General features: G+C 43.2%; 105 protein-coding genes and 18 tRNA genes (2 of these 123 running past the window's edge). 55 read left to right on the forward strand and 68 right to left on the reverse strand.

All coding sequences use genetic code 11. The features are described from left to right. Nucleotides 1-572: the 5' portion of a cell division protein ZapE gene (gene zapE / locus AAGA51_RS12700; protein ID WP_042480506.1), read on the reverse strand. The gene continues 532 nt to the left of window position 1, outside the view; only the first 572 of its 1,104 coding nucleotides appear in the window; the start codon lies at nt 570-572; its stop codon lies off the left edge, out of view. A 151-nt stretch (nt 573-723) separates the two neighbouring features. Between zapE and zapG the strand changes: the two genes are divergently transcribed. The 3 genes from zapG (at nt 724) to degS (ending at nt 4,026) form a co-directional block, all read left to right on the forward strand. Then, nucleotides 724-1,164, forward strand: a complete 441-nt coding sequence (gene zapG / locus AAGA51_RS12705; RefSeq protein WP_042480508.1) for a Z-ring associated protein ZapG — start codon at nt 724-726, stop codon at nt 1,162-1,164. Between the two features lie 142 nt (nt 1,165-1,306). Then, nucleotides 1,307-2,674, forward strand: coding sequence for a Do family serine endopeptidase (locus AAGA51_RS12710; RefSeq protein ID WP_042480511.1), 1,368 nt, complete (start codon nt 1,307-1,309; stop codon nt 2,672-2,674). 293 nt (nt 2,675-2,967) lie between these two features. Further along, entirely contained in the window at nt 2,968-4,026 is a 1,059-nt protein-coding gene (gene degS / locus AAGA51_RS12715; protein WP_042480791.1) for an outer membrane-stress sensor serine endopeptidase DegS, read from the forward strand. Between the two features lie 109 nt (nt 4,027-4,135). Here degS and rplS read toward each other — a convergent pair whose 3' ends face one another. The 5 genes from rplS to ffh all read right to left on the reverse strand — a co-directional run bounded on the left by rplS (nt 4,136) and on the right by ffh (nt 7,774). Continuing rightward, nucleotides 4,136-4,489, reverse strand: a complete 354-nt coding sequence (gene rplS / locus AAGA51_RS12720; protein ID WP_042480514.1) for a 50S ribosomal protein L19 — start codon at nt 4,487-4,489, stop codon at nt 4,136-4,138. A gap of 41 nt (nt 4,490-4,530) precedes the next feature. After that, nucleotides 4,531-5,277, reverse strand: a complete 747-nt coding sequence (gene trmD / locus AAGA51_RS12725) for a tRNA (guanosine(37)-N1)-methyltransferase TrmD (RefSeq protein WP_042480517.1) — start codon at nt 5,275-5,277, stop codon at nt 4,531-4,533. A gap of 25 nt (nt 5,278-5,302) precedes the next feature. Then, nucleotides 5,303-5,857 carry a ribosome maturation factor RimM gene (rimM, locus tag AAGA51_RS12730; protein WP_042480520.1) on the reverse strand — a complete coding sequence of 185 codons (555 nt, stop codon included), beginning with the start codon at nt 5,855-5,857 and terminating at the stop codon, nt 5,303-5,305. 27 nt (nt 5,858-5,884) lie between these two features. Then, nucleotides 5,885-6,133 carry a 30S ribosomal protein S16 gene (gene rpsP / locus AAGA51_RS12735; RefSeq protein ID WP_042480523.1) on the reverse strand — a complete coding sequence of 83 codons (249 nt, stop codon included), beginning with the start codon at nt 6,131-6,133 and terminating at the stop codon, nt 5,885-5,887. A 252-nt stretch (nt 6,134-6,385) separates the two neighbouring features. Beyond that, on the reverse strand, nt 6,386-7,774 hold the full coding sequence (gene ffh, locus AAGA51_RS12740; RefSeq protein WP_042480526.1) for a signal recognition particle protein: 1,389 nt from the start codon (nt 7,772-7,774) through the stop codon (nt 6,386-6,388). Between the two features lie 246 nt (nt 7,775-8,020). On the opposite strand from ffh, the gene AAGA51_RS12745 reads away from it, so the two are divergent. Together AAGA51_RS12745 and AAGA51_RS12750 are read left to right on the forward strand one after the other, a co-directional pair. Next, nucleotides 8,021-8,815: a cytochrome C assembly family protein gene (locus AAGA51_RS12745; RefSeq protein WP_042480529.1), complete on the forward strand. Its 795-nt coding sequence runs from the start codon at nt 8,021-8,023 to the stop codon at nt 8,813-8,815. 101 nt (nt 8,816-8,916) lie between these two features. Beyond that, entirely contained in the window at nt 8,917-10,191 is a 1,275-nt protein-coding gene (locus tag AAGA51_RS12750) for an HlyC/CorC family transporter (RefSeq protein WP_042480532.1), read from the forward strand. Between the two features lie 70 nt (nt 10,192-10,261). Here AAGA51_RS12750 and luxS read toward each other — a convergent pair whose 3' ends face one another. The 26 genes from luxS to cysP form a co-directional block, all read right to left on the reverse strand. Then, the gene (gene luxS / locus AAGA51_RS12755) at nt 10,262-10,780 is read right to left on the reverse strand and encodes an S-ribosylhomocysteine lyase (protein WP_042480533.1); all 519 of its coding nucleotides are present in this window, start codon (nt 10,778-10,780) and stop codon (nt 10,262-10,264) included. A 113-nt stretch (nt 10,781-10,893) separates the two neighbouring features. Then, nucleotides 10,894-12,459: a glutamate--cysteine ligase gene (gene gshA, locus AAGA51_RS12760; protein WP_042480535.1), complete on the reverse strand. Its 1,566-nt coding sequence runs from the start codon at nt 12,457-12,459 to the stop codon at nt 10,894-10,896. 125 nt (nt 12,460-12,584) lie between these two features. Beyond that, nucleotides 12,585-15,440, reverse strand: a complete 2,856-nt coding sequence (locus AAGA51_RS12765) for a M16 family metallopeptidase (protein WP_042480538.1) — start codon at nt 15,438-15,440, stop codon at nt 12,585-12,587. A gap of 19 nt (nt 15,441-15,459) precedes the next feature. Beyond that, nucleotides 15,460-15,915, reverse strand: coding sequence for a YqaA family protein (locus AAGA51_RS12770; RefSeq protein WP_042480540.1), 456 nt, complete (start codon nt 15,913-15,915; stop codon nt 15,460-15,462). After that, nucleotides 15,912-16,859 (reverse strand): NADP-dependent oxidoreductase, encoded by a 948-nt coding sequence (locus AAGA51_RS12775; RefSeq protein ID WP_042480544.1) that lies wholly within the window; start codon nt 16,857-16,859, stop codon nt 15,912-15,914. Before AAGA51_RS12775 ends, AAGA51_RS12770 begins: the two co-directional genes overlap by 4 nt. 160 nt (nt 16,860-17,019) lie before the next feature. Then, nucleotides 17,020-18,150 carry a sodium ion-translocating decarboxylase subunit beta gene (locus AAGA51_RS12780; protein ID WP_042480546.1) on the reverse strand — a complete coding sequence of 377 codons (1,131 nt, stop codon included), beginning with the start codon at nt 18,148-18,150 and terminating at the stop codon, nt 17,020-17,022. Nucleotides 18,151-18,159: 9 nt separating this feature from the next. Further along, complete coding sequence (oadA, locus tag AAGA51_RS12785) at nt 18,160-19,944, reverse strand: sodium-extruding oxaloacetate decarboxylase subunit alpha (protein WP_042480549.1); 1,785 nt, start codon at nt 19,942-19,944, stop codon at nt 18,160-18,162. A 19-nt stretch (nt 19,945-19,963) separates the two neighbouring features. Then, nucleotides 19,964-20,248 carry an oxaloacetate decarboxylase subunit gamma gene (locus tag AAGA51_RS12790; protein ID WP_042480552.1) on the reverse strand — a complete coding sequence of 95 codons (285 nt, stop codon included), beginning with the start codon at nt 20,246-20,248 and terminating at the stop codon, nt 19,964-19,966. A gap of 384 nt (nt 20,249-20,632) precedes the next feature. Then, nucleotides 20,633-20,709, reverse strand: a tRNA-Arg gene (locus tag AAGA51_RS12795). 41 nt (nt 20,710-20,750) lie between these two features. Next, nucleotides 20,751-20,827: transfer RNA gene (locus tag AAGA51_RS12800), tRNA-Arg, on the reverse strand. 97 nt (nt 20,828-20,924) lie between these two features. Then, nucleotides 20,925-21,001 (reverse strand) — tRNA-Arg (locus tag AAGA51_RS12805). Between the two features lie 41 nt (nt 21,002-21,042). Next, nucleotides 21,043-21,119, reverse strand: a tRNA-Arg gene (locus AAGA51_RS12810). A gap of 103 nt (nt 21,120-21,222) precedes the next feature. Then, nucleotides 21,223-21,299 (reverse strand) — tRNA-Arg (locus tag AAGA51_RS12815). A 66-nt stretch (nt 21,300-21,365) separates the two neighbouring features. Continuing rightward, nucleotides 21,366-21,458 (reverse strand) — tRNA-Ser (locus AAGA51_RS12820). A 47-nt stretch (nt 21,459-21,505) separates the two neighbouring features. Beyond that, nucleotides 21,506-21,582: transfer RNA gene (locus tag AAGA51_RS12825), tRNA-Arg, on the reverse strand. Nucleotides 21,583-21,624: 42 nt separating this feature from the next. After that, nucleotides 21,625-21,717, reverse strand: a tRNA-Ser gene (locus AAGA51_RS12830). A gap of 182 nt (nt 21,718-21,899) precedes the next feature. Beyond that, nucleotides 21,900-22,097: a carbon storage regulator CsrA gene (csrA, locus tag AAGA51_RS12835; protein WP_042480555.1), complete on the reverse strand. Its 198-nt coding sequence runs from the start codon at nt 22,095-22,097 to the stop codon at nt 21,900-21,902. Nucleotides 22,098-22,187: 90 nt separating this feature from the next. After that, nucleotides 22,188-23,375, reverse strand: coding sequence for an aspartate kinase (locus AAGA51_RS12840; protein WP_042480558.1), 1,188 nt, complete (start codon nt 23,373-23,375; stop codon nt 22,188-22,190). A 189-nt stretch (nt 23,376-23,564) separates the two neighbouring features. Then, the gene (alaS, locus tag AAGA51_RS12845) at nt 23,565-26,147 is read right to left on the reverse strand and encodes an alanine--tRNA ligase (protein WP_042480561.1); all 2,583 of its coding nucleotides are present in this window, start codon (nt 26,145-26,147) and stop codon (nt 23,565-23,567) included. Nucleotides 26,148-26,324: 177 nt separating this feature from the next. Next, nucleotides 26,325-26,792 carry a recombination regulator RecX gene (gene recX, locus AAGA51_RS12850; protein WP_042480564.1) on the reverse strand — a complete coding sequence of 156 codons (468 nt, stop codon included), beginning with the start codon at nt 26,790-26,792 and terminating at the stop codon, nt 26,325-26,327. A gap of 99 nt (nt 26,793-26,891) precedes the next feature. Then, the gene (gene recA, locus AAGA51_RS12855; protein ID WP_042480567.1) at nt 26,892-27,941 is read right to left on the reverse strand and encodes a recombinase RecA; all 1,050 of its coding nucleotides are present in this window, start codon (nt 27,939-27,941) and stop codon (nt 26,892-26,894) included. 156 nt (nt 27,942-28,097) lie between these two features. Then, entirely contained in the window at nt 28,098-28,580 is a 483-nt protein-coding gene (gene pncC / locus AAGA51_RS12860) for a nicotinamide-nucleotide amidase (RefSeq protein ID WP_042480570.1), read from the reverse strand. A 128-nt stretch (nt 28,581-28,708) separates the two neighbouring features. Next, complete coding sequence (locus tag AAGA51_RS12865; RefSeq protein ID WP_042480572.1) at nt 28,709-29,839, reverse strand: sulfate/molybdate ABC transporter ATP-binding protein; 1,131 nt, start codon at nt 29,837-29,839, stop codon at nt 28,709-28,711. Then, nucleotides 29,836-30,714 (reverse strand): sulfate ABC transporter permease subunit CysW, encoded by an 879-nt coding sequence (gene cysW / locus AAGA51_RS12870; protein WP_042480575.1) that lies wholly within the window; start codon nt 30,712-30,714, stop codon nt 29,836-29,838. Before cysW ends, AAGA51_RS12865 begins: the two co-directional genes overlap by 4 nt. Nucleotides 30,715-30,728: 14 nt before the next feature. Beyond that, complete coding sequence (cysT, locus tag AAGA51_RS12875; RefSeq protein ID WP_042480579.1) at nt 30,729-31,598, reverse strand: sulfate/thiosulfate ABC transporter permease CysT; 870 nt, start codon at nt 31,596-31,598, stop codon at nt 30,729-30,731. Between the two features lie 82 nt (nt 31,599-31,680). Continuing rightward, nucleotides 31,681-32,682: a thiosulfate ABC transporter substrate-binding protein CysP gene (gene cysP, locus AAGA51_RS12880; protein WP_042480581.1), complete on the reverse strand. Its 1,002-nt coding sequence runs from the start codon at nt 32,680-32,682 to the stop codon at nt 31,681-31,683. 213 nt (nt 32,683-32,895) lie between these two features. On the opposite strand from cysP, the gene cysM reads away from it, so the two are divergent. Together cysM and mutS are read left to right on the forward strand one after the other, a co-directional pair. Then, nucleotides 32,896-33,786, forward strand: coding sequence for a cysteine synthase CysM (cysM, locus tag AAGA51_RS12885; protein ID WP_042480584.1), 891 nt, complete (start codon nt 32,896-32,898; stop codon nt 33,784-33,786). A gap of 201 nt (nt 33,787-33,987) precedes the next feature. Beyond that, nucleotides 33,988-36,573, forward strand: a complete 2,586-nt coding sequence (gene mutS, locus AAGA51_RS12890; RefSeq protein ID WP_042480587.1) for a DNA mismatch repair protein MutS — start codon at nt 33,988-33,990, stop codon at nt 36,571-36,573. 79 nt (nt 36,574-36,652) lie between these two features. Here the strand turns inward: mutS and rpoS are convergent, their stop codons facing one another. The 11 genes from rpoS to folB all read right to left on the reverse strand — a co-directional run bounded on the left by rpoS (nt 36,653) and on the right by folB (nt 44,318). Then, nucleotides 36,653-37,651 carry an RNA polymerase sigma factor RpoS gene (gene rpoS, locus AAGA51_RS12895; RefSeq protein WP_042480590.1) on the reverse strand — a complete coding sequence of 333 codons (999 nt, stop codon included), beginning with the start codon at nt 37,649-37,651 and terminating at the stop codon, nt 36,653-36,655. A 71-nt stretch (nt 37,652-37,722) separates the two neighbouring features. Next, nucleotides 37,723-38,646 (reverse strand): peptidoglycan DD-metalloendopeptidase family protein, encoded by a 924-nt coding sequence (locus tag AAGA51_RS12900; RefSeq protein ID WP_042480594.1) that lies wholly within the window; start codon nt 38,644-38,646, stop codon nt 37,723-37,725. Continuing rightward, nucleotides 38,646-39,272, reverse strand: a complete 627-nt coding sequence (locus tag AAGA51_RS12905; protein WP_042480597.1) for a protein-L-isoaspartate(D-aspartate) O-methyltransferase — start codon at nt 39,270-39,272, stop codon at nt 38,646-38,648. Before AAGA51_RS12905 ends, AAGA51_RS12900 begins: the two co-directional genes overlap by 1 nt. Then, the gene (gene surE, locus AAGA51_RS12910; protein ID WP_042480600.1) at nt 39,265-40,032 is read right to left on the reverse strand and encodes a 5'/3'-nucleotidase SurE; all 768 of its coding nucleotides are present in this window, start codon (nt 40,030-40,032) and stop codon (nt 39,265-39,267) included. The genes AAGA51_RS12905 and surE overlap by 8 nt, the downstream gene beginning before the upstream one ends. Beyond that, nucleotides 40,025-41,071, reverse strand: coding sequence for a tRNA pseudouridine(13) synthase TruD (gene truD / locus AAGA51_RS12915; RefSeq protein WP_042480602.1), 1,047 nt, complete (start codon nt 41,069-41,071; stop codon nt 40,025-40,027). The genes surE and truD overlap by 8 nt, the downstream gene beginning before the upstream one ends. Before the next feature lie 10 nt (nt 41,072-41,081). After that, the gene (gene ispF / locus AAGA51_RS12920) at nt 41,082-41,558 is read right to left on the reverse strand and encodes a 2-C-methyl-D-erythritol 2,4-cyclodiphosphate synthase (protein ID WP_042480605.1); all 477 of its coding nucleotides are present in this window, start codon (nt 41,556-41,558) and stop codon (nt 41,082-41,084) included. Between the two features lie 2 nt (nt 41,559-41,560). Beyond that, nucleotides 41,561-42,256 carry a 2-C-methyl-D-erythritol 4-phosphate cytidylyltransferase gene (gene ispD / locus AAGA51_RS12925; RefSeq protein ID WP_042480608.1) on the reverse strand — a complete coding sequence of 232 codons (696 nt, stop codon included), beginning with the start codon at nt 42,254-42,256 and terminating at the stop codon, nt 41,561-41,563. Beyond that, nucleotides 42,256-42,537 carry a cell division protein FtsB gene (gene ftsB, locus AAGA51_RS12930; protein ID WP_042480612.1) on the reverse strand — a complete coding sequence of 94 codons (282 nt, stop codon included), beginning with the start codon at nt 42,535-42,537 and terminating at the stop codon, nt 42,256-42,258. The genes ispD and ftsB overlap by 1 nt, the downstream gene beginning before the upstream one ends. 126 nt (nt 42,538-42,663) lie before the next feature. Continuing rightward, a complete protein-coding gene (locus tag AAGA51_RS12935; protein ID WP_042480616.1) occupies nt 42,664-43,467 on the reverse strand; it encodes an undecaprenyl-diphosphate phosphatase in 804 nt (267 codons plus the stop codon). A gap of 9 nt (nt 43,468-43,476) precedes the next feature. After that, a complete protein-coding gene (gene folK, locus AAGA51_RS12940) occupies nt 43,477-43,968 on the reverse strand; it encodes a 2-amino-4-hydroxy-6-hydroxymethyldihydropteridine diphosphokinase (protein WP_042480618.1) in 492 nt (163 codons plus the stop codon). Beyond that, complete coding sequence (folB, locus tag AAGA51_RS12945) at nt 43,965-44,318, reverse strand: bifunctional dihydroneopterin aldolase/7,8-dihydroneopterin epimerase (RefSeq protein WP_042480622.1); 354 nt, start codon at nt 44,316-44,318, stop codon at nt 43,965-43,967. Before folB ends, folK begins: the two co-directional genes overlap by 4 nt. 235 nt (nt 44,319-44,553) lie before the next feature. Here folB and plsY point away from each other — a divergent pair, with 235 nt between their 5' ends. After that, complete coding sequence (gene plsY, locus AAGA51_RS12950) at nt 44,554-45,150, forward strand: glycerol-3-phosphate 1-O-acyltransferase PlsY (protein ID WP_042480627.1); 597 nt, start codon at nt 44,554-44,556, stop codon at nt 45,148-45,150. Between the two features lie 71 nt (nt 45,151-45,221). Here the strand turns inward: plsY and tsaD are convergent, their stop codons facing one another. Beyond that, a complete protein-coding gene (tsaD, locus tag AAGA51_RS12955; protein ID WP_042480629.1) occupies nt 45,222-46,238 on the reverse strand; it encodes a tRNA (adenosine(37)-N6)-threonylcarbamoyltransferase complex transferase subunit TsaD in 1,017 nt (338 codons plus the stop codon). A gap of 240 nt (nt 46,239-46,478) precedes the next feature. Here tsaD and rpsU point away from each other — a divergent pair, with 240 nt between their 5' ends. From rpsU to AAGA51_RS12990, 7 genes are all read left to right on the forward strand, one after another. After that, nucleotides 46,479-46,694, forward strand: coding sequence for a 30S ribosomal protein S21 (gene rpsU / locus AAGA51_RS12960; protein WP_001145625.1), 216 nt, complete (start codon nt 46,479-46,481; stop codon nt 46,692-46,694). A 27-nt stretch (nt 46,695-46,721) separates the two neighbouring features. Next, complete coding sequence (locus AAGA51_RS12965) at nt 46,722-47,165, forward strand: GatB/YqeY domain-containing protein (RefSeq protein WP_042480635.1); 444 nt, start codon at nt 46,722-46,724, stop codon at nt 47,163-47,165. A 107-nt stretch (nt 47,166-47,272) separates the two neighbouring features. Beyond that, entirely contained in the window at nt 47,273-49,018 is a 1,746-nt protein-coding gene (gene dnaG, locus AAGA51_RS12970) for a DNA primase (RefSeq protein WP_042480638.1), read from the forward strand. Between the two features lie 97 nt (nt 49,019-49,115). Beyond that, nucleotides 49,116-50,978: an RNA polymerase sigma factor RpoD gene (gene rpoD, locus AAGA51_RS12975; protein WP_042480640.1), complete on the forward strand. Its 1,863-nt coding sequence runs from the start codon at nt 49,116-49,118 to the stop codon at nt 50,976-50,978. Between the two features lie 156 nt (nt 50,979-51,134). After that, nucleotides 51,135-51,210: transfer RNA gene (locus AAGA51_RS12980), tRNA-Ile, on the forward strand. Between the two features lie 259 nt (nt 51,211-51,469). After that, nucleotides 51,470-51,703 (forward strand): hypothetical protein, encoded by a 234-nt coding sequence (locus tag AAGA51_RS12985; protein WP_042480643.1) that lies wholly within the window; start codon nt 51,470-51,472, stop codon nt 51,701-51,703. A gap of 199 nt (nt 51,704-51,902) precedes the next feature. Then, nucleotides 51,903-53,666, forward strand: a complete 1,764-nt coding sequence (locus tag AAGA51_RS12990) for a lysophospholipid acyltransferase family protein (protein ID WP_042480645.1) — start codon at nt 51,903-51,905, stop codon at nt 53,664-53,666. A gap of 86 nt (nt 53,667-53,752) precedes the next feature. On the opposite strand, the gene AAGA51_RS12995 is transcribed toward AAGA51_RS12990, so the two are convergent. The 3 genes from AAGA51_RS12995 to hutX form a co-directional block, all read right to left on the reverse strand. Then, a complete protein-coding gene (locus AAGA51_RS12995; RefSeq protein WP_042480650.1) occupies nt 53,753-55,837 on the reverse strand; it encodes a TonB-dependent hemoglobin/transferrin/lactoferrin family receptor in 2,085 nt (694 codons plus the stop codon). A gap of 184 nt (nt 55,838-56,021) precedes the next feature. Beyond that, complete coding sequence (gene hutZ, locus AAGA51_RS13000; RefSeq protein WP_042480651.1) at nt 56,022-56,597, reverse strand: heme utilization protein HutZ; 576 nt, start codon at nt 56,595-56,597, stop codon at nt 56,022-56,024. Continuing rightward, nucleotides 56,594-57,115 (reverse strand): heme utilization cystosolic carrier protein HutX, encoded by a 522-nt coding sequence (hutX, locus tag AAGA51_RS13005; RefSeq protein WP_042480654.1) that lies wholly within the window; start codon nt 57,113-57,115, stop codon nt 56,594-56,596. Before hutX ends, hutZ begins: the two co-directional genes overlap by 4 nt. A gap of 220 nt (nt 57,116-57,335) precedes the next feature. Here hutX and AAGA51_RS13010 point away from each other — a divergent pair, with 220 nt between their 5' ends. The 6 genes from AAGA51_RS13010 to AAGA51_RS13035 are packed head-to-tail and all read left to right on the forward strand — an operon-like array spanning nt 57,336 to nt 62,059. After that, nucleotides 57,336-58,139, forward strand: a complete 804-nt coding sequence (locus AAGA51_RS13010) for an energy transducer TonB (RefSeq protein WP_052404541.1) — start codon at nt 57,336-57,338, stop codon at nt 58,137-58,139. 8 nt (nt 58,140-58,147) lie between these two features. Beyond that, on the forward strand, nt 58,148-58,831 hold the full coding sequence (locus tag AAGA51_RS13015) for a MotA/TolQ/ExbB proton channel family protein (RefSeq protein WP_042480660.1): 684 nt from the start codon (nt 58,148-58,150) through the stop codon (nt 58,829-58,831). Next, nucleotides 58,831-59,253, forward strand: a complete 423-nt coding sequence (locus AAGA51_RS13020; protein WP_042480662.1) for an ExbD/TolR family protein — start codon at nt 58,831-58,833, stop codon at nt 59,251-59,253. The genes AAGA51_RS13015 and AAGA51_RS13020 overlap by 1 nt, the downstream gene beginning before the upstream one ends. Beyond that, nucleotides 59,250-60,119, forward strand: a complete 870-nt coding sequence (locus tag AAGA51_RS13025) for a heme/hemin ABC transporter substrate-binding protein (protein ID WP_042480666.1) — start codon at nt 59,250-59,252, stop codon at nt 60,117-60,119. The genes AAGA51_RS13020 and AAGA51_RS13025 overlap by 4 nt, the downstream gene beginning before the upstream one ends. Nucleotides 60,120-60,179: 60 nt before the next feature. Then, a complete protein-coding gene (locus AAGA51_RS13030; RefSeq protein ID WP_042480669.1) occupies nt 60,180-61,220 on the forward strand; it encodes a FecCD family ABC transporter permease in 1,041 nt (346 codons plus the stop codon). Continuing rightward, nucleotides 61,220-62,059 (forward strand): heme ABC transporter ATP-binding protein, encoded by an 840-nt coding sequence (locus AAGA51_RS13035; protein ID WP_042480673.1) that lies wholly within the window; start codon nt 61,220-61,222, stop codon nt 62,057-62,059. The genes AAGA51_RS13030 and AAGA51_RS13035 overlap by 1 nt, the downstream gene beginning before the upstream one ends. Nucleotides 62,060-62,120: 61 nt before the next feature. On the opposite strand, the gene AAGA51_RS13040 is transcribed toward AAGA51_RS13035, so the two are convergent. The 7 genes from AAGA51_RS13040 to AAGA51_RS13070 form a co-directional block, all read right to left on the reverse strand. Next, nucleotides 62,121-64,277, reverse strand: a complete 2,157-nt coding sequence (locus AAGA51_RS13040) for a TonB-dependent receptor (RefSeq protein ID WP_042480676.1) — start codon at nt 64,275-64,277, stop codon at nt 62,121-62,123. Nucleotides 64,278-64,555: 278 nt separating this feature from the next. Then, on the reverse strand, nt 64,556-65,506 hold the full coding sequence (locus AAGA51_RS13045; protein ID WP_042480678.1) for an FCD domain-containing protein: 951 nt from the start codon (nt 65,504-65,506) through the stop codon (nt 64,556-64,558). Between the two features lie 96 nt (nt 65,507-65,602). Next, a complete protein-coding gene (fhuB, locus tag AAGA51_RS13050; RefSeq protein ID WP_042480681.1) occupies nt 65,603-67,603 on the reverse strand; it encodes a Fe(3+)-hydroxamate ABC transporter permease FhuB in 2,001 nt (666 codons plus the stop codon). Further along, nucleotides 67,603-68,496, reverse strand: a complete 894-nt coding sequence (locus AAGA51_RS13055) for an iron-siderophore ABC transporter substrate-binding protein (RefSeq protein ID WP_042480684.1) — start codon at nt 68,494-68,496, stop codon at nt 67,603-67,605. The genes fhuB and AAGA51_RS13055 overlap by 1 nt, the downstream gene beginning before the upstream one ends. Nucleotides 68,497-68,513: 17 nt before the next feature. Next, nucleotides 68,514-69,281 carry an ABC transporter ATP-binding protein gene (locus AAGA51_RS13060; RefSeq protein ID WP_042480689.1) on the reverse strand — a complete coding sequence of 256 codons (768 nt, stop codon included), beginning with the start codon at nt 69,279-69,281 and terminating at the stop codon, nt 68,514-68,516. A gap of 435 nt (nt 69,282-69,716) precedes the next feature. Beyond that, nucleotides 69,717-71,549 carry a glutamine--fructose-6-phosphate transaminase (isomerizing) gene (gene glmS / locus AAGA51_RS13065; protein WP_042480693.1) on the reverse strand — a complete coding sequence of 611 codons (1,833 nt, stop codon included), beginning with the start codon at nt 71,547-71,549 and terminating at the stop codon, nt 69,717-69,719. Nucleotides 71,550-71,651: 102 nt separating this feature from the next. Further along, nucleotides 71,652-72,413, reverse strand: a complete 762-nt coding sequence (locus AAGA51_RS13070) for a DeoR/GlpR family DNA-binding transcription regulator (RefSeq protein WP_042480695.1) — start codon at nt 72,411-72,413, stop codon at nt 71,652-71,654. 427 nt (nt 72,414-72,840) lie between these two features. Here AAGA51_RS13070 and pykF point away from each other — a divergent pair, with 427 nt between their 5' ends. After that, a complete protein-coding gene (pykF, locus tag AAGA51_RS13075; RefSeq protein ID WP_042480699.1) occupies nt 72,841-74,253 on the forward strand; it encodes a pyruvate kinase PykF in 1,413 nt (470 codons plus the stop codon). Nucleotides 74,254-74,650: 397 nt separating this feature from the next. Here pykF and AAGA51_RS13080 read toward each other — a convergent pair whose 3' ends face one another. The 3 genes from AAGA51_RS13080 to AAGA51_RS13090 form a co-directional block, all read right to left on the reverse strand. Continuing rightward, the gene (locus AAGA51_RS13080; RefSeq protein ID WP_042480702.1) at nt 74,651-76,534 is read right to left on the reverse strand and encodes a sensor domain-containing diguanylate cyclase; all 1,884 of its coding nucleotides are present in this window, start codon (nt 76,532-76,534) and stop codon (nt 74,651-74,653) included. A gap of 156 nt (nt 76,535-76,690) precedes the next feature. Next, nucleotides 76,691-77,386, reverse strand: coding sequence for an oxidative stress defense protein (locus AAGA51_RS13085; RefSeq protein WP_042480706.1), 696 nt, complete (start codon nt 77,384-77,386; stop codon nt 76,691-76,693). A gap of 95 nt (nt 77,387-77,481) precedes the next feature. Further along, the gene (locus AAGA51_RS13090; protein WP_042480709.1) at nt 77,482-78,378 is read right to left on the reverse strand and encodes a LysR family transcriptional regulator ArgP; all 897 of its coding nucleotides are present in this window, start codon (nt 78,376-78,378) and stop codon (nt 77,482-77,484) included. A gap of 113 nt (nt 78,379-78,491) precedes the next feature. On the opposite strand from AAGA51_RS13090, the gene AAGA51_RS13095 reads away from it, so the two are divergent. Then, the gene (locus AAGA51_RS13095) at nt 78,492-79,124 is read left to right on the forward strand and encodes a LysE/ArgO family amino acid transporter (protein WP_042480712.1); all 633 of its coding nucleotides are present in this window, start codon (nt 78,492-78,494) and stop codon (nt 79,122-79,124) included. A gap of 92 nt (nt 79,125-79,216) precedes the next feature. Here AAGA51_RS13095 and mscS read toward each other — a convergent pair whose 3' ends face one another. The 4 genes from mscS to epd all read right to left on the reverse strand — a co-directional run bounded on the left by mscS (nt 79,217) and on the right by epd (nt 83,972). Further along, nucleotides 79,217-80,080: a small-conductance mechanosensitive channel MscS gene (mscS, locus tag AAGA51_RS13100; RefSeq protein ID WP_042480715.1), complete on the reverse strand. Its 864-nt coding sequence runs from the start codon at nt 80,078-80,080 to the stop codon at nt 79,217-79,219. 316 nt (nt 80,081-80,396) lie between these two features. After that, nucleotides 80,397-81,473, reverse strand: coding sequence for a class II fructose-bisphosphate aldolase (gene fbaA, locus AAGA51_RS13105; RefSeq protein WP_042480718.1), 1,077 nt, complete (start codon nt 81,471-81,473; stop codon nt 80,397-80,399). Between the two features lie 162 nt (nt 81,474-81,635). Continuing rightward, complete coding sequence (locus AAGA51_RS13110; protein ID WP_042480722.1) at nt 81,636-82,799, reverse strand: phosphoglycerate kinase; 1,164 nt, start codon at nt 82,797-82,799, stop codon at nt 81,636-81,638. 147 nt (nt 82,800-82,946) lie between these two features. Beyond that, nucleotides 82,947-83,972: an erythrose-4-phosphate dehydrogenase gene (gene epd, locus AAGA51_RS13115; protein ID WP_042480725.1), complete on the reverse strand. Its 1,026-nt coding sequence runs from the start codon at nt 83,970-83,972 to the stop codon at nt 82,947-82,949. 207 nt (nt 83,973-84,179) lie between these two features. Between epd and AAGA51_RS13120 the strand changes: the two genes are divergently transcribed. The 3 genes from AAGA51_RS13120 to AAGA51_RS13130 are packed head-to-tail and all read left to right on the forward strand — an operon-like array spanning nt 84,180 to nt 87,569. Continuing rightward, nucleotides 84,180-85,904, forward strand: coding sequence for a hypothetical protein (locus AAGA51_RS13120; protein WP_042480728.1), 1,725 nt, complete (start codon nt 84,180-84,182; stop codon nt 85,902-85,904). 10 nt (nt 85,905-85,914) lie between these two features. Then, nucleotides 85,915-86,850, forward strand: coding sequence for a glycosyltransferase family 2 protein (locus AAGA51_RS13125; RefSeq protein ID WP_042480799.1), 936 nt, complete (start codon nt 85,915-85,917; stop codon nt 86,848-86,850). An 8-nt stretch (nt 86,851-86,858) separates the two neighbouring features. After that, nucleotides 86,859-87,569, forward strand: a complete 711-nt coding sequence (locus AAGA51_RS13130; protein ID WP_042480731.1) for a class I SAM-dependent methyltransferase — start codon at nt 86,859-86,861, stop codon at nt 87,567-87,569. A 743-nt stretch (nt 87,570-88,312) separates the two neighbouring features. Here the strand turns inward: AAGA51_RS13130 and tkt are convergent. Continuing rightward, nucleotides 88,313-90,310, reverse strand: a complete 1,998-nt coding sequence (gene tkt, locus AAGA51_RS13135) for a transketolase (protein ID WP_342291483.1) — start codon at nt 90,308-90,310, stop codon at nt 88,313-88,315. A gap of 316 nt (nt 90,311-90,626) precedes the next feature. On the opposite strand from tkt, the gene metK reads away from it, so the two are divergent. From metK to ruvX, 8 genes are all read left to right on the forward strand, one after another. Then, the gene (gene metK / locus AAGA51_RS13140) at nt 90,627-91,781 is read left to right on the forward strand and encodes a methionine adenosyltransferase (RefSeq protein ID WP_042489169.1); all 1,155 of its coding nucleotides are present in this window, start codon (nt 90,627-90,629) and stop codon (nt 91,779-91,781) included. Nucleotides 91,782-92,013: 232 nt separating this feature from the next. Then, nucleotides 92,014-92,811 carry a DUF2189 domain-containing protein gene (locus tag AAGA51_RS13145; RefSeq protein WP_042489172.1) on the forward strand — a complete coding sequence of 266 codons (798 nt, stop codon included), beginning with the start codon at nt 92,014-92,016 and terminating at the stop codon, nt 92,809-92,811. A gap of 129 nt (nt 92,812-92,940) precedes the next feature. Then, nucleotides 92,941-93,444: a SprT family zinc-dependent metalloprotease gene (locus tag AAGA51_RS13150; protein ID WP_042489176.1), complete on the forward strand. Its 504-nt coding sequence runs from the start codon at nt 92,941-92,943 to the stop codon at nt 93,442-93,444. 136 nt (nt 93,445-93,580) lie between these two features. Beyond that, complete coding sequence (locus AAGA51_RS13155) at nt 93,581-94,282, forward strand: endonuclease (protein WP_042489178.1); 702 nt, start codon at nt 93,581-93,583, stop codon at nt 94,280-94,282. A gap of 286 nt (nt 94,283-94,568) precedes the next feature. After that, entirely contained in the window at nt 94,569-95,300 is a 732-nt protein-coding gene (gene rsmE / locus AAGA51_RS13160; RefSeq protein ID WP_042489181.1) for a 16S rRNA (uracil(1498)-N(3))-methyltransferase, read from the forward strand. Nucleotides 95,301-95,312: 12 nt separating this feature from the next. Continuing rightward, entirely contained in the window at nt 95,313-96,269 is a 957-nt protein-coding gene (gene gshB / locus AAGA51_RS13165; RefSeq protein ID WP_042489183.1) for a glutathione synthase, read from the forward strand. A gap of 26 nt (nt 96,270-96,295) precedes the next feature. Beyond that, nucleotides 96,296-96,859: a YqgE/AlgH family protein gene (locus tag AAGA51_RS13170; protein WP_042489186.1), complete on the forward strand. Its 564-nt coding sequence runs from the start codon at nt 96,296-96,298 to the stop codon at nt 96,857-96,859. Nucleotides 96,860-96,931: 72 nt separating this feature from the next. Next, nucleotides 96,932-97,357 carry a Holliday junction resolvase RuvX gene (gene ruvX, locus AAGA51_RS13175; protein ID WP_042489189.1) on the forward strand — a complete coding sequence of 142 codons (426 nt, stop codon included), beginning with the start codon at nt 96,932-96,934 and terminating at the stop codon, nt 97,355-97,357. Between the two features lie 53 nt (nt 97,358-97,410). On the opposite strand, the gene AAGA51_RS13180 is transcribed toward ruvX, so the two are convergent. Then, nucleotides 97,411-98,517 carry a PilT/PilU family type 4a pilus ATPase gene (locus AAGA51_RS13180; protein WP_042489190.1) on the reverse strand — a complete coding sequence of 369 codons (1,107 nt, stop codon included), beginning with the start codon at nt 98,515-98,517 and terminating at the stop codon, nt 97,411-97,413. Between the two features lie 11 nt (nt 98,518-98,528). Then, on the reverse strand, nt 98,529-99,566 hold the full coding sequence (locus AAGA51_RS13185; RefSeq protein WP_042489193.1) for a type IV pilus twitching motility protein PilT: 1,038 nt from the start codon (nt 99,564-99,566) through the stop codon (nt 98,529-98,531). Nucleotides 99,567-99,610: 44 nt separating this feature from the next. On the opposite strand from AAGA51_RS13185, the gene AAGA51_RS13190 reads away from it, so the two are divergent. From AAGA51_RS13190 to hemW, 7 genes are all read left to right on the forward strand, one after another. Next, the gene (locus tag AAGA51_RS13190) at nt 99,611-100,315 is read left to right on the forward strand and encodes a YggS family pyridoxal phosphate-dependent enzyme (protein WP_042489196.1); all 705 of its coding nucleotides are present in this window, start codon (nt 99,611-99,613) and stop codon (nt 100,313-100,315) included. 95 nt (nt 100,316-100,410) lie between these two features. Continuing rightward, nucleotides 100,411-101,229: a pyrroline-5-carboxylate reductase gene (gene proC, locus AAGA51_RS13195; RefSeq protein ID WP_042489198.1), complete on the forward strand. Its 819-nt coding sequence runs from the start codon at nt 100,411-100,413 to the stop codon at nt 101,227-101,229. Between the two features lie 143 nt (nt 101,230-101,372). Then, on the forward strand, nt 101,373-101,930 hold the full coding sequence (locus AAGA51_RS13200) for a YggT family protein (protein ID WP_042489200.1): 558 nt from the start codon (nt 101,373-101,375) through the stop codon (nt 101,928-101,930). Continuing rightward, nucleotides 101,930-102,262: a DUF167 family protein YggU gene (gene yggU, locus AAGA51_RS13205; RefSeq protein ID WP_042489203.1), complete on the forward strand. Its 333-nt coding sequence runs from the start codon at nt 101,930-101,932 to the stop codon at nt 102,260-102,262. Before AAGA51_RS13200 ends, yggU begins: the two co-directional genes overlap by 1 nt. Before the next feature lie 23 nt (nt 102,263-102,285). Next, the gene (locus tag AAGA51_RS13210; protein ID WP_042489206.1) at nt 102,286-102,717 is read left to right on the forward strand and encodes a DUF4426 domain-containing protein; all 432 of its coding nucleotides are present in this window, start codon (nt 102,286-102,288) and stop codon (nt 102,715-102,717) included. Between the two features lie 24 nt (nt 102,718-102,741). Beyond that, the gene (locus AAGA51_RS13215) at nt 102,742-103,341 is read left to right on the forward strand and encodes an XTP/dITP diphosphatase (RefSeq protein WP_042489209.1); all 600 of its coding nucleotides are present in this window, start codon (nt 102,742-102,744) and stop codon (nt 103,339-103,341) included. Then, entirely contained in the window at nt 103,341-104,513 is a 1,173-nt protein-coding gene (hemW, locus tag AAGA51_RS13220; RefSeq protein ID WP_042489211.1) for a radical SAM family heme chaperone HemW, read from the forward strand. Before AAGA51_RS13215 ends, hemW begins: the two co-directional genes overlap by 1 nt. Here hemW and AAGA51_RS13225 read toward each other — a convergent pair. From AAGA51_RS13225 to trmB, 3 genes are all read right to left on the reverse strand, one after another. Continuing rightward, nucleotides 104,510-105,133, reverse strand: coding sequence for a DNA-3-methyladenine glycosylase family protein (locus tag AAGA51_RS13225; protein ID WP_042489214.1), 624 nt, complete (start codon nt 105,131-105,133; stop codon nt 104,510-104,512). The two genes, hemW and AAGA51_RS13225, sit on opposite strands and share 4 nt — an antisense overlap. A 21-nt stretch (nt 105,134-105,154) precedes the next feature. Then, nucleotides 105,155-106,075, reverse strand: coding sequence for a glutaminase B (glsB, locus tag AAGA51_RS13230; protein WP_042489217.1), 921 nt, complete (start codon nt 106,073-106,075; stop codon nt 105,155-105,157). Nucleotides 106,076-106,190: 115 nt separating this feature from the next. Next, nucleotides 106,191-106,910 carry a tRNA (guanosine(46)-N7)-methyltransferase TrmB gene (gene trmB / locus AAGA51_RS13235; protein WP_042489221.1) on the reverse strand — a complete coding sequence of 240 codons (720 nt, stop codon included), beginning with the start codon at nt 106,908-106,910 and terminating at the stop codon, nt 106,191-106,193. A gap of 188 nt (nt 106,911-107,098) precedes the next feature. On the opposite strand from trmB, the gene mutY reads away from it, so the two are divergent. From mutY to AAGA51_RS13295, 12 genes are all read left to right on the forward strand, one after another. Further along, nucleotides 107,099-108,148: an A/G-specific adenine glycosylase gene (gene mutY / locus AAGA51_RS13240; protein ID WP_042489375.1), complete on the forward strand. Its 1,050-nt coding sequence runs from the start codon at nt 107,099-107,101 to the stop codon at nt 108,146-108,148. A gap of 16 nt (nt 108,149-108,164) precedes the next feature. Then, nucleotides 108,165-108,437: an oxidative damage protection protein gene (locus AAGA51_RS13245; protein WP_042489224.1), complete on the forward strand. Its 273-nt coding sequence runs from the start codon at nt 108,165-108,167 to the stop codon at nt 108,435-108,437. A gap of 158 nt (nt 108,438-108,595) precedes the next feature. Further along, nucleotides 108,596-109,723, forward strand: coding sequence for a membrane-bound lytic murein transglycosylase MltC (gene mltC / locus AAGA51_RS13250; protein WP_042489227.1), 1,128 nt, complete (start codon nt 108,596-108,598; stop codon nt 109,721-109,723). Between the two features lie 109 nt (nt 109,724-109,832). After that, nucleotides 109,833-109,908, forward strand: a tRNA-Phe gene (locus AAGA51_RS13255). 68 nt (nt 109,909-109,976) lie between these two features. After that, nucleotides 109,977-110,052: transfer RNA gene (locus AAGA51_RS13260), tRNA-Thr, on the forward strand. Between the two features lie 7 nt (nt 110,053-110,059). Then, a tRNA-Phe gene (locus AAGA51_RS13265) sits at nt 110,060-110,135 on the forward strand. Nucleotides 110,136-110,181: 46 nt separating this feature from the next. Further along, nucleotides 110,182-110,257, forward strand: a tRNA-Asn gene (locus tag AAGA51_RS13270). Between the two features lie 402 nt (nt 110,258-110,659). Beyond that, nucleotides 110,660-110,735 (forward strand) — tRNA-Phe (locus AAGA51_RS13275). Nucleotides 110,736-110,782: 47 nt separating this feature from the next. Further along, nucleotides 110,783-110,858, forward strand: a tRNA-Thr gene (locus tag AAGA51_RS13280). Nucleotides 110,859-110,898: 40 nt separating this feature from the next. Then, nucleotides 110,899-110,974: transfer RNA gene (locus AAGA51_RS13285), tRNA-Asn, on the forward strand. 36 nt (nt 110,975-111,010) lie between these two features. Further along, nucleotides 111,011-111,086 (forward strand) — tRNA-Thr (locus AAGA51_RS13290). Between the two features lie 35 nt (nt 111,087-111,121). After that, nucleotides 111,122-111,197: transfer RNA gene (locus AAGA51_RS13295), tRNA-Asn, on the forward strand. Between the two features lie 134 nt (nt 111,198-111,331). Here the strand turns inward: AAGA51_RS13295 and djlA are convergent. Beyond that, on the reverse strand, nt 111,332-112,192 hold the full coding sequence (djlA, locus tag AAGA51_RS13300; RefSeq protein WP_042489230.1) for a co-chaperone DjlA: 861 nt from the start codon (nt 112,190-112,192) through the stop codon (nt 111,332-111,334). 147 nt (nt 112,193-112,339) lie between these two features. On the opposite strand from djlA, the gene lptD reads away from it, so the two are divergent. Both lptD and surA read left to right on the forward strand, forming a co-directional pair. Beyond that, a complete protein-coding gene (gene lptD / locus AAGA51_RS13305; RefSeq protein ID WP_042489233.1) occupies nt 112,340-114,748 on the forward strand; it encodes an LPS assembly protein LptD in 2,409 nt (802 codons plus the stop codon). A gap of 46 nt (nt 114,749-114,794) precedes the next feature. Next, nucleotides 114,795-115,343 carry the 5' portion of a peptidylprolyl isomerase SurA gene (gene surA, locus AAGA51_RS13310; RefSeq protein WP_042489236.1) on the forward strand. 747 nt of this gene lie beyond the right edge of the window, so the window shows 549 of its 1,296 coding nt (coding positions 1-549); it begins with the start codon at nt 114,795-114,797; its stop codon lies beyond the right edge, outside the window.

Raw genomic sequence — 115,343 nt, forward strand, 5'->3', positions numbered from 1 at the left:
ATCAGAGCGATAGCGGGTAAGAAACGAGCACGCTGCAAACCATTTCTATATAGGTCATGAGGCGGAATATTAGACGTTGCAACCAAAACAACACCGCGCTGGAACAGGGCTTGAAATAACGTTCCTAAAATCATTGCATCTGTAATATCAGATACAAAAAACTCATCAAAACAGATAATCACGGCTTCTTTACTGAATTTATCAGCAATAAGCTCAAGTGGATCGCTGACATGATCAAGAAGTTTTAATTCATCATGTACCCGATACATAAAGCGATGGAAATGAACCCGCATTTTTTTATCTGTTGGCAAAGCATCAAAAAACGTATCCATCAAATACGTTTTACCGCGCCCTACTCCCCCCCAAAAATACAAACCCTTAGGAAGTTCAGGTTTCTCTTCTTTCTTTCCCAGTAGTTTTTGCCAACGAGATGGTTTGACCACTGGTGTATTCAGGTAATCAATTAACTGATGATAAAGGTCATCCAGCGCATTCACAGCCATAGCTTGCGCTTCATCTTGTTGAAAATCCGACCTTTTTAAATCTTGTTCGTATCGTTGCTTCGGAGTCATGACTATCTGCTCAAAGAAAGAGGGGAAGAAACTGCAATGTAGAGCACATGCTTTTTGCTTTATCCATTCGGGGAGTCATAGTACCATGAGACATACGCATGTGTAACCAGCTGGTAAAAAACATGTTAAATAACAACAATAAGGAGCTGTTATGCCTTGGATTTATGCGATTGTTGGATTGTTAGTCGGCCTCGTTGCTGGCGTTGTGATTTCTCGTTTAACCACGCCTCAATATAAGGCACAGAAATCCTTACAAAAAGATTTAGACGGTGCGAAGTACGCTCTTGAGCAACAACGTCAAGAGCTCGCTGATCATTTTGCCCAAACAGCAGAAATGCTCGATACACTTGGTAAAGACTACACTAAGCTTTATCAGCATATGTCTAAGACCTCTAGTGAGTTACTTCCGAATCTTCCTGAGCAAGATAACCCGTTTGTTAAACAAATTGCTCAACAAAAAGATGAAAGCGCTACCGACGATACTTTAGAAGAGCAACCAAAAGACTATGCTTTAGGTGCTACGGGACTACTTAAGAATGAAGAAAAAACCATTCTTCGTTCTTCAGATGTTATTGATGTCAAAGCGAGCTAATTGACACTCATATTGATAACAACCAATCTCAAGTGAACTTTAAAAAGGTTTTTGAGTCATAACTCTCACTGAGTCTGTTGAAGTTTGATATTTAGCACAAATATTAATCACGACCAGATACTTATCAATGAGGAGTTTCATGATGAAAAAACCTTTGCTTGCTTTAACGGTCTTATCCTTAAGCTTAAGTTCTATCATTACACCAATGCCAGCGACTGCGGCACTGCCTGTATCTGTGAATGGAGAGCAAATGCCTAGCTTGGCGCCTATGCTCGAGAGAGTCACACCAGCAGTGGTAAGCATTGCAGTAGAAGGTACCCAAGTCTCCAGACAGAGGCTTCCAGAACAATTCCGATTCTTCTTTGGTCCAGACTTCCCTGTTGAACAGATGCAAGAGCGCCCATTTAGAGCGCTAGGCTCTGGAGTCATTATTGATGCGGGCAAAGGCTACGTTGTGACTAACTACCACGTCATCAACAATGCAGAAAAAATTCGCGTTAAATTGCATGATGGTCGAGAACTGAATGCCGAGCTTGTTGGCGGCGATGAAATGTCTGACATTGCTTTACTGAAACTAGAAAAAGCAGAAAACCTAACGCAAATTAAGATTGCAGATTCGGATCAACTTCGGGTCGGCGATTTCGCAGTAGCGATCGGTAACCCGTTCGGTCTTGGTCAAACAGTTACGTCTGGTATCGTTTCAGCACTCGGCCGAAGTGGTTTGAATATAGAGAACTTCGAAAACTTCATTCAAACCGATGCTGCGATTAACAGCGGTAACTCAGGCGGTGCATTGGTAAACTTAAACGGTGAACTGATCGGTATCAATACTGCGATTCTCGGTCCAAATGGCGGGAACGTAGGCATTGGTTTCTCCATCCCTTCAAATATGATGAAAAACCTCACCGGTCAAATTCTAGAGTTTGGTGAAGTGAAACGCGGCATGCTAGGTGTACAAGGTGGTGAAGTTACTTCTGAGCTTGCTGAGGCAATGGGGTATTCATCTACTAAAGGGGCTTTTGTCAGCCAAGTAGTGCCAGACAGTGCAGCAGATAAAGCAGGCCTTAAAGCGGGTGATATTGTTGTTTCTGTAAACGGTAAGAAGATAGAAACCTTCTCCGAATTGCGAGCCAAAGTCGCCACTTTAGGTGCAGGTAAAACAGTAAAACTGGGCATCATTCGTGAAGGTAAAGAGAAAACTTACGAAGTCACACTTGGTGAAGCTACCAATGCTAAGACTAAGGCAGACAATCTACACCAAGGGCTGCAAGGTGCGGAATTAAGCAACACAACAGCCACCGACCCTATTGAAGGTGTAAAAGTGACAAGTGTTGCGAAAGACTCACCAGCAGAAAGTTATCAACTTAAGACTGATGACATCATTATTGGTGTGAACAGACAACGGGTAAAAAATATCGCGGATTTAAGAGCAATAATGGATAAAAACCCAAGTATCCTAGCGCTGAATATTCAACGTGGTGATCGTACTATTTACTTAGTTGTTAGATAAAACTCAGAGCTTTATTGTTAATACAACACTTAGAAGGACCACTATTTGATGTGGTCCTTTTGTTATTGGGTCGGGTAATGCTATTCTTCGTTTCTATATCAGTATCCTAAACCTTTTCGGATACAACTATTTATAGCTCACTCGATTATACCCAAACAACTTGGTATTGCAGGCAAACGGCCGGTGAATCATTCCCCTTACATATATCTTATGTAATCGAGAATAATAAACCTCGAAATCGCAACTGCACTATTGAGAAGGAAGGATATAGCTGCGTGGATTTTGGGGAAATTATGCTTAAAGTTTTGCTTCGTTCTGTTGTGATAGGCTTGGTTACTGCTGCTATCATTATCGCTGCAATGCCATCTTTACGAGAAAATATTCTTCCTAAACGCAGCAATGCATCCACTGACATTACGTCACTGCAAATCTCATTCAATAGTGCAGTGAGTAAGGCTGCACCAGCAGTGGTTAATATCTATAGTCGTAAATATTCAGAAAACAATCGCAACAAATTATCGACTCAGGGTTTGGGTTCAGGTGTTATCGTCAGTGAGAAAGGCTACATCATTACCAACTATCACGTTGTCGCTCAAGCCGACCAAATCATTGTTGCTCTGCAAGATGGACGAGTAGCAGCGGCTCAGCTGGTTGGTAAAGACAGAAGAACCGATATCGCCGTATTACGCGTTGAAGGCAATAATCTACCTGTTATCCCCCTTAATCCTAACTATCAAGCTAAGGTTGGCGATGTTGTGCTGGCTATTGGCAACCCATACAACCTAGGGCAAACCACTACATTTGGTATTATCTCTGCCACTGGTCGCTCTTCAATCAGCGCTGATGGTCGACAAGCTTTTATCCAAACTGATGCAGCCATCAATGAAGGTAATTCAGGTGGTGCTCTTGTCAATACTCAGGGTGAGTTGGTCGGTATCAATACCGCTTCTTTCCAACAAGCTACAGATTTAGAAACCTACGGTATTTCATTTGCCATACCCTATGCGCTTGCAAATACCATCATGGAAAAGATCATTGCAGATGGGCGTGTAATTCGTGGCTACATCGGCGTGGACGGCCAAGACATTAATTCTGTCACCTCACGCTTACTCGGCAGCGAACATGTTGGCGGAATCATCATTTTAGCTGTAGACCCGAATGGTCCGGCGGCTAAAGCAGGCTTTGAACCTCGCGATATTATCTTGAAGATTGACGATCACAAAATCAATGGTCGCCAAAGCGTAATGGATCTCGTCACCAATCTGAGACCAGGAACAGTTGCGAACTTTACATTATTACGCAAAGGTGAAGAAATCACCGTACCAGTAACAATTTCGGAAGACACTCGCTAATCACTGACTCACGATAATGAAGTGTTTATTGCGTATCTTAGTCGAATTAGAAGCATAAAAAACGGAGCCAACTGGCTCCGTTTTTTTTATGAGAATGCGATATGAAGTATTACTTCTTAGCAAGTTTCTCTTTAATACGAGCAGACTTACCAGAACGCTCACGCAGGTAGTACAACTTGGCACGACGTACTGCACCGCGACGTTTAACTTCAATTCCGCCGATAGCAGGAGAGTGAGTTTGGAACGTACGCTCAACACCTTCACCGTTAGAAATCTTACGTACAGTGAATGCAGAGTGTAGACCACGGTTACGGATAGCGATTACAACACCTTCGAATGCCTGTAGACGCTCACGTTCACCTTCTTTTACCTTAACTTGAACTACAACAGTGTCACCTGGTGCAAATTTAGGTAGGTCTTGTTTCATTTGCTCTTGCTCAAGAGCTTTGATGATGTTACTCATTTTTTAAATTCCTAGAATAAACTGATACTAAATTTAATAGGTTACCGGTTATTCCGAGTTTCTTTAATGAACTCAGCCAGCAATTGTTCCTGTTCGTCAGTCAGAGCTAGGTTTTCCAGGAGCTCCGGACGTCTTAACCAAGTTCGGCCTAGCGACAATTTCAGTCGCCAGCGACGAATGTCCTCGTGATTGCCGGATTTCAGTACCGCTGGTACTTCTTTTCCGTCTAGCACTTCAGGACGCGTATAGTGTGGACAATCTAACAAGCCATTGGCAAAAGAATCTTCTTCTGCTGACGCGAAATCTCCAAGTACCCCCGGAATAAACCGAGATACAGAATCAATCAACGTCATGGCTGGGATTTCCCCACCCGTCATTACAAAATCACCAATTGACCATTCTTCGTCAACTTCAGATTCAATAATGCGTTCATCTACCCCTTCATAGCGACCACAGATAAGAACAAGATTCTCATTTGTAGCCAACTCTTCAACTCCTTGCTGGTCGAGCTTTCGACCTTGAGGAGAAAGATAAATGACTTTCGTCTTTCCCGGTGCGGCTTGTTTGGCAGCATGAATAGCATCGCGCAAAGGCTGTACCATCATTAACATGCCAGGGCCACCACCGTAGGGTTTATCATCGACAGTGCGACGTTTGTCGTGAGTGAAATCTCGAGGATTCCATGTATCAACAGACAACAACCCTTTTTTAACCGCTTGGCCTGTGACTCCAAAATCTGTAATGCTGCGGAACATTTCAGGAAATAGGCTTATAACGCCAACCCACATGTGTTCTTTGCCTTATATTTTAGAGTTAAAACGCTGGATCCCAGTCAACTTCGATCCGTTGAGCTGTGCGATCAATATTCTTGATCACTTGCTCTTCAAGGAACGGGATTAATCGTTCCTTTTGTCCGAAAGCATCTTTCAGATTTGCTTTAACTACGAGAACATCGTTCGAGCCTGTTTCTAACATGTCAGTAACTTTACCAAGGTCGTAGCCCTGGGTGGTTACCACTTGCATGCCGAACAATTCACGCCAGTAGAATTCATCTTCTGGCAATTCTGGTAGTACTGCAGGATCAATTGAAATTTCAAAGTTCGTCAGCAGATGCGCATCTTCACGAACATCAAGACCTTCTAGTTTTGCTACAAGACCTTTGTTGTGACGCTTCCAGCCTTCTACTTTATATTCAACTGACTCACCCTTGTGGTTAACAAACCAAGGGGCGTAATCAAAAATACTTTCCGGATTGTCTGTATAGGAAAAAACCTTAAGCCAACCACGAATGCCGTAAGTAGCTCCAAACTTGCCTACAACAATTCTCTCGTTTTGTTTGCTCATTGTTTCTTTACCTTTCATCGACATAAACTAGTTACTCACTAAATGTAAGAATTAAGCCGCTTTTTGAGCGTCTTTAACTAGTTTAGCTACGCGGTCAGATACAGTAGCGCCTTGTGATACCCAGTGGTTCACACGGTCTAGATCTAGACGTAGGCCTTCTTCTTGACCAGTAGCAGTAGGGTTAAAGAAACCTACTTTCTCAATGAAGCGGCCAGTAGCTGCGTTGCGGCTGTCTGCAACAACGATTTGATAGAATGGACGCTTCTTAGCGCCGTGACGTGCCAAACGAATGGTTACCATGTCGTCCTCTTTGCTTTCTCAAAAATAAAATTAACCCCAGTAACCGTCTTAGATAAAACAGCTTGGGGTCTCGTGCCAAAATAAAGCCCCGGAATTTTACTCTTATTCCGAGGCATTGCAAGGTTTTTAGCTAAATTTTCACCACCAAAAGCAGGGGTAAATTACTGTGACCTTGATAACACTTTGAAAAGTTGAGAACGTTTTTTGAACAAACAATATTCTCAACTTAACAAATCGAGGTCTGGGCTTAGTTTAACGACCGAAGAAACCGCCACCGCCTCCGCCCATACCTCCCATTCCGCCCATCATGCCCTGCATGTTGCGCATCATGCCTTTCATGCCGCCTTTCTGCATTTTTTTCATCATCTTTTGCATCTGAGTGAATTGCTTTAATAGGCGGTTAACGTCTTGCACCTGTGTACCAGAACCTGACGCAATACGTTTCTTACGCGAACCTTTGATCAAATCAGGGTTACGACGTTCTTTCATCGTCATAGAGCTGATAATGGCTTCCATCTGCTTGAACATACCGTCATCAACTTTATCTTTAACACCGGCAGGAAGCTGAGACATGCCCGGAAGCTTATCCAGCATGCCCATCATGCCACCCATGTTTTTCATTTGGCCAAGTTGTTCACGGAAGTCTTCTAGGTCGAAGCCTTTTTTCTCTTTAAACTTCTTAGCTAGCTTTTCCGCTTTATCTTGGTCAACATTACGTTGCAAGTCTTCAATCAGTGACAGAACGTCACCCATACCTAGAATACGGGAAGCAACACGATCTGGATGGAATGGCTCTAGAGCGTCAGTTTTTTCACCCACACCCAAGAATTTAATTGGTTTTCCAGTGATATGACGTACAGACAGAGCTGCACCACCACGAGCATCACCATCCACTTTGGTAAGAATTACACCCGTTAGTGGCAGTGTGTCACCGAATGCTTTAGCCGTGTTTGCCGCATCTTGACCTGTCATAGCATCGACAACAAACAGCGTCTCAACAGGATCGATTGCTTTATGCAGGTCTTTGATTTCCGCCATCATTTGTTCATCGATAGCAAGACGACCTGCTGTATCGACAATCAATACGTCGTAGAATTTTTTCTTCGCATGGTCAATAGCCGCATTCGCAATATCAATTGGCTTTTGGTCAGCTGAAGACGGGAAGAAGTCAACACCGAGATCTGTTGCCAAAGTTTCTAGCTGTTTGATCGCCGCTGGACGATAAACGTCGGCAGAAACCACCAGCACTTTCTTCTTATCACGCTCTTTTAATAGCTTAGACAGTTTACCAACACTGGTTGTTTTACCAGCACCTTGCAAACCTGCCATCAGAATCACAGCCGGTGGCTGAGCGGCTAAGTTAAGCGCTTCGTTGGATTCACCCATGACCTTTTCAAGTTCGCTACGTACGATCTTGATGAATTCTTGGCCTGGGGTCAGCGATTTAGAAACTTCGACACCTACCGCGCTCTCTTTAACACGGTTTACGAAATCACGAACTACAGGAAGTGCAACGTCAGCTTCCAATAGTGCCATGCGAACTTCACGCAGGGTCTCTTTAATATTGTCTTCTGTAAGACGTCCTTTGCCGCTGATATTTTTCAGCGTCTTGGATAGTCGATCCGTTAAATTCTCAAACATCTTTATTCTCTTCGCGGTACGGCGATTAATTGTTGTGAGTATACCTTAGCCAAGTCCATAGGCATACCCTAATCCCCACAACTGGGAACGCAGACATCTCTATAACTGGGAACACTGAGGTTTGTCTTCTAGATTGGGTTAACTTTGTGAGATCTCAACTATCAAAAATCAATCAAGATCCACCGTAGCTCATTAGGGTTATGCAATGTATAATTCGTTAATTCAGCAGCCATTTATGTGAGAAGTATGGATAACTTAATCGCTATCGTTGCCACTCTAATGTACGTTTTATCGATCGCAACCATAGTGCCTAGCCTAGTCAACCACACAGGTATAAGAGCAAAGTCCGTTTTTATTTCTGCTTTCTTAGCACTTGTTTTTCATGCTTGGCTGCTTGGAGATCTGATTCTCAATGTCACTGGGCAAAACTTGAGTATGCTCAACGTTGCGTCACTGATTAGCTTTATTATCTCTCTAGTCATGAGCGTAGCGATGTTTAAAACTCGCTTATGGTTCTTGTTGCCTGTGGTTTATAGCTTTTCAGCTATTAATGTATCGGCCGCAACATTTCTACCGAGTACTTTCATTACGCACTTGGAAAACGACCCTAAACTGCTCGTTCATATATCACTGGCTCTGTTCTCGTACTCGACTTTGTCTATTGGCGCGCTCTATGCGTTGCAACTTGCTTGGCTCGATTACAAATTGAAAAAGAAAAAAGCTTTAGCAATTAACCCTAATTTGCCACCATTGCTTATGGTTGAACGCCAACTGTTTAAAATAATTCTGATTGGCAACTTGCTACTAACTGGTACTCTTATCACTGGTTGGTTTTTCGTTCAGGATATGTTTGCTCAAGGTAAAGCACACAAAGCGATACTTTCCTTTATAGCTTGGGTGGTTTACTCCATTTTACTTTGGGGCCATTACCAAAAAGGTTGGCGAGGAAGAAAGGTGACATGGTTTGCAGTTGCCGGTGCAACACTACTGACTCTGGCTTACTTTGGCAGCCGATTTGTCAGAGAAATTATCCTAAGCTGAGTAACGTTTAGCGAGTTGTCTTGATTGACTTCCCCGCTTATCATAATCCATTAATTAATAAAGTTTATTTACCTAAATCTGTTATAAGGAAAAAGATCGTTTTGGACGATATATCTACGGGTATTTTATTTGCGCTGCTTGCGTGTCTTATCGTTATTTCTGCCTATTTTTCCGGTTCTGAGACAGGCATGATGTCTCTCAACCGTTATCGTTTAAAGCACCTCGCCAACACAGGGCACAAAGGTGCAAAACGAGTTGAGAAATTACTTAGTCGTCCAGATCGTCTTATTGGCCTAATTCTTATCGGTAATAACCTCGTCAACATTCTCGCTTCTGCGATTGCGACGATTATCGGTATGCGTCTGTATGGTGACTACGGTGTTGCTATCGCAACAGGTGTGTTGACTCTTGTGGTACTTGTCTTTGCTGAAGTCACACCAAAAACATTAGCTGCGTTGTTCCCTGAGAAGGTCTCTTACGCAAGCAGTGTTCTGCTGACAATACTGATGAAAGTCTTTGCACCATTAGTCGTATTCGTAAACTTTATTACCAACGGTTTTATTCGTCTATTGGGCGTAAAAAACTTAAGCAGTGGCGATGATCATCTGAGTTCTGAAGAGCTTCGCACAGTCGTAAACGAAGCGGGCGGTCTTATTCCTCGTCGTCACCAAGATATGTTGTTGTCGATTCTTGACCTTGAGCACGTGACGGTGAATGACATTATGATTCCACGTAATGAAATTACAGGGATCAATATTAATGATGACTGGAAATCCATTGTTCGTCAGTTAACTCACTCTCCTCATGGTCGTGTAGTCTTGTATCGCGACCAAATAGATGAAGCCGTAGGTATCTTGCGTTTACGTGAAGCATCTCGCTTTGTGTTGGAGAAAAGTGAACTGAGCAAAGAGATCATCCTGCGAGCCGCTGATGAGATTTATTACATCCCCGAAAGCACACCGTTAAACGTTCAGCTACTTAAATTTCAACGTAATAAAGAGCGTATCGGTCTAGTCGTTGATGAATATGGCGATATTATTGGTTTGATTACTTTGGAAGATATTCTGGAAGAGATTGTGGGTGAGTTTACCACGTCTATTGCTCCAAGCTTATCTGAAGAAATCACGCCACAAGGTGATGGTAGCTTCCTTATTGAAGGCAGTGCCAACATTCGAGATATCAACAAGAGCCTGAAATGGAAACTTCCTACAGACGGTCCAAGAACGCTTAACGGTTTAATTCTGGAGCATCTTGAAGAGATCCCAGAAAGCCATATTAGCGTCAAAGTAGCCAATCATCCGATGGAAATTGTTGAGCTGGAAGAGAACCGTATTAAGCTGGTTCGAGTTCATCCTCGCAAACCGAAGAAAGTGTAAACCTCTTTTCTGAGAACACAAAAAAGGCTTGGTAAACCAAGCCTTTTTAATATCTGCAATCTGACGGTGTTTAGTCGATTTTCAGCTCTTTCAGCATATCTTCTGGCAAAGCTAACTCATCGTTACGGTTAACACTGATACCCGCAGCGATAACAGTCTTAGCAATTTCCTTCGCTTCTTCTAGCGAGTGCATTGCTGCTGTACCGCATTGGTATTCATTAAGTTCAGGGATCTTATTTTGAGATTCCACTTTCAGCACATCTTGCATTGCTGCAAGCCAAGCATCAGCCACTTCTTGCTCAGTTGGTGTACCAATCAGGCTCATGTAGAAACCTGTACGGCAACCCATTGGTGAAATATCAATAATCTCTACATTTGAACCGTTTAGGTGTGCACGCATAAAACCTGCATATAGATGTTCAAGGGTATGAATACCTTTTTCAGACAAAATCGCTTTGTTTGGCATAGTAAAGCGCAAGTCAAAAACAGTAATGGTATCGCCTTTAGGGGTTTGCATTTTCTTAGCTACGCGCACCGCAGGTGCATTCATTCGAGTATGGTCAACCGTAAAGCTGTCTAATAATGGCATTGTTCTTTCTCTCCAATGGTGCTGGAATCTAACGTTATCCCGGCACAGATAAATCGTGTCTAACTATTGTTGTTTGCTAATGATAGCTATTTAAGCATCAATGGTGAAGTCGCTTATTTCAGATAAGCAAAATACTGTTCAAGATACTCATCAAAACTTAGCGTATCTTGTTGTTCGATACTGAGTTGTTCTTGAGCAGAACGAATGACCTCTTCTTCCATCAACTCTTTTGAATAAACTTGATATTGATGCTCAAGGTTTTGTTGACGATATTGCGTACCTAACGCACACCCAGCTTTACCTAAACCACCGGCCGTTTTTACGATTTCTAGCAGTTGTGCCGATAACGTTTTGTCAGGATTATCGATCCACGTTTCTAGCTCATTGCACACTTGCTGATACGCATTACCTCCAAGCTCGGCATCCATCACTTCGGCAATTTGGCGTAAATCAGCAAACACTCGCTTCGCCCAGTCTTGTAACGATAGTTTTTCACCATGGCAGCCAATTTGTAGCTCAAGACCCACTTGACGGCCTTGAACAATGACTTTGTTCCAGTTGTCTCTCCAACATTCCAGTTCACAACTGTCCATAGGATCTGAGTCTGAAAGCGCAGCCCATGTTAAGAACAAGTCTAAGAATCGAACTTGCTGTTCTGTTACACCCACAGGGCTAAACGGGTTCACATCCAGAGAGCGAACCTCAATATATTCAACACCACCTCGAGCTAACGCTTCTGATGGTTTCTCACCACTCTTCGCTACTCGTTTAGGGCGGATTGGTGCATACAGTTCATTTTCAATTTGCAAAACGTTGCTGTTGAGCTGACGATACTCACCATCCACTTTGACACCAATTTCGGCAAACTCAGTGGAAGGCGTGCGGATTGCTCTGTTCAATCCTTCAAGATACTGATTTAAACCGTTGAAGCCGATTTTCAGCCCACTCTGAGCACTGTTGGTATAACCTAAATCACTCAAGCGCAGAGACGTTGAGTGTGGAAGATACAAAGTGCCACCAACTTTCTCAAATGGCAGCTTTGTTTCGCGGCCACGAATAAAGGATGAACAGAGTGCTGGCGATGCACCAAAGAAATACGGGATCAACCATCCAAATCGATAGTAATTACGGATCAACGCAAAGTAGGCTTCCGATTTTGTATCCTGACGCGTGCTTTCATCTTGCTCACCATACAGAGCGTCCCAGAACGAATCAGGGAAGGAGAAATTGAAATGTACGCCGGAGATAATCTGCATCAAGCTGCCATAACGCTTTTTAAGACCTGCGCGATACAAAGTTTTCATTCGTCCAGTATTCGACGAGCCATATTGAGCAAGATTAATGTCATCTTCACTGCCCACATAGCAAGGCATAGATAACGGCCACAATTTCTCATCACTGATCTTAGACTGAGCAAAATGATGTATGTCTTTCAATTGTGACATTAACGTTGCAACATCATTAGAAACTGGCGTTATAAATTCCAGCAAAGACTCTGAAAAATCTGTTGTGACCCAACGGTTCGTCAAAGCACTGCCAAGTGATTGAGGATGTGGCGTCAAAGCCAGCTCACCATCTGATGTATAGCGTAATGTTTCACGTTCAACACCACGGCCAAACTGCTGAAATACTTTAGATTTATTTGCAACTCGTTCAAGTCGCTCGGCAAAATTAGTCAAATTGAAATTCGCTTATATGTATTGTGAGTCGGCCTAATCCTCTAGCGGTTCAACCTTGTTAAGTGGAAGAATCTACGAAGACAGACAGGAGGCACGCGAACGTCGCCTCCTCTTTTATGTGTACTCTAGCGGATGATTTCAAGCTCTTCTACGGGAATTGTTAATTTTTCTAGTTGAGGCTTGAGTGTTTTTGCATCACCGACCACGATAATCTGGTAATCATTCGGATTAAACCATTTCGCAGCTAAACGATCTAGTGTCACTTTATCAACGCGTTTTACTATCTCATTACGAACTTGTAGATAATCTCTATCCAAGCTGTAGGTCAATATACTACTCAATAAGGAGGTTTTTTGCCCCGGAGTTTCATACTTCAAGGCATCTTGCTGCCCCACAGCCAGACGTAAGAAATCCATTTCTTGCTCAGTTAAACCATGCTCGCTGAACTTCGCCATTTCATTCTGTAACTCAATAATCGAGTCTAACGTAGCATCTGCTCTGACTTGAGCATTAAACACTACAGCCCCCACTTCTCGGTTGCTGGAAAAGTAACTGCTCGCACCGTAGGTAAAACCTTTATCTTCACGCAGATTCTGATTGATACGACTATTGAAATTGCCGGCAAGATTAAAGTTTGCCAGTTGGCTCAGGTAAAGTTCACCCGTTGCGTCAAACGGTAAACCGCGTCTAACTAGGCGAACGACTGATTGAGGCGCATCCGGTTTATCCACCAGATAAACTTTTTTGCTGGCTAAGTTAGGAACAATTTGCGGATCAATCAGAGGCGAAGCTTCCCCCTTCCAATTGGCGAAGAAGTTAAGCTGTTTGCGAATATCCTGTTTTGAAATATCCCCAACGACAACGATTTGAGCACCATTCGGTGTGTAATGTTTACGATAGAAATGCTTCACATCATCCAAGGTCAAACTGGCGATTGAATCATTGGTACCATCACTGGAACGAGCAAAAATCGAGGAACCAAACAACACTTGGCGAGTTGCTTGCGATGCTAGCCATTCCGGTTGCTGATGCTGATAGACCATTCCTTGAATCATCTGCTGCTTGATTCGGTCAAAATCATCTTGTTTAAAGCCCGGTTGGAATAACACCTCTTCAATGACCGACAAAGTTTCAGCTAGATTCTTCTCCAAGCTAGAAACCACAACACTTGTTGAATAGGTATTCGCATTCACGCTGATGGTTGAGCCTAGTTTATCCAACTGCGCTTGAATCTCTTCTACATTCCTTGATGCTGAGCCCTGTTCCATCATGGCTGCGGTTAGATTTGCTAAGCCTTCCTTACCTCTCGGCACATGCCTTTCACCAGCCGGAAGTTTAAATTGAATGACCACAGTCGGAGTTTCAGATGTTTTGGTTCCAAGCAGTTCAGCACCGTTGTTGAAGTAAATGTCATACAACGTCGGTAAGCGAGCCTGAACTCCCTCTGCGACTTTCGGCATAACTGAACGGTCGAAATTATCTTTGACTTCACGGAACGTCAGCTGCTGTTCAGAAATTTTTTGATGCTCTGGCAAATCACGCTCAGGTGTAACAAATGTCGCCTTCTTCACGGCAAAACTTGTCTTGCCTTGTGGGACAATACTAAGCGTGACTTTATTTTTGCCATTAATGTACTTGTTATATGCCGCTGTGAGGGTTTTTGGCGATACATGGCGCAGTTGTTCCAGTTGATCTTCAATACGATCCGGTTGACCATAAAAGGTTTCATTTGCCGCTAACTGAGCCACTTTTCCTGACACACTCTGCAAAGCAAATACCGAGTTCGCTTCAGCCATTCCTGTGATTTGTTCTAAACGCTCAGCCTCAACGCCCTTCGATTTGAACTCATCAAGTGTCTGCATAAGCTCTTTATATAAAGGCGCTAACTGACCTTTATTACCAGCAGGGGCCATAGCAAACACGTAGAAATTACACGCCAGCTCTGAACAGTCATGGAAAGAACCAGCACTGACCGCCTTCTGAGTTTTAACTAAGTTTTGGTACAAATAGCTGTTAGTTCCACTCCCAAGAACACTGGCTAAAACATCCAGAGACATTTGATCACCAGCACCACGATATGACGTCGGCCAGCCAATCACCACCATAGGCTGTTGAATACGGTCTTCCATGGTTATAAAGCGGTTTTCAGGCAAAATCGCTGGCTGCTTTTTGGCATTTTTCACTTCTGGACCTTTAGGAATAGATCCAAAATATTTGTTTACCCATTGAAGCGTTTCATCGACGTCAATGTCACCACCGATAGTCAAAACAGCATTGTTTGGACCGTACCAGCGCAGGAAAAACGCTTTTAAATCATTAACATCGACTTTATCCAAATCTTCGACATACCCGATTGTCTGCCAAGAGTATGAGTGCCCTTGCGGATAAATGGCTTCACCCATTTTCTCCCACATAAGACCATATGGACGGTTGTCATAATTCTGCGCACGCTCATTCTTCACTGTATCGCGCTGGATTTCGAACTTACGTTGAGAGACCGCATCAAGTAAGAAACCCATACGATCCGCTTCTAACCACAGCACTTTTTCCAGTTGATTAGCCGGTACCGTTTCATAATAATTCGTCCGGTCTCGGTTAGTTGTGCCATTCAAGGAACCGCCCGCTTCAGTGAGCAGCCGAAAGTGTTCTTGGTCACCCACATTCTTGGATCCTTGGAACATCATGTGTTCAAAAAAGTGTGCAAAACCTGATTTGCCAACTTCTTCACGAGCCGAGCCCACATGATAAGTAACGTCTACATGCACTAACGGATCAGAATGATCCGGAGAAAGAATAACGGTTAATCCATTATCTAACTGGTATTTAGAATAAGGGATCATCACTTTGCCGGACGCTGCTTCAACTTGTTCAACTAAGTGAATGCCTTGAGGAAGTGAGGAGAGATCAGCCTCTGGTTTGGTTTGAGTACTACAGCCATAAATGGCGATTAACGAGAAGGCTCCAGCCCAGATTTTCCTCATAACATCTCCTTAGAAAATCTTAGAAAAAGAAAAGAACGGCTAGAATGGAATATCGAAGCGCTTTGCCAATCAAAATCATGACAAATGAAGGTAAAAATTTCATTCTTAACCAGCCGGCCGCTAAACAAAGCGGATCGCCAATAATAGGTAACCAACTAAACAGTAAAGACCAGTAACCGTACTTAGTTAGCCAAGCTAAAGCTTTATGACCATGCTTTTGCTGCTGAGTTCTATTCGGCAGCCATAAACCTAACCAATAGTTGACTAAGCCACCAAGGGTATTCCCCAAAGTTGCGATTGTAATGACAGAAAACACGGAATATTGATTAAGCGCTAAAGTAGCGAGTAAAGCGGCTTCTGAACCACCGGGAAGTAGAGTTGCACTAAAAAAGCCGCCAAAAAAGAGAACCCATAATGCTGAATCAGAGAATAACTGCGCAAATTGGGTAAAAAGAGAGTTAAAAAACTCAATCATTTCATATCTAACAAAACCTTGCCTCGTGTATGACCCGTTTCTATTTGTTTGTGGGCTTGTTGAACTTCATCCATAGGATAAATGTGTTGAATTTCAGTTTTTAGCAATCCAACACTAACCATGTATAGCATAGTGTCTAATTGTTCAGGATTAGGATCTACCAACATACCTGTGGCTTGAAAACCCAACATTTTCGCTTTCTCACAAATCAGTTCAGCACTTAATGTCGGAACAGTGACAACACGAGCATTGTCATTTAGACACTTCAACGCATCCAAAGCAGCATCTCCGCCAACAAGGTCGATCAATACATCCACTTTTTCAATACGCTGTGATACAGGCGCAAACTGATAGTTAATCGCATGGGCACCAAGAGTAGCCAGATAATCCAGATTACTTTCACTGCAAGTGGTATAAACCTCTGCTTTTGCAGCAATGGCTATCTGCACAGCCAAATGCCCGACACCACCAGCACCCGCTAAAATCAGTACCACATCACCTTCTTTCACTTCCGCTTTATTCAAAGCCTGAGCAGCAGTTTGCCCCGCAAGAGGAAGTACGGCAGCGGCTTCTAAAGTGACCGCTTCAGGCACCAGGCTCAGTTCCTTTTCTGGAACACAAACATATTGGCTATAACCTCCACCTTGAGTAGGAAAACCAATAAAACCAGCAACGTTATCGCCATCTTGCAAACGAGAAACACCCTCGCCGACTTTTATAATCTGCCCTGCAACATCATAGCCCGGTACCCAAGGTAAATTGTCTTTATTCTGAGCTGCAGCCCAACCTAAACCAGCCCGTGTTTTTACATCAATCGGATTGATTCCAGAATATGCGACACGGACTAATACCTCGCCAGCTTTCGGCTCTGGTATTGGTGACGATAATATTGATAAAACTTCAGGCCCACCAAACTGGGTAATAGCAATTTGCTTGTTTTCCATTTCAACTGTCCCTATAGCGCAAATAAAAAAGGGATGCTGCAGCATCCCTTTGAATATATACCAATATTTACAAACACTACAGTTTCATACCGCGAAAGCGTTAAGCAAAGATAATGTCCTCTATTGGTACGTTCAACCAATTGGTTTCATCAGCCAGCTATTAACCTACTAATGCGAGTAACACACCAGCGGCAACCGCAGAGCCAAGCACACCCGCTACGTTGGGTCCCATCGCATGCATCAACAAGAAGTTTTGAGGGTTAGCTTGTAAGCCAACCTTGTTAACCACTCGTGCTGCCATAGGAACCGCAGATACACCAGCCGCACCGATAAGCGGGTTGATATCCTCTTTAGAGAATTTATTAAGTACCTTAGCCATAATGACACCACCAGCAGTACCGATACTGAATGCCACTGCGCCTAAAGCCAAAATACCCAACGTTTCTAAATTTAGGAATTTATCCGCTTGCAACTTAGAACCAACACCAAGCCCTAGGAAAATAGTGACGATGTTGATCAACTCATTTTGCGCAGTCTTAGACAAACGCTCAACGACACCGGCTTCACGCATCAAGTTTCCTAAACAGAACATACCAACAAGTGGAGTCGCTGACGGTAGGAACAAAATGGTCATCAGAAGGACAATCAGAGGGAAAATGATTTTTTCTGTTTTCCCAACATGACGAAGCTGAGCCATTTTAATCTGGCGCTCTTCGGGAGTCGTCAGAGCTTTCATAATTGGCGGCTGAATAATAGGTACTAATGCCATGTAGCTGTATGCTGCTACAGCAATCGCACCCAGCAGATCCGGTGACAACTTACTTGCTAAGAAAATCGCTGTCGGGCCATCAGCACCACCGATAATTGCAATCGATGATGCATCTGCCATGGAAAATTCCATTCCCGGAACATAGTTAAGGAAAATTGCACCAAATAAGGTTGCAAAAATACCTAACTGAGCAGCCGCACCTAACCACAATGTTTTTGGGTTTGCGATTAAAGCGCCAAAGTCAGTCATTGCCCCTACACCCATAAAGATCAACAACGGGAATACACCCGATTCGATCCCTACGTGGTAAACGTAGTAAAGCAAACCTCCCGGTTCAGTGAAACCAGCATTTGGAATATTTGCCAGAACCGCACCAAAGCCAATTGGCAGAAGTAACAAGGGTTCAAAACCTTTACGAATAGCAAGGAACAGTAGCAAACAACCAACCATGATCATAATGATCTGACCCAGTTCAAAGTTAGCTATACCTGTTTCACGCCATAAGGTTATTAATCCGTCCATGGTACTCCCTTACGCCAAGCTCAGCAGTGGTGAACCAACAGCAACAGCATCACCCTCTTTAACATGAAGATCCTGAACTAATCCTGAGCGAGCTGCTCTGACTTCCGTTTCCATCTTCATTGCTTCGAGAATAATGAGTACATCGCCTTCAGCAACTTCTTCACCAGCCGCTACGTTTACTTTGAAAATAGTACCGGCTAGTGGCGCTGGAACGTCTTCAGCGTTATCAACAGTGGCAACTGGAGCGGCAGCCGCAGGTTTAGCCTGCGCAGGTGTAACCGAAGTAAGCTGGCCTTGAGGACCGACTTCCACATCGTACACGTGGCCATCAACTTTAACACTGTAAGTTTCGATGCCACCAACCGCTGACGCAGCAGGTTTAGTTACAACTGGAGCAGCCACTTCTTTACCCGGTGCAGGCTCGAAAGCTTCTGGGTTGTGGCGGTTCTTCAGGAACTTCAAACCAACCTGAGGGAACAGCGCATATGTCAGGACATCATCAACGGTGTCTTCTGCCAAAGAAATACCTTCTGCTTTTGCTTTCTCTAGCAGTTCAGTCGTTAGGTGTTCCATTTCGTCTTGCAATAGATCTGCAGGACGACAGGTGATCACTTCTGCACCATCGAGAACACGAGCTTGCAACTCAGTGTTTACTTCAGCAGGAGTCGCACCGTATTCGCCTTTCAATAAACCCGCAGTTTCTTTAGTGATGCTCTTATAGCGCTCGCCAGTCAGAACGTTGATCACAGCTTGAGTACCGACGATTTGTGACGTCGGCGTTACCAAAGGAATATAGCCAAGATCTTTACGAACACGAGGGATCTCTTCGAGAACTTCATCGATACGATCAGCCGCGCCTTGTTCTTTAAGCTGACCTTCCATATTGGTCAACATACCACCAGGGACTTGAGCAATCAAAATGCGAGAATCAACGCCTTTTAACTGACCTTCCCACTTCGCGTATTTCTTACGCACTTCACGGAAGTAAGACGCAATAGGTTCGATCTGCTCAAGCTTCAAATTAGTATCGCGTTCAGTACCTTGCAGCATAGCGACAACAGTTTCTGTTGGCGTATGACCGTAAGTCTGGCTCATGGAAGAAATTGCGGTATCAAGAATGTCGATACCAGCTTCCACCGCCTTCACCGCTGTTGCTGTCGATAAACCTGTGGTTGCATGGCAATGTAGAGCAAGTGGAACATCACACGATGCTTTAATACGTGTAATCAGCTCTTCAGCTTCATATGGTTTAAGCAGGCCAGACATATCTTTGATACACAAAGAATGACAACCTAAATCTTCCAATCGCTTAGCAAGATCAACCCAAGTATCGGCATTGTGAACCGGACTGGTGGTATACGAGAGCGTACCTTGGGCATGAGCACCGACATCAATTGTCGCTTTTACTGCTTTCTCAAAGTTACGCACATCGTTCATCGCATCAAAGATACGGAACACATCCATACCATTGGTATGCGCACGCTCAACAAATTTCTCTACCACATCATCAGCATAGTGACGATAACCCAGTAAGTTTTGACCGCGCAAAAGCATTTGCATTGGTGTGTTAGGCATTGCTCTTTTCAGCTCTCGTAAACGCTCCCATGGGTCTTCACCCAAGAATCGAATACAGGCATCAAATGTTGCTCCGCCCCAAGTTTCAAGAGACCAATAGCCAATTTTGTCCAACTCTGCTGCAATCGGCAGCATATCTTCGATACGCATGCGCGTAGCAAATAAAGATTGATGGGCATCGCGAAGGACCACATCGGTTATGGCAAGTGGTTTAGACATGCTTATTAACTCCTTTTAATTATTTACTACCTTTCGCAGCAGCTAGAGTACGGTGCTGATGTACAGCAGCAGAAATAGCCGCAACAACCTGTGGGCTAACCGTTTGTTGGTTCAACGCCCCAGATTTCACTGGTACTTTTTTATTTTTAATAGGTGTACTGATCGGTTGAGGTACTTCTTGAGGTACCAATTTAGACATTAACCGAACGAGATAGACCAATATGGTTAGGAATAGAAAAACGAAGCCCATCCCTGTCATCATCAGGGTGGCCGCGTCTACTAGCAGGCTTCCAATGTTTGTCATGTTGCTTCCTTTCTTTTGTCATCCTGACAACAATCGTCAAAAAAAACGAGATTCCTCGTTATGACAAGTGAGCGAAAATTATCTCAATTGATTAAAAATTGTCAATTTAGTTGAGAGTACTCTTCTAGAAGCGCCACATATTGAGTGTCAGATTTATGGCATAGCTAACAAAACGGCGCAAACCGATTGTAAGCAAACCAACGCGTGAGCCACGTATTTGTATCCATTACGATGAGAATAGTGAAACTTTGAAATGAAATAAGAAATATGGGAGGTAAAGTCATGTTGGTTCGATACAGAACAGTGACTTACTACTTGCAGATAAACAAGAATTGTATTTTTAACAAAAGAAAAAAGCCTCGCATTATGCGAGGCTTTAAATAGTGGCGCGTCCTGGAGGATTCGAACCTCCGACCGCCTGGTTCGTAGCCAGGTACTCTATCCAGCTGAGCTAAGGACGCGCAGAGTTAATGAGTTTAAATAAAAACATCAACTTAAATAATGGCGCGCTCAGGAGGATTCGAACCTCCGACCGCCTGGTTCGTAGCCAGGTACTCTATCCAGCTGAGCTATGAGCGCGCAGTTTTTAATATTCTAGTCTTAAAGATTGAGACTGATATAAGGGCATTACCCTGATGCTTAGGACTCTTTTTACAGACATCTTAAACATAAATAGTGGCGCGTCCTGGAGGATTCGAACCTCCGACCGCCTGGTTCGTAGCCAGGTACTCTATCCAGCTGAGCTAAGGACGCGCAGAGTTAATGAGTTTAAATAAAAACATCAACTTAAATAATGGCGCGCTCAGGAGGATTCGAACCTCCGACCGCCTGGTTCGTAGCCAGGTACTCTATCCAGCTGAGCTATGAGCGCGCAGTTTTTAATATTCTAGTCTTAAAGATTGAGACTGATATAAGGGCATTACCCTACATCCAAGATTCTTGTTGTTACCAACAACATCTTAGACGATAAATAGTGGCGCGTCCTGGAGGATTCGAACCTCCGACCGCCTGGTTCGTAGCCAGGTACTCTATCCAGCTGAGCTAAGGACGCGCAGGGTGTGAAGCATATCACACTAAGTTTATTTCAGAACAAAAAAATTGACCGTTGGTCAATAAATGGCGGTGAGGGAGGGATTCGAACCCTCGATGCGGCTACAAACCGCATACTCCCTTAGCAGGGGAGCGCCTTCGGCCTCTCGGCCACCTCACCGCATTATTCACATTCAATAACTTGCTATAAAAACAAGAGAAAGAATATGGCGCGTCCTGGAGGATTCGAACCTCCGACCGCCTGGTTCGTAGCCAGGTACTCTATCCAGCTGAGCTAAGGACGCACTTTGTTCTTTGCTTGGCTGCTAACCCAAACAAGGCAAGAATGGCGGTGAGGGAGGGATTCGAACCCTCGATGCGGCTACAAACCGCATACTCCCTTAGCAGGGGAGCGCCTTCGGCCTCTCGGCCACCTCACCGTCTTGCGGAGGCACATATTACGATTTACCAAAAATATGTCAAACATTTTCTTGGCAAAAATAGCAAAAACCAAGTCAATCGTTGCCTATTTAATCAAAGCGCTATGAAATTACACTTTTATTAAAAATCGCATCTCTTAAAAACAAAAAAGGCTGGCTAATTTGCCAGCTCTTTTTGAAAATTAGTAGTTGCCAGATGAAACGTTACCATTGCCCTTTTCAGCTTGAATGCGCATGTAAATTTCTTCACGGTGAACAGATACTTCTTTCGGCGCATTTACACCAATACGTACTTGGTTACCTTTTACGCCTAAAACAGTAACAGTGACTTCATCACCGATCATTAGAGTTTCGCCAACACGACGAGTCAAAATTAGCATTCTTTGCTCCTTGAGTAATCTCTGAATTATCTTGCAGTTACACTATTATCCAACAGAAGTTATATTTTGGTAAACTCTGTTGGCAGTCTATTAACCTAAAGATACTTGCTTAGGTTGAAAATCTAATAGTTCGTCAGAAGTTATAAAAGCCTCATGCAAAATATTAGCTGCTGAATTAACACTTTCTGGACTTAACATAAGCATGAATGATTGCGAAGTCGTTGAAACATAATGAATATTTATGTCGTGTTCAGCCAGTAATGCAAAAGAGCGGTCAACGAAGCTCGGGGCCTGTAAACCTACTGTGGTTAATAAACTCACATATTCACTATTACGGATTTTGTCACTGAACACCAGCTTCAACTTAGCACAAGCATCAAGTTTTATGACCACTCCTGCCCAATCTGTATCCTCGATCACACTCCACACCTCAATACCTAACATTTGGCAACGTTTCTGTAGGTTTGAAAGCGCTTCATGTTCAATGGTAATCAAAGCCATATCTCTTTGAATGGCGATACCACAGACAGGTTTGGTTCCTTGCTCCCCTTTAATCAAACTACCTTCATTAACATCGAAAGTAGACAAGACACGAAGTGGAACCGCATTATCCCATGCATACTGAACACATGGTAAATGTAAAACTTTTGCACCCTTACGAGCCATTTCTTCCATAGATGGGAAATCTACAACATCTAATTTCTGAGCATTCGGTACCACTCTTGGATCACAAGAGTAGACACCATCTACATCAGTAAAGATTTGGCATTCGTCAGCCTTGAGAGCTCCGGCAAGTGTCACAGCACTTGTATCTGAGCCACCGCGCCCTAACGTGGTGATGTCCCCATTCTCATTAACACCTTGAAAACCAGCTACTATCACGATTTGATCTTGTTCTAGTAGCTCGTTAATCGTTCGTGTATCAATGTACTTAATCGTCGCGTCATTGTGCAGGTTATCTGTCACTATGTTCGCTTGAGCTCCGGTTAGTGAACGGGCAGCAAAACCTAATTTATTTAAAGTCATTGCTAACAGTGCCATAGACACTTGTTCACCAGCAGAGAGCAAAACATCAAGTTCTCTTGCAGTTGGTACGCTATCGATTTGCTGAGCTAACGCCACTAATCGATTCGTTTCACCCGCTATTGCAGATACAACTACAACAACTTGATTACCATCATTTTTCGCCTTTATGATGTGTTCAGCTACAGTATGGATTGTTTCAATTGAACCCATAGAAGTTCCGCCAAACTTTTGCACGATAAGGGACTTTTTCACCAGTATTCACCTTCCCAAGACCGAAGTCTCATACGCACCAACTCGTTTATCCAACCGATAAATTCGTTTAGTAATAACAAAAACAAAACCAAGCAGATAACTGAGCGGAAAACTCCACCCAATTAAACCACTTGGTCAATGGAATTAAACATACGTCAGTTTAAGGTGAAACTGACGTAGCTAATTAATTTATAAGCGTTCTTCTAGCCAAGGCTGAACAGTTTGCATAGCCGCAGGTAAAGCTGATACATCTGTACCACCTGCCTGAGCCATATCAGGGCGACCGCCGCCCTTACCGCCAACTTGTTCTGCAACCATTTTAACTAAATCACCTGCTTTAACTTTGCTAGTCAGGTCGTTAGTTACACCAGCAATAAGGCCGACTTTGTCGTCCGCCACATTGGCCAGTAGAACAACACCACTACCAAGTTGATTCTTAATATCGTCAACCATGGTTCTTAGATTCTTACTGTCTGCGCCTTCAAGACCAGCGATAAGAACTTTAGTGCCGTTGATCACTTGAGCTTTGCCCATGATGTTGGCACTTTCAGCCGCTGCCATTTTGTCTTTCAGCTTCTGAATTTCTTTCTCTAACGCTTTTGCTTTGTTAGCCGCTTCAACAAGCTTCTCTTCATACTTGCGTGTTTGAGCATCGATAACATCTAGTGCTGATTCACCAGTAACTGCTTCAATACGGCGAATACCTGCTGCGATACCGCCTTCGGAAGTGATCTTGAACAGACCAATATCACCCGTATTTGATGCGTGAATACCACCACACAGTTCAGTTGAGAATTCACCCATTGAAAGCACACGAACTTGGTCATCGTATTTCTCACCGAACAGTGCCATTGCACCTTTCTTCTTCGCTGATTCGATGTCCATGATGTTCGTTTCAATCACGTGGTTACGACGTACTTGTTCATTAACCAAACGCTCTACTTCTTTCAGCTCTTGAGCAGTTACCGCTTCAAGATGAGAGAAGTCAAAACGCAGACCTTCAGGTTTCACTAAAGAACCTTTCTGAGCCACGTGTTCACCTAATACTTGGCGAAGTGCTGCATGTAACAGGTGAGTCGCTGAGTGGTTAAGAGACGTTGCTTGACGACGTTTAGCATCGACAACCGCTGTCACTTTATCGCCTTTAGCAAATACACCTTCAACAAGTACACCGTGATGAGCAAAAGCATTGCCTAGTTTCTGAGTGTCTTCGACTTTGAACAAACCTGATTCAAGTTTTAGTACACCAGCATCACCACACTGACCACCGGATTCTGCATAGAAAGGTGTTTCGTCTAGTACAACAATCGCTTTGTCGCCCGCTGACAATGAATCAACTTCGTTGCCTTCAACGAACATAGCGGTGATAGTGCCTTGACCTTCTGTCGCACTATAGCCACAGAACTCAGTGCTACCATCGACTTTGATTAGCGTGTTGTAATCAGTGCCGAATTGACCTGCTTCGCGAGCACGTTGACGCTGTTCTTCCATTGCCGCTTCAAAACCAGCTTCGTCGATTGTGAAGTTACGTTCACGAGCAACGTCGTTAGTTAAGTCAGCAGGGAAACCGTATGTGTCATAGAGTTTGAATACTGTTTCACCGTCAAGCTCATTGCCTTCTAGGTTATCCAGTGCTTCATTTAGAATAGCCATACCGCGATCAAGTGTGCGACTGAAGTTTTCTTCTTCAATACGAAGTACTTTCTCAACCACAGCTTGTTGCTTCTTAAGCTCTTCACCAGCTGTACCCATAACATCAGCCAGTACAGAAACAAGTTTGTAGAAGAAAGAACCTTGAGCACCCAGTTTGTTACCATGGCGAACTGCACGACGAATGATACGGCGCAGTACATAGCCACGACCTTCGTTAGAAGGCATAACACCGTCTACGATTAGGAATGCACATGAACGAATATGGTCAGCAACAACGCGCAATGACTGGTTAGAAAGATCGTCATGACCTGTCACTTCAGCGGCTGCTTTAATTAACGTTTGGAATACATCGATTTCGTAGTTTGAATGTACGTTCTGCATAATTGCAGAGATACGCTCAATACCCATACCCGTGTCCACAGATGGCTTAGGTAATGGTTCCATCGTGCCATCAGCATGACGGTTGAACTGCATAAATACGTTGTTCCAGATCTCGATGAATCGGTCACCATCTTCTTCTGGAGAGCCCGGAGGACCGCCCCAAATATGATCACCGTGATCGTAGAAAATCTCTGTACATGGACCACATGGACCAGTATCGCCCATTTGCCAGAAGTTATCTGATTCATACGCTTTACCGCCAGGCTTATCGCCAATGCGAATAATGCGATCTGCCGGAATACCAACCTGTTTGTTCCAGATATCGAATGCTTCATCATCAGTTTGGTAAACCGTTACTAGCAGGCGATCTTTTGGTAATTGCAGAACTTCAGTCAGAAATTCCCATGCGAATTTGATGGCATCTTCTTTGAAGTAATCACCGAAGCTGAAGTTACCCAACATTTCAAAGAATGTGTGGTGACGTGCGGTGAAACCCACGTTCTCCAAGTCATTGTGTTTACCACCAGCACGAACACAGCGTTGAGCTGTTGTGGCGCGAGTGTATGCTCGTTTCTCTAAACCTAGGAAACAATCTTTAAACTGGTTCATCCCTGCGTTAGTGAACAACAAGGTAGGATCGTTAGCAGGCACCAAAGACGAACTTTCGACGATTTGGTGGCCTTTACTTTCAAAGAATGAGAGGAACGCGCGGCGAACCTCATCCGTGCTCATGTACATGCAGCTCTTCCTGAAATACTCAAGTTAGAATTTTGCGCTATTGTAAAGCATGGATAAGAGTTCGCCTAGTTTTCTTAAAGAAAAGACGAACAAGAATTGAAATTTAGCGGAATGTCATGAAGTTAAATGATGAATAGAATTGAGACGAGTGACAGCAAGCGGTAGAGCAGTTGGTTCTCAGTGACCACCTTCTTCATCAATACTCAAAGCGTAGTTTATTTGGTCGAAATTAAAGCCTCGATACTGAAGGAATCTTACCCTCTTCGCGTACTCTTTTTGATCTTGAGTCATAACATGTTTGAATTTCTTTTCTGCCGTTTGCTTCGCTAACTCAAACCAATCGACCTCTTCTTGTTCTATTGCGCTATTAACCACATCATTTTCAACACGTTTTTGTTGAAGTTCCTGACGAATTCGCCTTTCACCATGCCCTTTTGCAATATGCTGTCTAACTTGGCTCCGAGCAAAGCGTTGATCATCTAAGTAACCTAGCTCTTTACAATAGATGACCGCTTGTTGAACTTCCTCTTCTTCAAAGCCTTTCAACAGTAGCTTTTGCCAAAGTTCAAACTCGCCATGATCACGTCTTGTCAGCAGATACAAAGCGCGTTCTTTGCAGCTCATCTTATTAGGGCTTGAATACATACCACCTCAAAGCTCACACCTAAATTTTAATAACAAAAAGCCCCGCTAATCAGCAGGGCTCTGAAATCACTATCACTGTGTTGATTAAACCAGTAGTGATTAAAATTCTTCTTCTTCAACAGACGGCTGAGCTACATCAGCAGATACAGGTGCTTCTAAGCTAGGGTTTAGTAGCATCTCGCGAAGTTTAGCGTCAATTGTTGCTGCTGCTTCTGGGTTCTCTCGTAGGTATTTACATGCGTTAGCTTTACCTTGACCGATCTTGTCGCCATTATAGCTATACCAAGCACCAGCCTTCTCAACTAGCTTGTGTTTAACACCTAAATCAATCAGTTCACCTTCGCGGTTAAAGCCTTGGCCGTAAAGAATTTGCGTATCAGCTTGTTTAAATGGCGCTGCAATCTTGTTCTTAACCACTTTGATACGTGTTTCGTTACCAACAACTTCATCGCCTTCTTTGATAGAACCAGTACGACGAATATCTAGACGTACAGAAGCGTAGAATTTAAGAGCGTTACCACCCGTTGTTGTTTCAGGGTTACCGAACATCACACCAATCTTCATACGAATTTGGTTGATGAAGATACACATACAGTTTGACTGCTTCAGGTTACCCGTTAATTTACGCATTGCTTGAGAAAGCATACGAGCTTGAAGACCCATGTGGCTATCGCCCATTTCACCTTCAATTTCTGCTTTCGGCGTTAGTGCTGCAACTGAGTCGACAACCATAACATCTACCGCACCAGAACGAGCCAATGCGTCACAGATTTCAAGTGCTTGCTCACCAGTATCTGGCTGAGAAACCAATAGTTCATCAATATTAACGCCGAGTTTGCGAGCGTAGATTGGGTCTAGAGCATGCTCAGCATCAATAAAGGCACAAGTTTTACCTACACGTTGCGCTGCAGCAATCAGTTCAAGAGTCAGTGTTGTTTTACCTGAAGATTCTGGACCGTAGACTTCTACAATACGTCCCATTGGTAAACCACCAGCACCTAACGCGATATCCAAAGAAAGTGAACCCGTAGAGATGGTTTCTACATCCATAGTACGGTTGTCACCAAGGCGCATAATCGAACCTTTACCGAATTGCTTTTCAATTTGACCTAGGGCTGCGGCTAACGCCTTCTGTTTATTCTCGTCCATTACTTTCTCCAGACTGTCACTTGCGTGATGTTAGGGTTCATTGACCCTGGAAATTGGTTGACTTAATTACGTCGAATGCTGCTCATTATACTGTTGATTCATACAGTGTCCACCCCTGTATGGAAAAAAGTTGTCACTTGCCGAAAAGTCAGAGACTTAAGACAAATGCTCTTTAATTGTTTCTAAGGCATGGATCACAGCTTGGGTTCGAACAGCACTGCGATCGCCAGTAAAGTGTTGAGTTTCAACCTTGAGCCATTCGGATTTATCTGCCCAAGCAAAGCACACTGTCCCAACTGGTTTTTCTTCACTTCCTCCAGTCGGTCCTGCAATACCGCTGATCGAAACACCGATAGTCGCGTTGGAATTTTTCAGTGCTCCTTGCACCATTTGAATCACAACAGGTTCAGATACCGCGCCAAATTCCGCGAGAGTTTGCCCTTCAACGCCAATCATTTCTTGTTTTGCTTCATTGCTATAGGTAACAAAAGCCCGATCAAACCATGCAGAACTTCCTGCAATTTCAGTGATTGCATTGGCGACACCACCACCGGTACAAGACTCAGCCGTCACTAAAATCTGTTTGTGCTTAAGCAATAACTCGCCCAGTAGTTGGCTTAATTGTTCTACGGAATTCATGAGAAAACACCTAACCTTTTATCAATCAGATAAAGCTAACTGATAGTCAACCAATTGCCAACCGCAGAAATAATAAGAGTGCCAACAGGCACTCTTATCTTTAGCGTTTGTTCAGACATATAGAACAATTAAATCTCGAACATTAAGTTACCCGGAGCCAAGAACGGCCAGCGTATAACTTCCGGTGCTTGATGTGAATCATCAGCAAAGAAGTACCCTACTTGAGGCAAAGCGAAAACCTGATCGCCGCGCTTTAGAGATTGCTCATTGAGAGAACGGTGAGAAAGTTTCGCTTCCCAAAGTTCATCGGTTTGCCAACCAATTGGTGATAACTCAACTCGCACTTCAGCCCCAACAGGGTTGATAGACACCACTTCACAAGGCAATGATGCTTGGCTGTTTTCTTTTGTCGATAGGCTCAGCTCATGGCTACGTATGTAAAGCTGACCGTTTTTCTGTGTCGTTTCATTAAATGGTGGCAAAACAAACGCTTCGCCATTCTTCCACTGTTCTTGCTGCCAGTTCGCTTTGAATTGGTTTACGTTACCAAAGAAATCAAACACAAAACGGCTATTCGGATGTGCATACAACTCAACTGGCGAATCCACCTGCTCAATTCTACCATTGCTCATTACCACTACGCGATCAGATAGCTCTAGAGCCTCATCCTGATCATGAGTCACGAATACGCTGGTAAAGCCAAGCTCATCGTGCAAACTGCGTAACCAGCGTCGCAAGTCTTTACGTACTTTTGCGTCCAACGCGCCGAATGGCTCATCAAGTAGAAGTACTTCTGGCTTGGTTGCTAGCGCTCGCGCAAGTGCGATACGCTGCTTTTGCCCGCCAGAAAGCTGCTCTGGGTAGCGGCCTGCTAAATGTCCAAGCTGCACAATTTCCAACAGTTGCTTTACTCGCTTATTGATTTCAGCTTGAGAAGGACGTTGTGAACGTTCCATAACCTGCAAACCAAACGCAACGTTGTCAGCCACCGTCATGTGACGAAACAGCGCATAGTTTTGGAAAACAAAACCGACTCGGCGGTCACGCACGTGTACGTTAGTCACATCGCGATCGCGGAAATGGATAGTTCCAGAATTGGCACTTTCCAAACCAGCAATAATACGCAGTAATGTTGTTTTACCTGAACCTGACGGTCCAAGTAAGCCAATCATTTCACCATCTTCAATATGCAAGGAGAGTGGCGAAAGTGCCTGAAATTTGCCGAAATGCTTCGAAATATTGTCTAAACGAATACTCATAACGTTCCTTGCTGCTCTTGTTTAATGACATGATTTCGTTCTTGGCGCCATTCAACAAAGGCTTTCAAAATCAAAGTTAATAAAGCGATAAAGGCCAAAAGTGACGCACTCGCAAATGCCGCTTCTGATTGGTAATCCTCATAAAGAAGCTGAACATGTAAAGGCAAGGTGTTGGTTTCACCACGGATATTACCTGACACAACCGCCACTGCACCAAACTCACCAACAGCTCTTGCATTGGTTAGGATGACACCGTAAATCAATGCCCACTTAATGTTTGGCAGTGTGACTCGGCGAAACAGTTGCCACCAAGAGGCACCAAGGATCACCGCTGCTTCTTCATCGCTACGACCTTGTTGTTGCATCAAAGGAATCAATTCTCTGGCAACAAATGGACAGGTCACAAACACCGTCACAAGCACAATACCCGGCCAAGCAAACATGATTTGCAGATCGCGTTCATATAACCATTCACCGAGCCAACCGCTGCTGCCATAAAGCAGCAGATAAAGCAGGCCTGCAACAACAGGCGATACAGCGAATGGAATATCAATTAAGGTGGTAAGAAATTTACGCCCTGTAAACTCAAAGCGAGTCACTGACCACGCTAGCATCACACCGAACACTAAGTTAATCGGCACCGTCAGTAACGCCACCACCAAGGTTAGGCCGATTGCATGCAGGGTATCTGGTTCACTGAGGTTAGTAATGTAAGTTTCTAGGCCACTGGCAAAGGCTTGTTGGAAAATGCTTAGCAGTGGGATCAACAGCAACACTGCTACAAAAAATAACGCCAGAGAGATTAAACTCCATTTAACCCAAGGCTGTTCACCGACTCGTAAAGGTCTTTGATTTGCTGTTCTTTGACTAGACATAACGAATAGACTCCCTATCGACCATGAATTCGGCGTAAATACGCGCCTTGCCACAGGTTGATCACTAATAGAAGTGACAACGAGGTAAGAAGGACGACTGAAGCAATCGCACTCGCCGCAGGGAAATCAAATTCCTGTAAGCGGACAAAGATCATCAGAGAAGTGATTTCACTGACATAAGGCATGTTGCCCGCAATAAATATCACCGCACCAAACTCACCTAAACTACGAGTGAATGATAAAGCAACGCCCACCAGCAAAGCTGGCCAAAGCGAAGGCATTATCACACGCCAAAATACTGCGCTGTCAGACGCGCCAAGCGTCATGCCTGCTTCTTCTTCCTCACGGGAGATTTCTTCAAGTACTGGTTGTACGGTACGAACAACGAAAGGAATACTGGTGAAAGCCATAGCGACAATAATGCCCAAAGGGGTATACGCCACTTTCAAACCGATACTTTCCAGCACACTGCCTATCCAACCGTGGCTTGAATACAAAGTTGCAAGGGTAATACCCGCAACCGCTGTAGGTAACGCGAAAGGCAAGTCAACTAATGCATCAAGAATTCGTTTACCCGGAAAGGTGTAGCGAACCAATACCCAAGCAAGTAGCAGACCGAAAGCACCGTTAAACAGTGATGCAACGAATGCGGATAACACGGTCACTTTGTAACTTGCTACCACACGAGGGTCAGCAATCACCTGCCAATATTCACTAAGAGACATGCCTTTGGTTTGCATTACCAGACCTGTTGCTGGGAGCAACAAAATCAAGCTAACAAACAACAATGAGATACCTAAACTTATCGCAAATCCCGGTAAAACACGGGTTTTCTTAGGTACACCATGATGTTTCGGGCGAGATGTCACAACAGATCCGCTCATAAACTCTCAATCTAACTTATCAAAGAGAAAAATAACCGCCTCTCAGCCCTGATTTAGCAGTGTAAGAGGCGGCACTTATCGATTAACGACGTTGTAGTTGGTCTAACTTAGCGCCATTAGAGAATTGGGTTTTCATCGCTTGATCCCAACCACCGATGATCTGCTCAACAGTCAGTAGTTCTACTTCAGGGAAACGGTCAGCAAATTCTGCTTTTACTGTTTCATCGTGCACGCGGTAGTTAAAGCCAGCCAACATACGTTGTGCATCTTCACTGTACAGGTATGAAAGATACTCAGTTGCGACTTCTGTAGTCCCGTTACGTTTCGCATTGCGCTCAACAACTGCTACTGGGAACTCCGCAAGAATTGACGTTTTCGGTACCACAACTTGGTAGTTATCTTCGCCGTACTGTTTGCGGATATTGTTTACTTCTGATTCGAACGTGATAAGAACGTCGCCTAATTGACGTTCAACGAATGAAGTTGTCGCGCCACGGCCACCTGTATCAAATACCGCGACGTTTGCTAGGAATTGCTTCAAGAATTCATCTTGTTTCGCTTCGTTATCTTTACCAAACGCTTTCTGAGCGTAGCCTAGAGCAGCTAGATATGTGTAACGAGCGTTACCCGAAGTTTTCGGGTTAGGGAAAACAGATGACACATCTTCACGAGCTAAATCACCCCAGTCTTGAATATTCTTAGGGTTACCTTTACGCACCAAAAATGCCGTTGTTGAGTAATAAGGTGAACTTGCGTTTGGTAGCAAATCTTGCCAGTTGGCAGGAATCAATTTTCCTTTGTCATGCAGTACTTGTACGTCTGTAACTTGGTTAAAAGTAACAACATCCGCAGACAGACCTTGCAGAATAGAACGAGCTTGCGCAGATGAACCGCCGTGCGATTGCTTAATCTCAATCGTTTTGCCTGTTTTTTCTTTCCAGTGTTCTGCAAACAACGGGTTATATGAAGCAAACAACTCACGAGCAATATCGTAAGAAGAGTTCAAGATTGTTTGATCTGCTGCTGAGGCGTTAAATGATCCCGCAATTAATAAAGCTGCGAGTGCTGACTTCATCTTTTTCATTATGTTCATACTCCAAAATCATCTTGCCGATATGGCTTCCTTTTAGACTAGAGTATGTGCATAAAACGATTATAACAAAGGTTATAAATAGAACCTTTTGGAATAATATCAAACAATAAATTGTATGCTCATCACTAATAGAGACTTGTGTTGGAGTGGAGAAGAATTAGACAATAGCAGCACTTAAAAGACTAACAATAAAAGGCTGATAACGTGTCTGACTTTCCAACCATTGAAGCTTATGTAGGCCAAACGCCTCTGGTAAAACTGCAACGTCTAGCATCGGGTAGCCAAAGTACCGTGCTCGTGAAACTGGAAGGAAATAACCCTGCTGGCTCGGTTAAAGATCGCCCTGCACTGAATATGATTATTCAAGCCGAAGCTCGCGGCACTATTCAACCAGGTGACACCATTATTGAAGCGACGAGCGGCAACACAGGTATCGCTCTGGCGATGGCAGCGGCTATCAAAGGCTATAAGATGATTCTTATCATGCCGGATAACTCTACTCAGGAGCGTAAGGATTCGATGCGTGCTTATGGCGCAGAGCTGATTCTGGTGAGTAAAGAACAAGGGATGGAAGGCGCGCGAGACCTAGCATTACAAATGCAAAGTGAAGGCAAAGGTAAAGTTCTCGATCAGTTCAACAACCCAGACAATCCTGATGCACACTTTCACTCTACTGGGCCGGAAATCTGGCAACAAAGCCAAGGCAAGATCACTCACTTTGTTTCGAGCATGGGTACAACCGGCACTATTATGGGTGTATCTCGTTTCCTAAAGAGCCAGAATCCTGAAATTAATATTGTTGGTCTGCAACCTTCAGAAGGCAGTGCCATTCCGGGTATTCGCCGCTGGCCGCAAGAGTATTTACCGGGCATCTTCAATGCCGCCGACGTTGACCAAGTGATAGATATTGATCAACAAGATGCTGAAAACACAGCCAGAGCATTAGCGCGTGAAGAAGGCATCTGTGCAGGCGTAAGCTCTGGTGGTGCAGTATTCGCAGCGATTGAAATTGCAAAACAAAACCCGGGATCGGTGGTTGTTGCGATCATCTGTGATCGCGGTGATCGTTACCTCTCTTCAGGTCTTTTCTCTTAGCACCTCTTCTTTTCGTAACTTTTGTCTCGTATTCATCCCCTTATCATTCGCGATGTAAGGGGATAATTGCTCTGTCGTTGTTTGATTTGTTATCATCACTCACCGTTTTCAAGTGACCTTACGCGTGACTTAGCTCATGACTATTTATTTGATAGTTAGAGCAAAAGGACTGCCAACGATACCAACAAGTGATGTAACGCCATGAATCAATCGAGCGAGTCTCTTTCGCACCACACTCCAATGATGCAGCAGTACCTAAAACTCAAGGCTGAAAACCCTGAGATATTGTTGTTCTATCGTATGGGGGATTTTTATGAGCTTTTCTACGATGACGCTAAACGCGCGTCGCAACTGTTGGATATCTCTCTGACCAAACGAGGTGCATCTGCCGGTGAACCTATTCCAATGGCGGGCGTTCCATTCCACGCGGTTGAAGGTTACTTAGCGAAATTAGTTCAATTGGGTGAGTCAGTCGCTATCTGCGAACAAATCGGCGATCCTGCCACCAGCAAAGGTCCTGTAGAACGTAAAGTCGTACGTATCGTCACTCCGGGTACGGTCACGGACGAAGCACTGCTATCTGAACGTCTAGATAACCTTGTTGCTGCGATTTATCACCACGATGGCAAATTTGGTTACGCCACTTTGGATATTACTTCTGGCCGTTTCCAACTGAGTGAACCTGAAACCGAAGAAGCAATGGCGGCAGAGTTACAAAGAACCGCACCTCGTGAACTGCTTTTCCCTGAAGATTTCACACCAGTTCAACTGATGGCAAGCCGCAAGGCTAATCGTCGTCGCCCTATTTGGGAATTTGAACTTGATACCGCTAAGCAGCAACTTAACCAACAATTTGGCACTCGTGATCTGGTCGGTTTTGGGGTTGAAAATGCAAAATTGGGATTATGTGCTGCGGGCTGTTTGATCCAGTACGTTAAAGATACTCAGCGCACTGCGCTACCACATATCCGTTCACTAACGTTTGATCGCCAAGATCAGTCGGTGATTCTCGATGCTGCAACACGTCGCAATTTAGAGCTGACGCAAAATCTCGCTGGTGGCACAGACAACACATTAGCGGAAGTACTTGACCACTGTGCAACACCTATGGGCAGCCGTATGCTCAAGCGTTGGATCCACCAGCCTATGCGTTGCATTAAGACTCTGAATCAACGTCTGGATGCGATTGGTGAGATCAAGCAACAAGGTCTATTCGCCGATCTTCATCCTGTTTTAAAACAAATTGGCGACATAGAGCGAATTTTGGCGCGTCTGGCACTACGCTCTGCCCGACCAAGAGATTTGGCTCGCCTGCGTAATGCCATGCAGCAGCTTCCTGAACTGAGCGATACATTGACTGAGCTGTCGCATCCTTATCTGGCGAAGTTACGTGATTACACTCAACCGATGGATGAACTGTGTGAGCTGTTAGAAAGAGCTATCAAGGAAAACCCGCCAGTGGTCATTCGTGATGGTGGCGTGATTGCTGAAGGCTACAACGCAGAGCTCGATGAATGGCGAGCTCTCGCCACTGGCGCGACCGAATATCTGGAAAAACTGGAAGCGGATGAACGTGACCGTCACGGAATCGATACACTGAAAGTTGGCTATAATGCAGTTCACGGTTTCTTTATTCAGGTGAGCCGAGGGCAAAGCCATCTTGTTCCACCGCATTATGTGCGTCGCCAAACCTTGAAGAATGCAGAACGCTACATTATCCCTGAGCTGAAAGAACACGAAGATAAAGTGCTGAATTCAAAATCGAAAGCACTGGCTTTGGAAAAGCAACTTTGGGATCAACTGTTCGATTTATTACTGCCTCATCTTGAGCAAATGCAGAACCTTGCATCTGCTTTGTCACAGCTGGATGTACTGCAAAACTTAGCAGAGCGCGCAGAAAGTTTAGATTACTGCCGCCCAACCATTACCGAAGCACCGGGGATTCATATCCAGTCAGGTCGTCATCCTGTGGTTGAGCAAGTAATGAATGACCCGTTTATTGCTAACCCAATAGAACTGCACGCTCAACGCAAAATGTTGATCATCACAGGTCCAAATATGGGCGGTAAATCCACCTATATGCGCCAAACTGCGTTAATTGCGCTGCTTGCACACATTGGCTGCTATGTTCCTGCCGAATCGGCGCAAATCGGTTTGTTAGATAGAATCTTCACCCGTATCGGCGCTTCAGATGATCTTGCTTCTGGACGTTCAACCTTCATGGTTGAAATGACAGAGACAGCTAACATCCTGCATAACGCAACAGAGAAAAGCTTAGTCTTAATGGATGAAATCGGTCGTGGCACCAGTACTTATGATGGTCTGTCACTGGCTTGGGCAAGTGCGGAATGGTTGGCGAAACAGATCGGCGCTTTAACTCTGTTTGCTACTCACTATTTTGAGCTCACTGAATTGCCGAATGTATTACCAAATTTGGCGAACGTTCACTTAGATGCGGTTGAGCATGGTGATAGCATTGCCTTCATGCACGCGGTACAAGAAGGCGCTGCCAGCAAATCTTATGGCTTGGCCGTTGCAGGGCTAGCTGGTGTACCAAAAACGGTGATCAAAAATGCGCGCAGCAAGCTGACTCAATTAGAGCAGCACAGTCTACAGCAAACGGGGCAACCTTCTTCGGCATCAAGCTCTAGAGTGGATATCGCCAACCAGCTAAGTTTGATCCCTGAGCCAAGTGAAGTTGAGAATGCATTAGCTGCCATTGATCCTGACGATTTAACCCCACGCCAAGCGTTAGAAGAGTTGTACCGTCTGAAGAAATTGCTGTAAATATCTTTGCAGGATTCAATAACAAAAAGGCACTCATTGAGTGCCTTTCTACTAGATAAAATTTGTAAACTTAAGAGTATTAAGCTTCCGCTTCCACGTTGAACAAAGATTCCATGTTCAAACCTTGTTTCATCAGAATCTCTCTCAAACGACGTAAACCTTCTACCTGAATCTGACGAACACGTTCACGAGTCAGGTTAATTTCACGTCCAACTTCTTCCAAAGTTGATGGCTCATAGCCTAACAAACCAAAGCGTCGTGCTAACACTTCTTTTTGTTTAGGGTTTAGTTCTTCAAGCCACGCAATCAATGAATCTCGGATATCATCATCTTGAGTCGAAACTTCAGGATCGGAGTTATTAATATCAGGAATAATATCGAGTAGCGCTTTATCCCCGTCACCACCAATAGGTGTATCTACAGAGCTGATACGTTCATTTAAACGCAGCATCTTGCTGACATCATCAACCGGTTTATCCAGTTCAGAAGCGATCTCTTCCGCTGTTGGCTCATGGTCGAGTTTTTGCGAAAGTTCACGTGCGGTACGTAGATAGATATTGAGCTCTTTAACTACGTGTATTGGTAAACGAATCGTACGAGTTTGATTCATCAGCGCACGTTCAATCGTTTGACGGATCCACCAAGTGGCGTAGGTTGAAAAGCGGAATCCACGTTCTGGATCGAATTTTTCAACCGCGCGGATCAAGCCCAAGTTACCTTCTTCAATAAGATCCAGTAAAGCGAGACCACGATTGCTATAACGACGGGATATTTTCACCACCAGACGTAAGTTACTTTCTATCATACGTCGTCTTGCAGCTTCGTCTCCACGAAGTGCTCGGCGAGCATAAAGAACTTCTTCTTCGGCGGTTAAAAGAGGTGAGAAACCAATCTCGCTGAGATACATCTGAGTCGCATCTAAGCTTTTGGTTGAAGCATCGAACTCTTCACGGACTTCTTCCGCTTGGTCAATGTCATCGTCTTCGGTAGTAAGCTTAGCGTCAACTTCAACAGCCTCTGTTGAATCAATATCTAAGTCAAACTCTTCTTCCTTGGTTACTGTATTGCTGATACTCATAGCGCCTCCCCCGGCGAGCTAGCAAGACATTACTGCTCAATATGTCACTACATAACTCTTCACAAGTATGTTTAAGGTAAATACCGTTTTGGATTAACAGACTTACCTTGATAACGAATTTCAAAGTGTAGACGAACACTGCTCGTACCGGAGCTGCCCATTGTTGCTATTTTTTGGCCAGCTTTAACACTTTGTCCTTCTTTAACCAACAGCCGGTCATTATGGGCATAAGCACTTAAATAATGCTCATTATGCTTTACGATGATTAAGTTGCCGTAACCTCGTAATGCATTACCCGAATAGACCACGGTTCCAGCAGCAGTAGAAGTAATGGATTGACCTCGCTGTCCTGCAATGTCGATACCTTTATTCCCTTGATCCCCTGCTGAAAAGTTTTTAACAACTCTCCCCTTCGTTGGCCATAACCACTTATCGACTTTATCGTTTTGTGGTTTGGGTTTACTTATAGTTTTGTTAACATTTTGTTGAGTATTAGAACCAACATACTCTTTTGTTTTCGATTGATCAATCGTCTTATTTGGATCTTTTTTGACCGAACTTTTCGATTTGTTAGCTTGAACAGCATTAGAATTTTTGCTCGATTTCGGGGGAGAAACCGAGGTTGATGTGGCTGCAACTGCCGCTGGAACACTAGATGTAGTAGCAACCACTGCTCCAGCCCCTGTACCACCGTAAGCAGGTGCAGTGTATGCCGGACGCCAAAGTCTTAACTTTTGACCAGGATGAATGGTGTAAGGAGGAGTGAGTTTATTGTAACTAATTATATCGTTTACATCTTTGTCTGTGACATAAGCTATAAAATACAGCGTATCACCACGGTTCACTTCATAGTAACTACCACGGTAACTACCACGCCCAATTTCTCGATAGTCTTTCTTTAGCCCAGAAACTGGCGCAGGAGAGCTTGCTGTACAGCCTAACAATAGGCCACACAGTCCACACGCCAATAATGTCTTAAGCTGAAAACGCTTCATTACGCTAAGTCACCAGCGACTAAAGGAACAAAACGCACCGTTTCTATTAGCTGAGAAATAAACTCATCACCTTTACGAATTATCTTGTACAACTGCTGCTCATCTTCACCGACAGGGATGACTAAACGCCCTCCGTCGGCAAGCTGATCCAGCAAAGCTTGTGGCACTTTCTGTGCCGCTGCCGTCACTATGATCGCATCAAATGGGGCTTTTGCTGCCCAGCCCTGCCATCCGTCGCCATGTTTAGTCGAGATGTTATAAATATCGAGCTGCTTTAGACGACGTTTTGCTTCCCATTGCAAAGATTTAATCCGTTCAACAGAAAACACATGCTCAACTAAGTGAGACAAGATCGCGGTCTGATAACCAGAGCCAGTCCCTACTTCCAACACTCGGCTATTTCGTTGCAGTTCGAGCATTTGAGTCATTTTTGCAACGATATATGGCTGAGAGATAGTTTGCCCCTGACCAATAGGTAGAGCATTGTTGTCATACGCCTGATGAACCATCGCTTGAGAAACGAAGTATTCACGAGGCAATTGATGTATTACCTGCAAAACCTGCTGATCAGTAATACCATTTGCTAATAAAAACTGAATTAATTTATCGGCTTTTGGATTAGCCATCAGTTCTGTCCTTTAACCAATGATCCATACTACCTAAAGACTCATGAGCGGTAAGATCCACCTGCATTGGAGTCAGTGAAACAAATCTATGCTCAATGGCATAGAAGTCAGTCCCTTCACCGGCATCTTGCTCTTTACCTGGAGGGCCTAACCAATAAATATCATGACCTCGAGGATCTTTCTGCTTAATCATGCTTTCTGCGTGATGACGAGCACCTAATCGCGTCACTTGGGTACCGGCAAGTTCTTCAAATGGGACATCTGGAACATTCACGTTCAATAAACGATTAGTTGGAATAGGTCGACGCAGATGTTGCTCTACCAATTGGCGGGCAATTTTTCCTGCTGTAGAAAAGTGTTGGTTTCCAACTAATGAAAAAGCAATCGACTGAACACCGAGGAAGTGACCTTCCATTGCAGCGGCAACAGTACCAGAATAAAGAACGTCATCGCCAAGGTTCGCACCATGGTTGATTCCGGTTAACACCAGATCCGGCATTGAATCTTTGAGCAGTTCATTCAAAGCGAAATGTACACAGTCCGTTGGCGTACCTTGAACTGAGTATGTATTCGGCGCGACTTGAGAAACACGCAGTGGCTGTTCTAATGTCAGAGAGTTCGACGCTCCAGAGCGGTTTCTGTCTGGCGCAACAATAATAACTTCTGCGAGATCCGAGATGGCAGCCGCTAGAGCATGAATACCATCGGCAAACACGCCATCATCATTGCTTAATAGTATTTTTAGTTTCTTATCACTCATAAACACGCTCTACAGGAATCTCTTCTATTAGTTCTCTCACTATCGAAGTCGCAAAACTGCCCGCATCAAGAGCGAATTTTAACGTAATAGAATCGCCATCCACTTGCCAACTCAAATCTTGAGCTTTCAACGCTATTGCTCTGCGATCATGACGCATACGATTACCGCGAATCAGCTTCATTAAGTCTTCTTCAGCATCGATAAAGTGCTGCTCAATCTTCTGCGCTTCTGCTTGTGTCGGCAATGCGTTATCACCAGCTAAAGCCGCAGAAATCTGTGCTTTATCTTGCTCAAGCAGTTGGTTGAATTCAGCAGTCTTATCTGCACTCACCAAAGTTTGCTCACCGTTAACCAGAGCGATATCACCGTCGATGAAACGATAGAAACAGTTTTGCTCAATACGCGAAGAAACAATGCGGTTGAAAATCCATGAACGAGCAGTAGAAAGATAAAGACTACGTTGGTTCTGGTTACGAGTACGGACGTTTTCACGCCCCCAACGGCGAGCTTCTTCTAAATTGTTACCATCTTTACCAAAACGCTGATTACCGAAGTAATTAGGCACACCTTGTTTTGCCACCACTTCCAAACGTTTAACCACTTCTTCAACATCGGTGACTTCTGACATAGTGACTTCGAAGTAGTTACCCGCTAAGTCACCCGGACGTAACTTTTTGTTGTGGCGAGTCATCGTTAGCACTTCAATGCTCGGATGCTGTGATTGAAACAGCGCAAGATTCGGAAAACCCGCGCTAGGTAAATGAACACTTAACCATTGTTCTGTCACTGCATGGCGGTCTTTCAAGCCTGCCCAGCTAACATCTTTTGACTTTACGCCACACGCTTTAGCCAGTTCATTGGCAACAAAACTGGTATTTTCACCCGTCTTACGAATAGAAACCATGAGATGCTCACCGCTACCCGTAAACTCATACCCCAGATTCTCAACCACTTTAAAATCTTCTGGTTTAGCTTTTATTTTGCCTTTCGCTGTAGGTTTACCGCACAGGTAAGCGAGTGAAGATAAAATATCTGTCATTTTCGACTCTTTATGCTTTCATCAGTAGTACAACGGCTTCACACGCAATGCCTTCTTTGCGGCCAGTGAAACCTAAACGTTCAGAAGTCGTTGCTTTGACATTGATATTACTAATATCAGTCTCTAGATCCTGAGCAATAGCCGCACACATCGCTTCTATATGAGGAGCCATTTTAGGTGCCTGAGCAATAATGGTGACGTCCGCGTTTCCTAGGCGATAGCCCGACTCTTTTACTCGACGATAAACATCTTTCAACAGTTCACGGCTATTTGCTCCTTTCCATTTATCATCAGTATCCGGAAAGTGCTTACCAATATCACCCGCAGCAATCGCGCCGAGCAGCGCATCACATAACGCATGCAAAGCAACATCACCATCAGAATGCGCAATTAAACCTTGTTCATAAGGAACGGCAACTCCGCCAATAATGACAGGGCCTTCACCACCAAATTTATGCACATCAAAACCATGGCCAATTCGTATCATGCTTATTCCTTATTTCGGCTCAAATAGAACTCAGCCAATGCGAGATCTTCTGGCTGAGTAATTTTTATATTATCTGCTCGGCCATTAACTAGAGCCGGGCTTAAATTCAATCTTTCGAAAGCGGAAGCTTCATCGGTGATATTCGCTTTGCTCGCTAAGCCATCAATCAGAGCTTCACGCAAAGGTAGAGTGCGGAACATTTGTGGCGTCAAAGCATGCCAGAGATTCGAACGTTCAACCGTATGATCTATATTCTGCAGCTCATCGCTACGCTTCATGGTATCTCTGACTGGAGCCGCGAGAATGGCGCCAACAGAATGATTTTCAGCACATTCGATGAGTCGTGTAACATCCAGCTCTGTGAAACAAGGGCGAGCCGCATCATGAACGAGAACCCATTCGCTGACTTCATGTTTACAGATGTAATTCAATGCTGAAAGAACAGAATCTGCTCGTTCTTTGCCGCCGTTAACTCGGATAACTTGAGGGTGGTTAGCAAGTGCTAACGTAGAAAAGTAAGGATCATCTTCGCTGACGGCAACAACCACTTTAGAGACTTTAGGATGTGCCAGTAGCTTGGACACGGTGTGCTCAAGTACGGTTTTTCCCAAAAGTTTTAAATATTGTTTCGGACGGTCGGCCTGCATCCGACTGCCAACGCCCGCAGCAGGGACAACCGCAATGATTGATTTATCCATCAACGATTATCCTCTCCGGTAATACGGTAAAAAGTTTCTCCACTTTTCACCATTCCCAATTCATGACGAGCTCTTTCTTCAATCGCATCAAGCCCTTGTCGCAAGTCATCAATTTCCGCGAACATCTCTTGGTTACGTTGATGTAAGTTAGTATTCACTTGCTCTTGAACTTCTATCTCTGCCGCAACAGCATGATAATCAGATATTCCGTTCTTCCCCTGCCATAAGCTGTATTGTAGAAAACCAAGCAGCAGGGTTAATGTCACCGCAAGTACTCGCATTACTTTCACACTCGTCAATATTGATAAAAAATCGGTGTATATAGAAGAAAGGCCGAATAAAAACGGCCTTTTTGTCAATTTGGGTAGAAACGCCCTATTTATACCATAAGCCCCTTTTTCAGGCGACTAACGGCTTAATAGAAAGGCAAATAACCCGACACCTAAAATCAAACGGTAAATTACAAATGGGGTCATACCCATTCGAGAAATAAGCTTTAAGAAAAAGAAAATACAGATATAGGCGCTAACAAACGACGTCAAAATACCTGTCATCAAGAATCCTAGATGGATTGGTTCACCACTGGTAACCAGTTTCAAACCTAGGTAGCTTCCCGCCAGTACGATAATTGGAATCGACATTAAAAACGAAAAACGCGCTGCCGCTTCACGAGTAAAACCAAGATAAAGAGCTGCTGTAATGGTAATACCTGAACGAGAGGTCCCCGGAATCATTGCCACCGCTTGTGCGAAACCGATGAAGAGCGCTTTCTTCCAACCCGCTTGATACTCATTAATATTCTGTTTAGCAGCTTTATCAGCGTACCAAAGAAGAATACCAAAAATAATGGTAGTAGCCGCAATCACCCAAGCGCTGCGTAAGTAGACTTCGATGACGTCTTTCATCACCAAGCCAAAAATACAAGCAGGGATAGTCGCTAAAATAATGCACCAAGCTAAGTTTGCTTCTTTGCTTCGATCTCCTTTGAAAATAGAGGCAAAAAATGCGCTTAACAATGCTTTAACTTCGTTTCTAAAGTAAATCACAACCGCAGTTAAGGTGCCGACATGAACCGCCACATCAAACGCTAAACCTTGATCAGCCCAACCTAATACTGCCGATGGCAAGATAAGATGTGCAGAGCTGGAAATTGGCAAAAATTCGGTAAAACCCTGAATTAAAGCCAACATAAAAGACTCGAAATAACTCATTATTTTCTCTTACTTGATACTAAACCAGAGGGGAACTGGTTTTAGTTGTTCTAAAAGTTCAGCGTTTTGCCAGACTTTTTCGATAGACAAATCTGTTCCCGGAATATTGAGTTCAGGGCATAACTCATACAAAGGCTGTATCACAAATGGATATTGATAAATATCCTGACGTGGGACAACAGGTGAGCTTGGGGAAATGACATCACCAAACAGAATAATATCCATATCCAGTGTACGATCTTGATACTTCTTCGCATCAATATCGCGCCCCCAACGATACTCTGCATCTTTTAAAGACTGCTGAAAATCGTGTAGAGACAATGAAGTTTTTAACTCCACCACTAAATTGAAAAAAGGATGACTATCAAACCCTTGAGCTGGGCACTCATATATCGTTGAAAGACGTAATTCGCTTCCCACTAGGCTCAGCTCTTGAATTCCCGCTTCAATATGACGGCGCCGTTCTATGTTAGAACCTACGCCAACATAGGCAGTGATCATAATGATCCTCTTTCGATGATCACTCCTACACCTTTCGCCTGCGGAACTGCACCCGGTTTTGTTAGTCGAATACGAATCCAAGGCACACTAAAGCGTTGCATGATTAAGCTAGCGACTTCTTCTGCCACCCTTTCAACCAATAAGAAACGGCCTGATTCAATATGTTCAATCACAGCTTGGCTGACTTGAGCGTAGTCTAGAGCATGCACAACATCGTCGCTGTTGCCTGCTGGCTTATTGTCATGAGCCATTTCCAAATCGAGAACCAGTTTTTGTTTAATGGTCTGTTCCCAGTCATAAACCCCTATTGTGGTAATGACTTCTAGCTGCTCTATAAAGACTTTATCCATCTTCTATCGAATTCCTTCCAACAGTTAAACTCAATTACAGGTCGGATACCTATATTGAGTAAAAAAACGTACTATCGTCGCCAATCGCGATATCATATACGAAACCGCGTTTAGATGGGTAAAGCAAACAGAATTTTTACTTAAAGACACTCATGCCAACTTGAAGTTACCAGTCGCATGGGTATAACAAGACAATGTAAAGCCCAGTTCAAAAAATCACCGTATTGAGGCAATAATGACGCCATTGGCACTAATAATGATAATTTCCGCTTATTTACTGGGGTCGATCTCCAGTGCGGTGCTGATCTGTCGTTTATTACGCCTGCCAGACCCTAGAGGTGTGGGTTCAAATAATCCGGGTGCTACAAACGTCTTACGAATTGGTGGCAAAAAAGCAGCGGCGGCAGTGTTACTGTGCGACATGCTCAAAGGCACGATTCCGGTTTGGGCGGGTTACTTTCTAAAAATAGATCCACTCATTTTAGGTTTGGTTGCCATCGCGGCATGCCTTGGTCATATGTACCCAATTTTCTTTCACTTTAAAGGTGGGAAAGGTGTCGCTACCGCTTTAGGTGCTATCGCCCCTATCGGGTTAGATTTAACAGCCATGATTATGGCGACTTGGCTATTTGTGGCGGTCATTTTCCGCTATTCATCTTTGGCCGCGATAGTCACCGTGTTGCTTGCCCCTCTTTATACATGGCTGGTAAAACCCCAATATACTCTGCCAGTAGCCATGCTCTGCTGTTTAATTATCTTGCGCCATCACCAAAACATTAAGCGTCTCTTTGCCGGAACAGAACCTAAAGTCGGCGAAAAAAAGAAAGCTTAATCCACTTAGTTCCACAGGCTCCAAGCATAAAAAAACGGCCGCAATTGCGACCGTTTTCTTATTCGGCTTTGTTACTCAATCGGTGTCAATTGATCAATTGGCCAGCGAGGACGAGCTTCGACACTCAAATCTGTCACGTCACCATTCTTCAAACGCTGCATACCAGCAAACGCGATCATGGCACCGTTATCAGTACAAAACTCGGTACGTGGGTAATACACTTCACCACCGATTTTTTCTGCTAGCTTAGCTAAATCTGCGCGTAACTGTTTATTGGCACTTACACCACCCGCAATGACAATTCGCTTCATGCCAGTTTCTTCCAACGCACGTTTACACTTAATAACCAGCGTTGAACAAACTGCATCTTGGAATGCATAGGCAATATCGGCACGAGTTTGTTCATCGTCACCGTTTGCTGAAATGGTATTAGCCGTAAAAGTTTTCAGGCCAGAAAAGCTCATATCTAAACCAGGGCGATCCGTCATAGGACGAGGAAACTTAAAGCGCCCCGGTGTGCCTTTTTCTGCTAAGCGTGAAAGCAAAGGACCACCTGGGTAATCCAGCCCCATGAGTTTCGCAGTTTTATCAAACGCTTCACCCGCCGCATCATCAATAGATTCGCCAAGAATGCGGTACTCACCAATACCTTTTACTTCAACCATCATGCTGTGACCACCTGAAACAAGCAGTGCAACAAATGGGAACGGAGGTGGATTGTCTTCCAACATTGGCGCGAGTAAGTGGCCTTCCATATGGTGTACCGCTACAGCAGGAACATTCCACGCGTAAGCAATACTGCGTCCAATGGTTGCACCAACTAATAGAGCCCCTACTAGACCAGGTCCTGCTGTATATGCAACACCATCAATGTCTTTAGGCGTTAAATTCGCTTCTGCCATTGCCGCCTTAATAAGAGGTATGGTTTTCTTAACGTGGTCACGCGAAGCCAGTTCTGGCACAACACCGCCGTAGTCAGCATGAAGTTTTACTTGGCTATAAAGCTTATGTGACAGCAATCCCTTTTCGTCGTCGTAAATCGCTATACCCGTCTCATCACAAGAGGTTTCAATACCAATAATACGCATATTTTTCTCAGCACACTGCCATCTAAAATTTCAAATTGGCGCAATGTTACAACGGCTTCGCTTCACAAACAAATTTTGTACAGAGGCTAAGCGACAAAGTACTTTACAAAGGCACAACGATCGGATTAAAATTCCGCACCATTTTTGATCTAGCTGATTAAAGACCAAACGAATAAGAAACCTTGTTGATTTGGTCACTGAATATCAGCATTAACGAATAACCCCTGAGGTGAAAGGCATATGCCAGTAGTTAAAGTACGTGAAAACGAACCGTTCGACGTTGCACTACGTCGTTTCAAACGCTCTTGCGAAAAAGCAGGTATCCTTTCTGAAGTGCGTCGTCGTGAGCACTACGAAAAACCAACTACAGTTCGCAAACGCGCTAAAGCAGCAGCTCAAAAGCGTCACGCTAAGAAGCTTGCTCGCGAAAACGCTCGTCGCGTTCGCCTGTACTAATAACTTTTCCTAACTAAGGAACGAGTTATGGCTCTTATTGATAATCTCAGAGAAGAGCAAAAATTAGCGATGAAAGCCAAGGACAAAGCGCGCCTTGGCACTATTCGTTTAGCCCTTTCAGCAATCAAACAACGTGAAGTTGACGAGAAGATTACTCTGACCGATGACGATATCGTTGCAGTGCTGACAAAAATGGTTAAACAACGTCGCGACTCTGTATCGCAATACGAAGCAGCAAATCGTTTAGATTTAGCTGAAGTGGAGCAAGCAGAAATCACTATACTTGAGGAATTTATGCCTCAACCATTGAGTGAAGAAGAAGTGTTAGCACTAATTGAAGGTGCTATCGCAGAATCCTCTCCAGCGGGCATGCAAGACATGGGTAAAGTGATGGCTATCTTGAAACCACAAATTCAAGGGCGTGCAGATATGGGTAAAGTCAGCGGTTTAGTTCGCGCTAAGCTGGCTTAATCCAGAACTCTATTGCAGCAAGCCGTGCTATTCTCTGAATGCACGGCTTGTTTGTATCTAAGGTCTGTTGACCTTGCACATTCGTTTTTATCTTTTTTTTAGGTTTTATGGCAGGACAGATCCCTCGTAGCTTCATCGATGACCTCCTAGCTCGACTTGATATTGTCGATGTTATCGACGCACGTGTGAAACTTAAAAAAAAGGGCAAAAACTACGGTGCATGTTGTCCGTTCCACAATGAAAAAACCCCGTCATTTAGCGTAAGCCAAGAAAAGCAGTTCTATCACTGTTTCGGCTGCGGCGTGCATGGCAACGCCATCGACTTCATGATGGAGTACGAACGTCTTGAGTTTCCCGAAGCAATTGAAGAATTAGCTTCATCTCTTGGATTAGAAGTACCCAGAGAAGAGCGCTCAAATAGCGGTTTTAAAAGTAATACGCCAAAAGTCAGCAGCGACGAGAAACGTAATCTTTACGATTTAATGGGCAGCATCGCTCAGTTTTATCGTCAGCAACTTAAAGTTCCTGCTAACCGCCATGCCATTGAGTATTTAAAAAATCGCGGTTTATCCGGCGAGATTGTTCAAAAATTCGGTATTGGCTATGTGGCCGACGAATGGGATTTAGTTCGTAAGAATTTCGGACAACAAAAACATGCACAAGACATGCTAGTTTCTGGCGGCATGTTGATAGAAAACGACAACGGCAAACGCTATGACCGTTTTCGAGGCCGCGTTATGTTCCCTATTCGGGATCGACGAGGCCGTGTAATTGGCTTTGGTGGTCGTGTGATTGGTGATGGTACGCCTAAGTACTTGAACTCACCAGAAACGCCTATCTTCCACAAAGGCAAAGAGCTGTACGGACTTTATGAAGTTTTACAGGCTTACCGTGAACCACCGCAGATCCTAGTGGTCGAAGGTTATATGGATGTGGTTGCTCTGGCGCAATATGGCATTGATTATTCCGTAGCTTCTCTAGGGACATCAACCACAGGCGACCATCTACAATTACTGTTCAGACAAACCAATACTGTGGTTTGCTGTTACGACGGTGACCGTGCAGGTAAAGAAGCGGCATGGCGAGCACTGGAAAACGCGCTTAGCTATCTGAAAAGTGGCAACATATTAAAATTCCTGTTCCTTCCAGATGGCGAAGACCCTGACAGCTTTGTTCGTAAGAACGGTAAAGAAGCATTTGAAGAAATGGTTCTAAATGCAGAACCTTTATCGAAATATCTGTTTTCTAATTTGCTTACCCAAGTAAATGTAGGTAACAACGAAGGCAAAGCCGCATTAGAAGCGCTTGCTCTTCCTTTGATCAATAAAGTACCTGATGAGTCCATGCAAAATCAGCTACTTAAGATTTTAGGCCAAACAACCGGGATTTATAAAAAGCCAACATTGCCGACGGATTCTAAAACTAGACCTCAGCCGCATAAAGAAATAAAGCGAACACCGATGAGAGATGTCATCGCTTTGCTTCTTCAGAATCCGAGCTATGCTGATATGGTGCCAGACCTTTCTACAACTCAAGGTTTAGACATTCCGGGACTGAAATTGTTAACAGAAGTGCTTGAAAAATGCCGACAGCATCCCAATATAAAAACGGGTCAATTGTTAGAGCATTGGCGAAACACAAGAAACGAGGCACTGTTGTCTCGACTTGCAAGCTGGGATATCCCGCTTGTAGAAGATAATCAAAACGAACTATTTTTTGACTCATTGGACAAAATTATTGCCCAGTGCGTAGAGAAACAAATTGAAAACCTGCTGGCTAAATCAAGAAGTATCGGTTTATCAAGCGACGAAAAAAGGGAGCTTCAAGAACTCATGAGAGATTTGAAAGCGTAACCCTGTTTGAATAGTCAGCAACAATTTAATTTGTTATTATCCGTGGTTTGCATTTCGCATACTATTCCTTCACCAGATACGAAGTTGGATACCGTCTATGGATCAAAATCCGCAGTCACAGCTAAAGCAACTTGTCATTCGCGGCAAGGAGCAGGGCTATCTGACCTACGCCGAAGTAAATGACCACCTACCAGCAGAAATCGTAGATTCTGAACAGGTAGAAGATATTATTCAGATGATCAACGACATGGGTATCAAAGTTGTAGAAACTGCCCCTGACGCTGATGATCTAGCTCTTAATGATGATGAAACCATCACCGATGAAGACGCAGCTGAAGCTGCTGCTGCTGCGCTGTCTAGCGTAGAAAGCGAGATTGGTAGAACAACTGACCCTGTTCGTATGTATATGCGTGAGATGGGTACAGTAGAACTACTAACTCGTGAAGGTGAAATCGATATCGCGAAGCGTATCGAAGATGGTATTAACCAAGTACAAAGTGCTGTTGCTGAATACCCTGGAACTATTCCATACATTCTTGAACAATTTGACAAAGTTCAAGCTGAGGAACTTCGCCTAACCGATATCATTAGTGGTTTTGTAGACCCAGATGATGTTGAAAGTGAAGCACCAACAGCAACACACATCGGTTCAGAGTTAACAGGTTCAGACCTAGATGACGAAGACGACACCGATGATGAAGATGAAGACGAAGATGGCGACGACGATAGCAGCGATGAAGAAGAAGTTGGTATCGATCCTGAACTTGCTTTAGAGAAATTTACTGAGCTTCGTAATCAATATCAGAATCTTCAACTTGCTATCAACGAGCATGGCGACAACAGCCCCAAAGCTCAAGAAGCGACTGAACTTGTGTTAACGGTCTTCCGTGAATTCCGTTTGACACCTAAGCAGTTCGATCATCTTGTAAATACGCTACGCAATTCTATGGATCGCGTACGTACACAAGAACGTCTGATCATGCGCTCTGTTGTTGAAAAAGCTAAAATGCCGAAGAAGTCATTTATTTCGGTATTTACTGGCAATGAATCTGATGAAGCTTGGTTTGACCAAATTCTTGCATCAGATAAGCCATACGTAGCCAAGATCCGTGAAGATGAAGAAGATATTCGTCGTTCAATTCAAAAGCTACGTATTATCGAACAAGAAACATCTTTAACGGTAAACCGTATTAAAGATATCAGCCGTCGCATGTCTATTGGTGAAGCGAAAGCTCGCCGTGCGAAAAAAGAGATGGTTGAAGCGAACTTACGTCTTGTTATCTCTATCGCGAAGAAATACACCAACCGTGGCTTACAATTCTTGGATCTTATTCAGGAAGGTAACATCGGTCTGATGAAAGCGGTAGATAAGTTCGAATATCGTCGTGGTTACAAGTTCTCAACTTATGCAACTTGGTGGATCCGTCAGGCAATTACTCGTTCAATTGCAGACCAAGCTCGTACGATCCGTATCCCTGTGCACATGATTGAAACGATCAACAAACTGAACCGTATCTCTCGTCAAATGCTACAAGAAATGGGGCGCGAGCCTCTGCCGGAAGAATTGGCAGAACGTATGCAAATGCCGGAAGATAAGATTCGTAAGGTACTGAAAATTGCTAAAGAGCCAATCTCAATGGAGACACCAATCGGTGACGACGAAGATTCGCATCTAGGTGATTTCATCGAGGATACCACTCTAGAACTACCACTAGATTCTGCAACGGCAACCAGCCTACGTGCAGCAACTCGTGACGTTTTGGGTGGCCTAACACCTCGTGAAGCAAAAGTACTTCGCATGCGTTTCGGTATCGATATGAACACTGACCACACTTTGGAAGAAGTAGGTAAGCAGTTCGATGTTACTCGTGAACGTATCCGTCAGATCGAAGCAAAAGCACTACGCAAGCTTCGTCATCCAAGCCGTTCAGAAACTCTGCGCAGCTTCCTAGACGAGTAAGATAGTAGCGAGCTTTCATAAAGCATTGAATAAAAGGTGAGCGACAGCTCGCCTTTTTTATTATCTACAGTTCTAAGTGGATAAAAACTAAGCGCTATTACCCTACTTTGCGTCTAGACACACCCCGACCCTTCCCCTATAATCATTGACCTATTAGGCCCCTTAGCTCAGTGGTTAGAGCAGTCGACTCATAATCGATTGGTCATGTGTTCAAGTCACATAGGGGCCACCAAATCCCGATAAGGCGTATGAAGATATTCATGCGCCTTTATCTTTTCTGGTCCGGTCTATATCCGGTCCGCGATTACTTCCGGTAAGCTCTGGTCCATTAGGTCAGCCGAAACTCTCCACGTAGTCACACTTCCCCTATCAGAGTGATATACAGCATCAGAACCTTCTCTCGTCTGTACAGCACGAATTAGAGCAGATACATACCACTTAACACCAGACCTAAACCTCAGAAAAACTCCGCACTGGGTACTTTTTCCACGATGGAGCAAACGACTTTCCAGCTTACTAAAGACGACAAAGAGATCCAGTCAGAAGTATTGATCACCTCTGACGATGAGATTTTTGGCACCATCATCAGCCAAAGAATGGAGAATGCTCCCAATCTACATAAAGTACTCATTCCCTACAGTGGAAACCCTGTGATGCAGATAATTATCATCGACAGCAACACCCAAAAAGCTCTGGTAATTAATAACCTATCTCAACTCAGTTGATTTTCTCATTCATAATGACGGATGTGATTGTTTAATGAGGCTCAGTATAACCGAGCCTTCTTTATACCTTTCCTTCTTTACCCCATCCCACATTCATCATTTTGCAAAAAATCCGCCATCAAAGACTCACATAACTGCAGCTTAGGTGAAATATTAACCTTCTAGCATGGGCTCATAATACAAGTATTGTGAGGTTAACATGCTGTCTAAAAGCCCTTTTAAATTGCCACGAAAAACGCCGTTTGGTTTAGGTGAAAACCTAGCAGAATGGGCAACGGGTTTAAGTCAACTTGATAAATTCTATGCACAGCGCCCTGCAGGGTGCGACACTCGCCAGTTCCTTCGCTTCACGCTCGAAATATTAGGTATTGATTACCAACTGATTAAAGGTTCACTTAACAACGTACCGCAAATTGGACCAACGGTTGTGGTTGCCAACCACCCGCTAGGCTGTGTTGAAGGTGTGATATTGGCAGAGATGCTCCTTACGATTCGATCTGACGTTCAAATACTCGCAAATCAATATCTTAAAACAGTCCCAGAGCTGGACTCCCTGTTTATTGGTGTCGATGTATTTGAAACAGATAAAGCACGTAAAGCTAACTTACAAGCGATGCGTCAGGCACATAAGCATTTAGAGCAAGGCGGCTTATTGTTGATGTTCCCTGCTGGCGAAGTCTCCCAATTGGTAGACAGCAAACAACGCCGATTGGAAGATAAAGAATGGAGCCAGTCGGTTAGCCGACTGATCAAAAAACACAAAGCAGCAGCATTGCCCGTTTATATCGAAGGTCATAACTCGACTCGTTTCTATATGGCAGGGAAAATACATCCGCTGCTCCGTACCGTAATGCTCGGTCGCGAATTGCTGAATAAAAAACAAACCTGTATCGACATCTCGATTAGCGATCCAATTCACTACAAAGAAATGCAACATCTTTGCGATCAGCAGTTGGTCAATTACTTACGTTTGAACACCTACCTGCTCGGTGCAAAAAAAACACTGTCGCGAGATAAAACCAACTTAGATGACACTTCACAACCTATAGCTGACAGATTACCGCTTGTTGAACTGCTTGAAGATATTGAAGCACTTCCTTCATCAGCACACTTGCTTAGCCTTAACGAATTTGATGTTTACTGTACTCAGTCCGAAAACATCCCTTCTTTAATGCATGAGATTGGACGCTTGCGTGAAAAGAATTTTCGTCAAGTAGGCGAAGGGACTGGGATGGCGTTAGATGTGGATGAGTTTGACCGCGAGTACTTGCATCTTTTCATCTGGGACAGAGAACGAGATGAAATGGTAGGCGCTTATCGCTTGGGGCTGGTAGACAAAATTGTCGCAGCCCAAGGTATTCAAGGGCTCTATTCCAGCACCCTATTTAATTACGATCCGCGCTTTCTAGAAAATATGGGTAACGCTATAGAACTAGGACGCTCGGTGATTGATGAGTACTACCAGAAGAGCATGGCACCATTGCTCCTGCTCTGGAAAGGAATTGGCGCATTTATTCATAGAAATCCTCAATACACTCACCTGTTTGGCCCCGTCAGCATCAGCAATGATTACAGTGAACAAGCCCGACGCTTGCTGGCAGACACAATGACACTGCACTTCTACGACAACGAGCAAGCTAACTTTGTCGCGGCTTCAAACCCATTACCTATGATGCAAGCACAATGGAATGCCAGTTTGTTAACTTCCTTAGCCGACTTACAACTGCTCTCGCGAGTGATTGCTCGTATTGATGAAGGGAAAGGTATTCCGGTGCTATTACGTCAGTATTTAGGCTTAAACGGAAAACTGGTCAGCTTTAACGTTGACCCAGCGTTTAATGATGCCTTAGATGGTTTGATCGTGGTGGATTTACACGATGTTCCGATGAAAACTCTAAGCCGTTATATGGGAGTGAAAGAAGCGGAAGAGTATTTGAAAGTGTCGGCATCAACTTCCCAATAACAATCGCTTCCTAATATCAAAATCCCCGAGCAGTAAAACTCGGGGATTTTTCGTTCTTTGTCTTTACTAATAACTAGAATTAACGTCTAGAACTCATACTTAGCAGTAAGAGAGAAGTTACGTTTTGCTTGAGTAAGATCTTTATCTTCTGCACTCAGACCACGGACATCGTTCCAATTGTAATATTCTTCATCAGTGAGATTGAAGATACCAGCACGTAAAGTTAGGTCGTTAATTGGCTTGTAGTAAGCCGTAATATCAACCACGGTCGCCGCATCGATTGGTAAGTAGTCACCATCAATATCGCTCTGTTTCTTATTCGCTGTATAGGTCAGGTTAATGGTTGTACCCCATTGATTGACCGAATCATAGCTAACGCCCACAACAGTATTCCATGGGTTAACACTATTTAGCGGATTACCTTCCCCGTCCTCACCTTCAGTATAAGCAGCTGCAACACGTGAACTAAAGCCTTCAACTGGCATGAAAGCATCCCATGACAACTGATTGGCAAGCTCTACGCCTTTGATGGTTGCTTTCTCAATATTAATTGACTGGTAAACAGCATTCCTTGTTTGGAAGCTGCCCGAAACTAACTGATTATCAATGAAGTTATCGTAATCACTGTAGAAAACCGCGATTTCGTTACTCATTGAATCTGAGTTAAAACGCCATCCAGCTTCATAAGAGATACTCTCTTCCGCTTCTAAATCTGGGTTCGGTTTATTAACGTATCCATAAGTTGGGTTGCCGTAAGAGTAATACAATTCCTCGAAATCTGGAGCACGGAAACCTTGGCTGACTTGTGCAAACAAGCGATGTTGCTCCGTCAGTTTGTAAACCGTTCCTAAACGAGCAGTAACAGCTGAATCAGAGTAGTTTTTATATTCACTGGCATCATTTTGACTTGGGTTCGCACTGGTATCGCCCGGTTTAGTTTCGAATGAGTCAAAACGAAGCCCTGGTGTGACAATGAAATCATTCCAAGAAACTTCGTCTTGTACAAACATACCGTAACGCGTTTCTGCTGCTTCAGGAATATAGAAAATAACTTGGTCACTACCTACAGAGTTGAACTCTTGGTTAGTATTAGCAATATCTTTGTCTGAGAAAGACGCGCCATAAACTAAGTTGTGCTCAGCACTGCCTATTACAAAAGACTTATCAAACTGAGCATCTAGCTGGATGCCTTCATCTGAATAAATGTAATCTTTCTTTTGCACGTTCCCAGTTCGAGTTGATGTGCGATCAGTGATGCCATTTTCTTCTTTGCTCATCCAATCAAGCTGCCAGGTAATTCGGTCAGCCAATAGAACGTCTGCATCCCAAATATGCTTAATACCAACTTGATATTGTTCAGTTTCGTCGCTACCAGATGCATTCTGATACCCACTAAAAGTCAATGACTCCAAGTCGTTCTTGTTGCGAATATAGTTTCCAGAAAACTCTAACCGATGAGCTGGATTTAATTGGTACTGCAGTTTCACCAATAGATTATTAGCACTGCTATCTTGTTCATCTGGTTGACCAAAATTATCCACTTCCTGACCATCTCGTCGGGTATAAGCAACCAGCGATTCTAAATCACCTATCTTATTTGCTAATGCAATAGACTCACTGAAAGTTTTATCCGAAGAAGAGTAGTTGAGTTTTGCATAACCGCCGAAATCACGACCTTTTAAAATATCTGCTGGGTCTTTAGTTTCAAACGCGACAATGCCACCAATCGCATCTGAACCTTGTAAAGACGAAGCTGCACCTTTGACGATCTCAACGGCTTTAATCATATCGGTATCAACATCAACGCGAGACGAGTTAACAAACGTCGCTCCAGAATCAAATTGATTGGGTTGTGCTACCCCATCAACGATGACTTTGATGCGGTTTCCTTCAATACCGCGAATATTGATGCTTTGCACACCTTGCCGAGCATTGGTTTGCAAAGTGACGCCCGGTGTATATTTAAATAGGTCTTCAACATCTTCGACCATATTGTGTTCAATCGCCTCTTCATCAACTACGGTAACCGATGCAGCGGTATCAATCGTTTGAGTATTTAGACGCGTTGCCGACACAACGACTTCGTCAAATGAATAGGTAGTTTCTTCTGCAACAGCAGGCGCTGATAGCAACGCGCCGATAACTATCGCAAGCGGAGTTTGCTTAATCATTATTATGTCCATGTTTAAATGTTAAGTGAGCTCAGTGGTTTCCCTGAATTTGAAGTGCACGAATCCAAGCGGCGTTCGCACGCGAGCCGCTTCGAGGCATCAAAATTATGGGAATATTGTTATTAGTTGAGCTGAGATTTCAGATTATGTCTTTACTTAGTAAGCATTAGCTTTTAAGTATTAGTTATTGCTCCATACGCTCCTTTTCAGCTTTCACATGCCCTTCTGTTAAATGAACAAAATCGAGCATGTCATTGCCGGAAATAACAAACGCTTGTCCGAACCCTTTGACGTAACGACCTGATTCAGGTACTAAGCGATAAAGATTGAAGTCACCTAACTGGCTTAAATTATCAATAATCTCTCCAAAACGAGCTTTTAGCGCGGCAACACCTTGGACCCAATCTTCGGTTTGTCTTTCAACAAGTTCTGCGCGCGTGTCGAAAGTCAATCTCTTACGGGCGTAAATGTTCTTACATTTACTTTCATCTTCGATCATTAAAATCGAAACATTGCGGTTCGTTTTTAAGTTCTGCCCATGAGCAGCAATATCACTCACGAGGATGTAATAAGCTTTGCTATCAAAAGCGAATGGCGCATAGGTAGCGTTCGGAATACCAGCAGCGTTAATGGTTGCTAGCTGCAAGGTTTTGCGAGAATCACGAAATTCACGAACTTCTGGCTCTAATCGACCTTGCAGGCGTTCACGACGAACTTCCTCTCGTTGAACATTTTCTTGTGGCTGACTTTCAATATTCACGCGGCAAACTCCTTTTTCATTTGCTTAAACGCTTCTACCTGCTGAGGGAAAAGCTGACGTTTTTTGTCTCGGCCTACGTACACTTTAAACACACAATCACCATCGGTATTGAAGAAACCAATATAGTAACTTTCCTTGCCTCGGAATGGCTTACTCACAAACGCGATATGTTCTACGAGATCTAAGCGAAGATGACCATGCAGCTCACCCTCTCTTCCCATTAAGTTATAGTAGCCGTGCGCTTCTTTGCCTTTCGGGAAATTGGCTTTGGTTTCAAAGATCGAGCCGAAAGAGTGAACAATAGTCGTAACACTTCCCCACTCTGGTAACTGTTCCAAAATAGTCTGGGCGTGTTCACCTGCTACTCGGGTTACCATCTCGTCAGGCAGAGCAAAAGTAATGGCGCCTTCGCTTAACCCCAATTGCTGAGACATGTTAAATACTGGGGTAGAGTCATCTTCCGACAACGCTGCTGTCACTTTGTGTTTTACTTCTTCTTCGGAAAAAGTGGTGTACATGGTTACTCCTAGTTACGCTTTGGCATTCAAGTAGTTACCACTACTATTGAACAAGTCATTCGCCAAATCCCAACTCAAAATGTTTAATTCATAAAACGAAAATCGGATGAGTGGCTATCATACCCAGTCATTTTAACAATGCAAATGATATTTGATATCATTTGCATTTAAGAATATTATCATTTTTAACATTCTTTGATAGATTCATTAATGGCTGAAAATGACAAAGCTCCGTTATCTCATTGCTGGCTTAATAGCATGCCTAATACACGGTATTGCACTGTCGTACACCCCACAGAAAGACACAATCAATGTATCGACTGAGGAAGGAACACAATCTTTTCAAATTCAGCTGATGACGATTTCTGCCGTTAAGCCCGTGATTGAAACCGAAAATAGCATCACGGAAAAAACAGTAACAGCAACGCCGCCAAAGGAACAAAAAACAGCGGAAGTTGAACAACAAAATACTCAAGCTCCAGCGCCAGTCCGTAAGCCAAATACAAAAGCCGCTTCTCTTCTCCCGGAGAAAAGTCCCCCTATTAAGCAGAAAAAAGATCAAGCTAGAAGCAAACCCCCTACTCCAATCGTAGAACAGAAACCACTAAGCAAGCCCGAAAAGAGTGTATCCAAAGCTGAAGAACTCGTTTCTGTTCAACCTTCGAAGGAAGAACCAGCGACAACCCAAAACGAAAAGCGACAGCACACTCCACCAGCAAAGGTAAACGCACAAGACAGTAAACCTATGTTGGTGAAAAAGCCTCGATTTAACGCAAAACCGACACCTGTGACCTATCCAAGGATCGCAAGGAAAAAAGGCTTAGAAGGCAAGGTTCTGATTGAGGTGTGGCTTGACGAACAAGGTAATCAGATCAAGCAATTACTGCTTGAGTCCAGTGGCCACCGCGTACTTGATGAACGGGCCCTAAGCACGATTAAAGAATGGCGTTTTTCAAATCAGCTAGAGCAAGGGCAAGCCATCGCTCATCGGGTACAAATTCCAATTAATTTCCAATTACAGTAGTCGCTATCATGCAAACATTAACCAATATTCACAGTCAGCTTGGCATTATGACATGGCCACTTATCATCATGTCATTCCTCACTATCGCTATCTTGGTCGAGCGTACGATCTACATGCTACTCAACAGCCGTACGCATACCACAGCGATCCTCAGAAGGATCCATAAACTGGATTTTTCTCGCCCGCAGGAAGTGGATGCGTTTATTAACAATGAACTAAACGGCAAGCAACTGATATTTCAATCCATGCGCATGCTTTTGGGTCATCGTCATTTTACCAAACCACTACGTGAAGAAGCCGTTGGTATCTGGCTATTCAAAAAACGACAGCAGTTTCGTTCAGGGATTCGCTTACTGTCGATGATTGGCGTGATCAGTCCGTTGATTGGACTACTTGGAACCGTATTAGGTTTGATGGAAATGTTTAGCGGCATGACCGACGCTAGCGCCGTCATTTCACCAGCAACCTTAGCGGACGGTTTAGGTCTGGCAATGACAACAACTGCCGCAGGTTTGATCATCGCCCTTCCTGCAATTACCGGTGCTCAACTACTGGGAATGTGGGTGGAGAAGACGCTTGCCAAGATTGAATACACCTTAAATCACAGCAATCTGCATATCGAAGGCATTGTGGTTGATCCCTTTTCTGGCAACCAAGGTGGACATGCTGTTACCACCGAGGAGGTGCTGTAATGATCCAGTCACACTCTCGTTTTCTCGAAGATGAATTTAAGCCTGATCTCACGCCGATGATCGACATCATCTTTATTGTGATGGTGTTTCTTCTGCTTACGGCGAATGTCAGTGTGCAAACACTGAATGTCGACATCCCTAAAACAGAAGAAACCAGTCAGCTTACCTCTCCTGATAAACCTGTTATCTCAATCGGCATCTTGCACAGTGAAGAGCAGAAATGGGCATTAGATGGTGAGAAGTTTAATGATTGGAACGCTTTCGCATCTGCGCTGCTAAAAGCCCGCAACAGTTTCCCAGACAAACCTCTTGTGATTGCCGCAGATAAAAAAGCCGATGTGGAATCCTTGCTCAACCTGTTTGCATTCATGCAAAAACACCAAATTCCTGCCACAAATATCGTTATGGAAGAACAACAATGAAAAAACTCGCTTTGGCATTCAGTCTATTTTTATCGGTTCCTTTTTTATCAATGGAATCGGCTTATGCTCAACAAGAAACACAGGCAAACAATCGCATCATTAGTGCGGGCTCAAGCATTACCGAACTACTGATTGCGTTAGGTGCGAAAGATCAGCTTATTGCAGTGGATGTGACAAGCCGAAAATACAACACTGACGAAGCTTTGCCTCAAGTGGGGTATCACCGCCAGTTATCTGCTGAAGGATTAATGGCTCTTTCACCGACTCATTTAATTGGCTCTCATGAAATGGGACCGGAGAACACCTTAACGCTTTTAAAGAGTGGCGGCATAAAAGTCGAGACAGTGCCTTCGGGAGATACAGAAGAAGACCTATTTGGCCGTATCGATAAAATCGCGCAAATCACAGGAACGCAAGAGAAAGCAAAAGCACTCAAAGTATCCATTGATAAGCAACTAAATGAGCTGAAATCTCGCAAGCTTGAGCATCAACCCAAAGTGCTATTTGCCATGCTGACCAAAGGCAGACCAGCCACCATCGCAGGCGATCAAACCACCATCGACGTGATCATCAATCTGGCTGGTGGTCAGAACCCTGCGAAATCAGAAATGAGTTCATACAAACCACTAACCGCAGAAGCCATCGTACAAATGCAGCCTGATTTCTTGTTGGTCAGCACTCGTGCTTGGGAAGCATTAGGTGGGCATGAAGGCATTCTAAAAGAGTTCCCTCTTCTGGCTGCTACACCTGTTGCAGGCAAAGACCGCATTATTCCTGTCAGCAGTAGTGCCATCATTGGCGGCTTTGGACTTGAAAGTTTAGAACTGACTGACGAGTTATATAAAGTCTTCCAAAAGCTCGACTAAGCATTTTCACACATAACAACCAGAATCTTATCCACCAAAAGAATAGGCAAAAATGTAACGATGACAGATTCAAGAATGGTTTCGGCTAAAACTCTGAGCATAGTGGCGGCGATTGCGCTTTACTGCGCGACTGTTGCTTCCATAAGTATGGGTGCGATGAACATCAGTTTATCTGACAGCTTGAAATCCCTTTTACCACTTGGCAACCATGATCTTCCCGCACATGTCACTATGATTGTTCAACAAGTACGTTTGCCTCGTACTTTATTAGCAATTGCTGTCGGAGGGATTTTAGCAATCAGCGGCGCGGTAATGCAGGGACTATTTCGCAACCCACTCGCTGATCCGGGCATCATAGGCGTATCTTCTGGTGCTGCATTAGGTGCTGCATTAGCAATAGTTGTATTTGGTGATCTTGCTAATCACTATCCAAACTTGCTGTTATTCGGAACGGTACCCATGTTCGCTTGTATCGGCGGTGCTTTTACGACATTTGCCGTATATCGCCTTGGTACCAGCGGTAACGGAACTTCCGTCACTATGATGCTGCTTTCCGGTGTCGCTATTTCAGCACTGGCAGGCGCAGCATTGGGGTTATTGAACTATTATGCCGATGACCAAGCTCTGCGAGACCTGTCGCTTTGGACTATGGGATCATTGGCGGGCGCTAATCAAAAAGGTCTATGGCTCGCTTTTGCTACGCTCATCATTTTGTTTATCGCTTACTATCGTGATGCCGATAAACTCAACGCCATGTTATTAGGTGAAGCGGAAGCGCGTCATATGGGTATTAATGTTCAGGCATTAAAGCGCCGTTTAATTGTGTTAGCAGCCTTTGGTGTCGGAGTCACAGTCGCATTAAGCGGTATGATTGGCTTTATCGGACTTATCGTTCCTCATTTAGCCCGTATGATCATTGGCCCCAACTATCGTTCACTATTGCCAGTAACGCTCTTTCTCGGCGCACTGTTATTACTGATTTCCGATATGTTGGCTCGGACAGTTGTCGCGCCTTTAGATATGCCTGTTGGGATTGTCACCGCGTTGCTTGGTGCACCATTCTTTGTTTGGCTTTTGATTAAGCAAAAGGGGCGAATCTGATGCTGTCTCTCTTATCTTCGAAATTTACCTCCTCAAACGCAGCGCAAGAATCGATTGAATACTCCGGTATTAAAACAGTCGAAATACGCCATTTGTCCGTGACTCTTGGTGATCAAAAAATACTGGATGATATTGACCTTACACTGAATCGTGGTGAGTTTTCGGTTCTGCTTGGCCCTAATGGCACAGGTAAAAGTACCTTGTTAAAAGCACTAACCGGTGAAATCAACACAGAAGGCGAGTTCGAACTCTTTGGTCAAAGCCGAGATTCATGGCCAGCACCTTTGCTAGCAAAACATTTAGGCGTATTGCCGCAAAGCAGTTCTCTGTCGTTTAACTTTATGGCTAAAGAAGTGATTGAGTTGGGCGGTATTGGGCTAACGATGTCTAATCGGCAACTTGAAGATGTGGTGGCAAAATACATGTGTGAAACGGATGTTGAGCACCTACGTTTTCGCTCATACCCTACTCTCTCAGGTGGCGAAAAACAGCGAGTGCATCTCGCTCGTGTACTCACCCAACTGGAGCAAAGTGAACACAACAAAATTCTGCTGCTGGATGAACCCACCTCTGCATTGGATATTCACCACCAGCACACAACTTTAGCTTTAGCTCGTAAACTTGCTAATGAAGGCGCTACGGTTGTCGCTGTACTGCACGATCTTAATTTGGCGGCTCAATACGCTGACAGAATCGTTATTCTAAACCGAGGAAAAATTGCCGCAGACGATATTCCGGCGAAGGCTCTTAAACCGGAAATCATAGAAGCGGTTTACCACCATAAAGTCGATATCATTGCGCATCCTACGCACGGTCATCCTGTTGTCATTGCGAAATAATAAAACGTAAACGATCAAAAACAGCCACAATAACGTGGCTGTTTTGTTTTTACCGTGTCGTTTAGAACTTAACTTGGTAGTTAAGTGTGTACGTTCGCCCACGGCCTTTATAATCGTATGCTGCTGAATCATAGTGTGCAGAGTAAACAATTTGCGCCCGTTGTCCCCAAGCTGTGGTGTAGTCTTTATCAAGTAAGTTTTGAATACCAAAGCCTAAACTACCAACTGGAAACTTATAGCTGCCGACTAGATCAAACAGGGTGTAACCATCCAGCTTATTGTTTGATGCATCTTCATAATCAAACATCGTTTGGCTTTGCAGCTTGACAGCTAGATCAGAGTCGTACCAGCCAACCCAAGCATTCGCCTTAGAAGTGCTTGCATAACCGGCATCATAATCTTCCCAGCCTTTGTCTCCTTTCACTTCAGAAACAACATAATGACCAGAAGCACCGAGTTGAACATTCTCATGTACCCACAAAGACGCCATTGCTTCAAGACCGTAAACACGTTTCTTGTCTTCAAGTGTTTCGATTAGCATGGTTGTTTTGTTGTAAGTAACGTTTTTGTCTGACTGAGAGTAGTAGGCCGCAGTTTGCAGATTGAAATCGCCTTTATCTAAGCGGTAACCCAGCTCAAAACTGTTGGTCTTAATTCCGAACATTTTTGAGTCATTGACGTTGATGCTCTCGTTAAGCTGCCAGTGATCACCCACTAAAGTGTAATCACCCTGACCGTAGTATTTAGCAGGATCAGCCAGATCAAATCCCTGAGAGAAGTTTGCCCAAATCTCAGAATCGGTGTTCAGACTGTATACCGTACCTAAATTGAATAGCGCTACCGTGTAGTCTGTTTCTCCCCCCGGAACGGCATCAGCGGTTAAGCCACTGCCGGACGCAATTTTCTTCTGTTGGTTGTATCCGACGAAGTCATCAATCTTGTTCGAGATGTATTGATAACGAACACCGCCTTCAACAATCCAATCATCCGTCAGTGAATAGTCTGCTTGTACAAAGCCAGCAACAGAGCTAACTTCAACGCCTGGGTAACGGCCTACTTGAGCAGAAGTTCGATTGATCAAATTACCGGAATCATTCGCAATCGTTGAATCATAAAGAGCTTGGTTACTTTCGAGCTTATCTTGATAAGCATCAATACCATAGACGATATTGAACTTATCGAAATTCTTAGCCAAAACAGCCTTAAGAGAAACAACATCTGTAATTTGTTGACCTGAAGATTGGTAGTAAGGAGTGAAAGTTTGATCTTCTTTACGGTAAGACGCTTCCGCGATCAACTGATGGCCAAGAACTTGTTCATCAATATAAGAAGCACTGAGCATAATGCGTTCAGTTCCATGTTCGCGGTCAGAATCAAAACCATTACGAACATCAACAAAATCACGGCCAACAATGTAAAGACCATACGGCGAATCTTGTTGGCTATCGTAATATTGAGCCAGCAAGTTCACTTTCTTGGTTTCCGAAACGTTGATACCTACGGTGGTTAGAAAATCTACGGTCTGGTTAAACTGCAATGACCCTTGTGAGATATCAGGAGTCGCAATCGTACCATTGCTATCAAAGACTCCCTGAGTTTCGGTATAAACGACAGAGGAACGAGCTTGAACGGTTTCATTACCACCTGAAATCGATTGAGCCACCTTGTAATCAAAGTCTTCACTAGAGTTGAGCCCCGATGTGCCCCCCACAAACGATTCAAATTCCAGCTCTTCACTTTGTGCTTTTTTAGTAATGATATTAATCACACCGCCAGAAGCACCTGCACCATAAATAGAGGTTGCTCCTGAGAGCACTTCAATACGATCAATATTAAATGGATCAATCGAGTCTAGTTGGCGACTGATTTGACGTGATGATTGCAACGAAACACCGTCGATAATCACGAGCATTGCACGTCCACGTAAGTTTTGACCAAAGTTGGTACGTGCGCCACTGCTGACATCGAGTGATGGAATCGCCGAAGCTAAAATGTCCCCCAAAGTCTTACCACCTCGGTACTCCTGTTCTATTTTCTCAGCATCGATATACCAAACCGTGCCAGGAATATCGCTGATCGCTTTAGGAGTGCGATTAGAGACCACCACCATTTTCTCTTGTGTTGTGATCTGTTGTGCTTGGGCTGTAAACACTGTAGTGACAGAAGCTATTGCTAACGCAATAGTAGACAGAGGAAACTTCCTTTTACTCGCTTTCATTATTTTCTCTTTGTTTATCAATATAAAGCTGCTCAATTTAACGTTCGAGCACGAAATTGTTTTAACCAACCATAAATGAGAATCATTATTATTGTATTTTTGCGGCGAAAACTCAATTGGTTAATGAGAATTATTTCCTTTTGTGCAATTGGCTATCGAGTAAAGTGAGGTTAATAGAAAAAACTACAGCGGTTGCTCGCCCCTAACAGACGATAATTGGTTTAGTGAAGAGAAAAATAAGACCGATGTAAGCTGCCTTTAATCAGCAGCCTACGCCGTTAAATGTTGTTGTCCGCAATACTACGAACGAGCTTTTCACGCTCTGATTGAGAGAGATTCACGATATGGTTATAGGTGCGTTGCATGACACGAATGTCATTTTCCAATAGCTGAGCCAATTTGTTGGAGGCTTCTAGGTTGTTACCTTCCAGTACTAGATTGATGATCTCTAGACGACGTTGACAAGACTTACTGACCGAAGATTGAAAATGCATCGACACTAGATCCGAGGCTTTACGCATACGATTGTGTTGCTGCATATTGCCAAGTAGAAAACGATTGCCAGAACAAGCCGCGAGTAACTCATGGAAATCTGCGCTTAGACGAAACAACTCACTTGAAGTGACTGACTTTGGATTTTGAATAGCTTTAACATGCCGATCACGACAATTTTCTAATCCATTTAGATCGAGTGTCCAGCTCGGTTCAAGTAAACCCGCAGGTTCAAAAATCAATCGACATCGATAGCTTTCTGAATGTCTTTCAAGTGTGTTTAGAACACCATCGAGGTACCACTTATATCCAGGACTACGACGCAAAATACCATCGTTTTCCAATAAGCGAAGTACGCTCTGTACCTCTCCACGATTAGATTGATAACGTTCTTGAAGTTCTTTTTCAGAGAACGCAGTTTCGATTTCGCCAAAGAAAAGATCAATTAACAATCTCAGATAGAGCTGCTCCTGATTAGACTCTTCTTGATCACCTTCAATTTCAATCGATTGAGCGTCGACTTGTAACACAAAACCCTTATAAGGAACGGCCTTTGTGATACCTAATGTTGACATATGCACAAGAACGGCACGCAGGGGAGTTCTCGATACTGCGAACTGCTGCGCCAACAAAGATTCATTCAAACTGTCGCCGACTTTCGCTTGTTCAACTTTCAGTTTAGCGACCACTTTTATCAATAAGTCTTGCTGAAGCTTAGTAATTGCTGTCTGTTTCATGGGTTAATAGTCGATAAATTCGTTAACCAAATCATAAATATAAACGCCTTCAATTACTATCAATCGTCTTTTTGAAACCAAAAAACAATTATTTTGTTAACGTCGCATGAGATAGAGGAAGTACCCACCACCAATCAAGGATGCAAGTAAACCAGCCGGGAACTGCCAAGGAAACCAAACCACTCGTCCGATCCAATCGGCTAAAACCATAATGATTCCACCAAGCAATGCAGCAGTAAGCATTTGGGGTATCGCTCGGAAATGGTGAAGTGAACGCGCCATATGTGGAGCTAATAAGCCAATAAAACTCAATGGCCCAATCACTATGGTACATAAAGTTGTTAAAGCCGCGACCAAAAGCAACAGCACTAGCCGCACAACCATTGCGTTGATCCCTAAGCTACTAACAGTGACTTCACCCAGACCAATAAGATCAATCCAACGATTAAGTGATAATGCAATGATTCCGATAAAAGCCACACCAATAGCTAATAGAAGAACATCGTTATGAGAAACTAAGTAAGTAGAGCCCGACAACCAAGTCAACAGAGCGGCGGCATTATCATGACCGGAACTCATCGTAATTCTGAGTAGCGCATCTAAGCCCGCGCTCAATGCAATACCAGTCAATAGTGTTTGCGTAGGCGCGAAGTTGTGCTTACGGCCCATCAACCAAACAATAGCGGTCACCGACACTGCACCTAAAGTACCCAGCAACATTTGCTGTTCTCGAGTGGCAGCAACACCAAGCAAAGAGCCTAAAACAAGGGTTAACGCAGCACCAGAACTAATTCCTAACACTTCAGGACTTGCCATTGGGTTCTGAGATATACGTTGAATAATCGTGCCGGCAAAGGCTAATCCAATACCAGCAATCAAAGCCACCAGAACTCGGGGAGCGCGCAGTTCAAACAGTGATTGATTAAACCCAAAACTCCAACCGAACTGGTTCTTACCAATGACAACAGCGAAAAAAGAAACCAAGATCACCGCACACGTCAACGTAAGCAACGTATTTCGCGCCTCAACTAACTTGTAATTCACTATGCTTTCACTGCGAGCCTTAAGATCGGATTGAAGCTTAGTACGTTGCAGTAACCACAATAAAAATGGCGCACCAATCAATGCTGTCATTGCACCAGTAGGCACAAGCTCACCACCCACACCCGACAAAGGCTGACTGACTAAATCGACGGTAAGCAAGATTAAGCTTCCTATCCCGCCGCTAACCATAATCTGCTTGGCAAGTTCTCTGACGCCAAGCATTCTCGCAATAGCAGGTGCAACGATGCCAACAAAACCTATCAACCCTACTTCACTAACCACTGACGCTGTAATAAATATCGCTAACGATAAGCACATCAACTTGATCTGTTTGATATTGATACCCAAGGAAGTAGCAACATCATCACCAAACTGCAGCGCGGACAGCGGACGTTGTAGAATCAAAAGCAACAGCACTGGCAGAAAAACTAAAGGCAACAATACTTGCGTACTCGACCAATCATTTTGGTTGAGTGCCCCTGCACCCCACACAAAAATACTGGTTAACCTCTGTTCATGAAGCATGAGCAACATTGTGTTTAATGAACCCAAGAACAGACTGACCACCATACCGGCTAATACCATATGCAGGGGTGAAAAACCTCTTACAGAACTGAGCGCGAAGACTAAAAGCGTCGATAGACAGCCCCCCACAAAAGCGGGAATAAATGCCGGAATCACAAAGTGGGCAGGAATTAGCAGAAGGCCTAAAACCATACCAAGCTCTGCCCCCGCTGCCACACCTAATGTTGTCGGGGAAACAATGGGATTACGCAGCACAAACTGCATCACACAACCTGCAACAGCGAGTGCAAAGCCACAAATAATCGCAACCGACAACCTTGGTAAATAGGTCAAATAAGTGATTAAGTGCTGATAGTTTTCTGAGTCAAAATGGAAAATCGTATCCAAGATGAGCCCTATTCCTTGTGAATAAGGAGCAGTCACTTGGATAAGAGTTCCAATGATTAAAGCAGCAACGCTTAACAAGGTTGCTGCTTTGATAGTTAATCGACCGTTGGTCGGGTTCGCGGTCTTTAAGGTGGTATTCATTAATGCTGGATAAGTTGCTCAGTAATGTGATCACTAAATCTTTGTGCTGCGATCAGACCACCAAACGTCCAAATCGCAGGAAGTTCGTAAACCGAGTTTGTACGTGTAAACTCCATTGCTTGCCAAAGAGGAGATTGCATGAGCTGATTACGTTGTTCTTCTTTTAAAGGGCCGAAAATCATTACGTTAGACTTTTGATGTTCCGCTAACTTCTCTGTTCCTGCGGTGGTAAATCCCCAAAGATTCGTTTGCTCTTGCCAATCATTTTTCAAGCCCATCGCTTGAATCGTGTCTTGTGCTAACGAACCTTGGCTATGAATACGAAGTGTTTTGTCGTTAATAAAGCGCGCAAACAGAAGCGGTTTATCAGCTTTACCAGCCGAAGCGATCTTTTTGCCGTTGTTTTCTAAACGCTCTATTGTCTCTGCTATGACTTGTTGAGCTTGCTGCTCTTTGCCAAACAGCTTACCCAAAGAGGTCGTAATAGATTTTGCTGACTCTATAGGTTGCTTCTCTTCACTGTAAACACTGTAAACGAGGACGGGCGCAATCTTGTTCAGTTGCTCATAAGCGGCAGCCATGTGTTTACTAATTAAGATAACGTCAGGCTTAATCTCTGTTAGCAACTCTAAGTTCGGTTCGCGGCGTGAACCGACATTTATCGCATCAGAGTTTAAACTGGGCTTCACCACCCATTCCTGATAGCCATCAGTATCTGCAACCCCTTCAAGTTCAACGCCTAAACTTAATACGGTTTCAGTCAATGCCCAATCTAACGCAACAACTTTGTTGGGTGTTGTTGCAAAAGAGGCCGTCCCCATTTCATGTGTAACGTCGAAAGCGTAGCTATTGAATGTTAATGCTGTCGTAAGCATTAATATGAGTTTTTTCACAGCGGGTTCCTTTTTGTTTACGGAATATAACTGATTGGGTTTCCGGTGCTCGGATTATCAAAGATCGCTAATTCCATACCGTATATTTTCATTAATGTGTCAGGAGTCATGAGCTCTTGAGGGGATCCTGAAGCAATAATTTTTCCGGAATGGAATGCTATGAGGTGATCGCTAAACTTCGCCGCCATGTTCACATCATGCAGTACCATGATCACGGTTAATCCCAAGGTTTGATTAAGCTCTCGAATCAAAGCCAACAACTCATGTTGATGAGCGACGTCGAGAGCCGAAGTTGGTTCATCAAGCAAAATACACTGGGTTTGCTGCGCTAGTAACATCGCAACCCAAGCTCTTTGCCTTTCACCTCCAGACAAAGTTGCAACAAAACGATCGACAAACGGAGTTAACCCCACTTTCTCAATCGCCTGATCTACAATTTCATAATCTTCTTTTCCATAACGTCCAAATGCACCTTTCCAAGGATAACGGCCGAAACAAACCAGCTCTCGCACTGTCACTCCATCCGTTAACGGTGGATGCTGAGGAAGATACGCAACCTGATGAGAAAATTCTAAGTTTGAAAATGACGAGACTGGTTGTTGATTAAATAAAACCTGTCCGCTAGTTGGTGGATTTTGTCGACTAAGAAGTTTCACCAACGTTGATTTACCACACCCGTTATGACCAAGAAGCGTTGTCACCTTTCCCGACGAAAAAGTGAGGTTGGTAGGAAAAAGAATTGTCTTACCATCGATTTGGAAAGACGTATCGACAAGTTGGTACATGAGTAAAAGAGTAAGTTAATTGTTGCCTATATTGCGCTCACCTTACCACGCCAGAAAATAAATGAGAATCATTTTCATAATAAGAGTTGTTTTAATAATAACTATAGCCATAATCATCTAGTTATTGATTTATATAACAATTATAAAAAATCTGGTTGGTTAACTTTAAATGGGGAAGATAGGTTTGTGTGCTGATAGCTGAATACTAAAGCTGATATTGATGGTTCTAGGCTACTTATTAATATCTCTTCGATGAGTCCCTCCTTACTTCTTTCCGCCTAATAGAGGAGTAAGTTTGTTTTGTGTTCTCTACAATAAATTCTAAACAGATCAAAAATGGCCGAAGTCAAAATACGCTTGACCTCGGCCACAAACTCTAGAAATCAGCTATCACTAAGTTTCTATCAGATGACTGTTAAACTTGTCATCAAGTCGTTATTCAACCGTCACCGCTTTAGCTAGGTTACGAGGTTGGTCAACGTCAGTACCTTTAATTAGTGCTACGTGGTAAGAAAGTAGCTGCATTGGCACTGTGTAGAAAATTGGTGCTGTGATTTCGCTGACGTGCGGCATTGGAATGATTTTCAAAGTATCGTCCGCTTCAAAGCCTGCTTTTTCATCTGCAAATACATACAGCAGACCACCACGAGCGCGTACTTCTTCAACGTTTGATTTTAGCTTTTCAAGCAAATCGTTGTTTGGCGCGATAACTACAACTGGCATATCTGCGTCAATCAAAGCCAATGGACCATGTTTTAATTCACCCGCCGCATAAGCTTCAGCATGAATGTAAGAGATCTCTTTTAGCTTCAGCGCCGCTTCCATAGCGATTGGGTAGTACTCACCGCGACCTAGGAACAGTGTGTGGTGCTTATCAGCAAAATCTTCCGCTAGAGCTTCAATCTGCTTATCAAATGCTAATGCACTTTCGATTTGAACTGGAAGAGCATGAATCGCTTCAACAATTTCTGCTTCTTTAGCTGCATCAACGCGGCCTTGTTCTTTACCAATCGCGGTAACAAGCATCAACATTGCTGCAAGTTGAGTAGTAAAAGCTTTGGTTGAAGCCACACCAATTTCAGTTCCTGCGCGAGTCATGAATGCAATGTCAGATTCACGAACTAGAGAAGAGCCAGATACGTTACAGATTGTCATCGCTGCCATGTAGCCTTTCTCTTTAGCAATACGTAGCGCAGCTAGTGTGTCTGCCGTTTCACCTGATTGAGAAAGCGTAATTAGCAAGCTGTTTGGACGAGTCACAAAGTTACGGTAACGGAACTCAGAAGCGATCTCTACGTCACAACTAACGCCAGCGATATCTTCAAACCAGTAACGTGCCGCCATACCAGAGTTGTACGAAGTACCACACGCGATGATTTGAACGTGTTCAACCTTCTTAAGAATCTCAACCGCATTCACACCAATGCTTTCTGTGATCACGGAGTTATGTGTGATTCGGCCTTCCATCGTGCTTTTCAGCGCCATTGGTTGCTCGAAGATCTCTTTTTGCATGAAGTGACGGTATTGACCTTTATCACCCGCATCGTGTTCGATGTTTGATTCAATCACTTCACGCTCAACCAGCTTGCCCACTTGATCGTAAATAGTGACGTCACGACGAGTAATTTCAGCCACATCACCTTCTTCAAGGAACATGAAGCGACGGGTTACACTTAGAAGCGCAAGTTGGTCAGAAGCTAGGAAGTTTTCACCAATACCCAAACCAATAACAATCGGGCTACCAGAACGAGCAACAACGATACGGCTAGGATCTTTACGATCAAGCGCAACAGTACCGTATGCACCTTCTAATTGAGATGCTGTTTTTTGTAGTGCTTCTAAAAGTGTTTCTGAAGTACGAAGTTCCCATTCAACAAGGTGAGCAATTACTTCTGTGTCGGTTTGAGAAACGAATACGTAACCACGTTCTTGAAGCAGAGTACGAAGCTCTTCGTGGTTTTCGATAATACCGTTGTGAACAACAGCAATATCACCAGACACATGTGGGTGAGCATTCACTTCAGAAGGAACACCGTGAGTTGCCCAGCGAGTATGCGCGATACCTGTACCACCAACCACTTGTTCAGAGTTCACAGCATCAGCCAACTCCTGAACCTTGCCTAGGCGGCGAATGCGCGTCAGGTTGCTCTGAGCATCAACAACTGCAACACCTGCTGAGTCGTAGCCGCGATACTCTAGACGACGTAAACCTTCTACCAGAATTTCAGCTACATCACGCTGCGCAACAGCGCCAACAATTCCACACATGTTATTACTCCAATTTCTTTTTTATCTAGTGCACTCTACGGCTGCAAGCAAAGCCTTAAAGTAGAGGCGGATTTAAATTTTTGCGGGTCTCAATGACCCAGTCTAGGCTCGAATCACTCGAACCTGATGAGATTCTATTTTTGCAACCAGTTCGTCAGACAACCCTTTATCGGTTACCAGAACGTCAATGTCGTCCCATGGCAGTTCTAAGTTCGGGATCTTTCTGCCGACTTTGTCGGACTCGACCATAACGACCACTTCTCTGGAAACTTCAGCCATGACCTTGCTTAAACCGACCAATTCATTAAATGTCGAAGTCCCACGTTCGAGGTCGATGCCATCCGCACCGATGAACAACTGATCAAAATCATAGGAACGAAGAACAGATTCAGCCACTTTGCCTTGGAATGACTCCGAATGTGTATCCCAAGTGCCACCAGTCATGAGCAGTGTAGGTTCACTTTCAAGCTCATTTAGCGCATTCGCGACATTCAAAGAGTTGGTCATGACGATTAACCCATGCTTATCATTGAGCTGGTTAATCAGTGCCGCGGTTGTACTTCCGCTATCAATTACAATACGGTTATGGTCTCGAATCAGTTTTGCAGCGGCTTTTGCTAACGCTTCCTTTCGAACTGAAACTTTTGAGTTCAGTTCGTCATTCACAACTTCTTTAGGCAAAGCAATCGCGCCACCATAACGACGTAGTAATAGGCCATTCTGTTCTAATGATGCCAAATCCTTTCTAATAGTGACTTCTGAAGTTTCAAACTGAGTAGATAACTCTTCAACACTGACTTCACCTAATTGGTTAACTAGGTTAACAATCGTGTGCCTTCTTAGCTGAGTATTACGTTTTGACATGATATCCACAAGAACAAGTTACGAAACGAAAGTTATTATATTCAAAACGAAACTTTTGTGTCTATTTATTTCGATCTAAAAAATTAATATTTCTGGCTAAAACCTTGTCCTAAGACAATTCTTAAGCAGTGATATTGTAATGATTAGGTGTTAGAATTCGCACCCTAAAGAAAAAAAATTACAGAATGGTGTGTGATACTTTTGTAATTTTCACCAATCATGGTGACATAGATCACATAAAAATGATAATACGCCCTCAATAGGTAGTCATAAAATGACTAAACCTGTTGTAAGACTTTCAGTTTTGGAGTGAGCTGTACTCGAGAAAGAAATGTGGTAACGAAGAGATAAATTTGCCGCCATCGAGGCCATTCTTAAGCTATATATTAACTTTCAAATTGATAATATTCACCGGAGAGACTCTTCCATGAAAAAGACCAAAATCGTATGTACGATTGGCCCTAAAACTGAATCTGTAGAAAAATTAACAGAACTTGTTAATGCAGGCATGAACGTAATGCGCCTTAACTTTTCTCACGGAGACTTCGTAGAGCACGGTACTCGTATCGCTAACTTCCGTAAAGTTATGGAAAACACTGGTAAACAACTAGCAATCCTTTTGGATACTAAAGGTCCAGAAATCCGTACTATCAAACTAGAAAACGGTGATGATGTTGATCTAGTTGCTGGTCAAGAGTTCACTTTTACAACTGATACTTCTGTAGTTGGTAACAAAGACAAAGTAGCAGTAACTTACGCAGGTTTCGCAAAAGACTTAAGCGCAGGTAACACTATCCTTGTTGATGACGGTCTAATCGAGATGGAAGTTGTTTCTACAACTGATACTGACGTTATCTGTAAAGTTCTAAACAACGGCGCACTAGGCGAAAACAAAGGTGTTAACCTACCTGGCGTTTCAGTAAACCTACCAGCTCTATCTGAAAAAGATAAAGGCGACCTTAAGTTTGGTTGTGAGCAAGGCGTTGACTTCGTAGCAGCCTCTTTCATCCGTAAAGCTTCTGATGTAAAAGAAATCCGCGAAGTTCTTGCTGCAAACGGCGGCGAAAACATCCAAATCATCTCTAAAATTGAAAACCAAGAAGGTGTGGACAATTTTGATGAGATCCTTGAGCTATCTGACGGCATCATGGTTGCACGTGGCGACCTAGGTGTTGAAATTCCAGCTGAAGAAGTAATCTTCGCTCAGAAGATGATGATCGAGAAATGTAACCGTGCACGTAAAGTTGTAATCACTGCAACTCAAATGCTTGATTCTATGATCAAAAACCCTCGTCCAACTCGTGCAGAAGCGGGTGACGTTGCGAACGCAATCATGGACGGTACTGACGCAGTAATGCTTTCTGGCGAAACAGCAAAAGGTAAATACCCTGTTGAAGCGGTAACTATCATGGCGCAAATCGCTAAACGTACTGACTCTGTACTTAAAGCTGAACTAGGTTCTCGTCTAGACAGCCCACGTCTACGTATCACTGAAGCGGTATGTAAAGGCGCTGTAGATACTGCTGAGAAACTAGCTGCTCCACTTATTGTTGTTGCAACTGAAGCTGGTAAATCTGCTCGTTCAGTTCGTAAATACTTCCCAACAGCGAACATCATTGCTGTAACAACTAACGCTAAGACTGCTGCACAGCTTGTTCTTTCTAAAGGTGTTACTCCAGTGGTTGTTGATGCTTACGAAAGTACTGATGACTTCTACCGTCAAGGTAAAGAAATCGCGCTATCTTCTGGCTTAGGCAAGAAAGGCGATATCATTGTTATGGTTTCTGGTGCACTCGTTGCTTCAGGTACTACTAACACTGCATCTGTACATGTTCTTTAATTAGAACCCAAATTTGATACTAAAAAGCCGGAGCAGATGCTTCGGCTTTTTTAATTATTTTTTATCGTTATTCGTAAAGGTCTACCAACCAAAAAACTCTTTATGGTGAGTGTTAAGTAGTAACACCATTGGAAGAAAATAAAGCGCGCTTAATTTTATTCCCAGCACCAATAAAGCGCTAATTGTCAGCCTCACTAGAAAATGATTAACCATACCCTGCCTCATGTTGCCAGAGTGTTTTAGCTTCCTTCTTTTTACTGAGCCGAGCTGAGTAAAAACCATAAATAGGAAAACCGGATCACTACTGATGAAAAAAACAACAGTTTACTTATTGTACAGTTTAGCTCAAGTAAAAAATTAAATTAGACTTTAGTCGATTCGTAATAAAAACGTGACATCAAGCAACCTCATCTGTCGTCAGACAGAGAGAAACTTGATTTCTACCAAGAGTTTTAGACTCATAGAGAGCAATATCCGCACATTTATAAGAGCGAGTGCTGTCTTGAGAAAGGTCGGAAATACCGGCACTTATAGTAATAGCTAGACTTTCGTCTAACTCAATGGCTTGTCTTAAACGTTCAACAACCAACTGCGCCTCTGGAGTTGAAGTATGAGGCATGATCACTGCAAACTCTTCTCCGCCGATACGAGCAAGAAAATCTGTCACTCTAAGTTTTTCCGAGAGAACATCTGAGACTTTTACGATCACTTTGTCACCCTGATCATGTCCCTGCTCATCATTGACACGCTTAAAGTAGTCAATATCAATTAAGCACAAGCAGACCGAATAATCATCTGGGTATCGCTCTACTAGTTGAGTCTGTAGCGTTAGCTCTCTTTCGAATTTTCGGCGATTCCAGAGATGAGTAAGTGAATCTTTCTCACTCAATTCTCTAAGCCTATTCTCCAGCTCTTTTCGCTCGGTAATATCGACTATAGAAGTAATGTAGTAACTGACTTTTCCTGCTTCTATGATTGCCTGAATACGCATTATGGTTGTCAGTAACTGACCTTCTGGTGTAACACACTCAACCTCTCCCTCCCAAAGATTATTCTGATCAACTTGCTCAAGTACATTCAGAATGAACTCCATGCCATTATGGCTGAGTAAGGTTTTAAGAGCATTGTGACCGCGAACCTCTTTGCTGGATAAGCCAATCATGGTTTCAAACTCTCTGTTCACCATGATCACTTGATGAGACTTGTCTGAAATCATCACCGCAGTCATACCATCCAACGCAGCTCGAGCGAGCTTACTTTCGATATTACGGTGATAATAATGCAGTGACATAGAAACCGTTGGCAAAGCAAAAACCAACATGATCATGAAGACGAAGAAGCCCTCTTTGACTATATCATTCAGCTCATGTCGCGCTCGATCATAGAGTTGCTTAGGAGTAAAACGAATAACCAGATGAATGTTCTGACCAAAAAACTTATCGATCGGCTTAAAGACGATAAGATTCATATCTTCCATCAGATAGTTGTGATCTGATGCTTGTGCTTGCATCACTTCCCAAGTTTTAGGGAAGAAGGTAGCGAGGTCGAATCCATGGTATTGATTAGTCATATCACCATAGAAAGGCAACATGTTCTTTCCTGTTACCATATAGCCGTTACTACCGACGATAGCTGGCGTTAAGTCATTTTTCGGGGAGTAATTGAGCTTATCAACCATCATCGACATATCGACTGAAATTACGATATATCCTTTTCGAGCGCCAAGGACAGAAACTGGAGATATGACTAATATCGTTGGTGTGTATGGTTTGGTAAAAGTATCCGGATCACTTGCCAGTTCTTCCGCCCATACCCCAACTTCATCTTCAGCCAGTGATTGTGCATATTGAAAAAATGAAGTTTGAGAAATGTCTACTACATCGTCTAACGCTTTGGTCCGGTGAATACTTGGCAGGTAATCGACATGGACAGTATCTACACCTTTCACATCAATAAAACCAATACCATCAAACCATTTTTGACCATTAGCCGTTGACGCCAATGCCATTTGAAGCTGATTACGAGTAACTAAGTTTGGAGACTCTACATAGTTGTAAGCGCTGCGTCCGTGACTTAAAAGAGAAATAGTCGAAAAAACCTGATCTCTTAAATTGCGGTATTCCTGCTCACTGTATGAGAGTTGATTAATCGCTTCACGTATAGAACGGTGATTGCTCGTATCTTGAACTTGATCGTATCGATAAGAGTAGAAAGTGACGATACCTGCTGTGATAAGGGCACAGGCTATGAGAAAAGCGACAATGATTTTAGAATATCTCATAACCCAGACTTACAATTAGCAACAAAAGCAAAGGCGCGCATTATATCACCATTGAAGCTAATCTGAATAAAAAAGTAGCGCTGAAATAAAAGCACACGTAATAAAAAACGTTAGGAACGCCGCATACTATTACGATAATTATCAACAAGTTACTATTTAATCAAGCTTATAGATAACGTTCACATTATCTCGGATGATCAATGTGGAATCTTGGTAGCTGTTGCTTACCGCTGACTCTTCACTAAATGTCGCAGCTCGAGTTAGTACCGCTTTTCTCATCGGAGCATTGTAGTCGATACGCCAAACACCATCTAATTTACGCCCAAATCCCTCAGCTAAAGACTGTGCTTTCTGTTGAGCATCTTTAATTGCAGCCATACGCGCTTGTTGCTGATATTTGTCTTCATCACGGACTTTTAATTGAATATCGTCGACTTGATTAATCTTCTCTTCCAGGGCGATATCCAAGTACTCGTTCAACTTAGATAAATCATCAACTTCAACAGAGACATTTCTGATGGCACGATAACCTACTAGTTCAGGCTTGCCGGTTTTTGGATAATGATATTGCGGAGTTAAGTAGAGGTTTGAACTGGTTATTTGAGACTCTTTGACACCTGCTTGAGTAAGACGCTTGATAAACGAAGTGACTATGTTATCGACACTCTCTTTCGCTTGTTCCGCATTCATTGTGATTTCGACGACTTTTACCGAAAACTCTGCCATATCTGGCGTCGCGATAACTTCACCATAACCAGACGTCGCCACATGCGGAAAGTCGAATTCCTGAGCTTGTGCAGCCATTGAGAACATACTCAATACCGCTAGAACTATTACAGAAAGTGCTTTCATTTCATTCCCCTAATTCAAAACCTATTGCTCAATAATAGATGAAAAATATTTCAGTCCCAGCGTCTGTGTATGTAAATCACACAATCTTGACATGCTCACTGTGGCAAGTTTTTTCTCGCATACTCAACCAAAGCCTGTGAACATTTCTTCAAACTGCCTGTTTCTAGCTGCCAATGATGCCAGTAAAGTTTCTGATCTATATACATCCCCGGCGTGATATCCATGAGTAACCCTTTTTCCAGTTCTTCTGCTATTTGGATCTTCGGAATCATGCAATAACCGAATCCCGCTACTGCTGCTTTTACACAAGCTTCAGAGCTACCCACTGTGTGTTTAACTTCACTGACCATTTCAAAACCAAAATGATCGTAAACAAAGCGTTCATTGATGAAGTCTTGCCTGTCGAAAGCAACAGCTGGTGCCGCTTGTAAAGTTTGTATGCTGACTCCCTGAGGGAAATAGCGACGATAAAAATCGGGTGATGCGACACACAAGTAAGGCATATCACCGAGCAAAACTGCGTTACAACCCGGCAAAGTTCTAGATGACTGGCTGATCGCACCAATCACTTCTCCGTTCTTAAGTTTATCCAGTGTTCTACGTTCATCATCGACAACCAGATGAATTTCCAAATTACTTTGTTTCATTGCCTCCGCAATAGCAGGCAATAGCCATGTGGCCAGACTGTCCGCGTTAGTTGCGATTGAAATCGAAATGGGCTTTTCACCGAAATCGTTGCTTAGATCTGGCAAAATATCCTGCTCTAAAACACAAACCTGACGATAGAGCCCAAGTAACTTCTGCCCTGCAGGTGTCACTCTTGGCGGGTTCTCTCTTACAAGTACAGGCTGAGCAAGCCATTTTTCTAGCTGCTTAATTCTTTGTGAGACCGCTGATTGCGAGACGCATAATACGGCAGCAGCTTTCTCAAAACTTCTTTGCAAGATAATCTGATCTAGAGCTTCAAGCCATCGGTAATCTAATCCACGCACAATCTCACCATAAGTACCTCTAATGACGCATTAATATTATTAGTTTTATTTCTATCAATCTATACCGTATTTTTCATGCAACATTTATTAACTTAAACCTTAAAGAAACGACTATGAATTTTTGGATATTGCTACAGGGATTTAGCCTGGGTGCGACAATGATTATCCCCATTGGGGCACAAAATGCTTATGTTCTAAACCAAGGTATTAAAAGAAACCATCATCTTACTACCGCAACAATTTGCAGCGTGATGGATGTGTTCTTTATTTCTTTAGGTATTTTTGGCGGTGGTGCACTGCTTTCTCAAAATGAGACGCTACTGACCGTTGTTACTCTTGGGGGAATCGCATTTCTGACTTTTTATGGCTGGCTTTCACTTCGATCTGCTCTTCAAAGTTCTGACGAACAAGAAAGCCAACCTCAAAAACTGGCACGAGGCCGACGGGCGGTTATATTAGGTGCACTTGCGGTTACGGTATTAAACCCACATCTTTATTTAGATACGGTGGTTATTCTTGGCTCAATTGGCGGACAATTTGAAGGAAGCGATCGCCTTGCATTTGCTTTGGGAACTATGACTGCTTCTTTTGTTTGGTTCTATGGATTATCCATCGGAGCAGCCAAGTTAGCACCGGTACTATCCAAACCTAAGACAAAGAAAACCATCGACTTAATCGTAGCAAGCATGATGTTTATCATCGCCTTTGCTTTAGCCAAAAGTATTTATACTCAGTGGTTCAACTAAAGAAAGTAGCAATCTATGTGAAAAATCTATGTGAAAAATGTGGACATAAAAAACGGAGGCTATTGCCTCCGTTTTTAGATTCATCATCGATATTAATCGACTTTGTTGAGATGAACATCCATTTGTGGGAATGGGATTTCAATACCGTTCGCATCCAACGCTTCTTTAATTGCTTGCATTGAATCGAAGTAAACACCCCAATAATCTTCTGTTTTACACCATGGACGTACGACAAAATTCACTGAAGAATCCGCTAGTGCCAATACACCAATTGTGATGTCTGGATCTTTCAGAATACGTGAGTCTTTTTCTAGCGTTTCACGGATCACTTTCTTAGTTAACTGGAGATCCGATTTATAAGAAACGCCAATCACTAAATCAACACGACGAGTAGCGTGACGGGAATAGTTGGTAATTGAACCACCGATGATTGCACCGTTTGGAACAACAACCATTTTGTTGTCTGGTGTTTTTAGAATAGTTTGGAAAATTTGAATCGCTTCAACCGAACCAGCTACCCCTGCAACTTCAACATAATCACCTGATTTAAATGGACGGAATCCAACAATCAACACACCCGCAGCAAAGTTAGAAAGCGAACCTTGCAGAGCTAAACCGATAGCTAAACCAGCCGCACCGATTACTGCTACTACAGAAGCAGTTTCAACGCCTACTCGACCTAAAGCAGCAATTAAAACAATAACGAATAGAACATAACGAACAAGGCCATGGATAAACTCAACTACCGCTTTATCCATCTCTTTCTTATGCAGAACTTTAGCAACGCTACCCGCTACCGCTTTAACAATGATATTACCAATGATCAGGATAAGAATTGCCGAAACAATGTTCACCCCGTATTGAATTAATAAATCTGAATTACTGCTAAGCCAATCACTCATTTTATTCAATCCATCAGTAATTGGCGCTTCTATATCCAAAGATTCACCAGCCATACTTTCTTACCCTCTAAGACTCTTAATATTTTATAACCGATTATTTTACTCACTGAGCTTGTCTGGCATTACAAATCTGCACTGCTATTTTTCACTCACTGTGGGATTTATATGATATGACGTATAACTTCTTGCAAAGTCAGCTTTTTGCAAACAACAAAGCAAAAGGTTATCCCATCTATTTAGATCCTGTATCAGATTAAGCAATAAATTCACATTGTGCCAGTGCTTTGAATAAAATAGCTTTTCTGTCTCTTTACCAAGAAAAAAAGCCCGCTCATCTGAGCGGGCTTGGCAAATCATCTAAAAATTTAGATTACAGTACGTCTACTGCGTTAAGGTCAGCAAATGCTTGCTCAAGACGCTTAACCATAGAAGCTTGACCAGCGCGTAGCCATACACGTGGATCGTAGTATTTCTTGTTCGGAGCATCTTCACCAGTTGGGTTACCGATTTGACCTTGTAGGTAATCGTGGTTGTCTGCTTCGTATTGACGGATACCGTCCCAAGTTGCCCACTGTGTATCTGTATCGATGTTCATTTTGATAACACCGTAAGAGATAGACTCTTTGATTTCTGCTTCAGTTGAACCAGAACCACCGTGGAATACGAAGTTTAGAGAGTTCGCTGGAAGACCGAATTTCTCAGAAACGTATGCTTGAGAGTCACGTAGGATAGTTGGAGTAAGAACAACGTTACCAGGCTTGTAAACACCGTGTACGTTACCGAAAGAAGCTGCGATAGTGAAACGGTGGCTAACAGCGTTTAGTTTCTCGTATGCGTATGCAACATCTTCAGGAGAAGTGTATAGCTCAGAAGAATCCATATCTGAGTTATCAACACCATCTTCTTCACCACCAGTACAACCAAGTTCGATCTCGATTGTCATGTTCATTTTAGCCATGCGCTCTAGGTACTTAGCACATGTTTCAACGTTCTCTTCTAGAGACTCTTCAGAAAGGTCTAGCATGTGAGAAGAGAATAGTGGCTTACCAGTTTGTGCGAAGAACTCTTCACCAGCATCTAGTAGGCCGTCGATCCAAGGTAGTAGTTTCTTAGCAGCGTGGTCAGTGTGAAGAATTACAGGAACACCGTAAGACTCAGCAACAGCGTGAACGTATTTTGCACCAGCTACAGCGCCAAGAATTTGAGCACCTTGACCTTCTAGTTTAACGCCTTTACCTGCAAAGAAAGCAGCGCCACCGTTAGAAAATTGAACGATAACAGGAGCTTTAACTTTAGAAGCCGCTTCTAGTACGCCGTTCACAGAATCTGTGTTCACACAGTTAACTGCTGGAAGAGCGAAGCCGTTCTCTTTAGCTACTTGAAATACTTTTTGTACGTCATCACCAGAGATAACACCAGGTTTTACGAAATCGAAGATCTTAGACATGGATTTGATCCTATTTTCTGTCGTTTTAATAAATAAAAACGGTGAGTTTGAATTCTTTCATACGTCTGCTCACAACACTTGAAGTTTAACAGAACCAAGCTAGTTGCGCAGCAAACAATAAAGCGGAAAACTAATTTCCGCTTTATTAATAAATCATGATGATTAAGCTTTCGCGCGCTCTTCTAGCATCGCTACTGCAGGAAGTACTTTACCTTCAACGAATTCAAGGAAAGCACCACCACCAGTTGAGATGTAAGAAACGTCAGCTTTGATACCGAACTTGTCGATAGCTGCTAGCGTGTCACCACCGCCTGCTACAGAGAAGCCTGCAGATTTAGCGATAGCTTCTGAAATACCCTTAGTACCCGCTTCGAAGTTCTTGAACTCGAATACACCTACAGGGCCGTTCCAAAGGATAGTTTTAGCATTGCCAATGATTTCAGCAAGAGCCGCAGTTGAATCTGGACCTAGGTCGAAGATCATGTCGTCATCTTGAACATCAGCAACGTTCTTGATTTCAGCTTCTGCGTTTTCGTCGAATGCTTTCGCACATGCAACGTCAGTAGCAACTGGGATTGAACACTCTTTCATTAGTTTTTGAGCTGTTTCGATAAGGTCTGCTTCGTATAGAGACTTACCTACGTTGTGACCAGCAGCTGCGATGAATGTGTTCGCGATGCCACCACCAACAACAAGTTGGTCAGCAATTTTAGAAAGAGATTCTAGAACTGTTAGTTTAGTAGAAACTTTAGAACCACCAACGATAGCAACAAGTGGACGTTCTGGTTTGTCCATTGCTTTACCTAGTGCTTCAAGCTCAGCAGCAAGAAGAGGACCAGCACAAGCTACAGGCGCGTGCATACCAACACCGTGAGTTGAAGCTTGAGCACGGTGTGCAGTACCGAATGCGTCCATTACGAAAATGTCACATAGTGCAGCGTACTTCTTAGATAGTTCTTCTTCGTTTTTCTTCTCGCCTTTGTTAAAGCGAACGTTTTCAAGAACAACAAGCTCACCAGCGTTTAGCTCTAGGCCATCTAGGTAGTCTTTAGCAAGTTTTACTTCGCACTCTAGTGCATCTTTTAGGTAGTTAACTACTGGTAATAGAGAGAACTCTTCCGAATATTCGCCTTCAGTTGGACGACCTAGGTGAGAAGTCACCATTACTTTAGCGCCAGCTTCAATACAGTGTTTGATAGTTGGTAGTGAAGCTAGAATACGTGCATCAGATGTCACTTTGCCATCTTTCACAGGTACGTTTAGGTCAGCACGGATAAATACACGTTTACCTGCTAAATCCAGGTCAGTCATCTTGATTACAGACATGGTTTGTCCTCTCAAATATTAAAAAGAAAAGTTTCTGTAAGCCCGGCTATCCTGCCGAGCCTGTAAAATCATAAACTGCATACTAATATGGGGCACGAGATATTTATTTCAAGTTATAAAATAAATAATTTTGCCACCAAATAGTAACTACTTTGCAGCCTGCATTGCTAACGCGGTATCAAGCATTCGGTTAGCAAATCCCCACTCGTTATCACACCAAACGAGCATCTTCACTAGATTCCCGTTACTCACTCGAGTTTGGCTGCCATCTACAATCGCACTGTGTGGATCGTGATTAAAATCGATGGATACGAGTGGTGATTCAGTATAGTCAACAATGCCGTGTAATGTACACTGAGATGCCTCTATCATGGTTTGATTTACGTCATTAACTTTCACATTTGCGTTAATAGTGACACTCAAATCCATCGCAGTAACATTTACTGTTGGAACTCGTACCGAAATCGCCTCAAATTTGTTAGAAAATTTCGGAAATATTCTTTCAATCCCTTTATGTAATTTTGTATCAACAGGGATAATAGATTGACTTGCCGATCGGGTACGACGCAAATCGCTGTGGTAAGCATCGATCACTTGTTGGTCATTCATAGAAGAATGAATCGTTGTAATCGTGCCAGATTCGATACCAAAGGCTTCATCTAACACTTTAATAATCGGGACAATACAGTTAGTGGTACAAGAACCATTAGAAACAATATGATGATCAGCTGTCAGCGTTTCGTGGTTTACACCATAAATAACGGTGTTATCAAGATCCGCCGAACCCGGATGAGAAAACAGTACCTTTTTGGCTCCAGCAGCAATGTGTTCTTCACCATCGGCTTTAGAACCATAGGCACCTGTGCAATCCAAAACGATATCTACTTCTAGATCTCGCCAAGGCAATAGATGGATATCTGGAGAATGAAGAATTCGGATACTATCAAACTCACCATTATCATGATGAACATATAAATGTTCTTGGTCGTGAGAAATCTTTTTACCGAAACGACCATGACTGGTGTCGTACTGTAGCAAATGCGCCATAGCCTCAGGCTGAGCCAACTCATTTACAGCAACAACTTTTATCTGCTGAGCTTTGCCACTTTCGTAAACAGCGCGTAACACATTACGCCCTATTCGCCCGAATCCATTTATTGCGACTCTTAACATCCGTACCATCAACCGACTAAAATTTCGTGGCACAGATATTAACCGATGACGGCGTAAAGCGCAGGTGTTTTCTGATACAGCATCTAGAAACTTCAAGTCGAAAGTTAGCAAGATCACTATTTAAAAGAAAAACAGCTAAACTAAATTGCTAATTTCATTACGTATTCTACGCTATTTTTATTAGGGATGATTTAGGTAGCACAGACGTTGGATCGTGTTAGAAACTTGTTTTTAGTGGTAAAGCGTAATGAAGCGCTCACATTGAGTATCATTCTAGCGCTAGCGATACTCATAATTCGCTATCCAAATGTTGCTGAATGGAACTTAGGTGACAATGACAACTTTATGCGCCTTCACCAGATTAAAACATTTATCGATATGCCTTCTTGGTATCTACATCCACTAAAAGACTTTAACCCTCAAGATGGACAAATCATTCATTGGTCTAGGATTCCAGATCTTCCAATTCTTGCTGTTTATTACGTCACTTACCTTTTCCTAGACGAAACAACGGCTATCCAAATAGCTATCACCATCGTCCCCCTCATATATCTGATTTTACTTTCTCTAGTGCTGTGTAAGATCAGCGAATCCACCTTCGAATTAAATCAACCCGAGCTTGCAACGACATATACTTTTTTCTCAGTTGCATCACTCAAATTTCTCCCCGGACACATAGATCACCATAACTTACAAATATTGTTATTCTCTGTATTTATACTGTTAACCTTCTCCTCATTCTATCACAGAAAAATAAATCTTTTCGGTAGCGCTTTAAGCATTACTTTATCTTTGCTAATCGGTTTAGAAACTCTGCCGTTTTATATCCTAACCTTAGGCTTACTCACTTTATATTCTTTATATAATGACTTAAGAAAGTTAACTTATATAAAGAATTTATCGTTCCTTGTCTTTATATATGGAATAATTGGAATCCTTATACTTGAACCAATAGAAAACATATTTATACAAATCTATGATAAATTAACCATTGAACATTTATTTTATTTTTTAGGCGCAGGCATAGCTTTACAACTATCATTATATAAACCAAAGCTAAGTATGCTTTCACTATTATCATTATTAAGTATTGGAATTATTTACTCAATATTTCCAGAAGCAATAAGACCTCCATTCCATGATTATCCAAAAACTTTAACTAAATATTGGCTAAATCATGTTACAGAAGCGCAACCACTGTTAACTAAAATAACAAGCAATGAAAACATTGCAACAAAATGGCTTTATATTGGGACAATTTTTCCAGCTATACTGTCCATTTTTTTGTTAAATGAAAAAAAACACAAGATCTATTACCTTGTTTTTTGTATAAGTTTAATCCCAGCATTTTTTTGGCAAACAAGAACTATACTTTTCTCATCAGCCTTATCAATACCTTTACAAGTATTCGTTGGATTAAAAATCTTCAATAACATCCAAACTCCTGTTGTAAGAATAATTATCCCTTTGCTTATAGCACCTGTTATATTAGCAGGATTACTAAATTATATTTCAAGTATATCTGATAAAGATAATACGTTTAAAAAAGATAGAACCAATATAATAGAAGTTATTAACAACCTAAAAATAGAAAACAAAAAAATATTTGCAGCAATGGATGATGGTGCTGATATTTTAGCACTAACTAGCAATAGTATAATTAGCGCGCCATATCATAGAAATATTAGAGGTAACTTATTATTCATTGAAACCTTATTATCAGACGACGAGGACAACACTCTAAAAAACCTAATTGAAAATAAAGTAGATATATTTATATTTAATAAAAATGAAAATCAAAACAAATTCATATTAAAAGGAGCATCTGAAAACAGCCTAATCAATAAATTAATTTCTGGAAACCCACCTAAATGGCTGATACCTATGATAGAAAATAAAGATGGTTTCTCTGTCTATGAGTTGAAAAGGTAATAAAATGGATATTCATAATTTAAAGATAGCAGTTCTTTTACCTTGCTTTAATGAAGAAGGAGCTATTGGAAGAACAGTGAATGGTTTTAAAGCACAGCTACCAACAGCCAAAATTTATGTTTACGATAATAACTCTACTGATAACACTGTTGAAGAGGCTAGACAAAAAGGAGCAATAGTAAGAAAAGAAACAAGACAAGGTAAAGGTGAAGTTGTACGTAGGATGTTTTCTGATATAGATGCTGATCTATATGTAATGGCCGATGGTGATGCTACCTACGATCATACTGTTGTTTCAACACTAATTGAAACTTTATTAAATAATCAACTGGATATGGTAATAGGTACCCGATCACAACGACAAGAAGCTTATCCTAAAGGTCATATACTAGGAAACAAAGCCTTTTCTATTCTTATAAATAAAGTGTTTAAATCATCATTGACAGATGTTTTTTCTGGATATCGTGTAATGAGTAAACGATTTGTAAAAACGGTTCCAATTATAAGTGATGGATTTCAAATAGAAACAGAACTCGCAGTTCACGCATTACACCATAAAATACCTATAGCTGAGGTTCCAACAAACTATAACTCAAGACCAGAAGGTACTAAAAGCAAATTAAGAACGTATTCTGATGGATTAAAAATATTATCATTTATAATCTATCTAATTAGGGATATTAAACCATTATTTTTCTTTTCTATTCTTTCCATTTTTTTAATTACTGTCTCTATGATTTTAGGAATACCTGTAGTGATAGATTTCATAGATACTGGTTTAGTTGAACGAGTCCCAACAGCTATTCTAGCTAGCAGTATAGGTGTAATATCAGTAATTAGCCTCTTCACAGGATTAATGTTAGATAACGTAACAAAAGGAAGAATGAACTTAACATATTTACATTATAATAATTACTATCCAGTTAATATAGAACAAGAATTATAGGATTAGATATGAGAAAAAATAAAGATGATGATATTGATTGGCTTCTCTATTTAGAAAGCTTTAGTGATACATATGAAGAGCGCGTTTACAATAATTCTACAGGTAAAGTACTTAATTTAGGCCATAAATCCTGTGAAAATAAGTTCAAAACTAACGAACACTTCTCAAGAGTATTGGAATTTGGAGCTGGATTAGGTGAGCATTTTAAATATGTAAACCATACGTTCACTGAATATATAATAACAGATAGCGACCCTAAAAATCTTTCTTTTGCAAAAGAAAAATTAGGGATAGGAGATAATGATAGGAGAATATCTTATCTTGTTGAAGATGCTAAACAGTTAAGTTTTGACAATGATAGTTTTGACCGTTTAATTGCTACACATATTCTAGAACACTTATATGAACCGCATTTAGTTATAAAAGAATGGAAAAGAGTACTAAAACCTAATGGTACAATTTCCATTATAATCCCAACCGATCCTGGAATAGCTTGGAGATTAGGTAGATATCTAACCACTAGGAAAAATGCTATTAAAAACGGGTTGCAATACGATTATATAATGGCAAGGGAACATGTTAACCCATGCAATAATTTAATAGCTTTTCTAAATTATTACTTCCCAAATAATAGTGGTTATTTTTGGCCGTTTAATTTTATACAGAGCATTGATCTAAATTTATTTTATATATTCCATTCAAAAAAATCAGACTTATAATTTTAATTTTAATTTTAATTTTAATTTTAATTTTAATTTTAATTTTAATTTTAATTTTAATTTTAGGTTATTTTTATTTTATAGACTAATACAGATAACAATAAAAAAATAATTAATGGGATCGAATACCCATGAATGGGTATGGTTGCATAAGGAGAGTAAAACCGACTCCATTTTCTATGAACTTTTTGGCATAAACCCATGGAGAGAAATTGAACCAATCCTCCTATACCCCAACACCGAAAACTATAAAGGTTATTCAAAGAAAGAAAACTATAGAAATCACCACCAAAATAGAAAACTGCTTATAGCCATCAGCAATAAAAACTATAGGTATCAAATACCTATATAATATTTCCAAATAAAATACCTGACAATCTAGGATTAGATTATAACCGTATTAAACCACTAATTAACAATTCTGTAGTAGATAATCCATTCTGCCCTATATTTATATTAATGGAAGTTGTAGGTACAATTAATAGTCAAGAAATATTAGAAGAATCTTTCAAAGATAATTGAGAATGATATATAACAAAAAACCAAAATGCTTACAAACAATTAGTGACGTGATATAGTTAAATTTTAACATCTTAGAGTGAGGAAAAACCCATTTCTTACTCGCCTTTATAAGTCATTATTTCATTTAATAATAGATTAACTTCTCGAAAAATGTGAATTTAAAGTATTTTATCCATGAAAAAACGAGCTCTAAGGCTCGTTTTTTATTTAAAAAGTTTAACTTACTTAATCAACTCTTTCGCTTTCTCAACCACGTTTTCAACAGTGAAACCGAACATCTTGAACAGTTGGTCTGCTGGTGCAGACTCACCGAATGTGGTCATACCGATGATTTTGCCGTTTAGGCCAACGTACTTGTACCAGTAATCCGCGATACCTGCTTCGATAGCGATACGTGCAGTTACGTCAGCAGGAAGTACTGCTTCACGGTAAGCTGCGTCTTGCTTGTCGAATGCGTCTGTTGATGGCATTGAAACAACACGTACTTGTTTGCCTTCAGCGGTAAGTTGCTCAGCCGCTTTTACAGCCAATTCAACTTCAGAGCCTGTTGCAATCAGGATTAGCTCAGGTTTGCCTGCACAATCTTTCAGGATGTAACCACCCTTAGCGATGTCAGCTACTTGCTCTGCTGAACGAGCTTGCTGTGCTAGGTTTTGACGAGAGAAGATAAGCGCAGTAGGCGCATCTTTACGCTCGATAGCCAGTTTCCAAGCGACTGCTGATTCGACTTGGTCACATGGACGCCATGTGCTCATGTTTGGAGTTAGACGTAGAGAAGCCGTTTGCTCAACTGGTTGGTGAGTTGGACCATCTTCGCCAAGACCGATAGAGTCGTGCGTGTACACTTGGATGTTTTGCACTTTCATCAGTGCTGCCATACGCAGTGCGTTACGTGCGTATTCCATGAACATCAGGAAGGTTGCGCCGTAAGGAACGAAACCGCCGTGTAGCGCGATACCGTTCATGATAGCCGTCATACCGAATTCACGAACACCGTAGTGGATGTAGTTGCCTGATGCATCTTCTGGTGTGATTGACTTAGAGCCAGACCACATGGTGAGGTTTGAAGGTGCAAGGTCAGCCGAGCCGCCCATGAATTCAGGTAGCATTTTACCGAATGCTTCTAGTGCGTTTTGAGACGCTTTACGTGATGCAATGTTGGCTGGATTTGCTTGAAGCTCAGCAATAACCGCGTTTGCTTTCTCTTCCCATTCAGCAGGAAGTTCGCCGTTCACGCGACGTTTGAATTCTGCCGCTAGCTCTGGGTATGCCGCTGCGTACGCTGCGAATTTTTGTTCCCATGCTGCTTCTTTTGCTGCGCCTGCTTCTTTTGCATCCCAGTTCGCGTAGATATCTGCAGGGATTTCAAATGGTGCGTGTTCCCAACCGAGGAATTCACGTGCAGCTTGGATTTCATCTGCGCCTAGTGGAGCACCGTGACAGTCGTGAGAGCCTGCTTTGTTTGGAGAACCAAAACCGATGATGGTTTTTGTACAAATTAGAGTAGGACGACATGTTTCTGCTTTCGCCGCTTCAATCGCTGCATTGATTGCATCAGCATCGTGACCATCAACCGCAGGAATAACGTGCCAGCCGTACGCTTCAAAACGTTTTGGCGTATCGTCAGCGAACCAACCTTCAACATGACCATCGATAGAGATACCGTTGTCATCCCAGAATGCAATCAGTTTGCCCAGACCTAAAGTACCTGCAAGAGAACACGCCTCGTGTGAGATACCTTCCATCATACAGCCGTCGCCCATGAACGCGTACGTGTAGTGGTCAACAATCTCATGGCCTTCTTTGTTGAACTGAGCAGCAAGTGCTTTCTCAGCCAGCGCCATACCCACAGCGTTAGTGATACCTTGACCTAGAGGACCAGTCGTAGTTTCAACACCCGGTGCGTAACCGTACTCAGGGTGACCCGGAGTTTTAGAATGAAGCTGACGGAAGTTTTTAAGGTCATCGATTGAAAGCTCGTAACCAGTCAGGTGAAGCAGTGAGTAAATCAGCATCGAGCCATGACCGTTAGAAAGGATGAAACGGTCGCGGTCAGCCCAGTTAGGGTTTTGTGGGTTGTGGTTTAGGTGCGAACGCCAAAGTACTTCAGCGATATCCGCCATACCCATTGGGGCACCTGGGTGGCCAGAGTTAGCTTTTTGAACACCGTCCATGCTCAGAGCACGGATTGCATTTGCCAATTGTTTGCGAGACGCCATGTCAGCTCCTGATTGATTTAAGCGAAGTGAAATATACCCATCTATAATGGGTGGTATTGTTACAAAGCCCCTAGATCACTGCAATCGTTTACTTGACCGTTGAAGCAATTTTGTCGGATGTGCACGGATAAGGTTGCAAGTTAAAGAAAGAACACACGTGAACGTTTAGTTATATCTAAAAGTAAAAAAGAGCTTGTAATTTAAGCATTGAAAACTAAAATAGCCGTCTAGATGTAGAAACACCTACATAATAACCATTTTTCAAAGTAGTGAAAAATCTGTTTCCCTACTTTTTGACTATTTATATGGAGCTACCATGGCTAAACACCTGTTTACTTCTGAATCAGTATCAGAGGGACATCCGGATAAAATCGCAGACCAAATCTCAGATGCGGTCCTAGATGCCATTTTGGAACAAGATCCTAAAGCACGTGTTGCTTGTGAAACTTACGTAAAAACTGGCATGGTTATGGTCGGTGGTGAGATCACAACTTCAGCATGGGTTGATATTGAAGAGCTAACGCGTGAAACTGTTCGTGAAATCGGTTATGTCCATTCAGATATGGGCTTCGATGCTAACTCATGTGCAGTTCTAAACACCATTGGTAAACAGTCTCCAGACATAAACCAAGGTGTAGATAAAGCTGATCCTAAAGAGCAAGGCGCAGGTGACCAAGGTATCATGTTCGGTTACGCAACAAACGAAACTGACGTATTGATGCCTGCACCAATTACATACTCTCACCTACTTGTTCAAAAACAAGCTGAAGTTCGTAAAAACGGCACGCTACCTTGGTTACGTCCAGATGCAAAATCTCAGGTAACTTTCCAATACGATCAAGGTAAGATTGTTGGTATCGATGCAGTCGTTCTTTCAACTCAACACTGTGATTCAATCTCTACTCCAGATCTACGTGAAGCAGTGATGGAAGAGATCATCAAACCTGTACTTCCTGCGGAATGGTTGAGCAAACAAACTAAATTCTTCATCAACCCAACTGGCCGTTTCGTAATCGGTGGCCCAATGGGTGACTGTGGTTTGACTGGTCGCAAGATCATTGTTGATACCTACGGCGGTGCAGCTCGTCACGGTGGCGGTGCATTCTCTGGTAAAGATCCATCAAAAGTTGACCGTTCTGCAGCATACGCAGCGCGCTACGTAGCGAAAAACATTGTCGCTGCTGGTATGGCTGATCGTTGTGAAATCCAACTTTCATACGCTATCGGTGTTGCAGATCCAACATCTATCATGGTTGAAACATTCGGTACTGAAAAAGTGTCTCACGACATCATCATCGAAGCAGTTCGCCAATTCTTCGACCTACGTCCATACGGTCTGCAAGAGATGTTGAACCTACTTCAACCTATCTATAAGAAAACAGCTGCTTACGGTCACTTTGGCCGTGAAGAATTCCCTTGGGAAGCAACTGACAAAGTTGAATTACTACGCGATTTCGCAAACATCAAGTAATTCGAAATGCTTTACTGACAAGCCCTCGCCAACTGGCGGGGGCTTTTCTTTTTCAACGTATCTAAATCAGTTGCGGTTTAAATTTCCATCTGGCGATTTGTATTTTCCAACCTTATCTACAATAGTTAACAAAGTAATAGTTAATAAAATGTTACAGGAACTCGGTCGTTTTCTTAGAAAAACTAGGAAAACCCATTTTTTAATTCACTGCCATATTGTTTTGGGAGGATTTATGCCTCGTACAATAGACCCTTCTGACTTCAAGCAAAAAGACAAAGAAGTCAGTCATCAGGAATATGCTCGCACACTGCCTTGCAATAAAGTGGAAATCTCCGCACCTCTTCACTGGCTTGCTCTTGGCTTACACGACTTTATTCGCTTACCTTTAATCAGCGCATTTTATGGACTCTGCTTTATGGCTGCTGCTGTTGGCATTGTTCTGCTTATTCAATGGCAAGGCACTCATCTTGTCGTGATGCCCGCTCTCGTGGTTTACATGTTAATTGGCCCTTTCCTAGCACTTGGCCTTTATGATGCAGCTTGGCAACGAGAACGAGGCAAAGAAAGTAGCTTATTACATTCAATGAAAGCCATTACGCGTAATAGCACATCACAGTGGATGTTTGCGGTCGCACTGGCTGTTGCGATGATTTTCTGGATGAGAATCGCTGCACTCTTGCACGCACTCTATCCATCGGTACAAGGAGCACCACTGACCGACTTCCTCCCATTCTTAGTCATCGGCTCTCTTATTGGCTTCATTATTGCCAGTGTCATTTTCAGCATCTCCGCGTTTTCAATTCCTTTAATGATGGAAAGACGTGTCGATGTGATGACAGCCATTTTCAGCAGTTTTAACGCAGTAAAATCCAACATCTCAGCCATGATTGTCTGGGCTGCAATTATCTGCGGCGGTATTTTAATCGGCTTTGCAACTTACGGAATCGGCATGCTCTTTACTATGCCGATACTCGGATATGCCACATGGCATGGTTACCAAGCAACGATTAAGAGAAAACATCAACCATAGGGTCTCCTCCTTCTTTTTATCATCTTGGCTCGAAGTTCTACTCAATGATAAAAAGAGGTTTGATGTTATAATCTCCCCGCTATTACCTGATTCAATAGGTAATAGTGGGGATATTTTTTGGAGCCAGACTTGACCGATTTTCAACTGCAATACCAAGCATTATCACAAGTAAAAAAGTGTGTAGACATCACTTCTCGATACTTCAAACGCCAGTTCGACCTGCCAGAAATCAGCTACCGACTGAGAGGAAAGGCTGCTGGAAAAGCGTATTTACAATTGTGGGAGATACGTTTGAATCCAGTGTTGTTCAAAGAAAATCAACAAGCTTTTCTCAATGAAGTCATTCCTCATGAAATCGCCCATCTCATCACTTATGCTATCTATGGCCGTGTAAAGCCTCATGGTGCTGAGTGGCAAGCAGTCATGAATCAAGTATTCAATTTACCTGCTGAAACCACCCATAAGATGTCTGTTGAATCGGTTCAGGGAAAAACCTTTGCCTACCAATGCTCCTGTAGCCAATATCCTCTATCCGTCCGTCGCCACAATAAAGTATTGCGTAAACAGGCCACTTACCGCTGCCAACAGTGCAAACAAACGCTCACCTTTACTGGCATTCAGCTCACCGGATAAGTGCGAATGAAAAGTCGCGGCCAACCAACTGCGAGTCACTCGGATATTTTTAACCGAAAATAGCGATAGATTTCTCAACTAGATTTCAACTTAGAGAATGTTAGACTGTAAAAAACAATAAAATACAGTCCAACATATGCTTAATTATCGCTTTCTGCTGACAGCAGCTTTGCTGCTTGTTTCTCACACTTCTTACGCCGATTTTCCAAGCTCTTTTTCCAGCGCTAAAAACGAAGCTCTGAAAATTTATAAAGATCACCCAACCTCTTTTTACTGCGGCTGCGACATTTCGTGGCAGGGTAAGAAAGGCATTCCTGACTTGGAGAGTTGTGGATATAAAGTCCGCAAACAACAAACTCGAGCTAGCCGAATTGAATGGGAGCACGTAGTGCCTGCCTGGCAATTTGGCCACCAGCGTCAATGCTGGCAAGAAGGCGGACGTAAACTCTGTAGCAACAGCGATGCAGTGTTTCGCCGCATGGAAGCAGATCTGCACAACTTAACGCCAGCGATTGGTGAAGTGAACGGTGATCGTTCCAACTTCAACTTTAGCCAATGGAATGGAACTTCAGGCGTCACTTATGGCCAATGCGAAATGCAGGTCGATTTCAAACAACGCAGAGCAATGCCACCAGCAAGAGCCAGAGGCGCAATTGCACGAACCTATCTTTACATGAGCAACGAACACGGATTTAAACTGTCAAACTCGCAAACCAAACTTATGCAAGCATGGAACAAAACCTACCCTGTCGATGAGTGGGAATGCGAAAGAGAAAGGCGAATATTCAAAGTTCAAGGCAACAGAAACCCATTTGTCTATGAACAGTGCTCAAAGTAAAGCCTGACGATAACTATCAGAACCTATCTAGACATATAAACCCAGACCGATAAATGAGGGGGGATTCACATTTCCCCCTTGTTTTTTCGGCACAAAGCATCCATGTTAGATGCGAGATATCCCACACTATTGAATAGCAATACTCAAGCTACTTGAAGTTGCAGGTTGGCGGCAAGTGAGTGAATCCCCATGAGCATAGATAAACTATGTGATTGAGGTGAACGAACGTAGTCAACACCGCTGCTGCTTCAAGTAGGAAGAGTATATTTTGATTAGGAAACAACACATGCGCATTCCCCGTGTCTATCATCCGCAGCCCATTACGCAGTTAGGCAAAATTAACCTCGACGATGATGCAGCAAACCACATTGGTCGAGTACTGCGCATGAAAGAAGGACAAGAAATTCTTCTGTTTGATGGTAGCGGTGCAGAGTTTCCAGCAGTCATCAGCGAAAGTGGCAAAAAACATGTGACGGTTGAAGTTACAGAACGTGTCGAATCCAGCAGCGAATCACCACTTGATTTGCATTTAGGGCAAGTGATTTCGCGTGGCGACAAAATGGAGTTCACCATTCAGAAATCTGTTGAGTTGGGTGTAAACACTATCACTCCACTATTGTCAGAGCGATGTGGCATTAAACTGGATGAAAAACGCTTTGAGAAGAAACTTCAGCAATGGCAAAAAATCGCCATCAGCGCTTGTGAGCAGTGTGGTCGAAACGTGGTACCCGAAATTCGTCCTGTGATGGAATTAGAACAGTGGTGTGCAGAGCCAAGTGATGCACTGAAACTCAACCTGCACCCTCGCGCTCAATACTCAATTAATACACTTCCTGAACCGGTTACTAAAGTGCGTCTATTAATCGGTCCGGAAGGTGGTCTTTCTGAAAAAGAAATCGATATGACCACCAAATACAACTTCGAAGAAACGTTGCTTGGACCTCGCGTCCTGCGTACAGAAACCGCAGCGTTAACCGCAATTACAGCTTTACAAGTTCGTTTTGGCGATCTTGGATAACGGAGACTTCCAATGATTAAACTCGGCATCGTAATGGACCCTATTTCATCCATTAATATCAAGAAAGATTCTAGCTTCGCGATGATGTTAGAAGCACAACGTCGCGGCTATGAAATTCATTATATGGAGATGAATGATCTACACTTAGATCAAGGTGTGGCTATCGCTGATACAAAAATCGTCACACTGAAAGAAGATCCAAACGGTTGGTACGAGTTCAAATCAGAGCAAACTATTCAGTTATCTGAGCTAGATGCTGTATTAATGCGTAAAGATCCACCTTTTGATACTGAATACATTTACGCAACTTACATTCTAGAGCGTGCAGAAGATGAAGGTACGCTGATCGTCAACAAACCACAGAGTCTTCGTGACTGTAACGAAAAACTGTTTACTGCATGGTTCCCAGAGCTGACTCCAACTACAATCGTGACTCGTAAAGCGGAAAAAATTAAGCAATTCAGAGAGCAACATGGTGATGTGATCTTAAAACCGCTAGATGGTATGGGCGGTGCATCAATTTTCCGAGTGAAAGAAGGCGATCCAAACGTCTCTGTGATTATCGAAACACTGACTAATCACGGCCAAAACTACTGTATGGCGCAAACCTTCGTTCCAGATATTAGCAATGGCGACAAGCGTATTCTGGTTGTAGACGGTGAGCCAATGCCTTACTGTTTAGCTCGTATTCCAGCACAAGGGGAAACGCGCGGTAACTTGGCAGCAGGCGGTCGTGGTGAACCTCGTCCACTGAGTGAAACTGATAAAAAAATTGCACTTGCCGTGGCACCAACACTGAAAGAAAAGGGTCTAATTTTTGTAGGCTTAGATGTGATTGGAGACAAGCTGACTGAGATTAACGTAACCAGCCCGACTTGTATTCGTGAAATTGAAGCGGCTTACGATATCTCTATCACTGGCAAGTTAATGGATGCCATTGAGACACGCATAAAAGCAATGGCGATGTAATACCAATCTTTGAGGTTGGAGACACTATGAATCTTACAAATCATTTTCTCGTTGCGATGCCGAGTATGAAAGATCCTTACTTCAAACACAGTGTAATTTACATCTGTGAGCACAATGAAGAAGGCGCTATGGGTCTTATTATTAATGCGCCCATAGATATTACTGTCGGCGGAATGTTGAAGCAGGTTGAGATAGAGCCTGCTTACCCACAGTCGCAAAGTAAAAGCCTTAAAGAGCCTGTTTTCAATGGCGGTCCGGTTTCAGAAGATCGCGGGTTTATTTTACACAGACCCAAAGATCATTATGAATCCAGCATTCGCATGACAGACGATATCGCAGTGACCACTTCCAAAGATATCCTAACGGTTTTAGGTACTGACGCAGAACCAAAAGGTTATCTCGTTGCCCTTGGCTACTCGGGTTGGGAAGCGGGTCAACTAGAAAGCGAGCTATCGGAAAACTCTTGGTTGACCATAGAGGCGGACTCGGATCTGATTTTCAACACTCCGACCCGAGATAAATGGAACAAAGCAATTCAAAAGCTGGGAATCGACCCTATCCAGTTATCTGGTGAAGCTGGTCACGCCTAGCCCAATTAACAGCGCTCAATATCAATTGAGCGCTTCTGTTTTTATTTAAACAAAGTTTCAAAAGAGTTTTACATGTCGCGAACTATTATGGCCTTCGACTACGGTACAAAAAGTATTGGTAGCGCCATCGGTCAGGAAATTACTGGCACCGCCTCACCACTGAAAGCGTTCAAAGCCAATGATGGTATTCCGAATTGGGATGATATCGAAAAGCAGCTTAAAGAGTGGAAACCTGATCTTGTCGTGGTTGGTTTGCCGACCGACTTACATGGTAAAGATCTAGAAACCATTACTCCAAGAGCCAAAAAGTTTGCTCAGCGTCTTCATGGCCGTTTTGGCGTTCAGGTTGAACTGCACGATGAGCGTTTATCAACAGCTGAAGCGCGAGCTGAACTTTTCTCGATGGGTGGATACAAAGCGCTCAGTAAAGGCAATATTGACTGCCAATCCGCGGTAATCATCTTAGAAAGCTGGTTTGAAAGCCAGTGGGGTGAATAAAACTCTACGCTGAAAGCAGAGACAAAAAACGCGCTTCATCAGCGCGTTTTTTATTAGTTCATATCGATTTTCACATTAGCCAGTGAACTTGAACTCGGAGTGTCTCCACGCTGAGTTTTTAACATCATGCGCAAATCATTGGCAGAATCGGCGCTGTGCATTGCATCTTGTTCAGTGATCTTGTCTTCCACTAGTAACTGATACAACGCTTGATCAAACGTCTGCATACCAATCTCTTTCGATTTAGCCATCGTCGATTTCAACTCGTGTAACTCTCCTTTGCGAATCAAATCTGAAACGCGAGGTGAATTGAGTAAGATCTCAAACACACCGTGGCGACCTTTACCATTTTTATCACGAATCAGCTGCTGCCCCACCACGCCACGCAAGTTCATCGACAAATCAAACAAGAACTGCTCTTTTTGCTCTTTAGGCACAAGGTGAAGAATACGCTCTAGCGCTTGGTTGGCATTGTTAGCATGCAATGTTGCCATACACAGATGCCCTGTTTCAGCAAACGTCATTGCATATTCCATGGTCTCACGACTGCGGATTTCGCCAATCAAAATCATGTCTGGCGCTTGGCGAAGAGAGTTCTTAAGGGCGACTTCGTAACTTTCGGTATCTAAACCCACTTCTCGCTGAGTGACGATGCATTTTTGATGTTCGTGTACGAACTCAATCGGATCTTCAACCGTTAAGATATGTCCACTGCGATGACGATTACGATATCCCGTCATTGCTGCCATAGTGGTGGATTTACCCGAACCCGTTGCTCCCACGACCAGCACTAAGCCTCGCTTTGCAATCGCAAGATCTTGCAAAACCACAGGCAAGTGCAATTCTTCAAATGTCGGAATTTGCGTTTCGATACGTCGAATCACAGCGCCCGGTAACTCACGTTGGAAAAAAGCACTCACCCTGAAACGCCCATTGCCCCTAACAACCGCAAAGTTAGCTTCGTGTGAGGCGTTGAATTCTGTTTTACGTTCTTCATCCATCATTTCATGTAATAAAGAAAGCACCTCTTGCTGTGAAAGCTTCTCCCCTTGCGGACGCATCTCACCATCCACTCGCAGCAATACCGGTGCACCGACAGTAATATATAAGTCCGACGCTTTAAGCGAGGTCATCGCTTCAAGGTAGTGATTCAATTCCATTTCATTCGCTCTTAAAAGGTAGAGATTTCAGACTCAATCTTCTTCTGTACTTCAGCCGGATCCACTAAACCTTGAGCAATCAGCTGTTTGGAGTTTTGATCCATGGTCTGCATTCCGTGAGCAGCACCGGTTTGGATGATCGAATACATCTGAGCCACTTTATCTTCACGGATCAAGTTACGAATTGCAGGTGTCGCTAACATGATCTCATGACAAGCAACTCGACCTCCGCCAGTACGTTTTAGCAGTTTCTGTGCGATCACCGCGCGTAAGGATTCAGACAACATAGAACGCACCATATCTTTATCGTTGCCCGGAAACACATCAATAATACGGTCAATGGTTTTTGCTGCCGAACTGGTATGCAGCGTACCGAAAACAAGGTGTCCTGTTTCCGCCGCAGTTAATGCTAGGCTAATGGTCTCTTGGTCACGCAACTCACCGACCAGAATGACATCTGGGTCTTCACGCAGTGCCGAACGCAGCGCATTCTTGAAACTGTGCGTATCGCGGTGAACCTCGCGTTGGTTGATCAAACACTTATCGTTGCTATGAACGAATTCGATTGGATCTTCAATGGTAAGAATATGCTTGTTGTGATTCTTGTTAATGTAATCAACCATCGCAGCCAAAGTGGTGGATTTACCAGAACCCGTTGGGCCAGTCACCAGAACCAGACCTTTCTCATAGTTGGCAATTTTGCTGAAAATCTCTGGCGCATCTAACTGGTCAAGAGTAGGAATGACTGTCGGGATGGTTCGAAATACCGCAGAACAGCCGCGTGCCTGGTGGAATGCATTCACACGAAAGCGCCCTACATCCGGCAGTTCAAAAGAAAAATCCACTTCGAGTTTTTCTTCAAACTCACTGCGCTGAGCATCATTCATCACTTCAAACACTAGACGATGAACATCTGCATGGGTAAAAGCAGGTACGCCAAGCTTTCTTACTTCGCCATCTATACGTACCATAGGCGGAACACCTGCAGAAAGATGTAGATCTGACGCATTATGCTTTACACTAAAATCCAGTAACTCAGCGATATTCATTTATTTATTTTCCTTAGGGTCTATAGACCAAATAAAGTCAGGCTATGAGTAGTATTCAACAAAATATCAAAGATATCATTTCACAAATTGAGCGCGCACAACAAAAGTGTGGACGTAGTCCAGACTCAGTGCAACTTCTCGCAGTGAGTAAAACCAAACCTGTCGAGGCAGTTCTAGAAGCGGCACAAGCCGGGCAACGCAGTTTTGGTGAAAACTACGTGCAAGAAGGCGTCGAAAAGGTTCAGTATTTTCAGCACAATCATCCCGAGCTTAAGCTAGAATGGCACTTCATTGGACCGCTGCAATCGAATAAGACACGTCTTATTGCTGAAAATTTCGATTGGATGCATACCATTGACCGAGCCAAAATTGCTCAACGCCTCAGTGAGCAGAGACCAGCGAATTTGCCACCATTACAAGTATTGATTCAGGTTAACACCAGCGGAGAGGCTTCCAAATCAGGCATTTCCGAAAATGAAGTATTTGAACTGGCTGAATTGATTTCTGGCTTACCAAACCTCATGTTAAGAGGATTGATGTCGATTCCTGAGAACGTTTCAGACTATGAATCCCAATTTGCTGCGTTTAAAAAGCTCGCGGATTTAAAAGTAAAACTGGCTGAACGATTCCCTAATATCGACACCCTATCTATGGGGATGAGTGGCGATATGGAAGCAGCGATTGCAGCAGGCAGCACCATAGTTCGTATCGGTACAGCTGTATTTGGTCAGCGTGACTATAGTCATTAGCAAAAGACAGTCCGTAAACAAAAGACAGCCATTAACAAAAATGGCAATCGCTAACAAAAAAACTAACACTAAAATTTTTGGATAGAAGAGCAGACATGGAACAGAGAACAATCGCTTTTATTGGTGCGGGTAATATGGCTCATGCGATTATCGCAGGTCTTGTAGCCAGCGGTTATGATGCAAAGAAAATCATTGCAACAGCGCCTTCAGAGACGCGCCGCAAGCCACTGGAAGAGAAATACGGCATTCGTACCACCAGCGATAACCTTGCAGCAGCACATGAAGCGGATGTGGTTGTGTTGGCGGTTAAACCACAGTTAATGGCTGATGTGTGCGCACCTCTACAAGCGGTAGACTATTCAAACAAATTGGTGATCTCCATTGCTGCGGGTATTTCAGTGGCACGTTTCAATGAAATGCTGGCAACTGAACTGCAACTTGTTCGCGTGATGCCGAATACGCCATCGTTGGTAAACAAAGGCATGGCAGGTCTGTATGCAGCACAATCTGTTTCTCAAAAAGACAAGGATTTCACGTCAGAACTGATGTCTGCGGTAGGTGAAGTGTGTTGGGTAGAACAAGAATCAGGCATCAACAGTGTGATTGCTGCGGCAGGTAGTGCGCCAGCTTATTTTTTCCTCTTCATGCAAGCGATGCAAGAAGAAGCTATGGCTCAAGGGTTTGATGAACAAACCGCTCGTCTGCTTGTCCAACAAGCGGCTCTGGGCGCTGCGGAAATGGTACAAGCCAACCCTGATGTATCACTGGCAACACTACGCGAACAAGTGACATCTAAAGGTGGCACGACAGCTGAAGCTATCCGTACATTTAACGAAAATCATCTTTCAGAGATTGTTGCCAAAGCGATGCAAGCTGCGGTTTCAAGAGCTGAAGAGATGGAAAAACTATTTTAATTAGCGAAACACCTATACCCAATCTACTTAAAGTTGCAGGTAGGCGGCAAGTGAGTGAATCCCCATGAGCATAGATAACTATGTGATTGGGGTGAACGAACGTAAGTAGGAAGGGTACAAACAACTCGAACTAAGGGCTCTCTATGAATTCTATGAGTTTTCTAATCTCCACAGTATTTGACCTTTATATCATGGTCGTGATCCTACGTATCTGGCTACAAGCAGCACGTGCAGATTTCTACAACCCATTCTCTCAATTTATTGTTAAAGCAACCCAACCTGTCGTAGCACCACTACGTCGTGTGATTCCATCAGTAGGTAGTGTTGATTTGGCGACAGTGCTGTTTGCCTACGTACTGTGTGTTTTGAAATTTGTGGCAATGATCCTTATCGCATCAGGCGGTGCAGTTAGCTTCAGTATTGACTTCCTGTTCCTTGGACTTCTGTCGCTTATAAAAGCAGCGGGCGGTTTACTGTTCTGGGTACTACTACTTCGCGCGATTCTAAGCTGGGTTAGCCAAGGCCGTAGCCCTATTGAGTATGTATTTCATCAACTGACAGAACCAATGCTGGCACCGATTCGTCGTATTCTTCCTCCTATGGGTGGTTTCGATCTTAGCGTGTTAGTACTGTTTATTGTGTTGCAGTTTGCCAACTTCCTGATGGGCGATATCATCGGTCCTATCTGGTATCAACTATAATGAAAGCAGCTTGGTTTGATGGTGACGACTTAATTTTACGGCTCTATATTCAGCCGAAAGCCAGTCGTGACAGCATTGTTGGTCTGCATGGTGAAGAGCTAAAAATCGCAATAACCGCTCCACCTGTTGACGGTAAAGCCAACGCCCATCTCACCAAGTATTTAGCCAAACAATGCAAAGTGGCTAAAGGGCTGATAGAAATAGAAAAAGGCGAACTTGGCAGGCATAAACAGATCAGAATTATTTCGCCAGCTGAGATACCTAAAGAAATACAAGCCGTTATTCAATCACCAAACTTTCATTCCCCACTCCTATGTGGGGAATGTTTTTAGTCTAGATCAACAAGGAAACGACCATGCGCCAATGGATGATAGCTCTGCTACTTACCTTTGCCGCTCTGCCAAGCTCAGCAGAGCAGTTTCAGAACATCAAAGATATTGAAGTGCACTACTCTGCTTTCAATTCAACATTTTTAACCCCTCAAGTAGCACGCAGCTATAAACTCACTCGCAATGGATATTCGGCCATTCTGAATATTAGCGTGTTAGACACTTCATCCCTTGGCAAACCAGCGGTTGAGGCAAAAGTGTCAGGAAATGTGAGAAGTTTATTAGGTAACATTCGCGACCTTGAGTTTACTGAGATCAAGGAAGGCGAAGCCATCTACTACTTGGCTGAATTTCCGATTAACAACGAAGAAGATTTAATCTTTGATATCGACGTTAATGCTAGCAATAAAGGTGCAGGCAAAGTTAAATTCACCCAAAAATTTTATGTTGAAGAATAACGTCGAACATAGAGATAACAGAAAATGAAAAAGATTGTATTAGCGACTGGCAACCAAGGCAAAGTTCGTGAAATGGCTGACTTGCTGGCTGATTTTGGTTTCGACGTTGTCGCACAAAGTGAATTCAATGTCTCTGAAGTGGCCGAAACAGGCACCACTTTCATTGAGAATGCGATTATCAAAGCGCGTCATGCAGCGAAAGAAACTGGCTTACCAGCGATTGCTGATGATTCTGGTTTAGAAGTCGATTACTTAAGAGGCGCACCGGGCATTTATTCCGCTCGCTACGCAGGCGAAGGCGCATCTGATCAGCAGAACCTAGAAAAACTGCTTCAAGCAATGCAAGGTGTTCCTGAAGTAGAGCGTACTGCACGTTTCCACTGCGTATTGGTTCTGATGCGCCATGAAAACGACCCAACACCGATTGTCTGCCACGGCAAATGGGAAGGTCGCATTTTAGAGCAAGCACACGGCACCAACGGTTTTGGCTACGATCCTGTGTTCTTTGTCCCTGAAGACAATTGCGCTTCCGCTGAATTAGAACCTGCACGTAAGAAGCAGCTTTCTCACCGTGGTAAAGCTCTAAAGAAACTGTTCCAAGCGATCGAAGAGCAAAATCAATAATGCTGACACCGCCTGATCTTAGCCTTTATGTACACATCCCTTGGTGTGTACAAAAATGCCCATATTGTGATTTCAACTCTCACGCACTAAAAGCTGAGATCCCAGAAGATCACTACATTGATGCTCTGCTTGAAGATCTTGATACCGATATCGAGCGTTATAAGCTTGCTGATAACTCTCGTAAACTGCATTCGATCTTTATTGGTGGTGGTACACCAAGCTTGATCTCTGCCGAGGGGATCAAGCGCTTACTGCAAGGTATTGAAGAGCGAATAGCGTTTAAACCAAATATTGAAATCACCATGGAAGCCAATCCGGGCACGATTGAAGCTGAACGCTTTGCTGGATACAGAAAAGCAGGTGTTACTCGTATCTCAATTGGTGTGCAAAGTTTTGCACCTGAAAAATTGGAACGCCTAGGTCGGATTCACGGTAAAGATGAAGCTTTGCGTGCGGCAAATCTGGCGCATAACATTGGACTAACGAGCTTCAACTTAGATTTGATGCATGGTTTGCCTGATCAAACCATTGAAGAAGCGTTAGCAGACCTTGATCAAGCGATTGCATTGAATCCGCCGCATTTATCTTGGTATCAGCTCACCATTGAGCCAAACACCTTATTCTATTTCAAACCGCCTACATTGCCCGATGACGATGCCCTGTGGGACATCTTTGAATTAGGGCATAAGAAGCTCACTGAAGCGGGTTACGTGCAATATGAGATATCTGGCTACAGCAAGCCGGGGTATCAGTGTCAGCACAACCTGAATTACTGGCGCTTTGGCGATTACTTAGGAATTGGCTGTGGCTCTCACGGCAAGCTTAGCTTTAGTGATGGACGTATTGTTCGCACAACTAAAGTGAAGCACCCGAAAGGCTATCTGGCGTCATTCCAGAACCTGACCAAGCCATACTTAGATTCAGAGCAGCTAGTGGCCGACGAAGACCGTCCTTTTGAGTTTTTTATGAATCGCTTCAGATTAATGGAGCCATGTCCGAAAGCCGATTTCGTCACAACCACAGGCTTAGAACTGAGCGTGATTCAACCAACCATTAACTGGGCTTTGGATTTAGGTTATTTGAGCGAAGATGCTACGCACTGGCAAATCACAGAAAAGGGCAAATTGTTCCTCAATGATCTGCTTGAAGCGTTTATGGCAGAAGAAGACTAATTCGCCATTGAAGTGAAAAGGTCGGTATCCAGACTCTGCCATACATGAAGCGCAAAGTAAGAACGATAAGGTGTGACTGTCGACAAAATCTCTTGTTCACTCACACCTTCTTTTTCTGCAATCAAAGCAAGACCTCTGGCTAATGCCACATCCCCTTTTGACCACACATCCGGTAATCCAAAAAAGAAAATCGCCGTCATTTCGGCTGTCCAAGGACCAATCCCCCAAAACTGAGTCAGTGTTTTAACTATCTCAGATTCCGGCATTATGGCGAGTTCTTCAGGAACAATGACTCTCTGCTCCAGCGCCTCTCTCACACCACAAATCGTTTTGATTTTGGCGTTCGACAGACCGCACCCGCGCAGCACTTCTCGGTTCGACTCAACAAATAAATCCAACAATTGCTGCTCGTTAGTTAACAACGACTCGACGCGCTGCCATATAGTACGAGCGGCAGTATTCGAAAGTTGCTGCCCTGCTACTGAGCGAGCCAAATAGGGAAAGAAGTTCTCTTCACCTTGCAGGGAGAGTTGTTGAATACCATTAGCTTGAAGTAATTGTTGTAAGTAAGGAAGCGCACTTGCTTGCTGCAATAATTCTTGATGAACGGCTTGTGACATCTTCCTTACCTCTTAGAGTCTTTAGAATATTGAGCGGCCGATACGTTGCGCTAATAACTCAAGAGCCCGTGTTCCTGCAAGTGAGTTACCTGAAGCGTCCAGCTCTGGAGACCAGACTGCAATGGTCATCTCCCCCGGAACGATAGCCACAATACCACCACCTACGCCAGATTTACCCGGCATTCCGACACGGTAAGCAAACTCACCCGCCCCATCATACAAGCCACACGTTGCCAGTAGCGCATTAACCTGTTTGCTTTGAGTTGGGCTAATAATCTCTTCACCGGTGTGAACGGATACCCCTTTATTGGCAAGATAGCTGAAGGTTTTTGCCAATTCAACACAGCTCATTTTAAGCGCACAAGCGTGAAAGTAGTTGTTCAACACTGGTAATACATCGTTGTGGAAGTTACCAAACGAGCGCATAAGGTAAGCAATGGCCGCATTACGATCGCTATGCATCATTTCGGATGCGGCAACGACCTTATCGTAAAGAATATGCTGTTCACCGCTAAGTTGACGTGCGAAATCGAGCAAACGTTGACGAGGCGCAGACAGGCGACTGCTGAGCATATCGGCGACCACAATCGCGCCGGCATTAATAAACGGATTGCGAGGTATGCCTTGTTCAACTTCGAGCTGAATCAGAGAGTTAAATGCTTGGCCTGAAGGTTCTTTGCCAACGCGACTCCAAATCTCATCGGGTTGATAAAGTCCCATCGCCAGCGTTAGACTCAAGGCTTTTGAAATGGATTGAATAGAGAAACCTTCATCGGCATCTCCAGCTTTAATCACTTCACCTTGATTGGTATAGACTGCGATACCTAATTTGGTGTTTGGTACCTCTGCCAACGCAGGAATATAGTCAGCGACTTTTCCTTGGCCAATCAAATGTCGAACGTCATCCAGTATGTTTGTAAGTATTTCTGATGTCGGTTTCATCGAATCCACTTATCGGTGTCAAAGCGCCAGATCGATATCCAAACGCAAAGGTTAAAAAATGCCAACATTGCAGCAATGTTGGCATTTTCAAGATTCATTCAATGGATATAAAAAACTAGCTCACACGCTTGTATTTAATATCCCAAACTCCGTGACCAAGACGGTGACCACGTTGTTCGAACTTCGTCAGTGGTCGCTCATCTGGACGAGGAATATAATCACCTTCTTGGGCGATATTTGCAAAACCAGGCGCTTGGTTCATGATTTCGATCATGTGTTCTGCGTAATTTTCCCAGTCAGTTGCCATATGGAAGATACCTTCATCCACAATCAGCTTTTGACGAACCATTTCAGCAAACTCCAGCTGAACAATACGGCGTTTGTGGTGACGCTTTTTATGCCAAGGGTCAGGGAAAAACAGTTGGAGTGTGTGCAGGCTGTTATCAGGAATCATGTTCGCAAACACTTCAACCGCGTCATGGCACATAACACGTAAGTTTGTCACACCCGCTTCACGAGCAGCAGATAAACATGCACCAACACCTGGGCTGTGAACTTCAATACCAATAAAGTTTTTCTCTGGAGCATTCTTTGCCATCTCAACCAAAGATGCACCCATGCCAAAACCGATCTCTAAAACCACTGGGTTGTTATTGCCAAATACTTGATTCCAATCGAGCAGGCTCGTTTGATATTCGATACCCATAGTTGGCCAGCATTCTTTCATCGCTGCTTCTTGGCCTTTAGTCAGACGACCTTCGCGACGAACAAAACTGCGAATTCGACGAACGATTTTGCCATCTTCTGTGAACTCGTTAGTGGTTACTTCACTCATTGATATTGCCTGTATAAAATTTAGTCTTGAGTTTGAGGGCTGTGATTATCCAAAGAATTACTTTAGGTGCAAGCATTATTGTTGCTCAAATCACCACAAATACCCGTAGTTTTTGTCTGTTTTACATCCTGAGCATTATGTGGTGCAATTTTGCCCCATTATTTTAATAAATATAGATGAGTAAAGTCGTGACCCCTTTCGCTAAGGCAATTCTCACTTGGTATGACAGCTACGGTCGTAAAAATCTGCCATGGCAGCAAAATAAAACCGCATATAGCGTCTGGCTGTCGGAAATTATGCTCCAGCAGACGCAAGTTGCTACCGTGATCCCATACTACGAGCGATTTATGCAGCGCTTTCCTACGGTGACAGATCTGGCGAATGCAGAACAAGATGAAGTTCTCCATTACTGGACAGGGCTTGGTTACTACGCGCGAGCTCGTAATCTTCATAAAGCTGCCAAAACTGTGGCTGAACAATACAACGGTGAGTTTCCAACGGATATTGAAGCAATGAATGCTCTGCCCGGTGTTGGTCGCTCAACCGCTGCCGCCGTTCTATCATCAGTTCACAAACAACCACACGCCATTCTTGACGGAAACGTGAAACGTACTTTGGCTCGCAGCTTCGCTGTTGAAGGCTGGCCTGGAAAGAAAACCGTCGAAAATCAACTTTGGCAATTCGCTGAAATGCATACGCCAAAACAAGATGTCGACAAGTACAACCAAGCCATGATGGATATGGGGGCGATGATCTGCACCCGCTCAAAACCGAAATGCAGTTTGTGCCCAGTTGAAGAGTTTTGCCAAGCAAAACAACAAGGCAATCCATTGGATTATCCGGGGAAAAAGCCCAAAACAACCAAACCTGAAAAAGAGACTTGGTTTGTGATTCTGCGTCATGGCAACGAAGTGTGGCTTGAACAACGTCCTCAAAGCGGTATTTGGGGTGGGTTATTTTGCTTTCCAGAAAACAGTGATTCAAAGATTGAAAACGCTTTGGATAAACGAGCTATTGCCGACACGCAAGTTCTATCTAAAAAGCAACTTATCGCTTTTCGCCACACTTTTAGTCACTATCACCTCGATATCACCCCTGTTTTGCTAGAGTTATCCTCCAAACCGGAGATGATAATGGAAGCTGACAAAGGTCTTTGGTATAACTTAAACAAACCTGAAGAAGTTGGCTTAGCTGCACCTGTAAAACAGTTATTACAAAGCCTTCTGTATGAGATTTAACTAAGAGGAAATCCTTATGAGCCGCACGGTATTTTGTGCTCGACTAGAAAAAGAAGCTGATGGTTTGGATTTTCAGCTTTACCCAGGTGAACTCGGTAAACGTATTTTCGATAACATTTCCAAAGAAGCTTGGGGTCAATGGCAAGCAAAACAGACCATGTTGATCAACGAGAAAAAGCTCAACATGATGGATCCTGAGCATCGTAAGTTGCTTGAACAAGAGATGGTGAACTTCTTGTTCGAAGGCAAAGATGTCCATATCGAAGGCTATACTCCGCCAAGCAAATAACCGATTGGCCAACAGTAGATAAAGAAAAACCCTATTTTATCGAAGGAAAATAAATGACATCATTAGCTCGGAGTCTGTCGATTCTAGGTTGAGATGTCATTTTTATTTAAGCCTATCAAACTGAATAGAACTCAGTTTGAGGCTGCTATGAGGAGCGCATGAGAAAGCTTGCTTACTGTGTTATTGCCCTAATGCTGGTTGGATGTAGTCGCGAATTCGTCGAAAGTATTTACGATGTGAACTATGAACCAACTAACCGTTTCGCAAAAAATTTAGCCCAGCTTCCGGGGCAGTTTGAAAAAGATACAGCAGCACTTGATGCGCTCATCAGTAGCTTTTCTGGCAACATTGAAAAGCGTTGGGGTAGCCGAGAAATTAAAGTTGCCGGCAAAAGTAACTACGTAAAATATATAGACAATTATCTCAGCCGAGCTGAAGTAAACTTCCAACAGGGTAAAATTATTGTTGAGACTGTCTCCCCGACAGATCCTGAAGGGCACTTAAAACGAGCGATTGTTACGACCTTACTCACCCCCGACGATCCTATGAACGTTGACCTTTTTTCTTCGCAAGAGATTGAATTAAAAGGACAACCATTTCTATACAATCAAGTATTAGATCAAGACAAACAGCCTATCCAATGGGGCTGGCGGGCGAACCGTTTTGCCGATTACCTGATTGCGAACAAGATCAAAGTGAAGCAAGTAGATTTCAAAAAAGCCTACTACGTTGAGATTCCTATGGTGGAGGATCAGATTCAGATCCGAAGTTATCAATACGCCAACATAGTACAAAAGGCGTCGCGCAAATATGACATTCCAGAGGATCTCATTTACGCCATCATCAAAACAGAAAGCAGTTTTAACCCTTACGCAGTCAGTTGGGCCAATGCGTATGGTTTGATGCAGGTGGTACCCAAAACGGCTGGGCGAGACGTGTATAAACTGGTGAAAAACAAGTCTGGTCAGCCATCGCCAGAATATTTGTTTAATCCGGAAAACAACATTGATACCGGTACTGCGTATTTCTACATCCTGAAAAATCGTTATTTAAAAGATGTCCGCAACCCTACGTCTCTTGAATACAGCATGATTTCTGCCTACAACGGTGGCACTGGCGGTGTGCTTAACACCTTTAGCAGAGACAGAAAAAGAGCGATGTCTGATCTGAATTCACTGCAACCAAATCAAGTTTATTGGGCGCTGACAAAAAAACATCCTAATTCTGAATCACGCCGTTATCTGGAAAAAGTGACGAAATATAAGAAAGAATTCAACGCACAGTGATAAAAAACGGTCAATTAGCTCAAAACAACAGCGATCAACACGATTTTTAGTTTTTTTATAAAAAACAGGTTGACGCAGAGAGGGAAAATCCGTTTAATAGCGCTCCGTTGCCCGGATAGCTCAGTCGGTAGAGCAGAGGATTGAAAATCCTCGTGTCGGTGGTTCGATTCCGCCTCCGGGCACCACAATTTGATTGTTGGTGTCTTAAGACATCAATACGTTAGCAAAGCTTTTTAGTAAAAGATTATAGTGCGCCGACTTAGCTCAGTAGGTAGAGCAACTGACTTGTAATCAGTAGGTCACCAGTTCGATTCCGGTAGTCGGCACCATTCTTTTGCCTCGATAGCTCAGTCGGTAGAGCAGAGGATTGAAAATCCTCGTGTCGGTGGTTCGATTCCGCCTCGAGGCACCATTATTTGGTGCGATTATTCCTTTAGTTAGGAATACACACAAATAATTCCCCCTTAGTTCAGTCGGTAGAACGGCGGACTGTTAATCCGTATGTCGCAAGTTCAAGTCTTGCAGGGGGAGCCACTTTTAAAGCCAAGTCGAAAGACTTGGCTTTTTTCATTTCTGCATCTTTTTAATTTCATCAGTAGAAAAGCTCAATAGCGTAAGCTTCTCCCCTTGCCTATCTACCGATCAAGCTCAATGATTATTGTTAAATAACGTTGTCTTCAATTTAAAAGCTCACTAGCCGAATCCCCTTTCAAAGGCAGACTTAAAATAGGCGCTTTAGATAAGTTAGTGGTGCTATTTGCTCGTAAATGTCAGTGTTAACTCACTCTTAGTGCACCTTTATTAACAGAAACCCCCGCCATTTTTTAACGAAAATGGGCAAAAACAAGTCACTAAGTATAGAAAAGCAACAAACGATATTTTTTTTGCAATTTAGTGTTGACGTTAAATGCGAAAAACCTTTTAATACACCCCGTTGCCTCGATAGCTCAGTCGGTAGAGCAGAGGATTGAAAATCCTCGTGTCGGTGGTTCGATTCCGCCTCGAGGCACCATATTTAAGTTGTTGGTGTTTAGAACGAGCAACAGAAAGAAAATTTGGGCCGACTTAGCTCAGTAGGTAGAGCAACTGACTTGTAATCAGTAGGTCACCAGTTCGATTCCGGTAGTCGGCACCATTCTTTCAAACTTGTCACCTCGATAAGTAAAACAAACAATTCCCCCTTAGTTCAGTCGGTAGAACGGCGGACTGTTAATCCGTATGTCGCAAGTTCAAGTCTTGCAGGGGGAGCCACTTTCATTGATGAGTATATTTATACTTGTTGATAAAGCCGACTTAGCTCAGTAGGTAGAGCAACTGACTTGTAATCAGTAGGTCACCAGTTCGATTCCGGTAGTCGGCACCATTATTAAAAACATATCTAAGATATGTAAAAGCAATTCCCCCTTAGTTCAGTCGGTAGAACGGCGGACTGTTAATCCGTATGTCGCAAGTTCAAGTCTTGCAGGGGGAGCCACTTTTGAAGCCAAGTCGAAAGACTTGGCTTTTTTTCTATCTGCGATTTGTCTATCTGTTATTTAAGATAGCGACAGCTTTCAACAGCGGTAAAAAAAGGGCAAGCTCTGCTTACCCTTTTGATTTCGATTCAATTTACTTAAAGCCTTTTTCTTTTTTGATTAAATCGTAAGCCTGCTGAATTTCCTGTGACTTTTCTTTGGCAACATTCATCATCTCTGGTGGCAAGCCTTTAGCCATCAATTTATCTGGATGATGTTCATTCATCAACTTACGATAAGCACGTTTAATCGCTTTATCATCGGCACTTTCACTCACACCAAGCACAGAATAGGCATCCGCCAATCTATCCTTAGTTGACGCTTGCTGCCACTGCCCTCCCCCAGATGAATGTTGCTGATGTTGATGCCCGCCAAATCCACCACCATGCTGGAAACGGAAAGACGCTTCTTGCATACGTAAGCGACTTTCTAGTTGCTCGGAAGAAAACCCTAAGCCTCGCGCAATCTTATGCAGTACATTTCGTTCGCTTGGATGAATATCTCCATCAGCAAAAGCAGCTGATATTTGTAGTTCCAAGAAGAACTGCATTAAATCAAATCGGCCACCAGTGGAGATACGCACTTTCTCGAGAACATTTTCCAACGGGAAATTTGCGTCCTTCCCCTCACGGAAAGCATTCTGTGCCGCCAACCTTTGTTCACCATGCAGACTCATGCGATCCATCATGATACTCGCGAGCTGGATCTCTTCTTTTGTGACTTTGCCTTTTGCTTTCGCAACATGTCCCATCACGGAAAATGCCGCTTTGAAGAACTCTTCTTGTCTTTCTGCTTGGCTTGGACCAGAACCAAACGATCCTGTATGAAAACCCGCTTGATTTAAACGTCTAGCTTTATCAAATTGATGTCCAAGAAATAGACCAAAAATGGCGCCAACGGGTCCTCCGAACAGAAAGCCGAAGAAAGCGCCAAGAATTTTGCCAAAAATATGCATTATGTGCTCTCAATCTATGAATTTTTTAGGAGTAAAGCGGTCTGATAGTGCCGGGAGAGTGAATTTCCTTTATGATATCGAACGTTATCATTTAGCATTTGCTCCCAATATTGGAATTACACAAGTTCAACAGGATAGTACAATTCAATGTCACTTTTTTCCCGCTCATTTTTAGCTGTTTCCATTAGCGCTGCACTGTTTGCACCACAAATCCATGCAGAAGATACGCTAGATGACAGTGCGCAAAAGTTGCCTGCTATCGATCAGTGTCTTATCAATGAACCTGAACCGGTTAATCCGAACGAACAGCCTATCAATGTCGAAGCGGATAATCTAGAAGCAATTAATGGCGATAAAGCGACTTATTCTGGTAACGTCGTGGTTGTGCAAGGTAAGAAACGCATAGAAGCGGATAATGTCACTCTGCACCAAAAAGACAACATCGCGGTTGCTGAAGGAAACGTGAATTTCAGTGATGGTGAAGTTAAAGCCGTAGCGGATAAGGCGGTCAATAATCTCAACAATGATGAGATGACGCTAGAAAACACTCGCTATAAGTTCCTGTGTGAACCAGGCCGTGGTGATGCTAAATATGTGGCCAAAACAGGTAAAGCGGTTTATGAAATCGAAGACGGTTCTATCACCTCTTGTCCTGAAGATGATAACTCTTGGCGTCTACGCGCATCCAGTATTGATATCGACCAAAACGAAGAACAAGCAACCTTCTATAACCCTCGTTTAGAAATTCAACGCGTTCCCGTTTTTTATTTGCCGTTCTTAACCGTTCCAATTGGTGATACGCGTAAAACAGGTTTCTTGTATCCAACAGTCTCGTATGGCACCCGAGACGGTTTCGAGATGGATATTCCCGTCTACTGGAACTTGGCACCAAATTACGATTTAGAAACCACTTACCACTATATGCAGAACCGTGGTTCGCAGCTTAACAGTGTATTTCGCTATCTGAGCGATTTTGGTGAAGGTCAGATCAAATCCGAATATCTCAATGAAGACCAGCTTCACTTAGATAAAGGCGCTCGTTGGGGCTACCAATACGAACACAGCGGTATCTTCCAACAAGCATGGAAGTTTGAGGTCGACTACTCAAAAGTCAGTGATTACAGCTACTTCTCAGATTTGGATTCCAGCATTGGTAACCGTGAGGATGGTCAGCTTATTCAGGAAGGCCAAGTAACTTATCGTAGCCAAAACTGGGATACGTCCATTCTGGTGAGGCAATTCCAATTGTTACTGGAAGATCAAACCAGCGCTAACCAGCCTTATCGTTTAATGCCTCAGATAGCATTTAACTACTATGCCCCTGAACTAATGCGCTATTTGGATTTTGATCTGAAAAGCCATATCTCGCGTTTCGAAACAGACGGCGAAGGAAAACCATCAGCTACTCGCTTACACATTGAGCCAGGATTCAAGATCCCACTGGCTAATACTTGGGGTAGTTGGACAACTGAGGCTCGTCTGCTCGGAACCTATTACCAACAAGATATCAAAGACGTTGATACGTCTTACCAAGATAGTGATGGCGATGGGAAAAATGACAATGACTACTATGGTTTGGAAGAAAACGTTTCACGCGTAATTCCAGAGTTCAGAACCAATGCAGGCATTATTTTGGAGCGCGATACGGTTCTCTTTGATAACTACACCCAAACGCTCGAACCGCAAGTCCAGTATTTGTACGTACCGAACAAAGATCAAAGCAACATCGGCCTATACGACACAACTCTGTTGCAAACAGACTATTATGGCCTGTTCCGCAGTCGTAAGTACAGTGGAGTGGATTACATCGCATCAGCAAACCAGTTCAGCTACGGTGCATCTAGCCGCTTTTTTGACGATGCTTACAAAGAACGCTTAAACATCGCTTTTGGTCAGATTTTTTATATCGACAAAAAGTTTAAACCTTCCAATTATTCAGAAGAGAAAAATTCTGATTCAGGAAGTAAGACCAATTACTCAGCCTGGGCAATGGAAATGGACTTCAACTATGATGATTTCCTTTTCTACCACGGGGGAGTTCAATACGATGTTGACACCAGCGCACTGCAGTTGGCTAACAGTACTCTAGAGTATCGATTTAATGATGGATTTATCCAGACTAACTATCGTTATGTTACCAAGGAATATATCGAAAACACTGTAGGTGAAAGTATTGATGTTGCGAACATCACCCAAGACGGCATCTCACAGGCAGGCGTTATCGCTGGCTACCAGCTGTCTAGAAAATGGTATGCAAGTGCCCAGTATTTCCACGACTTAACCACTGATGAAGCATTGGAGTGGCTAGCAAACTTACGTTACACATCCGACTGCTGGTACATGGGCTTCACATACAGCAATCAGTTGAAGAGTTGGGGAACCACCAGCATCAACGATGTTGCGTATTACAAAGATCCAGTTTACGAAAACAACTTTAGTTTCAACATCGGTATCATAGGTTTTGGTACTAGTGTAGGCGCGGGCTCTAGCGCAACTGGTGTTGACAGCGCGGGCAACTCTCTAAGCTATGGTCGTCCATTCTTCTTGAATAACTAATTTACGACTTAGATAACGATAAGTTATTAAGATAATAGGAATTTAAATGAACTTGTGGAAACACACCCTCTTAGGTTTATTCGCAGCTCTAAGCATGAGCAATGTTAATGCTGCACCAGTAGAACTCGACCGCGTTGCCATCATTGTAAACGGTGGTGTTATCTTACAAAGTGACATCGACAGCGCATTAAAAACGGTCAAAGTAAATGCCAGTAGCAATGGTCAATCTTTGCCAGAAGAATCGGTTTTGCGTGATCAGGTAAGAGAAAAACTCATCATTGATACGCTGCAACAGCAAGAAGCTGAGCGCATTGGCGTGCGTATTGACGATGCTCGACTGAACGATGCTATCGGTAATATTGCCAAACAAAACAATCAAACATTAGAACAGTTGCAAGCTTCAGTAAGCGCACAAGGCCTCACCTATGCAGAATTTCGCGAACAAGTGCGAAAAGAGATGTCAGTCAGTGAAGCCCGAAATGCCATGGTTCGCCGTCGTATCAATATTTTGCCAGCTGAAGTCGATACATTAGCTGAGCTCCTTGCTCAAGAAACCAATGCAACCGTTCAATATAAAATCAGCCATATTCAACTG

Origin of the sequence: Vibrio diazotrophicus, from assembly GCF_038452265.1 — a bacterium.
Classification (GTDB): Bacteria; Pseudomonadota; Gammaproteobacteria; order Enterobacterales; family Vibrionaceae; genus Vibrio; species Vibrio diazotrophicus.

Coding starts and splice junctions, on each gene's coding strand:
- zapG (WP_042480508.1), top strand. CDS start 724: ATGCCTTGGATTTATGCGATTGTTGGATTGTTAGTCGGCCTCGTTGCT.
- AAGA51_RS12710 (WP_042480511.1), top strand. CDS start 1,307: ATGAAAAAACCTTTGCTTGCTTTAACGGTCTTATCCTTAAGCTTAAGT.
- degS (WP_042480791.1), top strand. CDS start 2,968: ATGCTTAAAGTTTTGCTTCGTTCTGTTGTGATAGGCTTGGTTACTGCT.
- rplS (WP_042480514.1), bottom strand. CDS start 4,489: ATGAGTAACATCATCAAAGCTCTTGAGCAAGAGCAAATGAAACAAGAC.
- trmD (WP_042480517.1), bottom strand. CDS start 5,277: ATGTGGGTTGGCGTTATAAGCCTATTTCCTGAAATGTTCCGCAGCATT.
- rimM (WP_042480520.1), bottom strand. CDS start 5,857: ATGTCGATGAAAGGTAAAGAAACAATGAGCAAACAAAACGAGAGAATT.
- rpsP (WP_042480523.1), bottom strand. CDS start 6,133: ATGGTAACCATTCGTTTGGCACGTCACGGCGCTAAGAAGCGTCCATTC.
- ffh (WP_042480526.1), bottom strand. CDS start 7,774: ATGTTTGAGAATTTAACGGATCGACTATCCAAGACGCTGAAAAATATC.
- AAGA51_RS12745 (WP_042480529.1), top strand. CDS start 8,021: ATGGATAACTTAATCGCTATCGTTGCCACTCTAATGTACGTTTTATCG.
- luxS (WP_042480533.1), bottom strand. CDS start 10,780: ATGCCATTATTAGACAGCTTTACGGTTGACCATACTCGAATGAATGCA.
- AAGA51_RS12765 (WP_042480538.1), bottom strand. CDS start 15,440: ATGAGGAAAATCTGGGCTGGAGCCTTCTCGTTAATCGCCATTTATGGC.
- AAGA51_RS12770 (WP_042480540.1), bottom strand. CDS start 15,915: ATGATTGAGTTTTTTAACTCTCTTTTTACCCAATTTGCGCAGTTATTC.
- AAGA51_RS12775 (WP_042480544.1), bottom strand. CDS start 16,859: ATGGAAAACAAGCAAATTGCTATTACCCAGTTTGGTGGGCCTGAAGTT.
- AAGA51_RS12780 (WP_042480546.1), bottom strand. CDS start 18,150: ATGGACGGATTAATAACCTTATGGCGTGAAACAGGTATAGCTAACTTT.
- oadA (WP_042480549.1), bottom strand. CDS start 19,944: ATGTCTAAACCACTTGCCATAACCGATGTGGTCCTTCGCGATGCCCAT.
- AAGA51_RS12790 (WP_042480552.1), bottom strand. CDS start 20,248: ATGACAAACATTGGAAGCCTGCTAGTAGACGCGGCCACCCTGATGATG.
- csrA (WP_042480555.1), bottom strand. CDS start 22,097: ATGCTAATTTTGACTCGTCGTGTTGGCGAAACTCTAATGATCGGTGAT.
- alaS (WP_042480561.1), bottom strand. CDS start 26,147: ATGTACATGAGCACGGATGAGGTTCGCCGCGCGTTCCTCTCATTCTTT.
- recX (WP_042480564.1), bottom strand. CDS start 26,792: ATGTATTCAAGCCCTAATAAGATGAGCTGCAAAGAACGCGCTTTGTAT.
- recA (WP_042480567.1), bottom strand. CDS start 27,941: ATGGACGAGAATAAACAGAAGGCGTTAGCCGCAGCCCTAGGTCAAATT.
- pncC (WP_042480570.1), bottom strand. CDS start 28,580: ATGAATTCCGTAGAACAATTAAGCCAACTACTGGGCGAGTTATTGCTT.
- AAGA51_RS12865 (WP_042480572.1), bottom strand. CDS start 29,839: ATGAGTATTCGTTTAGACAATATTTCGAAGCATTTCGGCAAATTTCAG.
- cysW (WP_042480575.1), bottom strand. CDS start 30,714: ATGTCTAGTCAAAGAACAGCAAATCAAAGACCTTTACGAGTCGGTGAA.
- cysT (WP_042480579.1), bottom strand. CDS start 31,598: ATGAGCGGATCTGTTGTGACATCTCGCCCGAAACATCATGGTGTACCT.
- cysP (WP_042480581.1), bottom strand. CDS start 32,682: ATGAAAAAGATGAAGTCAGCACTCGCAGCTTTATTAATTGCGGGATCA.
- mutS (WP_042480587.1), top strand. CDS start 33,988: ATGAATCAATCGAGCGAGTCTCTTTCGCACCACACTCCAATGATGCAG.
- rpoS (WP_042480590.1), bottom strand. CDS start 37,651: ATGAGTATCAGCAATACAGTAACCAAGGAAGAAGAGTTTGACTTAGAT.
- AAGA51_RS12900 (WP_042480594.1), bottom strand. CDS start 38,646: ATGAAGCGTTTTCAGCTTAAGACATTATTGGCGTGTGGACTGTGTGGC.
- AAGA51_RS12905 (WP_042480597.1), bottom strand. CDS start 39,272: ATGGCTAATCCAAAAGCCGATAAATTAATTCAGTTTTTATTAGCAAAT.
- surE (WP_042480600.1), bottom strand. CDS start 40,032: ATGAGTGATAAGAAACTAAAAATACTATTAAGCAATGATGATGGCGTG.
- truD (WP_042480602.1), bottom strand. CDS start 41,071: ATGACAGATATTTTATCTTCACTCGCTTACCTGTGCGGTAAACCTACA.
- ispF (WP_042480605.1), bottom strand. CDS start 41,558: ATGATACGAATTGGCCATGGTTTTGATGTGCATAAATTTGGTGGTGAA.
- ispD (WP_042480608.1), bottom strand. CDS start 42,256: ATGGATAAATCAATCATTGCGGTTGTCCCTGCTGCGGGCGTTGGCAGT.
- ftsB (WP_042480612.1), bottom strand. CDS start 42,537: ATGCGAGTACTTGCGGTGACATTAACCCTGCTGCTTGGTTTTCTACAA.
- AAGA51_RS12935 (WP_042480616.1), bottom strand. CDS start 43,467: ATGAGTTATTTCGAGTCTTTTATGTTGGCTTTAATTCAGGGTTTTACC.
- folK (WP_042480618.1), bottom strand. CDS start 43,968: ATGATCACTGCCTATGTTGGCGTAGGTTCTAACATAGAACGGCGCCGT.
- folB (WP_042480622.1), bottom strand. CDS start 44,318: ATGGATAAAGTCTTTATAGAGCAGCTAGAAGTCATTACCACAATAGGG.
- plsY (WP_042480627.1), top strand. CDS start 44,554: ATGACGCCATTGGCACTAATAATGATAATTTCCGCTTATTTACTGGGG.
- tsaD (WP_042480629.1), bottom strand. CDS start 46,238: ATGCGTATTATTGGTATTGAAACCTCTTGTGATGAGACGGGTATAGCG.
- rpsU (WP_001145625.1), top strand. CDS start 46,479: ATGCCAGTAGTTAAAGTACGTGAAAACGAACCGTTCGACGTTGCACTA.
- AAGA51_RS12965 (WP_042480635.1), top strand. CDS start 46,722: ATGGCTCTTATTGATAATCTCAGAGAAGAGCAAAAATTAGCGATGAAA.
- dnaG (WP_042480638.1), top strand. CDS start 47,273: ATGGCAGGACAGATCCCTCGTAGCTTCATCGATGACCTCCTAGCTCGA.
- rpoD (WP_042480640.1), top strand. CDS start 49,116: ATGGATCAAAATCCGCAGTCACAGCTAAAGCAACTTGTCATTCGCGGC.
- AAGA51_RS12985 (WP_042480643.1), top strand. CDS start 51,470: ATGGAGCAAACGACTTTCCAGCTTACTAAAGACGACAAAGAGATCCAG.
- AAGA51_RS12990 (WP_042480645.1), top strand. CDS start 51,903: ATGCTGTCTAAAAGCCCTTTTAAATTGCCACGAAAAACGCCGTTTGGT.
- AAGA51_RS12995 (WP_042480650.1), bottom strand. CDS start 55,837: ATGATTAAGCAAACTCCGCTTGCGATAGTTATCGGCGCGTTGCTATCA.
- hutX (WP_042480654.1), bottom strand. CDS start 57,115: ATGTACACCACTTTTTCCGAAGAAGAAGTAAAACACAAAGTGACAGCA.
- AAGA51_RS13010 (WP_052404541.1), top strand. CDS start 57,336: ATGACAAAGCTCCGTTATCTCATTGCTGGCTTAATAGCATGCCTAATA.
- AAGA51_RS13015 (WP_042480660.1), top strand. CDS start 58,148: ATGCAAACATTAACCAATATTCACAGTCAGCTTGGCATTATGACATGG.
- AAGA51_RS13020 (WP_042480662.1), top strand. CDS start 58,831: ATGATCCAGTCACACTCTCGTTTTCTCGAAGATGAATTTAAGCCTGAT.
- AAGA51_RS13025 (WP_042480666.1), top strand. CDS start 59,250: ATGAAAAAACTCGCTTTGGCATTCAGTCTATTTTTATCGGTTCCTTTT.
- AAGA51_RS13030 (WP_042480669.1), top strand. CDS start 60,180: ATGACAGATTCAAGAATGGTTTCGGCTAAAACTCTGAGCATAGTGGCG.
- AAGA51_RS13035 (WP_042480673.1), top strand. CDS start 61,220: ATGCTGTCTCTCTTATCTTCGAAATTTACCTCCTCAAACGCAGCGCAA.
- AAGA51_RS13040 (WP_042480676.1), bottom strand. CDS start 64,277: ATGAAAGCGAGTAAAAGGAAGTTTCCTCTGTCTACTATTGCGTTAGCA.
- AAGA51_RS13045 (WP_042480678.1), bottom strand. CDS start 65,506: ATGAAACAGACAGCAATTACTAAGCTTCAGCAAGACTTATTGATAAAA.
- fhuB (WP_042480681.1), bottom strand. CDS start 67,603: ATGAATACCACCTTAAAGACCGCGAACCCGACCAACGGTCGATTAACT.
- AAGA51_RS13060 (WP_042480689.1), bottom strand. CDS start 69,281: ATGTACCAACTTGTCGATACGTCTTTCCAAATCGATGGTAAGACAATT.
- glmS (WP_042480693.1), bottom strand. CDS start 71,549: ATGTGTGGAATTGTTGGCGCTGTTGCGCAGCGTGATGTAGCTGAAATT.
- AAGA51_RS13070 (WP_042480695.1), bottom strand. CDS start 72,413: ATGTCAAAACGTAATACTCAGCTAAGAAGGCACACGATTGTTAACCTA.
- pykF (WP_042480699.1), top strand. CDS start 72,841: ATGAAAAAGACCAAAATCGTATGTACGATTGGCCCTAAAACTGAATCT.
- AAGA51_RS13080 (WP_042480702.1), bottom strand. CDS start 76,534: ATGAGATATTCTAAAATCATTGTCGCTTTTCTCATAGCCTGTGCCCTT.
- AAGA51_RS13085 (WP_042480706.1), bottom strand. CDS start 77,386: ATGAAAGCACTTTCTGTAATAGTTCTAGCGGTATTGAGTATGTTCTCA.
- AAGA51_RS13095 (WP_042480712.1), top strand. CDS start 78,492: ATGAATTTTTGGATATTGCTACAGGGATTTAGCCTGGGTGCGACAATG.
- mscS (WP_042480715.1), bottom strand. CDS start 80,080: ATGGCTGGTGAATCTTTGGATATAGAAGCGCCAATTACTGATGGATTG.
- fbaA (WP_042480718.1), bottom strand. CDS start 81,473: ATGTCTAAGATCTTCGATTTCGTAAAACCTGGTGTTATCTCTGGTGAT.
- AAGA51_RS13110 (WP_042480722.1), bottom strand. CDS start 82,799: ATGTCTGTAATCAAGATGACTGACCTGGATTTAGCAGGTAAACGTGTA.
- epd (WP_042480725.1), bottom strand. CDS start 83,972: ATGTTAAGAGTCGCAATAAATGGATTCGGGCGAATAGGGCGTAATGTG.
- AAGA51_RS13130 (WP_042480731.1), top strand. CDS start 86,859: ATGAGAAAAAATAAAGATGATGATATTGATTGGCTTCTCTATTTAGAA.
- tkt (WP_342291483.1), bottom strand. CDS start 90,310: ATGGCGTCTCGCAAACAATTGGCAAATGCAATCCGTGCTCTGAGCATG.
- metK (WP_042489169.1), top strand. CDS start 90,627: ATGGCTAAACACCTGTTTACTTCTGAATCAGTATCAGAGGGACATCCG.
- AAGA51_RS13145 (WP_042489172.1), top strand. CDS start 92,014: ATGCCTCGTACAATAGACCCTTCTGACTTCAAGCAAAAAGACAAAGAA.
- AAGA51_RS13155 (WP_042489178.1), top strand. CDS start 93,581: ATGCTTAATTATCGCTTTCTGCTGACAGCAGCTTTGCTGCTTGTTTCT.
- rsmE (WP_042489181.1), top strand. CDS start 94,569: ATGCGCATTCCCCGTGTCTATCATCCGCAGCCCATTACGCAGTTAGGC.
- gshB (WP_042489183.1), top strand. CDS start 95,313: ATGATTAAACTCGGCATCGTAATGGACCCTATTTCATCCATTAATATC.
- AAGA51_RS13170 (WP_042489186.1), top strand. CDS start 96,296: ATGAATCTTACAAATCATTTTCTCGTTGCGATGCCGAGTATGAAAGAT.
- ruvX (WP_042489189.1), top strand. CDS start 96,932: ATGTCGCGAACTATTATGGCCTTCGACTACGGTACAAAAAGTATTGGT.
- AAGA51_RS13180 (WP_042489190.1), bottom strand. CDS start 98,517: ATGGAATTGAATCACTACCTTGAAGCGATGACCTCGCTTAAAGCGTCG.
- AAGA51_RS13185 (WP_042489193.1), bottom strand. CDS start 99,566: ATGAATATCGCTGAGTTACTGGATTTTAGTGTAAAGCATAATGCGTCA.
- AAGA51_RS13190 (WP_042489196.1), top strand. CDS start 99,611: ATGAGTAGTATTCAACAAAATATCAAAGATATCATTTCACAAATTGAG.
- proC (WP_042489198.1), top strand. CDS start 100,411: ATGGAACAGAGAACAATCGCTTTTATTGGTGCGGGTAATATGGCTCAT.
- AAGA51_RS13200 (WP_042489200.1), top strand. CDS start 101,373: ATGAATTCTATGAGTTTTCTAATCTCCACAGTATTTGACCTTTATATC.
- yggU (WP_042489203.1), top strand. CDS start 101,930: ATGAAAGCAGCTTGGTTTGATGGTGACGACTTAATTTTACGGCTCTAT.
- AAGA51_RS13210 (WP_042489206.1), top strand. CDS start 102,286: ATGCGCCAATGGATGATAGCTCTGCTACTTACCTTTGCCGCTCTGCCA.
- AAGA51_RS13215 (WP_042489209.1), top strand. CDS start 102,742: ATGAAAAAGATTGTATTAGCGACTGGCAACCAAGGCAAAGTTCGTGAA.
- hemW (WP_042489211.1), top strand. CDS start 103,341: ATGCTGACACCGCCTGATCTTAGCCTTTATGTACACATCCCTTGGTGT.
- AAGA51_RS13225 (WP_042489214.1), bottom strand. CDS start 105,133: ATGTCACAAGCCGTTCATCAAGAATTATTGCAGCAAGCAAGTGCGCTT.
- glsB (WP_042489217.1), bottom strand. CDS start 106,075: ATGAAACCGACATCAGAAATACTTACAAACATACTGGATGACGTTCGA.
- trmB (WP_042489221.1), bottom strand. CDS start 106,910: ATGAGTGAAGTAACCACTAACGAGTTCACAGAAGATGGCAAAATCGTT.
- AAGA51_RS13245 (WP_042489224.1), top strand. CDS start 108,165: ATGAGCCGCACGGTATTTTGTGCTCGACTAGAAAAAGAAGCTGATGGT.
- mltC (WP_042489227.1), top strand. CDS start 108,596: ATGAGAAAGCTTGCTTACTGTGTTATTGCCCTAATGCTGGTTGGATGT.
- djlA (WP_042489230.1), bottom strand. CDS start 112,192: ATGCATATTTTTGGCAAAATTCTTGGCGCTTTCTTCGGCTTTCTGTTC.
- lptD (WP_042489233.1), top strand. CDS start 112,340: ATGTCACTTTTTTCCCGCTCATTTTTAGCTGTTTCCATTAGCGCTGCA.